Here is a 111,885-nt window from a genome sequence, read left to right as displayed (position 1 = left end):
GGACCTGCGGCGCGTCGGGGTTCAGGCGCAGGCTGTGCGGCATCTCGCGCCGGATCATCACCACCCGGCGCGGCGAGATCAGGTACCTGCTCTCCGGGAGGGTGGTCTCCATCCAGTGCTCGGCGATCGCGTCCACCAGCTCGGGGTCGGGGTCCTCGCCGTGGGTCTGCCGGTGCCAGGCGGTGAACGGCGCGGCCATCTCCGCGAGGTCGAACCGCTGGGACCAGTCGGGGGGCCGGGGCACGTCCAGGCCGCGATCGGCGAGCGCGGTGGCCAGGTCCTCGAACCTGCGGCGGGCGCGGAACCAGTTGTCGAAGACCTCCCTGTTCTCGTCTCCGACGACGAAGGACTCCTCCAGCGCGAGCTGCGCCAGCGGCGCCAGGTCGGACTCCTCGACCTCGGCCGGGACCGCGTGCTCGGCGGTGTCCCCCACCTCGGCCCGCCACGCCGCGACCGCCGCGTCCAGGTCGTCGAACACCCCCGGCGAGACCAGGTCGACGAACTCGCTCACGTCGTAGTCGAACAGGAACACCGACGGGTCGGTGTGGTCGGGGTAGGTGTACTCGGCGATCACCGCGCGGCGGGTGCCGTAGGCGTCGCGCAGCCGCCACCGCCGCCCGGTGGCCCTGACGCGCGGCATCAGGTCGAGCCAGCTGGGCACCTCCGCGAGCGGTCCCAGCCGCGCCGCGCACAGCTCCACCGCCTCCCGCGCCCGCGCCGTGGCCTCGTGCGGCAGGATCGACAGCAGCCCGTTGAGCAGCCGCCACGGCCCCTTCCACGCGCCTGCCTCCGGCCGCTCGGCTTCCTCGACCACCCGGTCCACGGCCAGCGTCACCAGCGCGTCGACCCACTCGCGGAACTGCAGTCCCTGCCTGTCCTCCACCACGGCCTGGTGCATCGACGCGCCGAGCGCCTCGCTGACCGCCTGTTCGAGCTGCCGGGGTCCGCGCGCCGCCACGACGGCCTCGCCCCGGTCCAGCACCGCCAGCGCGGCGGGCTCGAACCACTCCGGGAACTCCGGCTCGTCCTGGCCCGCCATCCGCTCCAGGTCCCGGAGCAGGGCCTGGTCGGCGGCGGAGGAGCCGAACGGGGCGGAGCCGCCCCTCTTCTTGCCCTTCTTGCCCTTCTTGCCCTTGCGACCGCGCGAGACCGGCGACATGCGGTGCAGGGTAGTGCCCCGGCGCGGGAGCGGCCGGTCAGCCGGGCGGCCGGCGGAAGTGGTCGGCGAGCAGCCGCAGCCCCTCGGTGACGCCCTCGGCGGTGACTGCGCCGTAGCCGAGGACCACACCGGGCCGCGGCGGCCCGTCGGCGCAGTAGGCCGCCAGGTTCTCCACCGCCACACCCGAGGCCCGCGCCGCGCCCAGCACCGCCGCCACGTCCGCGTCCACGTCCGGCTTGAGCGTGGCGGCCAGGTGCAGCCCGGCGGCGGAGGGCACCGCGTCCAACCAGTCGGCGAGGTCGGCGCGCAGCGCGGCCACGACGCGCTCCCGCCGCTGGGCGTAGACGCGGGTGGCCCTGCGGACGTGCCGCGACAGCTCGCCGGAGTCGATGAAGCGCGCGAGGGCGGCCTGCCCGATGTGGTCGCCGTGCCAGTCGGTGAGCCGCTTGGCCGCGCGCAGGGCGGGCCGCAGCGCGGCCGGTGCGATCAGGAAACCCAGCCGCAGCAGGGGCAGCAGCGTCTTGGAGAACGTGCCGACGTAGACGACCCGGCCTGTGCGGTCGAGGCTCTGCAGCGGTTGCAGCGGCCGGTCGCCGAAGCGGAACTCGCTGTCGTAGTCGTCCTCGACGATCACCGCGTCGCGCCGCGCGGCCCACTCCAGCAGCGCCGCGCGCCGGGTCGGCGACATCGGCACCCCCAGCGGGAACTGGTGGGAGGGCGTGACGTGCACCAGGCGCGCGGTGTCCGGCAGCGCGTCGACGACCAGCCCCTCGCCGTCCACGGGCACCCCGACCACCCGCGCGCCCAGCGAGCGGAACAGCAGCCGCGCGGCGGGGTAGCCGGGTTCCTCGACCGCGACCAGGTCACCGGGTTCCAGCAGCACCCGGCCCAGGAGGTCCAGCGCCTGCTGCGCGCCCTGGGTGACCAGCACGTCCTCGGCGTCCGCGCGGACGGAGCGGGAGACCCCGGTGTGCCGGGCGACGGCCTCGCGCAGGCGGGGGTGCCCGCCGGGGTCGGCGTAGCCCGCGACCGCCCGCACCGCCGAGGCCCGCAGCTCGTCCGCGACCAGGCGGCGCCAGGTGGCGAACGGGAACAGGCCCGCGTCCGGCGCGCCGACCCGGAAGTCGTGGACCGGCGGGGTGTCGCCCGTCGGGGCGGCGACCGCCGGGGCGACCTCGTCCCACACCGGGCGGGGCCGCACCCCGCGTCCCCCCGGCGCTCTCCGGGCGGTCACCGGGGCACCCGTCCGAGGGGTCGCCACGAAGGTGCCCGCCCCGACGCGGGCGACCACGAACTCCTCGGCCGCCAACCGCTCGTAGGCGACCGCGACGGTGTTGCGGGCGACCGCGAGCCCTCGCGCCAGCTCCCTGGTGGGCGGCAGTCGCTCGCCGGGCCGCAGCCTGCCGTCCAGGATGGCGTCGCGCACCTGGTGGTAGATGCGGGAGGCGAGGTCGCCGGGGCCGTCGAGGGAGACGTGCAGGTCCACCGCCGGAACCTACATTGGCCCGATCAACCTGCCGGAGATTGGCACTTCTGCGGGCCAATCCGAGGTCGTTGACTGTCCCCGCCCGAGGACAGAGCGATCGAGGAGTTCCGGTGACCGTCGCCGACATGTGGTTCGACCCGAAGTGCCCCTGGGCGTGGAACGCCTCGCGGTGGCTGCTGGAGGTCGAGCGGGTCCGCGAGGTGGAGGTGCGCTTCCACGTCATGAGCCTGTGGCTGCTCAACGAGGGCGGGGACGGGCTGCCGGAGTGGTACCGGCGCTGGCTGGCCGACACGCTCGGCCCCGTCCGGGTGCTCGCCGCCGCCGAGCGCGAGCACGGCACACCGGTGCTGCGGGACCTCTACACGGCGATGGGCGAGCGCATCCACCACCGGAAGGAACCGATCGGCCGCGACCTGTGCGCGGACGCGCTGGCGGAGGTCGGCCTGGCCGCCGACCTGGCCGACGCCGCCGAGGTCGCCGACCACGACGAGGCGCTGCGGACCAGCCACCGCGCGGGCCTGGACCCGGTCGGCGAGGACCTCGGCACCCCGGCCATCCACGTCACCGGACCCGACGGGGCGGTCAACGCCTTCTTCGGCCCGGTGGTCAGCCCGGTGCCGCGCGCCGAGGCGGCGGGCGCGCTGTGGGACGGGGTGCTGGCCGTCTCCGGCACGCCGGGGTTCTTCGAGCTCAAGCGGGGCCGCACCGGCTCCCCCCGCGTCGACTGATGGCCGGGCTCGTCCCGCGCACCGGGCCGCTGCGGGTGCTGGTCGCGGCGCAGCTGGTCAACTCGGTGGGCGACGGGGCCTTCTACACGTGCTCGGCGCTGTTCTTCACCCGGCTGGTCGGGTTGTCCGCGACGCGGGTCGGGCTGGCGCTGACGGTGGGCTGGGCGACCGCCATGGTGGTGGGGGTGCCCCTGGGGCGGCTGGCCGACCGGTTCGGGCCGCGCCGCACCGCCGTGGCGCTGGCCGCGGTGACCGCCGCGGCTCTGGGCGCGCTGCTGGTCGTGCGGTCGTTCCCGCTGGTGGTGCTGGTGGTCTGCGGGTACGCCTGCGCCCAGGCGGGGCTGGCCTCGGCCCGGCAGGCGCTGCTGGCCGGGCTGGTCGCGCCCGCCGAGCGGACCGGGGCGCGGGCGCGCCTGCAGTCCGCGCTCAACGCGGGACTGGCGGTCGGCGCGGGGCTGGGCGCGCTGGCGCTGCACTTCGACACCGCGCAGGCGTACCTGGCGGTCTTCGTCGCGGACGCGGTGGGTTTCCTGGCCGCCGCGCTGCTGCTGCGCCGCCTGCCCGAAGCTCCCGCGCCCGCCGCCGGACCGCGCCCCACCGTGCTCCGCGACCGGCCGTACGTGCTGATCACGCTGCTCAACGCGGTGATGTGCCTGAACATGCCGCTGCTGAGCATCGGCCTGCCGCTGTGGGTCGTGTCGCGCACCGACGCTCCCGCGCCGGTCGCCGCGCTGCTGCTGGTGCTCAACACGCTGGCCGTGGTGGTGTTCCAGGTGCGCGTGGCCGGGCAGGTGACCGACCTGCGCACCGCCACCCGCGCGACCGGGCGGGCGGGGTGGCTGATGCTGCTCGCCTGCGCCGCTTACGCGCTGTCCGGTGGCGGCCTGGGCGCGGTCGCGGCGGTGGTCGTCCTGGTGACGGCCGCCGCGGTGCAGGTGTTCGGTGAGATGTTGCAGGCCGCGGGCGCGTGGGAGATCGGCTTCGGCCTGGCCCCACCCGACCGGCAGGGCCAGTACCAGGGCTTCTTCGGCACCGGGCCGCAACTGGCCCGGACCGTCGGGCCGGTGCTGCTGACCGCGCTGCTGGTGGGCTGGGGCACGCCGGGCTGGTTGGTGCTGGGCGGGCTGTTCCTGGTCGCCGGGGTCGCGTTCGGGCCCGTCGTGCGCGAGGCCGAGCGAGCACGCGGGATCGACTGTCCGGTGGAGTCTCAACGCGCGGGCTCCCCGCTACCGTCTGGTCCTGCCGCCGCCACCGAGCTCACGGACCAGAGAGGCTCCTCATGCTGACCACGACAGCGGCAACGCTCTTAGCCGTTTCCGCACTGATCCCGATCGGCTCGACGGCCGACGCCGAAGCGCCCACGCCGCGCGTCGACGTGGTGACCGTCAACGGGTCGGGCTGCCCGGCGGGCACCGCGGAGGTCTCCGCGACCGGCCGCACCTTCACCGTCTCCTACAGCTCCTTCTTCGCCCAGGCAGGCGACGGGGCGGACCCCGTCCACCTGCGCAGGAACTGCCAGCTGAGCATCCGCGTCAGCCTGCCCGCGAACTACACCTACGGCCTGGCCCGGCTGTCCTACAACGGCTTCGCCCACCTGGAGGCGGGTGCGACGGCCCTGCACCGGGTCAGCACCTACTTCCAGGGCACCTCGCCCACCACGAGGCTGGACACCCCGTTCACCGGCCCGATGAGCCGGGAGTGGACCGCGACCTACCGCCCGGCCCCGGCGGACATCGCCTACTCGCCGTGCGGCGCGGACCGCAACCTCAACATCAACGCCGAGCTGCGGGTCTCCCCCGGCAACTCGGACCCGTCCCGGCGCAGCTTCATCGCGGCGGAGTCCAGCAGCGGCACCTTCACCACCAAGTACGAGCTCACGACGCGCCCTTGCTGAGCGCCCACCGCCAGGGCTGAGCGCCACCACCGCGGCGAGCCCTGCCTCGCTCGCGGCCGTGGACCGGTGAGTGCCGGATCACCGGGTGAAGGCGACGGACGCCGCGAGGTCCCGCTGGGCTTCCAGCGCGGCGAGGCGCTCGGTGAGCGCCGCGCGGACGGCTTCGTAGGTGTCCGGGCCGAGGGCCAGGCGCAGCGGCGGGTTCGGGTCCCGCGTGGTGTCGTAGATGGCGGCGGCCAGCCTGGCCGGGTCGCCGATGAGCACGCTGTCGTCCGCGTTCTCCACTTGGCGCCGCATCCGGCCGACGGCGCTGTCCCGGTAGGCGGCCGACTCCTCGGTGCGGTGCAGTGCGGAGACGAAGCCGGTGCGGGTGCCGCCCGGCTCGACCAGGGTGAGGCGGACGTCGAAGTCGGCGACTTCGCCGCTGACGCTCTCGGTGAAGCCCTCCAGCCCCCACTTGCCCGCGTGGTAGGCGCTGCCTGCGGGCAGGGCGATCTGCCCGCCCATGCTGGTGACCTGGATGATCCGACCCCCGCCCTGCTCGCGCATCGGCCCCAGGAAGGCCCTGGTGATCAGCATCGGGGCGAGCAGGAGGACCTCGACCTGCTCGCGGATCTGCTCCGGGGTCATCTCCTCGGTGGCGCCCAGGACCCCGTACCCGGCGTTGTTGACCACGACGTCCACCGCCCCGGCGCGCAGGGTCCGGCCGACCACTTCCTCGACGTCGGCCTGCCTGGACAGGTCGAGGGTCTCGACCACCAGCCGGTCCCCGTGCTCCGCGCGCAGGTCCGCCAGCGCCTCGGGGCGGCGGGCGGTGGCGGTGACCCGGTCGCCCCGCTGGAGCACGTGCCGGGTGAGGTGGCGGCCCAGGCCGCTGGAGGCACCGGTGATGAACCAGTGGCGCACGGTCTTGTCCGAGGTGGTGGGCACAGGAGGCTCCTGGGTTAGGGTGTTACCGGAATACGTTCCGCTTACCACCTAACCGGAATGCGTTCCGGAACGCAAGCCTCCGGAGGAAACCCATGCCCACGCCCGCCCGCCGCACCAGGAGCGACGCGCTGCAGAACCGGGAACGCCTGCTCGCGGTCGCCGCGCGGGTCTTCGCCGAACAGGGGCTGGACACCGCGCCCGCCGCCATCGCCAAGCAGGCGGGCGTCGGCGTCGGCACGCTCTACCGGCACTTCCCGACGCGGGAAGCCCTCATCGACGCCGCCTACCGGCGCCAGCTCACCCGCGTCTGCGAGCTGGCGGCCGACCTGGTCACCGAGCACCCCGCGGCGACCGCCACCCGGCTGTGGACGCGGCACTTCCTCGACTACGTCACGACCAAGAGCGGCATGTCCGCGGCGCTCGACGCGGTCATCGCCTCCGGGACCGACCCCTACGCCGACAGCCGCGCCCTGCTCACCGACGCCGTCGCCACCCTCCTCGAAGCGGGCGCCGGGGACGGCAGCCTGCGCACCGACGTCACCCCCGACGACGTGCTGCTCCTCATGGGCGGCCTCGCCCACAGCGCCCAGCACGCCACCGAGGAGCAGGCAGGTCGGCTCATCGACCTCCTCATGGACTCGCTGACCAGGAACACCGCCGCGAACTGACCCGCGCGCGGCAAGAGGCCGCCCACCCGGTCGGTGGACGGCCTCTCACCCGTGGTGCGGACGGCGGTGGTCGGACCAGGCCACCGCCACGATCCGGCGGTCGATCACAGCAGGAGGTTCAGCAGGACGGTGAGCAGCAGCGATGCCACCACCGAGAGCACCAGCGCGGTGAGGCACCCGGCACGGCCACCCGCGAGCTCAACGCGGGTGCTGCCGAAGCGCACGGCCGGACCCGCCGTCCGCCGAGGTCACCGACCGGCCACGCGGTGATCGGTTGCCTGGTGCTTCTTGCGCATCAAGCCAGCCAGGCCCAGCAGGCCGAGGAGACCCAGCAGACCCCAGTTGCCGCTCCCGCTGTCGTCGTTGTTGTCGTCCTGGGCGATCACCGCGGTCACAGCCCGCGACGCGGTCTCGTCAGCGGACGCCGTGGCCGCAGGCACACCAGCCAGAGCCGCACCGAGGACGAGTGCCGCCATGAGGCGCTTCGCGCTGTCCATGTCGTCTCCTCCGGTCGATCGGTAGTGGAGATGCCACGGGTACCGCTGATGTGGTCGTTCATGTGCCCAACCGAGGAGGAATACCCGTGTGAGTGACAGGCGGTCCGTCACTTCACGCTCGTCCGGTGCCCGACGCCCCGCGGAGCCCCGGCGTCAGCCGCTGCCGCACCCCGCGCGCAGGTAGACTCCGCGCACCATGAGCGAACCGCGGACGGGCCTTCGGGAGCGCACCCGACGGGCGGTGCGCAGGGAGATCGCCCAGGCCGCGAACGCGCTGTTCCAGGCCCGTGGTTTCGAGGCGACGACCATCGACGACATCGCGGCGGCGGTGGGCATGTCCCAGCGCAGCGTCTTCCGCTACTTCTCCTCCAAGGAGGAGATCGTCCTCGGCAAGTTCGACCTGGTCGTCGACGACATGCTGACCGCCCTGCGGGCCCGGCCGCTGGACGAGCCCGTCTGGACGTCGCTGCGCCGGGTGGTGGACGTGCTGGTCGCCGTCACGCGAGCGCCGGGGCACGAGGAGATGGTGGAGCCGATGCACCGGGTGGTCTTCGGCGCGCCCGCGCTGCTCGCTGGTTACCTCGAACGGCTGCAGCGGATGCAGGAGGCCGTCGTCGCCGAGCTGGTGGCGCGCGCCGAAGCGGCGGGCGCCCCTTACGCCGCCGACGACCCGACCCCTCGCGCCCTGACCGCCGCCGCGTTCGGGTGCCTCGTGGCCGCCCAGCACTCCTGGCTCGACTCCGGCGCGAAGGGCTCCTTCGCCGACGCCGTGGACCGCGCGCTGGCCACGATCGCCCCCCGCGCCTGACCGCGGTCCGGGTTCCCCACCCCGGCACAATGGGATCATGCCGGAGCGGAAGAACCAGGAACTCGCGGACTTCCTGCGGCGGGCCCGCGGCCAGTGCGACCCGAACAGGTCAGGACTGCCCGCCGACACCCGCATCCGCCGCGTGCCCGGCCTGCGCCGCGAGGAGGTAGCGCTGCTCGCGGGCGTCTCCACCGACTACTACGCCCGCCTCGAACAGGGCCGCCGCATCACCCCCACCCCGGCGGTGCTCGACGCGATCGGCCGGGCCCTCGGCCTCGACGCGGCGGGCCAGGCCCACCTGAAGGACCTCGTCGGCCTGGGCGGCACCGCGAACCGCCCACGCCCCCGCGCCGCGCAGCGCCTCCGCCCCGGCCTGCACCAGCTGCTCGACGCCCTCGACGGGGAGCCCGCGCTCGTCCTCGGCCGCCGCGCCGACGTGCTGGCCGCCAACCGGATGGCCAAGGCGCTGTTCGCCGACTTCGACGCCCTGCGGCCCGACCAGCGCAACTACGCGCGGTGGATGTTCCTCGACGACGCGGCGCGCGAGCTGTTCGTCGACTGGGAGCCGCAAGCCCGCGCCGCCGTCGAGAACCTGCGGCTGGAGTTCGGCACCGACCCCCACGACCAGGCGACCGCCGCGCTCGTCGCCGACCTGCGCGACCGCAGCCCGGAGTTCAGCCGGTGGTGGGACGAGCACCGCGTCCACCAGCGCACCTACGGGGCCAAGCGGCTGCGCCACCCCGTCGTGGGGGACCTGACCGTCAACTACGAGACGCTCACCCCGCCCGGCGACCCGGACACCACGCTGTACGTCTACACCGCGGAACCCGATTCGCCCTCCCAGCGCGCCTTGAGCCTGCTCGCTAGCCGGATCTTCTCGGAGAACGCGGCACGACCGTCGACGGCGTGATCTGGTCGACGGTCACTCCTCGGCGGACTGATCGCCCCTGGGTTCCTCACCCACCCAGACGATCCGCACTCCGCAGTTCCGCCCACGCCCCACCAGGCTCGCCACCCGCTCCGTCGAGGACGAGCGCAGCCGCGCGCCGCCGCTCAGCACGACCTCCACGTGGTCCGGCCACGCCAGGCCCCACGCCGCGATCTCGGCGTCGTCGCGCTCGCCGTACTCCCGCAGGACTGCGAACAGGCCGGGGCGCTCCTGGGCCACCAGCTCCGCCACGAACTTCTCGTAGCTGTTGATCCAGACCACACTCGCCACGCCGTACCTCCGTGTCGTAACCACTCGATCACTGGCTGTTGCGCTAACCTGCCGGCGAGATTGAGCCAGGAGAAGCGGGATTCTGCTTTTACACCTGATTGGGGTACAGATGAGTACTGCATTCGCCAATGCGGCCAGCGCCACGGTGCGTCGGTGGCAGCTCACCGAAGCCCTGCGTCAGCTTCGCGAGCAGCGTGAATACACCATCGACGACGTCATGGACCAGCTTCACGGCCAACCGGGCAAGTGGTCCCGCTCCAAGCTCAGCCGCATCGAGAACCGCGAACAGCGCGTGAAGCCCCACGAGGTCGAGCAACTGCTCAACGTGTACGAACTCACCGACGAGGCCGTGCGCGCCTGGCTGCTCGGCTTGGCCGCCACCGCGCACGAGCGCGGCTACTGGCTGGCGATCCGCAAGGACCTGCCCGAGGACTTCCACAACCTGCTCAACGTCGAACCGGCCCTGGTCGCGCGCCGCCAGTTCGAAACGACGGTCGTCCCCGGCCTGCTCCAGACCGCCGACTACACGCGGGCGCTGATCAACGGCGCGAACCCCGGTCTGGCCCACGAGACCGTGGAGCGGCGAGTGCTGGCGCGCATGGCCCGCCAGCAGGTCCTCACCCGTCCGCACCCCTTGCGGCTGCACGTGATCCTCGACGAGACGATCCTGGAGCGGCCGGTCGGATCGGCTCTGATCATGCGCAACCAGTTGCAGCGCTTGGCCGACACCCTCACCGAGGACCACATCACCGTGCAGGTGCTGCCGAAGTCCGCAGGCGCGACACCCGCGCTCGACGGAGCGTTCTCCATCCTGACGTTGCCCGAGCCGATCCCGGACTTCGGCTACGCGGAAGGACCGGGCGGAGCCGTCTACATCGAGGACCGCACCGACGTCCGCGTCTGCACCGAGCGCTGGGGAATCCTCACGGATCGAGCCCTGTCCGCCACCGACTCCCTGGACGTGATCAGGGAAGCGGTGAAGACTTACGCGGAACAGATCTGAGGGGACGGGCGATGACCAACTGGCGCAAGAGCAGCTACTCAGGCAGCGGCGGGACCGGCGGCGGCGACTGCGTCGAGATCACCGTGCACGGGGACCGGTTCCTGGTGCGCGACAGCAAAAAACCGGACGCGGGCACCATCACCGCAACCCGCGCCTGGCTCGACGCGCTCAAGTCCGACCTTTCGACTCAGAGGTCCGCTACCGGAGTCGAATGAGTCGACAGTCTGCGACACCGGCCGGCGATCCCTGCCAGGGCGCGTCGACCGGTGGCGGCGCCTGCGCGTCGAACCCCGCGACTTCTCAGCGTCCGGCCACGGGGACATAGTGAAGCGCATGTGGCTGGACGATCTGGGCGTGGTCGGAGCATCGACGTGGTGCTTGACGCTCGTACGCGACCTCTGGGCGGAAGAAGTCCTGGAGTTGGCCGGTGCACCAGTCGTGCGCGACGGTTCGCTGGCCGACGCCGAGCGGGTCAACATGATCGCGGTCCGCCCGGTCGGCGCGGCTTGGTCGCTGGCGGTCGAGTTCAACGGCTGGCTCGGCTTCGTCGGAAACCAGGATGATCTCCTCGTCGAGCTGTCCGCGAACGGGGCAACAGCCTGTTCCGCGTGGTCCACGCCGAACAACGAAGGCGTCGTCTACGTACCCGCCCCGGACAGCGTCGTGCGCTACCACCCCTCTCGTCGCCAGCTGGACGGCCCCATATCACCGGCTATGCTCGCTCGGATGACCGATACCGGCATCCTGGCGGACGCCGATGACGGGACGAGCCTCGGCGATCGAATGGTGACCGCGATTTCCGTGTTCACTGGAATATTCCTGGACCAGGAATTTCTTGTCGCGGACGACTGGGTGGTGGGTGTAGGACATCCGGACCGCGTCCGCGAGGCGATCCGCAGGAGCGGGCCGGGTTCTCGAACCGGTTCCCGCTGGCCCGACGCAGCAGACCTCCGAATGGGTGAACAATTCTGATCGTTCAGCCCAATCCAACTTAATCGATCGACCACCCCACCCTCCCCTCTGTACGTTCGCCGCAGATGTTTCCCGACCTGGGGAGGAGTTGGAAACATTGAAAAAGCGATCCTACTCGCGCGGGCTGACAGTCACCACGATCGCGGCCACGCTCTTGTGGGGATTCCCGGTGGTCGTGTCAGCCGAAGCGTCCGCACCGGACAACACCGGCACAGCGGTGCAGAACAGTCCGCGCACGGCGGACGTGTACATCGACGAAGCGGTCCTGGAGGAGTCGCGCAAGGCTGCGGCCGAAGGCCGTCCTCGCCCGTCGATAACCGTCCCACTGGCACCGCAGTCCGATCAGCGTCCGCCCAGGGCGACGACCGACACCCCCAAGCGGACACCGGAGCAGTCACAGAAACTTGCCAGGGAAAACGCGGTCGCGCGCAACTCGGTGTCCACGAGAGACTCCCGGGAGTTCACCCCTGACCGGGTCGAACCTCGGGCCATCGGCGAAGAGCCCGACGACAACGAGGTGAACGCCTGCCTGACCCGTGACGCGGAGAACGGTTTCGGGCGCGTCTACAACCGGTTCACCTTCTGCAGGCGCGACGACTGGACCCTCGAATTCTTCCAGGTCAGCCCGAACCGGCCGCCGGAGTACATGGGCAGCAACACGTTCAACCTGGATCTGTTCGCCAAGGGGGACGACACGTTGCGCCGGGCTCGGGTGTGGGCCAAGGTCCAGTACGACTCGGTGGAGTACGACTGGAGGTACCCCTGGGACGAGTGGTTCACCGGACCGGACATCAGGCTCTCGCTCATGGCGGAGTGCGGCGCCGGCCTCGACGTCTGCCATGCGTCGCCAGGGCCCGCCACGATGCCCTTCATCGTCTGGGACAACAATCACGACTGGTTCTCCTGGGACGTGTACGGCCACGAGGACGCGGGCGTCGGGCGCGACAAGATCAGTTTCTCCGACTTCTACATGCAAGCCTGGGGCGAGGGAGAGGGTTACACCACCATCGGCCCTCGCGCGGAGAGCGAGCGCCGCGAGATGCGGTGCGACTCGGGACTGGACTTCCGCGCCGGTCAGCAGAAGGCGTGCATTTTCAACGAAGTGATCCCACGGCTGGCGTACGGCCTCGACGACTGGGAAGTCCGCGAGGTCGCCCGACACATCAAGATCGCGCAGGACCAGCCCAACTCCACCTACCCGAAGCTGACCTCGACCGATCCCCAACCGAGGGACAAGCGAATTCCGGGCAGGTATGACCCCGGGAACGCCAACGCCCCTGGGCTCCACCGGATCACCCCGGCGGACCCCGAGTACAAGCAGAACCGCGACCACAAGGACGGGGCGTGCTTCGGCACCGGGCCGTACAAGGACCTCTACGTCGACCTCGGGCTCCCGGAACCGCCACAGCAGGGTGTCGAGGAGTGCGACGAATACCCCTTCGCCTCGACTCTGGAGGGCGCCGGGCACCCGGAGTGGGACTTCTCCGTCCGGGCCGTCCTGAACTTCCAGAACAGCACCGCGGGCGGCAGGCTCGGCATCTACTACTTCGACGATCGCATCCTGCGCTACGACTTCAGCCTGTCCCCTGAGCTGAACGACCGCTTCTACATCAACATCACCGGTTGATCGCGCCTGCTGGGGCGCGGGAACACCCGCGCCCCAGCAGCTCGGCGCGGAACCCGCTACCGGCGGACCTCATAAGGCGATGTGCTCCCGCCGCAGACTCCCGCTTTCCCGGAAGCCGCTACAAGCTGTCCCAGAACTCGACCAGCACGCCGGCCACCCGAGCGGGGTCCTGGAGCATCCACCAGTGGCCGAGCCCTTCCAGCTCCACGGCACGCGCGCCCGCGCGTGCGGCGGCTCGGTGGCGGGCGGCGGTGCTGCCCACCGTGGTGTCCTCGGTGGGGATGGGCACCAGACCCGGCCGGGCAGCGGCGGCGGGGAGGTCGCGGCCGCGTTCGCGCAGCGCGGCGGGCATGGCCGACCGGTACAGCGCGAGGATGGCCCTGCCCATCTCCGCGCCTTGCGCGAGCGCCACGTCTCCCGCGACCGGCTCGGGGATGCCCCACTGGACCATGCGTGCCGCCCGTTCGTCGGCGCTGCCCGCGAAGAGCTCTTCGACGGAGCTCTCGCCGTCGCCGGGCGTCTGCCAGGTGCGCGCCAGCGGGTGCCAGGCGAAGTCCGGTTCGAACCCGCCGATGGTGTCGCTGACCCAACTGCGCAGCAGGTCGGGCCGGGTCATCGCGACTTCCAGGACGTGCCCACCGCCCCAGTCGTGGCCGACGAGGTCCACCGGCTCCTCGAACCGCGAGAGCTCGCCGACGAGCCAGTCCCGGTAGTCGCTCGTGGTGGCGCCGAATCCCTCGGGCAGAGGAGCGCCGAACCCCGGCGGCGAAAGCCGCACCACGTCCTCACGGCTCATCCCGGCCAGCTCGTCGAGCAGTGGTGTCCACACCGCGGCGGTGACGGGGACGCCGTGGACGAGGACGATGGTCATACCTCAGCACCCTTCCGGGACGCGGAACGGGATTTCGCCGTACTTGCCCATGTCGGACACCTCTCGGTTCTGGAATCGGTGTGCTGGTTCGCGTCCGGCCGGACAGCACCGAGTCAACAACCCGTCCGACCTGCGCGTCCAAGACCCGTTCCGCACCCCGTCATGCAGAATCCGCATGACGGGTACCGTGGTCGTGTGCCCGGTGAAGCCCCGTCCTCCCCCGCCGGTCCCGGTGTGGACCTCGACCTCCGGCTGGTGCGCTACTTCACGGTCGTCGCCGAGCACCTGAACTTCGCCAGGGCGGCAGCGGCGCTGCACGTCGCCCAGCCCTCGCTGAGCCGCCAGGTCCAGCGCTTGGAGGACGTGCTGGGCGTGCGCCTGCTGGAGCGCACCACCCAGGGCAGCAGGCTCACCGCGGCGGGCGCGGCGTTCCTGCCGCGAGCGCAGGCGCTCCTGCACACCGCGGGCCAAGCGGCGCTGGCGGCCCGCGCCGCCGCGCCGTCGCGCACGATCACCGTCGGCTACCTCGACGACCTGGTCATCACCCCAGCCGTGCGCGACCTGCGCCGCCGCCACCCCGAGGCCCACGTGCGCACCCGGCACCTGGACACCGACGAAGCCCGCGCCCTGCCCGAGGGCCGGGTCGACGTGCTCGTCGCCCGCACACCGCTGCCGATCCCGAGCGACGACCTGCGCGTGACCGCCCTCTACGACGAACCGCGAGTGCTGCTCGTCTCCGCCTCCCACCGCCTCGCCGGGAAGGAGTCGGTCAGCCCCGAGGACTTCGCCGACGAGCCCCTCGTCGCCTGCGCGGGCATGGCCGCGGCGTGGACCGGGTTCTGGCGGCTCACCCCCCGCCCGGACGGCAGCCCGCCCCCGCTCGCGCCGATGCTCGTGGACACCTTCGAGGACAAGCTGGAGGTCGTCGCCGAGGGGCGGGCCGTGGCCGTCGTGCCCGCCGACGACCGGCGCAGCACGCTGCGCGACGACCTGGCCACCATCCCCGTCGACGGCGTCGAGCCCTGCCAGGTCGCCGTCGTCACCCGCGCCGACGACCGCAACCCGCTCCTGGCCCACTTCCTGGAGTCGGCGAGGAACTGCCTCGCCCGCGGCGCCTGACCGGGACTTGTGCCGAGGCCCACCCCACCCTTCCGATCAAGCGATCACAGTTCGTCGTCATCGTCGTCGTCATCGAAGTCCAGCGGCTTGAACAGCAGTTTGGACGAGTCGGCGACGACTTCCGCGGTGAGCGGTTCCTCGGGGGCACCGGGACCCGGCGCGCTGGGACTCGACGCGCTGGGCGGGAGCCCGGCCGCCACGGCGTCGAGGTCGAGCTTGAGCGGCGCGCCACCGCCCGCTCGCCGGGTGATCACCGAAGTCGCCTGGTCCATGATCCCAGCGATGTCGCTGCGGTTGACCAGACCGTGCTTGAGCATCGTCTCCAGCAGCTCCCGCGCGTCGTCGAGCTCCAGCTGGCGCTGCTTGACCAGCATGGCCAGCACGTCGGCCGCCCGGTCCGGCGAGTTGGACAGCATCAGTCCGATGGCGTTGTTCGGATCGCGCGCGATGGCGCCGCCGTAGAACTCCATCCGCTGGGACTCCAGCTGCAGCTGGTGCTCCTGCTTCAGCTTCTCCAGTTCCAGCTCGTGCTTGCTGCGCAGGGTCTCCAGCCGCTGCTGCGCGATCTGCTCGATGCCCGAGCGCACCAAGCCGTCCTTGTTGATCTCGTGCGTCCGCGCGTCCTCGGTGCGCTTGCGCACGTAGGCCGTGGTGGCGGCATCGAGGGTGAGCGCCGCGTCGCAGTCCACGACGCTGACCCCCTGCGCGAACGGCTGCCTGCCCCTGGTGCCCGCGAACGCCGCGGCCATGGCCCGCTCGGCACCCGCGCCGTCCTCGATCGGGAATCCGGCGCTGACGTCGCGCAGCGCCCGTTCCACGTGGTACCGCAGGATCGGCAGGGCGTCGACCAGGTTGGTCTTGGCCGCCTCGACCGGGTCGGTGATCCGCCAGCGCACGACCACCTTGGCGGTGAAGAAGTACGCCTGCTCCCGACTGGGCAGCTTGAACTGGAAGTCGCGGGTGAACACGGAGGTGTTGACCAGGAACAGCGCCCGGTGGCCCGCGATGCCGCCGATGGGCACCTGCTCGGTCATGTGGTGGTAGCGGCCGTGCCGGTCCAGGTAGACCGTCGCGCGGTCGTCGCTGGGCACCGGGCGGTTCCTGAACATCTCGCCGAACCGCAGGTCCACGCGGGTGATCAGGGGTTCGTTGGCCGTCTGCGCCTGCTGAGGTCGGATCATGGTCGATCCTCCTGGTGGTTGAGGGCGGCGAGCAGCGCGGTGGCCGCCTCGGCGGGGCCGCGCCGGGTCCTCGCCCAGTCGGTCAGGTAGAACCGCAGAGTGGTGGGGTCGCCCGTGGCCGCGGCGACCTCGACGAGCAGCGCGCCGAGCGGTTCGCGCTGCGTGGCGTCGCGCTGAGCGGTCCTGACCCAGCGGTGCACCACCTTGATGGCCTCGGGCACGAAGTGCTGGGCGTTCAGCGCCCGTGCGATCAGCGTGACGACCGCCTCCCGCCTGCTCATCCCGCGCCCTCCCGCGACCACCGGGTGCTCGGGCTCCTCCTCGCGCCGGTCGAGGTCGGCCACCCACAGCAGTCCCGGCCACGGGTCGGTGCTGCCCTCCTCGAACACCTGCAGGTAGGCGGTCAGCTGGAGCACGCAGTTCAGGGCGGTGTTGCGCAGCTCGACCCGGTGCGAGGCGCTCCACCGCAGCAGCGCGGCCAGCACCAGGTTCAGCCGGTCCAGTTCCAGCGACAGGGTGGTGATGGAGTCGGCGATCGCGATGACCATGCGCCACTGGTCGGTGTCGGCGGCCTTGCGCAGCCTCTTGAGCACCTGGTCGGTGGTCATGATCGGCAGGGTGCCCAGCGCGGCGACCGCGGCGACCCTGCGACCGGTGGCGGCCTTGCCCGGCAACCAGCGGTCGATCATCCGGGCGATCAGCGGCTGCAGCTCCGGTTGCATGGCGGGCAACCGCAGCGCGCCGATCACCGCCTGGCGCTCCCAGTACTGGTTCTCGTCGGCCCACCGCTCGATCACGTGCCTGCGCGCGTGGTCGAACTCGGACAGGCTGAGCAGGCCGACCGCGACGCCCGCGCGGATGCGCACCTGGCGGTCGGGCGAGCTGCCCAGCTCGCACAACCAGTCGCGCACCACGCCGTGCGCCTCGGTGTACTCGCGCCAGACGTGCTGGAGCACCTTGCGGGGCCGGTGCGGGTCGCGGTAGCGGACCACCTCGGTGGTCAGGCTGCCCAGGTCGCTGTCCTCGACCACCGAGGTCAGCTCCGCCTCGACCCGCTCGACCAGGCGCAACGTGCGCACGGCGAACACGTCGCGGGTGCGGTCGCGCTGGTCGGGCACCTCGGCGGCCTGGATGAACGTGGCCAGCGTCGTGCTGGCCTCGGCGACGGTGGCCAGCGGCATGCCGTCCAGCGTGGCCAGCGCTATCGCGAAAGCGCGGTGCTCGTTGTCGGGCAGGGAGTCGAACCACTCCCGGAACGCGGCCTCGGCGCTGCGCGCGTACTGCAGGCGGACGTCCTCCACCACGCGCTCGCCCAGCACGACCGCGCACAGGCCGCGCCCGAAGTCGGCCAGGTCCTGCGCCCGCATGGCCCGACCGACCACCTCTTCGACCAGATCCGCGAACTCCGGAAAGCCGGTGAGGTCGCCCGATGCCCGCCCGGCGGCCCGCAGCCCGGCTCGGAAGTGGCTGAGCACCAGCGCCCGGTCGTCCTCGCGCGGGGCACCGTCGACGAGGTAGTCCGCCAGTTCCCGCTCCCGCAGCGGAGTGCCGGTGCCGACGAGGACGATCATCCGCGCCTTGGCGTCGGCGAGTCTGCGCCGCCACAGGTTCAACGCGAACTCGGTCAGCGCCGCCGCCTGGTCGGGTTCGAGGGTTTCCAGCAGGTATCCGTGGTCGCCCGCCAGGTCGACCGGTGCGGAGGGCGAGCGCAGGTCGGTGTCGGGGCTGAGCTTGGCCACGCCCTCGGCGCACTCCGCGGACAGCAGGGCGAGCGCGGTGGCGGTGCGCCCCCACCCCGCCGGCGCGCGCAGCAGCACCAGGTGCTGGTCACGCAGCCGCTCGCGCAGCCCCCGGTAGCCGTCGGGCTCGACGAAGGTCTCGACGACCGCGCTGATGGCCCGCCGCGGAACCGGTCCGGTGGGCAGTGAACCGTGGTAGGCGCCGCCCGCACGCGGCGGGCCCGCGTCCACCAGGCCGATGGTGTTGGCCACGAAGACGTTGGAGATCCCGCCGCGCACGCCCATGAGCGCGGCGATCGCGTTCTCCATGGCGCGGGCGTCCTGGTCCAGCTTGCGCGCGTTGGCCGGGTCCGAGGCGTTGGTGGTGGGGTTGGGCGCCTCCGGTTCCGGGGCGGCCTGCGCCTCGTCCTCCGACGCGGGCGCGGGCTGTTCCCCCTCCGCCTCAGGCGCCGCCCGCTTCTTCTCCGCTTCCTGCTTCTTCTCCGCTTCCCGCTCAGCCGGGTCTTCCGGCTGCTCGTCGCTCACGGCGCTCCCCCCAACCCGGTGCGGGCGTCGACGTGGCCGATCGTGTCCGCGGTGAAGACGTTGCCGTTGGCGGTGCTGATCGAGATCGACTTCGCCGCCTGCTCGGCCGCGAGCGCGACCGGGGCGGGCGGCCGGGCGTCCTCGGCGGGCACCGGCGGCTCCGCGTAGCCGGGCACGCGCACCCACACCTGCCTGCCACCGTCGTGGATCTGCCGGTAGGAGGCCGCCCGGAGGCCGCGGTAGCCGGGCCGCACCACGGAGCGGTACACCGCGTCGGACACGACCACGACCGACTGGGCGCGGGCGGCGGCGCGCAGCACCGACTTCACCCCCTCGCCGTTGACGATCCGGAAGGCGGTGGTCACGTCGTCGCCGACCCACCCGTGGGCGTCGCGGGCGATCAGTCCGAAGTGGACGCCGAAGCGCAGGCGCAGCCACGACACCGGGTCCCGCCGCGCGTTGAACCGGGCGAGCCCGTCGACCGCGACTTCCAGCAGGGGGTCCAGCAGCGGCAGCACCTCGGAGTCGACCACCGCCAGCACACCGTCGCCCAGGTCGTCCAACCGGTACCGCTCGGCGGGCAGCCCGGCGGCCTCCAGCCCGCTGTGCAGCACCTGGTACAGCGCCTCGCGCAGCTCCACCTTCTCGCGGTCGTGGCGCTCGCTGGACTTCTCGACGTCCACCACGAGCACCGCTCGGCTGATCGGCTCCAGTCCCATGTCCCCTCCCCTTCCCCCGCTGTTCACGGCAGGCGACCCCGCCCGCACACCGAATCGAGCACCGCCGCGATGCCGTGGGCCGCGACGGAGTCGCGCACCGCGCGGTAGCCCGCGCCGTACACCGCGTCCGGGTTGTCCAGCGCCGCTTGGCGCATCGCGCGCGCGAACTCGGTGCCCCGGCGCTTGAGCCAAGCTCCGGAGAACAGCTCGCACACCCCTTCTTCCAGCTGTCGGGCCAGGGCCCGCGCGCCCCTCTGGGCCAACCAGGCGTGGCCGATCTCGTGCGCGACGGTGGCGCCGAAGTGGGTCGAGGTCAGCCCCCTGGCGATCTCGATGCCCACCACGTCGGTCACCGCGCCCCCCTCCTCGACGCGCTGGAGGGTGCGGCCCAGGCACACGCCCCGACCACCGGTGTTGATCACGTCGGGGTCGACCAGGGTGACCCTGACCCGCTGGTCGAGCCGGATGCCCAGCGCGGCCATGTCCTCCCGCACGGCCGGGATGTGCGATCGCGCCTGCTCCACGGTGTCCACCGACTGCGCCGCGCACGTCGGGCAGCGGGCGGTGGTGGCGGTGAACCGGGACCAGCCCTGCTCCTCCCGCTGCCGGGGCCTGCCGCACAGCGCGCACCGCCCGTCCGCCGGGTGGCGGGCGCACGTCACCTCGCCGTGCATGGACAGGACGTACCTGCCCGAGGGGGGCGCGCCGCACGCGGTGCAAGTGCTCGCGGACACGTCAGGTCACCGGAACCCATCTGCGGGTCTTCGGATCGCGCCGCCACCCGGACGTGCCGCCACCCGAGGTGGCAGGTGCCGCGGCGCGCCGGGCGGCCACCGCCTCGGTCAGCACCGAGTCGAAGTAGCGCCCCCACTCCTGCGCGGTGGGGCGCCGTTCGGGAGTCGGGCCGAGCGCGTCGCGCAGCAGCCGCGGTCCCTCGCCCGGCAGCACCGCGTCGAGCCTGCTGGGGTCGCGGGCGATCGAGGCGAACGGACCGGGGCTCAGGCACCGCAGCACGAACAGCCCGAACTTGTACCGGTCGCTGGCCTGGCTGAGCACGCGCTCGGGCGGCTCCCAATCGGGCGCGTTGAGCTGGCGCACCACCGCCGCGGCGCCCTTGATCCGGATCGAGTCGCAGTCGACCAGCATCACGCACGGGCGGTCGGTGAGCCGGAACACCGCGTTCTTCGGGTTCAGGTCGCCGATCACCAGGTCGTTGCGGTGCAGCAGGTGCACGGCGCTGGCCAGGTCGCGGCAGACCAGCACGCGTTCGGCGGCGGTCGGCGCGGGCATGCCCAGCCGCGCCGCCCGCACCGGGTCGATGAACAGGTGCTGGACCTCGCGCAGGGTGCGAGCCCTGGCGCCGCTGGGCTTGACCCGGTCCTCGAAGTAGTCGTCGGGGATCAGCGGCACCAGCACCCCGCGCACCTGCCCCGCTTCCTCGACGGCGCGCACCGGCCACGCGGCGGTCCGGTCCAGCCGCCGCCGGGTCGGCTCGTCCATGCGCAACCTGCGCGCCACCACCGCGGCCAGTCCGTGCGGCGGTGCGTGCCCGGCCTTGTACTGCTTGTAGACCAGCGGTCCCGGCACGTCGGGCAGCGCGGCGGCGGGCGCGCGGTAGACCTTGGCCTGCCCGCCCTCGCCGAGCAGCTCGCCGAGCGGGCCGACCTCGCCCAAGCCGACGACGTGGCCGCTCATGTCCCGGCGACGGGCCAGAGCGCGACCGCGGTGCGGTCGTCGTCGTAGCTCCTGCGCGCGAACCCGGCCTGAGCGGCGAACTCCAGTCCGGACGCGGGCGGCGCGGCCCAGACCTCCGCCAGGAAGCGCCCCACCGCGCCGGCGCCGTGCCCGAGCGGGTCGCCCACCCCGTCGGTCACCAGCACCAGGGCCTCGCCGGGAGCGACGGTCGTGCGCACCGGCGGCGGCAGCGCGGCGGGCAGCAGCGGCAGCGCCTGCACCGAGGAGGAGTGCACCTCCGCGCCGTCGTTCTTGACCGCCTGCTGCGGCTCCCAGCGTCCCCCCTCGCGCAGCACCCACGCCGAGGTGTCGCCGACCGAGACCAGGTGGACCTCGTGCGCCCCGGCCACCGGCACCAGGTCGACCACGGCGTAGAGCACCGTGGTCGCCAGCAGGTTGGCGACTTCCCGCAGGGGGACGGCGTGCGGGTCGGCGGTGCCGGTCGCGGCCAGCCGCTTGCGCCCGATCGCCTCGATCTCCGCCGCGACCGCGCGGAGGAAGTCCGGCCACGGCATGCGGTCGGGCGCGGTGGTCCGCAGCGCGTGCACGAGCATGTTCACCCCCCGGCGCGCGGCGGCTACCGCGGCCTTGTGCGAGAGCGCGCCCGCGGAGACCCCGTCGGCGACTCCGACGACCAGGTACCGGCCGTCCGGGGTGCGCCGGTAGCCGTACTCGTCCTGGCGCACCGTCCCGTAGGCGCGGTGCGCCAGGCCGCGCACGCTGGCCGCGCGCAGCTCGGCGACGACCCGGCGCCCGCCGTCCTTCAGCGCCACGCCGTCCAGCACGGTGTCCCTGCGGTCCCAAGCGCTCTCGTCGGGCACCGGCACGACCCGCGTCGCGGCCCTGCCGGGGTCACCGACCTCGAACTGCTCCACCCGACCGCGCCAGGCCGGCGCCGCCGCGGGCTCGGCGGACCCCGCCGACTCCTCGTGCTCCCTGGTGGATGCGCCCATCAGACGAAGTCGTCCGAGGAGTACGCGGAGATGCCCGACGGCAGGTCCTGCTGAGCGGGCAGGATGAGGCCCGAGTTGCCCTGGGCCATGCTCTGCCCGGACGCGAGCATGCTGGAGATCAGGATCTCGGCGATCATGGCGATGGCGTCGGCCGGGTTCTGGCCCTGCTCCATCAGGTACATCCGCATCGCCTTGGGACCGCTGGCCGGGTGGATGAGGGTGGCCAGGGTCCTGGGGTTGGCGTCGTCCACGCCGCACGGCACCAGGTTGGGGTAGATCGGGAAGTTCTCGGTCAGGTCCCGGAACGCCGCGCGCCACTCCTCGTCGCGGTCGGTGGGCTCGCCGTCGCTGATGAAGAACACCGCGGGGCGGTGCACCTGGAAGCCGTCGGCCTTCAGCTGCTTGACGTTGCTCTCCAGTTCGGCGCGCAGCAGCCGGAAGGCCGCCGCGTACGACGTCGCGCCGCGCACGTTGAGCGCGGGCAGGGTCACCTCGTCGTCGAGCAGGTCGCACAGCGGCAGTCGGACTTGTGCGTCGCTGCCGAAGTCGATGACGCCGAAGCGCACCTTGTCGGACAGGATCGGCGCGTCGGCCAGCGCGTCGACGACCTTGGGCATGATCTGGTTGGCCTGCTCCAGCTTGCTCCCGGACATCGACGCCGACACGTCGATCACCAGGTAGAACGGCAGGAGCTTGGCCTTGTCGCTCTCCACGGGGGTTTCTCCAATCAGGAGGGGTTGGGCGTGGGCACGCCGTTCGGGGTGCTGCCGTTGACGTGCGCACCGTTGACGTGCGCGCCGTTGCCGGTGTGCGGCAGGTGCACCCTGGGGATGGGCATGGTGCGCTGGTCGCCGCCGGCGTGCTCCCGGTACCAGCGGTCGAGCTCCTCGTCGGTGCGCAGTCGCGCCAGGTCCGCCCAGACGTCGATGGCCTTCATGGCCATGCCGAGCTGCTTGTCGGCGACCAGCTGGGTGGTCTTGGCGTGCGCCTGGGTCTGCGCGTCCAGCTTCTGCCGCTCCATCGCCAGCTTCTGGTCGGCCCGGTCGGCTTCCAGGTCCCGGTCCCGATCGGCCCACAGCTTGTCGTCGGCGTCGGAGGCCTCGTCGGCGCGCTTGGCCATCCGGTCGTAGAGCGTCTCGGGGCCGAAGCTGGACAGCAGCTTGACCACGACGGGCAGCAGTTCGACGCACAGGAACAGCAGGAACAGCGCGTAGTGGGCCTGCGCACCGCTGCGCCTGCCCTCGGTGAGGCGGTCCAGCGCCTCCAGCCTGGCCAGCAGGCCGGTGTCCGCGGCGGTCGCGACGGTGCCCCGCCGCTCCAGGCCCTCGCGGTCCTGCCGCAGCCGCTGGAGGTCCGCCTGCACCTCGGGCAGCCGCTTCTGCGCGTTCCCGGTGTCGGTGGCGGCGCCCTCCCGCAAGCGCTTGGCGACCTTCTCGGTGACCTCGTCCAGTGCGGACTGCGCCTTGTCGCGGGCGTTCCTGGCGTCGTCGGCCGCCCGCTTCTTCTGCCGGTAGGACTCGCCGTCGCCGGGCACACCGGTGCCGCAGGTACCGTCGAACTCGCACTGCGCCAGCTGGTTCGCCGCCTGGTATGCCTCCTCCGCCTTGTCGAGGGCGCTCTTGGCCGCCTTGACGTCGGGGTCGTCGGCCACGGTCGCGGAGGACCGGCCGGACAGGATCGCCAGCAGCTCGGACTCCTCCGCCTCCAGCTCGGTGATCCGGGCGTAGGCCTTGTCGTAGTCCTCCTGGTTGCGCTGGGTGGTCTCGGCCTGCATGGCGACCAGCTCGCTGTTGATCTCCGGCTCGAAGATCTTCAGCACCAGCGGCATGGAGATGATCGACCCGATCACCACGGCCAGCCCCACCCTCGGGATCGCCGCGAGCAGGTTGAGCAACCAGCCGTTGCCGCGGGTCATGGTGATCACGAGCATGCGGTCGAGGTTGAAGATGACCACGCCCCAGGCCACGCCCGCCACCGCGGCCGCGACCACGGGCAGTCGCAGCACCGAGTGCAGCGCGAAGAACGCCGACACGGCGGCGACAGCGGCGGTGCTGAGCAGCACACCGCCCATCGCGGCGTGCTTGTTCACGTCCCCCGGCGCCTTCCGCAGGATCTCGCCCCTGGCGCCGGACAGCTTGGCCAGCCACACGGCGAAGCTCATCGGCTTCCTCCTTCGCTGTCGCGGAATCCGAAGTCGGTCCCGGTGAGTTCGGTCAACATGGCCTCCAGGTCGAGGGGGAACCCGACGGCCCGCAGGTCGGGCGGGGACGGCCATGGCGCGGTGCGCGCCGCGGCGGTCAGCAGGTCCGGCAGCTCGGGGCGCACCCCGATCGGCGGCAGCGGCAGCAGCGCCAACTCCGGCGGATCGGCGCTGCCCGGCGTGGACCAGCTCAGCTGGGGCACCGGCACGGTCAGCGGCTGCCGCGCGGGAGGCGGCAGCACAGTCACCGGTCCGACGTGGCGCTCGTCGGAGCCGAGGTCGTTGATCGCGCGGACGCGGACCGGGCCGGACTCGTCGAGCGGCACCGAGGTCCGCCCCCGCCCCCGCCGACCGTCCACTCGCACCACCCGCGTCCCCGAGGTGATCTCGACCTCCTTGGCCTCCAGCGCCTCCCACTCGACGACGACGGGCTGCCCGCGCAGGACGAGTTCGCGGTCGACCGCGACCGCGCCGAGCTCCGGCGGCGCGACGGCCTCGCCGAGCAGCCGCCGCAGGTGCAGCTCCCAGTCGCGGGCGGAGGGCCTGCCCTCGGGGTCACCGCTCAACGCGCGCCCGAGCATGCTCAGCCCTTCGGCGTCGAGCAGCCGCGCCGCCGCGGCCGGATCCGTGTTCACCGAGGACCAGGCGCCCGGCGAGAGGCAGCGCAGGACGAACAGGCCGAGCTTGTAGCGGTCGGTGGCCAGGGTGAGGTTGCCGCCCTCCGGCGGGACCCAGTCGGGTGCGTCGAGCTGCTTGACCTTGGCGACCACCCCGGCGGGCCGCACGGCGTCGCAGTCGAGGAACATCACCATCGGCCTCGCGTCCAGCCGGAAGACCGCGTTCTTGGGGTTGATGTCGCCGAAGACGACCTTGAGCTCCTCGTGCAGGAAGGCCAGTCCTCCGGCGAAGTCGCGGCAGATCCTCAGCCGCTCCTCGTCGGTCGGCGCGGGCCGCCCCAGCCTGAGGGCGCGAGCGGGGTCGATGAACAGGTTCTGCACCTCGCGCAGCGACTGCTTGACCCCGCAGTTGCGCACCACGCTGTCGAAGAAGGGCGCCGGGATGCGCGGCATGACGATCCCGACCGCCAGTCCCCGCTCCTCGACGACCCGCACGGGCCACGCCGACAGACCGTCCAGTTCGGTCCGCTTGGCCTCGTCCAGCGCGTTGCGCGCGGCGACCACCCGGCGCAGGCTCTCCGGCGCGACGTGGCCGTCGCGGTACCGCTTGTAGACCAGCGCTCCCCGCACGTCGGGGCAGGTCAGCTCCGGCAGGTCGAACACCGTCGCCTCACCTCCGCTGCCCAGCTGGGCACCGAGCGCTCCCAGCTCGCCGGGCGCAACGGTCACGGCGGTGCCGGACGAGGAATTCCCCACGCTTGCCTCTCCTCAGCGGATGACATCAACAGGCATTGGCCGGTGCGACGAGAGAGGACGGACAATAGCAGTTCTCCGGGCCATTGCCCCCGCGCCACCGCATCCCTTATCCGGGCCTCGCGAGGTCAATCGAGCAACCGTCGCGATCCGTTACCGGCTGCTCGACGCCGTCTTCCCGGAAGGGTGAACCGGTTTTTAGTTGCATAGACAATCTATGCATTCATCGGTCGACCAGGCCCGCTAGCAGGCATTTCGCCGCGACGACCCGCGTCGACAACCCCGGAGATAACAATCCGATGGCATTTGAAGCTCACCGGCGCGACACGCTTGATTATCGCCAGTGACGGCGATCACAAGGCTCTCCGCACTTTTTCGGAGAAACTCGGCACAGGCGCGCGGAAACACGCGCCGCTTTGCGCCGATGACGGAAGGCGCGCTGTCGCGCGGTCGGCACGGCGATAGCGGAACTCCGCCAGGCGGGTTCGACCTGCGGTTTCCCGTGGTCGAGAACCGGGCGGCGCGGTTCAGCCGAGGAGGATGGCGCGCAGCGTCCTGGCCAGGTGGTCGGTCAGGCGCTCGGGCGACATGGTCGCCAGCGGCTCGCTGCGCACGACGTAGCGGCTGAAGGTGACGCCGATCAGGTGGGCCGCGAGCAGGTCGACGCGCTCTTCCGCGTCCGGCCCCGTGACCGCGGTCAGGTAGGGGGCCAGGCTGGCGCGGCGCATCTCGTCGTAGAGCTTCGCGGCCTTCTCCCGCGACGGGGCGCTGCGCACGAGGGTGATGAAGGGGTCGGCGTGGTCGGCGTTCTCCATCCGCTCGACGAACGCCGCCGCCACGCGCTCGGGCAGCGTGGCGGGGTCGCCGGGCAGGACGTCGGCCAGGTCGCGCGGGCCGGGCACGGCGGCGATGAACAGCTGCTCCTTGGAACCGAAGTGGCGCATGACCAACCCGTGGGTCACGCCCGCGCGCGCGGCTATGTCGCGGATGGTCGCCCGGTCGTACCCGTGCTCGGCGAAGGCGCGGCGCGCGGCGTCGAGGATGGCCGCGCGGTGCGCTTCGGGGTCGCGGACGCGCTTGCGGGGTGTCTCTTCGGTCACAACGCTTAGTGTACAGCTGGTCATTAGGGTGTACGGTCACTAATGACCAAGCGTTCATTACGTGGAGGCACCCGATGTCCCTCGAACCCCTCACCCCGCAGAACACCACCGTCGTGCTGGTCGACCACGCCGTGGGCTTCGCCAACGTGCTGCGCTCGCACGACACCGCCGCCCACATCAACAACGTGGTCGGCCTGGCCAAAACCGCCAAGCTCTTCGACACCGGACTGGTGGTCACCAACGGCCTGCCGACCAAACCCTCCGGCCCGCTCTACCCGCAGCTGCGGGAAGTCCTCGGCGACCACCCCGTCATCGAGCGCGGGGGCAACTTCAACGCCTTCCTCGACGAGGGCTTCGCCGACGCGGTCCGCGCCACCGGACGCCGCCGACTCGCGATCGCGGGCGTGTCCACCGAGGGGTGCGTGCTGCAGACGGTGCTGGGCGCACTGCGCGAGGGCTATGACGTCCACCTGGTCGTCGACGCCTCGGCCAGCGTCACCGCCGAGACCCACGAGACCGCCGTGCGGCGCATGGTGCAGGCGGGCGCGGTTCCGACCACCTGGTTCTCCCTGGCGGGCGAGTTCACCGTGGACCACCGCAGCCCGACCGCGCCGCACTTCCAGCAGCTGATGCGCGAGCACGTGCCGACCATGGCGATGGGCGTGCGGTCCTGGCTGTCCGCCAGGGAACCGGCCGCGATCTGAGGCGCGGGGGCCATCCCGAGCAACCGGGTCGTCGCCCCTGGTCGGTCCGAACGGGGCGGGCAAGAGCACGCCCCTACGCATGGTGGCGGGCCTCGTCCGCCCGACGACCGGTGAGATGGAGGTCTTCGGCACCCCTCGCGGGGCCGCGGCCACCCGGACGCCTCGTTCCTGGCGCACGATGGCGTAGCCGTTGCGGGAGCACTTCCGGCCCGCGCCCGCCTATTCGGTGAACATGGTGAACGAGCGCGTCCTCTCGAAGCGCTTGGCGGCCAGATCATCCGAGCTGATCAGGAAGCACCCGTAGTAGACGTCGCTCTCCGTGGGGAACTGGGCGAGCGGCACCCATTCCCGGATCAACCGGCGCTCCTCCTCCTGCCGCAGGCGGATTCGCTCCGCCCTCGGAAGGTCGGGTTCGGCTTCGAACCGCTTCTTGAGGTTGGCATGCGCCATCAGCGTCCAGGGAGGGTCCGCGCCGCCGATCTCCGCGCAGTACCCGCCGATGTGGAACCAGGAGCCCTTGCGCGGCGGCCAGAGCTCGTCGACCAGCGCGCACAGCTGATCGAGGTGCTTCAGCTCGTCGAGCAGTTGCTTCGCGGCATCCGACGCGAACTCGGCTTCCTCCTCGTCGTCGAGCCAATCCGGCAGCACCGCCTCGACCCACGCGGTGAGCCGGTGCTCGGGGAGCAGGAACGGGATGTCCTCGCAGAAGAAGTTCGCGCTGTCGTGGTCGGGCGGCGGAGCCGCCACCACCGTCTCCGTGCCCGCCGGGACGTACAGGACCTGGGCGAACCCCGACTGGCCCGTGAAGCAAGCACCTTCATGGTCTTCCTCGTGGTGCAGGAAGAACAGCAGCGAGCCGTCCTCAGGCAGGGGAAGTCCCTCGGCGCGCGGAAGGGCCGCGCAGTCGACGGAGGCGATGAACGGCAACGGGGACCCGATCTCGCTGCCCGGCCATCCCATGCCCACCGGCAGCCGGGGAAGTCCTCCGTCCTGCCCGACAACCTCCTCGTCGGCGTCGCAGGTTCCCAGCCAGATCGCGAACCGGAGCTGATCGGCGAACTTGTCGACCTCGTCGTCCGGGATGCCCCGATCGATCGCCGCGCGACGGAATCGCTCGTAACGGTCCATGGCGCAGCATGATCGCAGACCGGTGGAACGGATCACGCTCCAGCGGGGTTCGCGGAGGAGTCACCCGCCGCACCCTGCGCCCGCGCCAGGACCTCCTCCTCCGTCAGCGCCGTGGGCGGGTGGTGGCTCAGGCACATCGGCACCCGGACCTTCGTCAGCCCGGTGCCCTCGGTGGCCCCGTAGAACTGGCCCGCGGGCAGGCGGGAGACGTCGTCGATGCGACCGCCCTTGGCGCGCGCCAGGTCGCTCGCCGCCTGGATCTGGACGGGTGCGTTGAGCAGGCCGAAGAACTGGGTCGCGGCGTTGCCCGAGACCACGTTGTGCAGCGCCTTGGGCGCCTGCGTCGCGTAGACCATGCCCAGTCCGTACTTGCGCGCCTGCGACGCCAGGGTCAGCGTGCTCTGCGTGGAGGCGGTCGTGGTGCGCGACGACACGAACGTCTGGGCCTCGTCCAGCACGAACAGCCCGCCCAGCGGCCGGTCCCTGGCGGGGTTGCGCTTGATCCACGAGAACAGGGCGAGCTGCAGCTGGTTGACGAAGGTCTGGCGCTGGTCGTCGTTGGGCAGGCCGATGCAGCTGATCACCGACACCCTGGCCCGCTTGCCCCTCGCGGGGGTGAGCAGCACGCCGGGGTCCAGCCGCTCCCCCACCCCGCCGAACACCGGGTCGTTGATCATCTCGGCGTTGAGGCCGTCGGCCATGTCGGAGGCCAGGCGGGTGGCGTCGCGCACGGTGCTGACCCCCGACGGCAGGTCGGCCAGGAGCGCGAGGAAGTCCCGCAGCTCGCCGCCCCCGCCCCGGACGAAGTGCGTCAGCGCCTCGGTGAGGACGGCCCGGCCGGTGGTGGCCTTGCGGCCACCGAGGTTGGTGCGGGGCATCAGCCCGGCCACGGCGGCGTCGATCGCGGCGCGGAACTCGTCCGGGTCGTCGGGGTCGCGGTCGAAGCCGGGCAGCGGGTCGAGGGTGAGCGGTCTGCCCGCCTCGCGGCGGGGTGTCCAGACCACCACGTCGGTGTCGCGCAGGTAGCGGTCGGCGCGTTCGGCGTCGCCGGGTTCCCAGAGGGCGGGCGGGGAGGGCCAGGGGTCGCCCAGCCGGGCCAGGTCGTTGTTGGTGTCGATGAGGATCGAGGAAACCCCTTGCAGGGCGACCTCCTCCACCAACCGGCGCAGCAGCACCGTCTTGCCCGAGCCGCTGCCCGCGAACACGACCGTGTGCTTGCGCAGCTGGGCGAGCGGGACGGTGAACGGCACGCCGGTCACGATGCCGGTGCCCAGCCGCACGCTCGGCTCGCCGGCAGCCGGTTCCGGCGCCGACGCGGTGGAATCCCCCGGCGCGTCAACCTCTTGCGCCGACGAGGTGGCGGGGTGGTCGGCGAGGGCGTCGGACAGCGTGCCGCTGATCCCCGGCCACTCCGGCTCCGGATCGGGCTCGTCGTGGGCAACTCCCGACGCGGGCGTGGCCGCGAAGTGGTCGAGGTCGGCCAGCGCCGTGGTCAGCAGCTGCGAGGAGGACGCGGGGCGGCGGGCGAGCAACCACGGCAGGAATCCCGGCGGCGACTGGTCGCGCATCTTCTCCAGCGCGCTGAACAGGCGCAGGTCGCTCTCGGCGAGCGGCAGGTCCAGGCCACCGGCGGAGCGGAACGCCGCCAGCGCCGCCGCCGTGGCGGGCCCGCCGGAGAAGGCGGTGTTGCGCAGCACGACCAGGTGCCGCTTGTCGTTGCCCTGCCGCAGTTCCGCCTCCAGCTGCGCGGACTTCAGCCGCGCCAGCACGGCGCGGGGGTGGGGGTGGGCGATGGCGCGGAAGCTCCAGTGGACCTCGCCCTCGCCCGCCTCGTCGATGGTCAGGCGCAGCCGGGCGTGCAGGGGCGGGTTGCCGCCGCGCGGCGCGTCGACGGTCAGCGCCGGGCCGTTGGCGCCGCGTTCGAGCACCAAGCAGTGCAGCGCGGCGCCGAGCAGGGCCTGCATGCGCTCGTCCTCCCGCTGGTGGTCCAGCGGGGCGGAGACGTCGGCGGTGTCCCGCAGGCGGGCGAACAGGGCGTCGAGCTCGTCCGCTTCCCGCGCGACCGCGGTCGGCTGGGCCTCGGGCTCGACCGCGGTGGCGGCGAAGTCCCGCAGCTCCTCGACGGTGTCGTGGGTGAGGCACCAGCGGATGTGCTCGTCCACGCGCTGCAGGAGCCGTCGGGGCGTCCAGTGGGCCACGTCCGGCCCGGCGAACGCCGACGGGTGGACGGGCCAGGTGGCGTGCGGCGGCGTGAAGCCGATCTCGCCGTAGAGGCCCGCCAGGTGCCGCTCCACGATGGCGGTGGCCACGGCCGCGCTGGGCATGGCGGTGCGCAGGTCGAGCACGCGGAACCGGTCGGCCGCGGAGTTGACCGCGTGGTCCTGGATGAGCTTCCAGGAGCGCGGCAGGCAGGCCACCACCACGATGGTGCGCCTGGTCTCCTCGCGCACCCGCATGAGCCCGTCGGCAAGGCGGTCGACCAGGGCCGCCTCCCCCGGCGAGTCGGCGGCCTGGGTGATCACGCTGTCGACCTGGTCGACGGCCATGACGACCGGGCCGACCAGGGCGAAGATCCTGGACAGGTCGCCGAGCAGCAGTTGCGGCGGCCGGGAGGAGGTGCGGAACCCCCACTCCGCCCGGTCGGCGGCCTCGACCCCCTCGGGCAGGACCAGGTAGGCGTTGCCCGCTTCCCACGCCTTGCCCTTCGCCCGGTACAGCACCAGCGCCCGCAAGGTGTCCTGGCACTCGACGGCGACCTGGGCGTCGACCGAGCGCAGCCCGTCCAGCAGCGCCTCGATGTCCTGCCCGCGCACCGGCAGGGTGCCGGTGAGGCGCATGCTCGTCTCCCGGTCCTGGCCGGTGAGCCGGGCGAGCTCGCCGAGCAGGCGGCCCAGCTGCCCGCCCTGGCGGTCGAGCAGGCCACCGACCACGCCGTGCACCGCGCCCGCCCAGAACGAGTGCCCGTCGAGGAGCTTGAGCAGGAAGAACGACCCGCCCTGCCGCTGCACGTGCTGCCTGAGCCAGCCGAGCATGTGCGTCTTGCCCACGCCGCGCTCGCCCCGCAGCACGATGCCCATGGGGCTGCCCTGCGGACGTCGCGCGGCGGAGGCGACGGCCTGGGTGATGCCGTCGACGGCACGCGGGTGCAGACCGTCGACGTGGTGGTGCATGGGACTCCAGATGTCGTCCGGTGTCACCGCCCAGCCGAACTGCACCGACGACAGCGCGTGGCGCTGCTCCTCGTTCATCCGGCCGCCTCGATCGCCAGTGTGTGGCGAGGACTGCCGCCCAGCACCAGCGCGGCCCGCCGGTCCGCCTCGGTGAGCGACTTCTGGTCGGCTTCGGCCCGCAGGTGCACGTCCGGGCGCTCCGCCAGCGCCGTCAGCGCCCGGTCGAGCCGATCGGTCGGCACGTCGTCCAGGTGTTCGCGCAGCACGCGCAGGGACACCGAGTCGCCGGCACGGGGAGCCAGCACGCGGTACGCGGCCTCGACCCGGTGGCGCAGGTCCGGCGTGAAGAGACCGCCGAGGGTGCCACCGGTGATCTCCAAGTGGCGTCGCAGGCCCGCCAGCAGCACGTAGAGGGCCCCACCCGCGTAACCGGCCCTGGGAGGCCGAGGAGCGGACAACTCGGCCTGGCACCGCACGGCGCCTTCGTCGGTGAGGTCGTGCACGTAGGCGCGGCCGACCTTGGTGCTGGTGACCAGTCCGAGGTCGTTGAGGCGGCGGCGGTGCGCGCCGTCGAGCGTGAAGCCCGCCAGGTCCCGCAGTTCGGCGTTGGTCAACTCGCGGGCCTCCGCCATCAGCACGAGCAGCGCGGCGCGCTCGAGCATGGTCAGCCGTTCCTCGGGCATCCCGTTTCCGTTCCCGCGGTCACCCGCGTCCTCGATCGACAACGGTGAGGCCCCCGGCTCCACCACGACGCCGTGCTCCGCGCCGGGACTCTCGGCGCCGCCCCGCTCGGACGAGCAGTCCGGCGCGTGCGCCTCGACGACGAGGTAGGCCCGCTGGTGGTCGACCCGGACGCGGACGGAGCGTTCCCGACCTGCCCGTCCAGCGCGAGGGCCCCACGGATGGTAACCACACGACGTGGCCCGTCCAGTGCCAGACGCGTCACCCGGTCCCGGCCCCTGGCCGCGCCCCGCCTCCGGTCGAGATGACCGCTTATTCGGTGAACATGGTGAACGAGCGCATCCTGTCGAAGCGCCTAGCGGCCAGGTCATCGAGACTGATCATGAAGCATCCGTAGTAGTAATCGCTGTTCGTGCGGAACTCGGCGAGCGGCACCCATTCACGGGTGAACCGGTACTCCTCCTCGTCGTACAGGCGGACTTGCTCCGGATTCGAGAAGTCGGGGCCTGCTCCGTGCCGGTTCCTGAAGTTGGCGTCCGCCATGATCGCCCGCGGCGGGTCCTGGCCGCCGATCTCCCCGCAGTACCCGCCCAAGTAGAACGTGGCCCCCTCACGCGGCGGCCAGAGCTCGTCGACCAGCTCGCACAGCTCGTCGAGGTGCTTCAGGTCAGCCAGCATCTCCTTCACGAGATCCGACGCGAGTTCGGCTTCCTCCTCGTCGCCGATCCAATCCGGCAGCACCGCCTCGACCCACGCGGTGAGCCGGTACTCGGGGAGCAGGAACGGAATGTTCTCGTTGAAGAACCTCGCGCTGTCGTGGTCGGGCGGCGGAGCCGCCACCACCGTCTCCGCGCCCGCCGGGACGTACAGGACCCGCGCGTACCCCGACTCGCCGAGCGGTTCCTCGTAGTCGCTCTCGTGGTGCAGGAAGAACAGCAGCGAGCCGTCCTCGGGCAGGGGAAGTCCCTCGGCCCTGGGAAGGGCCGCGCAGTCAACGGAGGCGATGAACGGCAACGGGGACCCGGCCTCGCTGCCCGGCCACTCCACACCCACCGGCAGCCGGGGCAGCCCTCCCTTCTGCCCGACAACCTCCTCACCGTCACCGCAAGCACCCGCCCAGACCGCGAAACGGAGCTGATCGGCGAACTTGTCGACCTCGTCGTCCGGGAAACCTCGATCGATCGCCGCGTGGCGGAATTGCTGGTAACGGTCCATGGCGCAGCATGATCGCAGACCGGTGGAACGGATCACCGGTCAATGCGCGATCTCACCCCGGCGATCAACCCGCCGTCGCCGCCATACGACAGGCGAAGCGGCTCAACCGCAGATCACCGCGGCTGCACAGCGGCGTAGAACTGCCTCGCCAGTTCGCGCGCGCGTCCCCGGCACTCCTCGGTCCTCCCGTCGGCGGGGGCCTTGGGGTTGCTGCTACCCGCGCTCACCACCGCGTTCTCGTCGAGGACCTCCAGGGTGCAGCCGGCGGAAAGCCCACCGCGAGCGAGCTTTGGCCCGCGAGCGGAGGTTGACCGAACTGGCGCAGGACGAGGAAGCCGCCTGGGCGCGCGTCGAGGCGCTGATCGCCGCCCGCAAGCCCGCCGACTACGACGCCGCCGTCGCGCTCCTCGTCGATCCGCGGGCACTGGCCGAACGCGAAGACCGCTTGCACGACTTCACCCGGCTCTGCACCGCCCTCCGGCACACCCACGCGCACAAGCCCAGCATCGTCACCCGCTCGAACCGGGCGAACCTGTGACCAGCCAGACCTCGCCAGGCTTCCGACTTCGTCGGACAGAGCTGTCCCCCCTCGGTGAGCGAGCGCAGCCCGTTGACGCGCTTGGTGGCGAGGTTGCCGAGACTGATCAGAAAACACCCGTAGTGGTAGTCGCTTTCCGCGTAGAGCGGAACCTCGGGGGTGAGCAACGGGATGTCGTCGTTGAGAAGCTCGTGCTGTCGTGGCCGGGCGGTAGAGGCGCCACCGTCCTCCCCGTGCCTGCCGGGACGTACAGCACCAGCGCGAATCCCGGCGGGCCCGTGCCCTCGTCGTCCGGGATGCCCCGATCGGTCGCCGCGCAGCGGAATCGCTCGCAACGGTGCACGGCGCAGCATGATCACAAACGGCCCTGTCACTGACAGCCTGGAGCACGTAATCGAAACACGTCACACGGAGCCGGCAGGCAGGACGAGCTACCGCACCCGCTCAGCGAAGTGGGCGCGGCTGAGCGCGAGGAGCTTCTCCTGCGTGTCGCGGTCGTGCGACACCGGCGGAGTGCTCGATTCGGTGTCACGGTTGAAGTAACGGCCGGTGACTCCAGCTAGGGCGGGGTCGGTGGCGAGGCGGATCGCGGTCCTCGCCCCGTCGGCGGGGGTCAGCATGGTGCGGCGGATCAACGTGCGCGCGGGCCGCAGCACCGGCGGCACGAGGTCGTCGACGATGCCGGTCGCGACGATGCCGGGGTGCAGGGCGTTGACCGTCACGCCGTCGGCGGCGAGGTCGCGGGCGAGGGCGTAGCCTGCGGTGACGGTCATGAGCTTGGCGCGCGCGTAGGCCTCGAAGGGCACGAAACCGTTGGCGGGGTTGAGTTCCGCGAGGTCATCGACATCGGTCAGGTCGAGCGTGGCCGGACGGGGCCTGCTCAGGAGCTTGATCTGCCGGGTGTCGTTGAGTGTGTCGCTGGCGACGTTCACCACGCGCGCACGGCCTCGGCGCAGCGGTCCGTCCAGCAGGGCGGTGAGGCCGTAGGCCGCGAGGTGGTCCAGGGCGATGTGCATCTCGACGCCGTCGACCGAGACGCGGTGCTCGGGGAAGTGCGCGCCCGCGTTGTTGACCAGGACGTGGATCTCGTCGTGCCGGTCCGCGATCGTCTTCGCCGAGGCCACGACGTCCGAGCGCCGGGACAGGTCTCCCGTGACGACCTCGAGCCGGTTCGCCGCCTGTGGCCCCAGGTGCGCGCGCAGGGCGTCGGCACGAGCGGGGTCGCGGGCGATGGTGACCACGTGGGCTCCCGTGCGCACGAGGTCGGCGGCGATGACCCGGCCCATGCCGCTGGTCGCGCCGGTGACGACGGCGACCTTGTTCATCAGGTCGGCGTTCATCGCGTGATCCGCGGGTGGGCGTGGACGTATCGCGGGGTCTCGGCCTCGTTGACCAGGAACGCGGCGAGATCGGCCCGTCCGATGGAGCTCCACAGCCGGATTCGCAGGTCGGTCCCGGTCCGGTACTCCCCGGTCGCCTCGCGGTCGGACAGCTTCGGCGGCCGAACGATCGTCCACTCGCTACCGGAAGCGGTGATCAGCGACTCCATCTTCTCCTTGTCACGCATGCGGTCGGCCACGTTCGCCCACACCGCCAACGAGTAGAGCGACCTGTCGCGCGTCTCCAGCACGCCGTGCGCGCTGACGGCGATGAGACGGTTCACGCCGGTCGCCTCCATCGCCGTGATCGCGGAGCGGATGCCGTCGGCGCAGACCGTCGTGGGGCCCTTCCCGTCACCGCCCAGCGCGCTGATCACCACGCTCGTGCCCGGCAACGCACGGGTGAGCGCCGCGACGTCCCCGACATCGGGCCAGACAACCTCGGCCAAGCCCTCCCTCGGCGCGAACGCCCCGGCCCGGCGGACCAGCGCGACCACCCGGTGCCCGCGCCGCAGCGCCGTCGACACCACGTGACGCCCGGTGGCGCCCGTCGCGCCGAGAACGGCAACCGCCCCCTGTGATACAGACTGTCTCATAGTCGACAGCATGCGGTTCCGCCTCACTACGAGTCAAGTTGTCTCATAGAATCGAGACGTGACCGGTGAGACAGACCCCCGCTTCCTGCGCAGCCGGGAAGCGATCCTGAACGCCGCCCGCGAGCTGCTGCTGGAGAGTGGCCCCACCGCGGTGACGCACGCGCAGGTCGCCGAACGGGCGGGCGTGGGGCGGGCGACGGTCTACCGCCACTGGCCCCAGGCCGAACCGCTGCTCGTCGAGGCCATGGCCACGGTCCCGATGCCGTTCCTCGACAAACCCACCGCGCCCATCAAGGAATGGCTGCGACGCGAGCTGACCGCGATCGCCCGGCAGCTCGACCTCGACGACGTGCGCGCCGTCTCCACGACCCTGGCGAACACCGCCCTGTGGGACAGGACCATGGACACCCGCCGCGCGCAGTTCGCCCGCGTCCTCACGGACCGGCTCGCCGCCGCCCTCGACGACGCCCAGGCGCGTGGCGAAATCGCCCTCGCGCTCACCAGCCGGAACGCGGCCGCCATGACCATCGGGCCGATGTACTACCGCAGCACCATCGAGCGCGCTCCGACGGACCCCGACCTGATCGAAGCGGCCATCAACGCCCTGGGCACCTGGGCGACCGACCAGTGAACCACTCACGGCTCCCCCAACGCCCCGCACGGCGCCGCGATCACCCAAGGACAGGCCGAACTTCGGGAGCCACTCAATGAACATGAGCATCCACTGCAGTGGGCCACCGCGACGATTTCCGGCACGACGTATCCGTCTCCGTGCCCAGGATCTCTACCGCCCCAAATCTGCGACTCGACAACCCCACGTCAAGGAAACCCGGAGGGCCATTTCCGCGCCCGCGCCGTCGGTGTCCGGGAGCCGACGATCGACAGGCGTGTCGCACCACCTCGACGACCCCGGACACCGATGCGTGACCCTTGGCTCACCTCACACGGTCGCAGCGATCCAACCGATCGTCTCCTCCACGTGCACCCCGTCGCTGAGAGGTTTTCCGAGGGCGACCAGCTCGTTCATGCGGATGAAGAAGCCCGCCTCCGTGACGTTCGCGATCCGCAGCCCCGGGGTGTGCGGACCGTTGAAGGTCTGCACGTTCGCCGTCACGATCACGTCCGACCCCCTGGGGAACGGGGTGGGGAAGGTGACTTCCGTGAACGTGGAGAGGTCACCCGGAGTGGTCTCCGAAGCATTTCTCGAATTCAGTTTCAGGGCACCGGTCTGGATCAAGCTCATACTCAGCTCCTCAGCGCGAATGCGCCGTTTCGGCGGTTTTCCCCACTGTTCACCGCTCACTGTCGAGCAGCGATGCCGAGCGTACTGCGACGGCGACAGAATTCCTAGCGCACAGTTCGACGCCAAGTCAGTCCACCCAACCGGACGCAAATAATCGCAGCCCGTCACCGAGCTATTGACCTGTTCCGGTGAAGTCACTTCGCACGAATGGGCAGAGAATTACATTATTTGCGGTTCCACGCCCGCACCGGATTGCGTTCATGATCGTGATCGGGGGTGATCGGGTGTGCGGATCTGGGTGCACACGAGCGCGGAGACCGCGTCCTGCCCGTCCTGCGGTGCGCACTCCGGCCGGGTGCGCAGCCGCTGTGACCGGAAGCCGGACAACTCCCCGGACGCGGCGACGTCACGAGCGTGGTGCACACCGATCGACTGAAGCCCTTGGTCGACCAGGGCCTCACCCAGCCGCTCAGAGGTCGGAACTCAAGCTGGTCGATCAGCCACTCGCCGCTCATGCGGGCTTCAGTCCGGGCAGGTACCCGCCTGCGACGCCGCGCACGGCGGTGTCGGCGAGTTTCCTGACCTGGTCGGCGGGAACCGGGACGCCAGGGTTGGCCTGGTGCCAGCGCAAGGCGTCCTCCCGCTCAAGGCCCTTGGGCATCTCTGCGGCCAAGTAAGGCTGGACGTAGACCGGGGTGTTGGGTTCGCTGCGCCAGCTGTCAGCGAGGGTGCCGACGTCCACGGCGTCGTAGCCCGGGGTGTCCAGCAGCGCGGCCACCCGCGCCTTGGCAGCGGTGTCGTCGCCGGCGACGGGAAGGGCGGCGACGGGAAGGGCACTGCGGTCGGGATCACCCGCGGGTCGCGCCCGGCTGCCGAGGCTGATGCAGGCGATGTTGTTGAACGCCTTGACCACGAGGGAGTCAGCCAGGTGCTGCTGCACCAGTTGGCTCGAGGTCAGCTCGTTCGAGTCCAGTTCCGGAATGCGGCCGTCGCGTTGCGGGTAGCAGTTCAACGCGTCGATCACGATCTTGCCGGCCAGAGCCTCCGCCGGGAGCAGGCGGTAACCGCTGAGCGGGATGGCCGCCACCACGAGGTCACCATCCCGCGCGGCGTCGGCGGGGGTACCGGCACGGGCGTGCTCGCCCAGGCCGGCAAAGAGGTCGGCGAGGGTCTCGGGGCCGCGGGAGTTGCTCAGGACGACGTCCAGGCCGGCGGCAACAGCCAGGCAGCCCTCCCTCAGGCGATCGGCGGGTGCGGCGAACCCATGCCGCCCTGCAGGGCGCGCCGATCCGTCTGGCCGAGACCGCCCGCACGAGGATCGACGAGCTGATCAACTTGGTGACCGTCCTCGGCGACGACCCCGAGAGCGGGACCCGACAGGGTCGTTGCAGACTTTCCTCACCGTTCTCGCCAAGCACGCCAGCCTGTACCGCGGCTTGCTCGGACCGCAGGGAAGCGCCCGCGTCATCAACCGCGTCCAGCGCCGCATCGCGGGCGCGCTCGTCGGGGTGGCCACCGACTGGCTGCAGCGCGACTGCCCGCACACACCGTCGGAGATGGCCATGCTCACGTGGCACCTTCTCTCCGTCTGCGGCTCCGGCGCGTACGCACCCGACACGTCCGCCTCGGCCGGGACAAGCATGAACCGCTGAACCTGCGACCTGACGAACGTGCCCGGTGGTCCGGACCGGGAACGCGTGACAGACCGTGGTCAAGGTTCGAGAGCCGCGATGGCGTCGGACTGACGAAACGCCATCTGGAGCGAGGCGTCGCCAGGTGGTGGCCGGTCGCGTCGTCAACGCGGTCGCCGCCGAGCGACTCGCACCGTGTCCCGCCCCCCGCACAGCGGTTCTGCCGCCGATTCCGACCCGTTTCTCACGGCGGATGACGGTCACACCTGGTTGCGGCCACCGTCGATGAACAGTTCGCTTCCTGTGACGTAACTGCTGTCGCCGGAAGCAAGGAAGAGGACAGCGGTGGCGACCTCATCGGGTTGTCCGACCCGGCGCAGGGGGATGCCGGCGGCACCTGCTTCCTGGTAGGCGACGGCGTCAGCGTTTTCCGGGTGGGTGTTGATGTAGCCGGGGCTCACGACGTTGACGCGGATCTCCCGCTCGCCCAGTTCGACCGCCAGGGTTCGGGCAAGCGACCGGACACCGGCTTTGGCAGCACCGTAGACCGACAGACCGGGTGCGCCCGCAGAGCCGGCCGCGGAGGACATCAGGACGACCGAGGCGCCCGGTTTCAGCAGTGGCAGCAGGACCTGCACGGTGAAGTAGGTGGCGCGGAGGGTGCCTGCGACGTCCTCGTCGAAGGCCTGCGGTGTGGTGGTCCCGAACGGGGCGAACCGCCCGGTGCCGGCATTGGCGAACAGCACATCCAGACCTTGACCGTGGGCGTCGACAGCGGCGTGCAGGCGGTTCAGGTCGTCGGCGTCGGTGACGTCGCCCAGTACGCCGGTGGCGGCTGAGCCCAACTCGCCGACGGCCGCGTCCAACGGCGCGGCCCGCCGGGCAGTGAGGAACACCCGCGCCCCCTCGCTGACGAATCGCCGAGCGGTGGCGAGTCCGAGTCCCGCAGATCCACCGGTGATGACCGCCACTTTGCCAGCCAATTTGCCCATAGCTCTGATCGTAGGCAGCCGAAGTCGAGATTTCAAGGTTGATTTCATTCTTGAACTCAGCTAGCGTCGGCATGACAGAAGTTGCGGATATTCACGGAAGACGGCTTGCCGGAGCACGGATCACGCTGCCGGTGTCAGGTTTCCCCGCCTCACCGGGCAGCATCACTCTGACGACTGAATCGCATCGACCGCGACTCGTCATGGCCCCATAACGCCCGTTAAGCCATTAGCGCTGATGATCACAGCCAAGCGCTTCGTTGATCGGCACGCCCACACCAGCGCGACCGATGCGCTGGGACAGCCTCGTTGGTCAAGTTGTACCCAGCCACCGAACACCAACGTAGCCACGGGGCGGCAGGAGGTCAGGACCGTCGCATAGCTCTTCTCAGCAACGAGCCCGTACGCCCGTCGTCCACCTGGTCGGCGATCTGCCTGCCGATGTCGCGCAGCGCGGTCACCTGGTCGGGACTGAGCGCGTCGAACACGTACCGCCGGACCGTCTCAACATGGCCCGGCGCTGCGCGTTCGACCAGGGCCATGCCCACGTCGGTCAGCGTCGCCTCGACGTAGCGGCCGTTCTCGGCGGAGGGCGCCCGCGTGATCCAGCCGCGTTGCTCAAGGCGTTTGGCGACGTTGGACAGTCGGGAGCCGGAGCCGTTCACGTGCTGCGCCAGCTCACTCATCCGCAGGCGGCGGCCGGGTGACATGGACAGCGCGGCGAGCACCAGGTACTCGAAGAACGAGATGCCGCTGTCGCGCTGCAGCTGGGTGTCGATCTCACCCGGCAACCTGACCATCAGCCAGGACAGCGAGATCCAGGCATCATGCTCGTCCGGCGACAGCCAACGCGGTTCGTTCCGGCCTTCCACGCCACTCACCCTAACCCGGGCGAATGGCACCACCAGCCGCACCGCGACAGCGTCCAGCCCCCCACGACACCACCATCACAATGCGCCCGTCGCCGCAGGTACGAGGGCGCGAAGCTCCTCCAGCATCTCGATCTGCGTGTCCATGTCGTCAGACGGCGGGAACGCGAACAGGACCCCGTCGATCTTCTGTTCCCGCAGTCGCTCGATGTCCTCGGCGAGCTGCTGCGGCGAGCCCGCGAGGAACGGCCGATCCCCACTTATCGGCTTGGGCCGCATGGAGTGGTTGGTCTGCGCTGTCACCGTGAGCGCAGCCGGGTTCCGGCCCACCTTCTCGGCCGTCGTCCGGAAGCGAATCGCATGGGCGACCACCCCGTCCAGGGTCCAGGCTATCGGCGAGATGCCGTCGGCGATCCGGGCCGCGCGGTCGATACCGCCATCGGTGTTCGCACCGATGACGATCGGGATGTCACCCCGGACCGGCTTCGGGTTGATCTCGGAGGCTTCGATGGCGTAGAAGCGGCCCGCGTACTCGACGGGATCAGGTCCCCAGCAGGCGCGTATCGCCGCGATGACCTCGTCGAAGCCGGCACCGCGGCGCTTCATCGGCACGGCGGCGGCGGCGAACTCCTGCGCCATCCACCCCTGGCCGAACCCGGCGATGACCCGGCCGTCGCTGAACTGGTCGAGCGTGGCGTACCTGCGTGCCAGCACGACCGGCGGGTGAAACAGCGGGTTGACGATGTTGGTGCCCAGAGCGATGCGGCTGGTGAGTGCGGCCACGTGACTCAGGGTCTGCAAGGGCTCGAAGGTGACGCGGTAGACGTCGGGGATGCGCTCCAGCTCACCGTCGGGACCGGGGAGCAACGGCGCCATCGGACGCAGCAGACGTTCGTACGTCCATAACGAGTCGTAGCCGAGCCGTTCGGCGGCCAGTGCGATGGTCGTGATGTTCGCCGGCGAAGCGTGAACGCCGGATACGGGCAGCATGATACCGAGCTTCACCAGATACTCCTGCGACCGAGGATGTCGAAATCGACCCTAGACACTTTTCAGCCTTGAAGTCAACCTTGAAGCCAGACGAGTGGCCGCGAGGGGGTCTCCTGCGAGGGCCGCCCCGGTGGATGTCAGGTGGCGGCAAGGTAGGTAGCCGAGCCGTCCCGGCAGACCATCCTCACGCCGGGATGCTCGCTCGGCCACCGGTCGCGGCCCTGCGGTCGGGCAGCACGTCGACCCGTCGGTGGGCGATCGCGTCGATCAACACGGTCGCGTAGCGACGACCACGCCGCGGAGCGGGAGTCGTTGACCTCGAGCACCCCTCATAGCGGCTGTGCACTCGACCTGACCGGACACCACAGGAAGAGCAGCGTGCGGTCCTCACCGTTGTGCACGCCCAGATCCGCACGCCCGCCGAAGTCGGCTCGACCCGCTCCACCACCACGTCAGCAAGGTGCGGAAGCAGGGCTTCCAACCAGTCACGATCACATACCCGCTATACCTGCCAGCAGCCACCTGAACTCGTTGATCACATGATCAGCGACAGAACCGGCCTCGGGGGGACCAGCGTTCACAGGGCTTCAGGTCAGAACGACCCGGCCTTGGACGTCCGGCTCCCCACCCGCACGGCGGGGGCGGAGGTGAACCGGACGTCGGTGTCCTCCCCCGTCACCGCGACCGAAACCCGGTCCCCACCGGCACCTGCTCCACCCTGGTGGGCAACTGGTAGCTCCAGCCGCGCACCTGCACGTCGTCGACCGCGGCGAACCTGAGGTGGAACCGGACCCAGTCGTGCTCGGGCGGCGCCTCCCACGTCCGACGGGCGGCTTCGTCCAGTGGTCCTTCGAAGGACGCCGTGATCGCCTGGCCGCGTTCGTCCCAGTGCAGGGCGTAGAGCTCGAACGCCGACAGGTCAGATGCGCTCATGGTAGGTGTCGACCTCCGGTCCGGGGACCGCCGTGTACAGCCGCTGATCCAGCCTGCTCGTGAACTCATGCGGCCCGTCGTCCACCGCCTCCGCCGGCGAGTTGTGGACGCTGATCTTGCCGAAGCGGAACCGCTCGGCGCACGTCAGCGCCAGGCGCAGCGACTCACCGGTCACCGACACCGCCAGCCTCGCCCTCGGCCGCTGCTCGAACTCGACCGACACAGTGGTCGGGAGCACCGTGCCACCGGAGAGCCGGACGTCCTCGACCGCCAGAAACCCCAGGTGCGCCTGCACGCGACTGTAGCCGGGCACGTCCGAAGCGACCGGCAGGTCAACGCGCAACGTGCAACCAGGACCGCGACGCTCGAACCGGACCGACCGCAGCACCAGTCCGGTGAGGTCCGGTCCCTGCGGGTAGAACCGGGCCAGCGACTTCTGGTCACCCGGCAGGAGCCGGTCTGCCCAGACCGGGGTTGTCATAGCAGTGCTCCTGCGCTTCGGGGACCTGACCGTTGCGGGTGTCGTCGCAGGGTCGCACATGGATCCTCAGGCACGTCGAAGTCGACCACCGGCCCGCTCAGCCAAGCAGTTCGTCAAGCTCGGATCGCTGAGCCCTCGTCCCTGTCCCGCGCCCTCCCGCCCCAGCACCGCGCCCAGTCCTCAGCGCCGGCCCCACGATTTGCGAACGATTGAGCCGTAGACTTCGGCGATCAGCGCCGACGAGGTCCGGCCGTTGCGCGCGGCTGCGGGAGGAGATCGCATGCAGGACCCTTCGGACTCGATGGAGATCGCCGAGCCTGAGGAGAACGGCCGGAGCGACACCGACTCACCTGCTGCGGACGATCCGACGTCCGCCTCGGACATCGACTCCACGACGTCGACGGTCCTGGTGGAGGTGCTCCCAGGGGTGGGTGTCGTCGCCGGTGAGGTCCCGCCGGAGCTGAAGCCCGACCTGATCGACTTCGGCATCGTGCCCGCTGCCGACCGCAAGCAGATCTCAGCGATCCTCGCCTCGATCGGGAACGTGTCGACCGTGGCGGGCAACCTCGGAAACGCGTTCGCCGGCGTGCAGGGGCTCTACAGGATCGGCGACACGGCACAGGCCCTGCTGAACAGCGGCGCTGCGCTGGCCGCGAAGGACGGCGGGAACCTCGGAGCGGTGATGGCTTCGGGCCGCGTCGTGCACCAGGCCCGCTTCTACCCCGTGACCGCGGTGAGCAAGGCGCCTGTCGCGGCCTCGATCGGGCCGGCACTGGCCATGGTCGCCCTTCAGATGATGCTGAGCGAGGTCTCGGGCCTCGTCAGGAACAACCTCGCGGTGACAAGTCAGGTCCTCACCACCATCCGCAAGGAACAGTGGGCCGAACTGACTGGGCTCGTCACCGCCGTCGATCGCGCGGTCGACCAGGCGCGAGAGATCGAGTCGGTCCCGACGTCCCTGTGGGAGGACGTCGCGGGCAGTGGAGCGCTGCTGCAGAAGCAGCTCGACCTCTACCAGGGGAACGTCCGCGACCACGTCGGGCGGATCAGCCAGCCCGACGCACGCCGCCACCGCGAATACCTGCAGACGAACGCCGAGGTCATCGCCTTCGACGTCTACGCCCTCCTGTCCTCCCTCAAGGCATGGACCGGATATCAGGCGCTGCGCGCCGCCAGGGCAAGAGCCGCTGGACGCGAAGACGCCGCCGAGGCGCAGTACGCCGAGGTCATCGCGCGCGACACCCGCACGAAGTTCGACTCCACCCTCGCCCAGGCGACGAGCCTGGTCGACGCGCTGACGCGGGAACTGCGGATCACCGCCGAGCTCCCCGACCCCGACACATGGCCGCTGCTGGGCAAGCGGAAGGACGTGAAGGCAGCCCGCGAGATCTCCGCCCGGCTCCTGAAGGAGATCGAGCCTCTCGCCGACACCCTCCACCCGCCGATCCCTCCGCTCGAGGCTCCGGACGTCATCTGCGCACCCGAATCGCTGGCCCTCGAGCCGTACCTCCGCATTCTGCGATGGCTCTTCGAGGACGGCGAGACCCTGCGTGCCCTCGGCTCCTCAGACCAGCTCGAAATCCTCGGCACCGTTTCCACGATCGTCGACGGAGCGATGGAGAAGTTGGCGGCAGCGTGGGACAAGACCACAGCGAAGACACTGGTCGCCGTCACGGACCGCCGCATCATCATGGCCAAGACGAACGCACTCCTCGAGCAAGCCGAGATCCGTCAGGACATCCCGATCGACCAGGTGCGATACGTCCGGGCAACGACCGCACGGGACAGTAATTCACGCCTGGCGATCGACCTCATCACGCGCGACGAGAACATCCGGTGGCTCTTCCACGCCGACATCGACAACACCCAAGTGGACGCGCTCGCCGCCGTGCTCGCCGAGTCGATGACGATCCCGGACGCTGAACGCGACGCGCTCCAACGGCGACGCCACGCCTCCATCGAGGCGGGCGAGAAGAGCGATACTGCCGGCGCGACGTCTACCGAATCGACCGAATCCGAGGCCACAACCTGAGCAGCGCCCCGCGAATCAGGGTGCGGTCCAGGCCCCTCACCAGGGCCTGGTCCCGCCAGACGATCCGCGCGTCGCAGTCGTACCTGGCACGTACGAACCGCACTACATCAACGAACCGCGCCCAACAACCGCCAGTCCATCCCAACTGCGGCGAAGTGCCGCTAACAAGCTGAGCCTCACTCTGCCAGTACGGTCCGGCTGTCACCCTGACCAGCACAAACAGAGAACCAGCACGTCAGGCGGTGCCGTTTACCGCCGTTCGGCACCCTTGCACGTCGTTCGACTCCGCCGCCTGCTCCAGATCTGCTCCACATACCGCAGTGTGAAGGATCCGCAGGATGCATAGGGTAGCCGCCGACTCATGGTGGATGGTGCAGATGCGGGCGGCCAAGCGCGCGTCAACTGCGGCCTAGGTCGCCTGGTCGGACGCCGTATTCCCCAGTGGTGATAGCCGCACCGGACGATGCCGATGACCTGACACAACCGCTTGACGTCATGACACCGCCTGTAGTTGTCAACGAACTGGGAACGGTTCACTAGCGCGTCTCGCCCGCGAAATAGCGGGCCACCTTGCGCAGGGCAGTTCACGGATCCACTTGCACAGCGCGGCGTTCTCGTCCTCCGGAGAACGTGACACGGTCGCAGGGGCAATTGGGTTGCGTTCCGGTACGTCGCCCGTCGTCGAGGCGGATCCAGTTGCACAGCGTCTCGTGGTTGATGCCGAGGTTATCGGCCACCGAAGCCGCCCGTTTAACCACCTCTGGAAATCCCGAGTCGACGGCCGATCACGCTGCGAAGCAGGTTCATGCCACCAGAGTGACGACTTCACCTGACGGCGAGCCTCCGTTCTGCCATCATCGTCTGCCGGGCATGAGCGAGGGGAGCGCAAGAGGCATGGCCGAAGACGTCGGCATGTTGGCCGAGACGGGCAAGCGGATCAGCTTCGCGGCCGAGACAGCCGACAAAGTGGCGACAGGAATTGCCGGCGATGTCCGGTACACAATCGAATAGTCAATCTCCACTTACGAGGACTCGATGGAACTACGCAATGCACAATCACTCGAAAAAGGTCCACACAGCGGTTTTACCATATTGACGGAACGCGGATCCGCCGGGGATCAAGAGGGCGGCTGCGACCGGGTCGATAAGAAAGCACAGAAAGCCCCAGCGAATACCGCCGAAACACCCAAAGGGCGGTCGACGAGTACAACTATACCCAACAAACCGCTCACGACGGACTCAAGTCGTAAAGGATTGAACCATTGAAGTCCACAACACTTATCTTGCTAGCGACGGTGGCCGTGGCCGGTCTTACCACGGGATGTTCCGCCAAAGACCACGGCCAGGCCGCAGCAGAATCCACGGCGAGCACCACGACCACGACCACTTCGTGGAGCAAGTCGACACCTGGCTCAGCCGTTCCTGAACTCGATCTCAGCAACTTCGCCTACAGCCCTTGCGATCTGCTCAAGGCTGATCAGCTCTCACAGTTGGGCACCTTCAAGGCTCCCGAGGTGGATGACAGTCCGCTTGGGCCGGGCTGTCGTTGGAAGTCCCAGAAAGTCACCGAAGGGCCTACTTATGCCGTTACGCTCTCGCCCCAGGGAAATACCTTGGAGTCGATGATGGAAAATGCCAGGAGTGAGCCGGTGTTCAAGGAGACGACAGTTCTGGGTTATCGAGCCTTCAGTTCGGACCAGACCAACGGGAAAGGAACGTGCAGCACGACGGTCGGCACGTCGAGCGAAGATGCCGTGGTCGTGCACGCAACTACGTTGAACGAAAGCTCCCCTGAGTACGGCGACACGTGCGCGGCTAGCGAAAAGTTTGCGACCTTGGTGGTTACGACCCTGAAGGGGTAGGTGAGGGCGAGTTCAGGCGATGGAAGAATTCGCGTCGAGGAGTTCGGTGAATACCTCGCCGGGTTTTCTCCAGTCGTGGATCTTATAGGGTCGGTCGTTGATATCGGCGGCGAGGTAGCGGAGGTCAGAAGGGACGTCGACGCATTTGGGCAGGAACTTGCGCACGATGCGGTTGAGCTTGTCGTTGCCGCCGCATTCCCAGGAGAAGTGCGGGTGGGCGAAGAACACCGGCAGCCCGGTGGCGGCGACCTCAGCGGGCAGGGCCATCTCGGAGCCGCAGTCCCAGGTCGGGGAGCGTGTGCTCCAGGCAGGGGGTCGCCGACGGCGACGATGATCGTGTCGGTGACGGTCAGCGAGTCGCGTCCGCGCGGCGGGACCAGGACCCGAAACCGACTGGTGCGCTCGACCAGGGTAGCCACTGCGCTGCGGCTGCCTTTGCCGATCACCAGGTTGCCTTCTCAGTGGCCGGGCGCGGCGCGATCGTCGGCCTCGGCGGGGCGCTGGTCGAGGTAGCGGGGTCAACATCCGACGCACGGCGGGCGATCCCTCCCCACCGAACATCGAGATCACATGCTGCAACCGTCTGAACCTGCCGCTTCCACCGCCTGAACTCGCCAGGTGTTCCACATCGACGCCACCGGATAGCCCCCCGAGCAGCACAAACGTGGATGCGCGCTGTCCACGGCCACGGCCGCGGCCACGGCCACGGCCACGGCCACGGACGAAGTCCTCCATCCGTCACACCGGGCTGACCAGGCTCCTGGAGAAGTCAGTGTCGCCAGCTTGTCACGCTGCGGAGCGCACCATGCCACCTGAGTGACGACTTTGCCTGACAGTGGACCCCGTGCTCTGCCATCATCGTCTGCCAGTCGAGCGAGGGGAGCGCGGACGGACATGGCTGGAGAGGGCGGCGGGATGTGGGCCCAAGCGGGTGAACGCATCAACTTCGCGGCCGAAACGGTCGGCGAAGTGGCGGCAGGAGTCGCCGGCGCGGTCTGGACGAACACCACTCAGACGCAGTTCAGCATTGACATCAATCAAGCGCCCAAGCTGATCGAGACCCTTAGTCAAGCCATTAAGGAGCTTGACAAGGCTTATCAGAAGTCGACCGCGCTGCGCAGCATCCAATCTCCAGGCAAAGACCCGTATAGCGGTTTCACCGCCTTGGCCATTCGTCAATCGGCGGGCGACGAGGGGGGCGGCTACGGTTGGGCGAACAGGGAAGCACGCAAGGCCTTCGAGCATACGATTGAGAACATCCAGAAGGCGATCGACGAGTACCGCAAGACCGACGATACCGCTCGCGAAGCACTGAAGCAGTGAAGGATGAGCAATTGAAGTCCAAGACTCTGGTCCTGTTTACTGCGGCGATTCTGGCGAGTATCGCATCCGGCTGTTCCGAGAAGAGTCCCGGCACTCCGACCTCTCCGACAACCACTGGCGCGCCAACTCAAACGACGGCCGCTGGCAAGTCTGCCTTCCCTGAACCCGAGCTTGACCCCAAGAGGTTTGCTGACCGGCCATGCGATCTGCTCAAGCCCGCCCAGTTGGCCGAGTTGGGGGAATTCGACGCTCCGGAGCCTGACAACGGGGCCATCGGCCCCAGTTGTGGCTGGGGAGCGAAGGATGTGCTCAAGGGCACTCGTTACGACATCACCATCTACGATGACGGCAGCACCATCGACACGATCATCGAAAGCGTCGAGGGTTCGCCGGTAGTCAAAGAGACTGAGATATCCGGCTATCCGGCCGTCAGCTATGACATTACTGACGGCAAAGGTACATGTTCAACAGCGGTGGGAACGTCGAGCGTCAGCGCGATTCTCGTTCAAGTACTCAACGAGAATGAGGAGTCCAGCGAGTGGAAAGACTCATGCGGCGCCAGTGAAAAGGTCGCCGCAACCGTCATCGGGAACCTGAAGGGGTAAGGTCCGTGCCTGACCCGAATGGCAATGACATCGATATGGACCTAACTCTTTTTCTGCACGGGCCGCTAGGTGCTGCGATGTGCGCAAAAAAGGTCTACGGCTGGTTTCATGAAGGCAGAGGGCCTGCGCAGACGACGGACACTGCGCACGAGACGTGGACCGAGGTCTCCGCGATCCAGTCCGAGATCAGCGATCTGGTCAGCAAGGCTGTGCGGGATTCAGGTGCCACCTGGGGTGGTTCTGCTGGTGACGCGATGCGTGGGTCGACTTCTCCGCTCGCCTCGTGGGCTGATGCCGCTGGTGCGAGTGCCGCCGGTGGTTCGGCCACCGTGGCGGAGGTGAGTGAGGCTTTCCGCATTACGCAGAATTCGGTTCAGCGGCCGGTGGATGTGCCGGATAAGCCTTGGTACAACGGCGTGGTTCCGTGGGACACGGACTACGACGAGGCGGTGGAGCGCAGCAGCGCCGTGGACGAGGCGAACATGCGGGCGCTCAACGCCTATGCGGAGCGCGTCAACAGCAGCATGTCGTCGATGCCGAAGTTCGAGTCGCCCAACTCCTCGACGGCCACCGTCGCGGAAACCCCGCCGCCGCAGGTCGAACAGGTGGACCGGTACGAGGGGCACACGGACCGGACCGGCACCAGCGGTGTGGGCACCACGTCCTATCCCCTGGGCTCGACCTCGGGCACCACGTCGCCGTCGTGGAATGCTCCGACCCCTGCGGGGCAGAATCCGACGCTGCCCGGTGGCAATCCGCCGCCGGCCGGTGGCAACCCGCCTGGTGCGCCGCTTCCCGCTGTGCCGCTTGCCGGTGTGCCGTTGCCGGGTGGTAGGCCCTGGTCGGGTGGTGGCCCGAACGCCAGGCCCGGTGTCCCCGGACCTGGTGGTAGGTCCGGTGTGCCCGTTCCTCGCCCCGGTGGCGCGCCGGGTGTCCGTCCTCCTGGTGCTGCCGGTGGTCCGGCAGCACCAGGGTTGGGTCGTGGTGGTGTGGGTGGGCTGGGTGGCGGCGGGCCGCACGGGGTCGGCGGCCTGGGTGGTGCGCCGCGGTTGCCGGGTGGGTTCGGGCCGATGGCTCCGGGTGCCGGTAGTGGTGTGCTGGGCGAGCAGGGGCGCGGTTTCGGCCCGACCGGCGGTGCGACTGCCGGTGGTGTGGGCGGTCGTGGTCCCGGTGGTGCCGGCGCGATGGGTGGTATGGCCGGCGGCGCGGGCACGGGTCGTGGTGAGGGAGCCGACGATCTGGAGCACAAGACGAAGTACGTCGAGCCCAACGACGAGGCGTTCGGGGACGGCCGGATGGTCGCGCCACCGGTGATCGGTGAGTAGCGGCGAAGGGTCGGAGCGGTGCTGAGCGGCAGGGTTGTGTTGCCTGTGGCGTCGGTGTACGTGGCCTGGCAGGCGGAGGGTCTGCCGGGTCTGCACCGCGCGCTGATGGTGGAGTTGGACGTCGACGGCGAGGCGATCGCCGAGGGCGACCTCGACAGCGGATTGGCGGTGTTCCGCGGCGGTTGGGCGGCGTTGGAGCAGCACGGCCTGGCCCGTGGACGCCGAGTCCGTGACGACTTCGCGCGTGCGCTGCGGCTGATCGCCGAGGCGAGCACCGAGTTCTACGCGTTCTTCAACCACGGTGACGAACCGACCCGCTCGGCGTTGGTCGTCGTGTCGGGTGAGGACGCGCTGCGGGTGGTGGTCACGCCCGACCGGCGATTCGCCATCGAGCCCGTCCGGGCGGACGAGGCCGCCCAGGCGCTGATCACCGCACTGCCCGAAGCGCCGCCCGGCAGAGGACGGATGATCTCGCTGCCCGCCGACGCGCTGAGCGAGAAGCCGACGAACCCGGACGAGGGCGGGTCGTTCCTCCAGGCCAACCGGCCGGTCACCACACCGCACCAGCAGCAGGTGCAGGAGCTGCGCCGGCTGCTGGCCGCGCCGCGGCTGGGCGGTGGCCAGTTGTACGCCTGCCGTCGGGACCAGCACGGTAACCGGGTGCGGTCCGCCGCGCCGGTGACGTACTTCGACACACCCGCCGGCCGATACCTGCACCACCGCGTTGAGGGCAACGGCGGGACGTGGATGACGGTGCAGCCGGCGGACTTCACCACGATGGCGGGCAGGCTCGGTGCATTGGCGACGGCGTGACGACGGGACGGTGACCGGGCGGTCGCGTTGATCGCCGACCACAGATTCAGCGCCGATGGCGACCACAGCTGGGCCGCCTGCTGGCCGCGCCGCATCGCCGACATGACGATTTCCTCGTGAGGAGGGCTCGATGACCAATCCCCACCGGATGATCGAAGATTACGAGAGCCGCACGTCGGCCCTTCTGGAGCGGGCTGAGGAAGCCAAAGCCAGGATCGCCGAGCTGACCGGCTCCGCCACCAGCTCCGATGGTGCGGTGAGTGTGAGCGTCAGTGCGGGCGGCGCCTTGGTGAGCCTGTCGTTCGGTTCGAAGGCCGACGACATGCCGAAGGAACGCCTGGCCGCACTGGTGATGTCCACGGCGAAGCGCGCCCAGGCCCAGGCCGTCGACCGGATCGCCACGATCATGGCGCCGGTGATCGGCGACAACAGCGACGCGATGCGTTTCGTCCAGGAGCAGATCCCACCGATCGAGGTCCCCGACGAGCACAACCGTGAGCCGCAGTCACAGCGGCAGTTCGTGGTGAACGAGGAACAGCAGGACGCGGCGGCGACCCAGCAGACACCACCTGCTAGGCCGGTGCGTCGTCCGGTCGAGGACGACGACACCGATTACGAGCAGCGCGGCCCGTTCAAGAAGGACGGTGGTTGGTGATGTCCGGTGGGTACCAGGTCGACCTCGCGGTGCTCGAAGCACACGAACGCGAGCTCAAGGCACTCGTCGCGGGACTCCCGAACGCGGCGGAGGCGGCATCCGGCTACCTCGGCAACATGCAGGCATGGGGCGTCGTCGGCCAGTTCTTCGCGTTGGTGATGAAGAACTGGACGGACGACGCGAGCGAGTACGTCGGCACGGTCAAGCAAGCAGGCGACGCGGTGGTGGAGCGTTTCGCCCGCATGCGCCAGACCTACGCCGACCAGGAAGAGGCAATGGCGCAGGCGTTCGAGAAGTTGCGTGCAGGCCTGGACGGAGCCAAACCGTGACCGACGAGGAACAGAAGAACACCACGGAGCTCAACTCGCTCAACGCGATCGAGGGGTTCAAGGCCGACGACCTCACCGGGTTCTCCAACTTCGACAGCCCGACCCAGGCATGGGACGCCTCCGGCATCTTCGGCAGCGCCGCCAACACGATCTACGACGGCGTCAAGGGCGACTGGGGCGCCGTCGCCGGTGACCTCACCGCGGTCGGCATGGACCTGCTCGGGTTCGTGACCAACCCGCTGGGCAGCCTGTTGTCCGCGGGCATCGGCTGGCTCATCGAGCACATCGGGTTCCTCAAGGAAGGTCTCGACCTGCTCGCGGGCGACCCGGACGCCGTGACCGCGATGGCGACGACGTGGAGCAACATCGCCAAGCGCATGCGGGAAACCTCCGAGAAGTACTCCGACACGCTCGACACGCTGAGCGGTTCACAGGGCGCGGCGATCGACGGCTACCGCAAGGCCGTGCAGGACTTCTCGAACGTGGTCGCGGGTGGCGCCGACCACGCCACCTCCGCCGCCAGGGCCATGACGGTGGCCGCCTCGGCCGTCGGTGTCGTGCGCGGCGCGGTTCGGGACGCTATCGCGACGTTCGTGTCCAACGCGATCATCAAGTTCGCAGCGGCGACCGCGCTGGCACCGGTCACGTTCGGCGCGTCACAGGCAGCCTTCATCGCCGACACCGTCGCGCAAGGGGCGATCACGGCAGGCAAGAACGCCAAGAAGATCAGCAAGGTGATCAAGCAGCTCGAGAAGGTCGCCGACGACGCCAAGAACTCACGAAACATTCTCAAGGGCACGACCAGAAACCTCGAGAAGACCGTCACGAACTACAACCGCGACGCCGCGAAACACGCCAGCCAGGCGCTGAACATGGCGAAGAAGGCGCAGGCTGGCAAGCTCGACGCGAGCGACGTCAAGCGGTTGGAAGCGCTCGGCGAGCAGGGCGAAAAGCTGAAAGGTGACAAGAAGGACGCGATCGACTCGCTGGCAGGTGCGCGCAATGACAACCTCCGCGAACGCATGGGCACCGGCACCCCCCGCCTGGACAACGCCGGCGACATGCTCGAACGAGAGATCTCCCTCGGACCCGGCCGGCCGGAGGTCAGCCTCCCGAACTACCCCAAAATCCTCGGCAACGCGGCGGTCCAGGAGTGGAGCGACCAGACTCACCGCGAGGCCGATGCCCAGGACAAGCAGGACGTGAAGGACGAAGCCTGGCGGAAGTACTGGGAGGAGCAGCGAGGGAACGCGGGCAGGACGGACCGGTTCCAGCGCATGGAAGGCGAGTTGTGATCGAGGCGTTCGCGCGCAGGACGGCCGGGCTGGTCCTGGTCGCCCTCGCCGCGGTCGTACCGGTCGTCGCCTACACGCGCCTCGACGCGTGGGACGCCGAACTCGCAGGCCGAGCCGATCCTTCCTCGATCGACCTGGTCAAGATGCTGCTGGGCGGCATCGGTGTCTGGGTGATCATCGGCACCGGACTCTGGTGGCATCGGCACCGCACGACGATGTGGCCGATCTGGGCCCGCTGGGCGACAACTCCGGGTCTGTTCCTCGCGGTCTTCATCTGCCTTTCCATCGCGTCGAAGAAAAGCGCGCCGATCGCGCTCGCGATCGGCGCGGGGTTGATCGCGGCCTGCTGGGCGTTGAGCGAGGCGGTGCGGTTGGTCATGACCTGCCCCATCACGGACGGGCTGATCGCGTCGCGGCTCGAGATCCCGTTCCGCGTCAGGGGTCTCAAGGCACGGCTGTGCGTTCGACACGACAGACTCGTGCTGGACAGCCTGACCTCACGGCGGAAGCGGTCACGTGACGCGGTGGCGGTGCCGTGGCAGGCACTCCGGTTCATCGAGCTGATCAACGTCGAACAGAAGACGGTCTGCCAGGTGCTGGTGTTCTCCGGTCTGCCGCAGGCGCACGCACGCGAATTCGATGTACCCCCTGGTCCCGCGCTGCACATCGTCGGCACCGCGCGCGAACTGCTCGTCCCGGTCACGAACGAGGTCGGACGCGCGGTTCTGCGTGCGGTCGAGGCCCGATCAGCCAATGTGGAAGTCGACGAAGGCCAACTCTCCGAGGACGAGTGGCGGCGGAGAAGCGGTGTCCGGAGGACCAACGCACTCACCCACGTCCAGCGCCGCGCCGGTGTCCACTACCGCACCGACTACCGGCCCTACCGCCTGATTCCCGTGGCGGGCTTCCTGGTGATGCCACTCTTCGCCTTGTCGGGCATGACGCTGTCGCTGATCACGGGATCGAAGGAGTGGCAGGAACAGTTCTACGTCGTGGACGGGGTCGTGACCCCGTGGAACGTCGCGATCCTCGCTGTTGCTTCCATCGGGTTCCTGTACGTCCTGCACCGCTTGGTGGTGAAGAGCTTCCTGAGCTTCATGGAGGGGCAGAACTACATCGAGGCCTACCCCGAACCTCCTGCCCGAGCGAAGGCCGGGACCGTGCCGGGCTCCGGCAAGCGCAAGAAGAAGCGATCACCTGGATCGACATCCACGTGAAACGTCCGGAACGGCCGGCGCGGTAGGTGGTTTCACCTGCCGACAGCCAGGAGGGGCGGTCGGTCATCACCAAGAACACGATCACAGTGGGGCTCATTGGGGTGAGTTGAGAGTTACCCATGATGCCGATGCCACCTCCCCGGCACACCAACCGCGCCGGCGTGGCGAAGTTGATGCGCCGGAACGGGAACCGGCGACAACCGCGCCGACGAGCCGGTCACCGTCGACTCCGAAACCGCCCTCGACGACGCCTTGGCCGACATCCTGGCCAACCCGCAGCCGCACCCGACCGTGGTGTACGCCCAGAACCGGCCAACGGTCGGGCCGGCCGAGTTGCCCGACCACCAACTCAAGTTCGACCTCGACGCCGAGCACCACGTCGCCGCAGTGCACCTATCCGGGCCGAAAGACTTCCTGCCGACCGAGACGACGAGTGACACGGACGACACCGCGGCATGGATCGCCGTGCCCCGACAAGCAGAGAACTGGATGCCCAGCGGTGTGACGCTCTACATCGACAGGGACACCCGCACCGAGTTCCCCCAGGAAGCCACCCTGCCGCTGAACCTGCTCCGCGAACTCCTGCACGAATTCATGCGAACCGGCAAGCGCCCCACGTGCGTCGACTGGCAGCGGACCGACATCTTCTAGCGGCAACGCGGCCCCACGCGCCCGTTGACGGCCGTCTGGGCACGTTTGAGCTTGGTACACCGGAGCTGGGCATCCGCAGCCGCTGCGTCCGCCGAAAAGTCACCAGTAGAACCACCCGGCCGAGTTACTGAGACCTGGAGCACATAGCTGACAACATTTCGTCCGGAGCGACCACCTGCTCCGGATTCGCTCCAGACCAGCCACCGCAGTCCACAGTGGACGGAAAAGCAAGATCGCCCGCCACCTGCATTACCGCAGGTCAGCGGGCGATTCTCATACTATGTTCACTTGTGGAGCTGAGGGGACTCGAACCCCTGACCCTCACACTGCCAGTGTGATGCGCTACCAGCTGCGCCACAGCCCCGTACTGCTTCACGTTCCCCGGCGGGAACCCCCGCCGTTCTCGTGTGGCAATACCGTACATCACCGCCCCGCCGGAACAAAAATCGGGGGTACCCCTGACGCATCTGGCCTGCTAGACCCGTGTGCGTGAGCACCGACGCGCACCCGCTGACCGACCCCGGCGCCGAGGGCGTCGACCCGGAGCGCCGGAGGGAGGTGCAGGAGCGCGGGCTCCGGCGGCTCGTCCGACGCCTCCTCGACGCTGACGGCGTGCAGGCGCGGCGGCTGCGGGAGCGGGGCATCACCGATCACCGGGACGTGTCGCTGGCCGATCTGCCTCGGCTACCGATGGTGACCAAACAGGACTTGTGGGACCACTACCCGCTGGGCTTCCAGGCGGATGATCGGATCGTGTGCGTCCACGGGTCCTCGGGCACGGGTGGCCGCCCCACGCTGGTGCCCTACACGGCCCACGACGTGGACGTCTGGGCGCAGGTGATGGCGCGTGCCCTGGCCGGCGCGGGCGTCACGCGGAGGAGCCTGATCCACAACGCCTACGGGTACGGCTTGTTCACGGGTGGGCTCGGGGTGCACCACGGCGGGATGCGGTTGGGTGCCGCTGTGCTGCCCATCTCGGGCGGGATGACCGAGCGGCAGGTGCGGTTGGTCGCGGACCTCCGGCCTGACGTGCTGTGCTGCACGCCCTCCTACGCGATCCACCTCGGTGAGGCGTTGGCGAAGGCGGGTGTGGAGCCGACGTTCAAGGTCGGGATCTTCGGCGCCGAGCCGTGGACGGAGGAGATGCGCGGTCAGGTGGAGGGGGTCCTGGGGCTCAGAGCGTTCGACATCTACGGCTTGTCGGAGGTGATCGGGCCGGGGGTGGCCTGCGAGTCGTGGGATTCGGTGGGGATGCTCAACGTCGCCGAGGACCACTTCTACGTCGAGGCGGTGGACGTGGAGGGGAATCCGGTGCCGGACGGGACGCCGGGCGAGCTGGTTTTCACCACGTTGACCAAGACGGGGATGCCGCTGCTGCGCTACCGCTCCGGGGACGTGGCCTCGCTCGCCGGGCCCGCGCCGGGCAGTGCCCGGACGTTGCGGCGGATGAGCAAGGTGCTGGGGCGGCGGGACGACATGCTGGTGGTGCGCGGGGTCAACGTGTTCCCCAGCGAGATCGAGGCGGTGTTGCTGGCCGACCCCCGCGTCAGCCCGCACTACCTCGTGGTGGAGGACCGGCGGGACCCCGCGCGACCGGAGCTGCGGGTGGTCGTGGAGAGCACGCCCGAGGCGGGCCGGGAGCTGGCGGGGGCGCTGCGCGAGCGGTTGGGGATCAGCTGCGCCGTGGAGGTGGTCGCCGAGGGGGTGGTGCCGCGCAGCGAGACGGGCAAGGCGAAGCGGCTGGCCCGGTGGAGCGCGGGTCAGCCGCCGGTGCCGGGGCTCACTTGAGCAGGTCGTCCAACCAGCCGCGGTTGCTGACGTCGACCGGCTGGTCGCCGACCGTCACGGTGGGGGTGCCTTCGAAGAACGACGTCTGCTTGGCCTTGTCCAGCTCCGCCGTGGCCAGCGCGTCGTGCTTGCCGGTGTCCACGCAGGTCTTGAACTCCTCCGAGGTGATGCCCAGGTCGGTGCCGAGCTTGACCAGTTCTTCCTTGGTGTAGCCGGGGCCGCCCTCCTCGGGCTGCGCGGCGAACAGGCTGCTGTGGTACTCCCAGAACTTGCCCTGGTCGGCCGCGCAGAGGGCGGCGTTGGCGGACAGGCCGGAGTAGCCCTGGGGCTCGGACATGCGGTTGAGCATGGGCAGCATGTGGTAGCGGGCCTTGAGGGTGCCCGCCTCGATGCGCTCCTTGATCTGCCCGTGGTAGGCCTCTTCGAAGCTGCCGCAGCCGGGGCAGATGAAGTCCTCGTAGATGTCAATGGTGACCTTGGCGTCGTCCTTGCCGACGACGACCACGCCCTCCTCGCGCTGCACGGGCGCGGAGATGCTCTGCGCCTGCTGGGGCGTGAGCTTGGGCTCGTCCTTGGAGGCGCCGGTCCAGATCACGCCGCCGACGACGGCCAGTGCCAGCACGGCGACGACCACCACGCCTGCGATGATCTTGGTGCGGTCGCCGCCCGCCGCGCGTGCCCCCGTGACGGCCTTGGCGGCCCGTTGCTGCTGCTTCTTCTTCCGAGCGTTGCGCTCAGCGCCACCCACGTCCCGATGTCCTTCCCGGCCGACCTGCGTCCCGCAGGCTACCGAGTGATGCTGAGCGGAACCTGAGCGCTCACGCGTCCGGCTGACGCGGGCGGCCCGCCAGGCGCTCGCCGACCGGGAGCTCCGGCCCCTCGTCGAGGGTGCCGCACTCGCCCGCCACGGTCTCGGCGACGTGCGTCTTCTCCTGGCGGGGCAGGGTTTCGGGGGCGAACAGCCAGGCCACCAGCGCGATGACCATGATGCCGCCCGTCACGGTGAACGCGGCGGTGTAGGACAGGTTGTCGGCCAGCACGCCCGCCAGCAGCGGGCCGACGATGGCACCGCTGTCGGCGGCCATCTGGAAGCCTGCCAGCACCGGGCCGCCCTTGCCCTTGGGGCCGATGACGTCGGCGACCACGGCGTTCTGCGGCGGGTTGAGCAGTCCCGCGCCCAGGCCCGCGACCAGCGAGGCGATCATGAATTCCAGCACGCCGGTGCTGAAGCCGAACCAGGTCGTGCCGACGGCGGAGAACACCAGGCCCGCGATGCCCAGCGGTTTGCGGCCGATGGTGTCGGACAGCCAGCCGGACAGGGTCAGCACCACGGCGTTGCCCAGGGCGAACACCGACATGGAGATGCCCGCGACGCTTTCGGTGCTGTGCAGGACCTCGACCACGAACAGCGGCACGAGCGAGACCCGCAGGCCGAACACCGCCCAGCCGTTGGCGAAGCTGGACAGCAGGGACGCCCGGTAGGCCGCGGACTTGAGCGCCGTGCGCACGGTCATGGTCGACTGCGCCTTGGTGGTGTCCTGCGCGGCCACGGCGGAGTTGCGCAGGAACCACCAGACCACGAAGGCGGCGATGAACAGGGCGACGGCGTAGGTGACGAACGGCACCTGGATGGAGATGCCCACCAGGAGTCCGCCGACCAGCGGGCCCGCGATGTTGCCGAGCAGGAAGCCGGTGGCCCACAGGCCGGAGGCGCGGCCGCGCAGCGGGGCCGGGGTGATCCGGATGAGCAGGCCGACCGCGGCGACGGTGAACATGGTGGAGCCGACGCCGGAGAGCGAGCGCAGCACGACCAGCTGCCAGTAGGCGGTGGCGAACCCGCACGCGCCGGTGCCGACCGCGACGATGAGGATGCCGGTGATGTAGACCCGCGTCTCGCCGAGCTTGCTCACCAGTCGCCCGCTGACCGGCGCGAAGACCAGCCGGACGAAGGCGAAGGCGCTGATCACCACCGAGACGGCGGTGCTGCCGACGTTGAAGCTGTTGGCGTAGGCGGGCAGCACGGGGGCGACGATGCCGAACCCGATGGCGATGATGAAGCTGGCCGCGACCAGCACCCACACCTCGCTGGGCAACCGGGGCTTGGTCTTCGTCGCGCCGGCGTCTTCCAGCACAGCTGTCCCCCTCGATCGGTTCTGTTAGCTGTGCTAAGGATATGTCACGGGGCAAATGGGATTCAGTCGAGCAGCTCGTCCACCCTGCGTGCGTACGCCGTCACGGGGTAGCCCTCCGCGAACCCGCACGCCTCGGCGAACCGCTCTCCCGCGCCGCCCTCGGCCACGTGCGCGGCGACCAGCAGCGCGCCCGCCGAGCGCAGCGCCGTGACCACCTCGCCGACCAGCGCGCCGCCCAGTCCGCGACGCCGCCGCGCGGGCCGCACCACCACGTGCTCCACCAGCCCCATGCCGCGCTCGCCGAAGCCCGCGGCGAACCCGCCCAGCCGGTCGCCGTCGTCGACCACCCGGAACACGCAGCGCGGGTCGTCCAGCCGCTGCCCGAGGTGGCGCACCAGCCGGTCCTGCCCGGCCATGCCCAGGTCGTCGGCCAGCAGCGCGCCGATGCCCGCCAGGTCGGTGTCCTCGGCGGGCCGCACCAGCGGCGAGGTGACCGGCGTGCCGCGGTGCACCACGGCCAGCAGCTCCTCCACCGCGTACCAGCCCGCGTCGTCGGCGATGCCCTCGATCTCGGCGACCGTGGTCGGCGAGGCGTAGACGACCGCCTCGGCGCGGCCCACGTCGGCGAAGGTCCGCTCCAGCCGCATCAGGGTGCCCGCGACCTCGGCGGAGGAGCCGTAGAGGGCGCACGCGTGGTTGCCGCCGGGCAGCGGGTTGTCCCGGTTGACCACCACCTGCGCGCAGCCGACCTTGCCGACCTTGCCGTAGCGGACCGCGCCGGAGGCCAGCCGGGCGGCCTCCACCAGCACGGCCAGCTCGCGGGCCCGGTAGGGGTCGAGCAGGTCGGGGTCGTCGGGGTCGCGCAGCGGGTCAACCACCCGTCCAGCCTCGCACGTGCCGCCCCTGCGCCGCCGCGCGGCGAGGCCGCGTTGGCACACTGGTCCACCGTGGAGCTGCCGAACCTGCCCGTGCGCGCGGTGCTGGACGACCTCGTGGCCACGCTGGCCGCGCGCGGCTCGGCGGTGCTGGTCGCGCCGCCGGGCACCGGCAAGACCACGCTGGTGCCGCTGGCGCTGCGGGAGCTCGGCGGGGGCAGGGTGGTGGTCGCCGAGCCGCGCAGGCTGGCCGCGCGGGCCGCCGCCGCGCGGATGGCGGCCCTGCTCGGCGAACCGGTCGGGCGGACCGTGGGCTACGCCGTGCGCGGCGACCGCAGGACGTCCTCCGCCACACGCGTGGAGGTGGTCACGTCCGGGTTGCTGGTGCGGCGGTTGCAGCGCGACCCGGAGCTGTCCGGGGTCGGGACGGTGCTGCTGGACGAGTGCCACGAGCGGCACCTGGACGCGGACCTGCTGCTGGCGCTGCTGCTGGACGCGCGCGCCGGGCTGCGGCCGGACCTGCGGCTGCTGGCGACCTCGGCGACGGTGGCGGCGGACCGGCTGGCCGAGCTGCTGGGCGGCGCGCCGGTGCTGGAGGTCCGGGCCAGGACGTTCCCGGTCGAGGTCGTGCACACCCCGCCCGCGCGGGGCGAGCGGATCGAGGTCTGCGCGGCGCGGGCCGCCCGCCGCGCGTTGTCCGAAGTGGACGGTGATGTGCTGGTGTTCCTGCCCGGTGTGGCGGAGATCCGGCGCACGGCGGCGCTGCTGGACGGCGTGGACGTGGTGCCGCTGCACGGCAGGTTGAGCAGCGGCGAGCAGGACGCGGCGCTGCGGCCGGGTCCGCGCGAGCGGGTGGTGCTGGCCACGGCGGTCGCCGAGTCGAGCCTGACTGTGCCGGGGGTGCGGGCGGTGGTCGACGCGGGGTTGTCGCGGGTGCCCAGGGTGGACCACCGGCGTGGGCTGTCCGGCCTGGCCACGGTGCGGGTCAGCGCGGCGGTGGCCGACCAGCGGGCGGGCCGGGCGGGCCGCGAGGCGCCCGGCCGCGTCTACCGCTGCTGGCCCGAGCACGAGCACAGCACTCTGCCCCGCTACCCGGAGCCGGAGATCCGCACCGCCGACCTGACCCGGCTGGCGCTGGAGCTGGCCTGCTGGGGCGTGCCGGACGGGACCGGCCTGAGCTGGTGGGACGCGCCGCCGGGGGGCGCGCTGGACGCGGGCCGCTCGGTGCTGAGCGCGCTGGGGGCGCTCGACGGCGGCGGCGTGACCGAGCGCGGCAGGCGGATGGCCGAGCTGGGGCTGCACCCCCGCCTGGCGCGGGCGCTGCTGGACGGCGCGGCGGCGGTGGGCGCGCGGCGGGCCGCCGAGGTCGTCGCGGTGCTGGACGAGGACAGCGGCCACGGCGTGGAGCTGGCGGGCCGCCGGGCCGACCCGCGCGAGGTGCGCAGGCTGGCCGCCCTGGTGCGGGACGGCGGGCACGGCGGGGGCGACCCGGCGCTGGTGGTCGCGCTGGCCCACCCGGAGCGGCTGGCGCGGCGGCGCTCCCCCGGTTCGCCGGTGTACCTGATGGCGGGCGGCACGGCCGTGGAGCTGCCGCCGGGCAGCGGGTTGGCCGACGCGGAGTGGCTGGCCGTGGCGGTGGCCGACCGCGAGCCGGGCCGCAGCCACGGGCGCGTGCGGCTGGCCGCGCGCGCCGACGAGGAGTTGGCGCTGCGCGCCGCGCCGACCCTGCTGCACGAGGTCGACGACGTGCGGTGGGACGGCGACGTGGTGGCCCGGCGGGTGCGCAAGCTGGGCGCGATCACGTTGTCCAGCAGGCCTTTGCACGACTTGGTGCACCTTCAGGAGGCGCTGCGGCAGGGGTTGCGCGCCGAGGGGCTGGGCCTGCTGCGCTGGGACGCCGACGGGCTGCGCACGCGCGAGCGGATGGCGTTCCTGCACCGCGTGCTCGGTGACCCGTGGCCGCCGGTGGACGACGAGGCGCTGCTGGACGTGGTCGACCTGGGCGAGGCGCGCAAGCGGGCGGACCTGGCCCGGATCAGCGGTGAGCAGGTGGTGCGCTCGGTGCTGCCGTGGCCCGCGGCGGCGCGGTTCGACGAACTGGCACCCGACCGCATGGAGGTCCCCTCGGGTTCCCGGGTCCGGCTGGACTACTCGGGCGCGGAGCCGGTGCTGCCGGTGAAGGTGCAGGAGGTGTTCGGCTGGACGGAGACCCCGCGCATCGCCGACGGCCGCGTGCCGGTGGTGCTGCACCTGCTGTCGCCTGCCGGGCGGCCGACGGCGGTGACCGGTGACCTGGCCTCGTTCTGGCGCACGGGTTATCCGCGGGTGCGGGCGGAGCTGCGGGGCCGCTACCCCAAGCACCGCTGGCCCGAGGACCCGTTGACCGCGCCACCGGCCCGCCGCTGATCCCGCCCACCGCCGCCCGCTCGAAGTGCGGGAACGGGGGGTGCGCCATAATCTGCTAAAACATGAAACATTTATCACGTAGGAGATTCATCGGCCTCACCGCCCTCGCCGCGGGCACCGCACTGACCACCGGCCGGGCGCACGCCACCACCACCCACTACCCCGCCATCGTCGTCGGCAGCGGCTACGGCGGCGCGGTCTCCGCCCTGCGCCTGGGCGAAGCGGGCGTGCGGACCCTGGTCCTGGAGATGGGGCAGCTGTGGAACCAGCCGGGCTGGGACGGCGAGGTCCACTGCGACATGATCAACCCCGACAAGCGGTCCATGTGGTTCAAGAACCGCACCGAGGCCCCGGTGGACGGGGTGCTGTTCCTGGATCTGGCCAACCGCCCGATCCAGCGCTACGCGGGCGTGCTGGACCGGGTCAACTACGGCGACATGGGCGTCTACCTCGGCCGCGGCGTCGGCGGCGGCTCGCTGGTCAACGGCGGCATGGCGGTGGTGCCCGACCGCGCCTACTTCGAGCAGATCCTGCCGCAGGTCGACGCCGCGGAGATGTACTCCCGCTTCTTCCCGCTGGCCAATCGGGTGCTCCGGGTCAACCACATCCCCCAGCCCTACTTCGAGGGCAGCGAGTACTACCGGTTCTCCCGGCTGTCCCGCACGGTCGCGGGCCGCGCGGGCTACGGCACCACGTTCGTGCCCAACGTGTACTCCTTCGACTACATGGCGCGCGAGGAGCGCGGCGAGGTGCCGAAGTCGGCGCTGGCCACCGAGGTCATGTACGGCAACAACCACGGCAAGGTCAGCCTGGACAAGAGCTACCTCGCCGACGCGGTGGGCACCGGCAACGTCACCATCGCGCCGCTGCACCAAGTCGTGCGGATCGAGCCCGAGGGCACCGGCTACGCCCTCACCGTCCGCGAGATCACCCCCGACGGCGAACTGGTCGCCGAGAAGCGCCTCACCTGCGGGCACCTGTTCCTCGGCGCGGGCAGCCTCGGCACCACCGAGCTGCTGCTGCGCGCCCGCGATACCGGCGCCCTGCCCGCGTTGAGCGCCGAGATCGGCGAGGGCTGGGGCCCCAACGGCAACGTGATGATCGCCCGCGGCAACCACCTGACCGAACCCACCGGGTTCCAGCAGTCGTCGATCCCGGTGCTGGCCATCACCGCGGACGACGTGCTGGCGGAGATCGCGCCCGTGCCCGCGGGCATCGAGACCTACGTCAGCCTCTACCTGGCGATCACCAAGAACCCCGAGCGCGGCCGGTTCGTCTACGACGCCGCGGCGGACAAGGCGGTGCTCCAGTGGACCCGCGCGCAGGCCGCGCCGGGGCTGGAAGCCGCCAAGGCGGTGTTCGACCGGATCAACGACGCCAACGGCACGACCTACCGGTACGACGTGTTCGGCAGCAGGCGGGCCTTCGCCGACGACTTCTGCTACCACCCGCTGGGCGGGTGCGTGCTGGGACGGGCCACCGACGTCTACGGGCGGGTGAAGGGCTACCGGAACCTGTACGTCACCGACGGGTCGCTGATCCCCGGCTCGTTGGGCGTGAACCCGTTCGTCACCATCACGGCGCTGGCCGAGCGCAACGCCGCCCGCGTGCTGGCCGAGGACTTCTGACCCAACGGGGCTGTATCCGCTCCGCCTCCCGGCGGGGTGGCAGCCGTGGAACCGGCCGCAGCGGCCGACTCATCCGGCCGCTGCGGTTTTCCGTGTCGCACCGGCAATGCCGCAAAAGCGTCAATGCGGATCACCGCGGAAATTCGAACCGTAGTATTGCGGATTTATCGGGCGAGTAGGCGGCCTTAATCGATCCACTCGCGGAACCGCGTGGGTAGTGAGCGACGAAGCGACATGGGAGTGGTTGAAGGGCAGCATCCGCCGTCGACATGAGGACGTGCATGAAGGGCACCGCCGCGGAGCCCCCGGACGCCGATCCGGGCGGCACCGTCTTACCCAGCGACGTTGCGCGCTGCCTCGATGGCACCGGCGACGCCGCTCTCACAGATGAGATGATCATCGGACACATCCGTGAACGCGGCTTCGCGGACCCGGTCTGGGAAGCTCTCCGCACCCGGCTTGTCGTGCACGGTCTGGGATTCGTTACACCGCTGATCGAATCCGGCGCCATCTTCGCCAGCTGCCGCCGACGGGGATGGCACCTGCACCAGCAGGTCGTGCTGCCCGCGGATGCCGAAGAACTGGCCATGGACGTGGTGGTCGACGGATTCACGCTGTTCACCGAACGCGGCATTACCGACAAGCAGTGGACAGCCGCGAGTGGCCTGACGTTGCGTCAGTACTTCGAGAACTCCTGCGTCCTGAGCTTCCCCAACGCGTACCGGAAGTGGCAACGCGGCAGGCGCGACTGGCAGGACGTCCAGCTGCTGGAGGCGTGGTCGCCCATCGAGCGGCACATGACCGGCAGATCGGCGGAGGACGCCGTGCTCGCCCAGGCAGTCGTGGACTCCGTCTTCGAACACGTCGGCCAGGACGCGGGCACGGTGCTCTTCCTCGCCGACCAGAACTTCTCGCACGCGGAGATCGCCGCGCTCCTGCGGCTCACACCACGCGCGGTGGAGGGACGGCTCCGCCGAGCACGACAAGCCGCCCGCGCATCGATCGTGGAAGGAGGCCGGTGATGTCCACGACTGACCTCTCGACCGGTTTGCACCGCAGGGTTGACCCCGACGCGGTGGAGCACTCGTCGCTCGGTGACCCCACCGCGAGCGGGCTCTCCAGGCGGGTGCGGGCCAGTGCGGCCTCCGCTCTGGTCGAGCGCACGGCGCGGGTGCGTCCCCCCGGTCCGGTCGACCCGCCACCGGTGTCGGTCCTGTCCACCGACCAGGACGGCTTGAACAGCCAACTGGGTCACGCGCTGACAGGTGACCGCAGGGCGGTCGAACGGCTCCTCACCTCCATCAGGCCGATGGTGGTGCGGTACTGCCGCGCCAGGGTCGGCGGCCACGGACGCTCGTTCGCATCGGCCGATGACGTGGCCCAGGAGGTCCTGCTGGCAGTCCTGAAGGCCCTGCCCGGCTATCGGGACCAGGGACGACCGTTCCTGGCGTTCGTCTACGGCATCGCCGCCCACAAGGTGGCCGACGCGCACCGCACCACGGCGCGGAACCGAGCGGAACTGGTGCCGGAAGTCCCCGATGGTCCCGACGACCAGGCCGGGCCCGAGCAGCGCGCGATGCAGGGCGAGCTGTCCCAGCGGATGGCCGAGCTGCTGAAGGTCCTGCCGGAGAAGCAGCGGGAAATCCTCTTGTTGCGGGTGGTGGTCGGCCTGTCGGCCGAGGAGACCGCCGAGGCTGTGGGGTCCACCCAGGGCGCGGTCCGGGTGGCGCAGCACCGCGCTCTGAACAGGCTGCGAAAGGCCCTGGACGTGATGGTGAGGTGCTGAGCCGTGTCGATCCGCAGTGGGGCAGCTCTCGCGGCCGCCCTTCCCCCCTTGGCCGTGTCCATGTACGTCGCCGGAATGCCGTGGTACGCCTGCGTCGTACTCGGTCTGTGCACGCTGGGAACGCACGTCATACGGCAGTACTGGCTGTTCCGGCTCGGCTGCAAAGCCCTTGAGAAGTCCCCTGCGGCCCAAGTGCCCGCACTGGTGGCGGCGTTGCTGAACGAGCGGCCCGCGAACTCCGGGCGACCAGGCAGGAGGAGAGGGTAGCTCCTGATCGCCTCGGGCAGGCCGTCGTCCACGACTTGAGGCGAGCGCACCGTCGTCAAGATCGACGAACGGGTGGGGCTCATGGCCGTATGCGACCACGAGCCCCACCCCGGTGAACTGCTGCCAGGGTCCACCCGGCACGACCGCGCCACCGGCCAACCATCACCGGATCCCCGATCGCCTACGGCCGCCAGCCCGGTCGCGCAACGCTCGTCTAGGCCGCGGCGCGCTCGGCGAGCGGGCGGCGGCGCAGGCCGGGGTCGTGCACGGCAGGCGGCTGGTAGTTCTGGTCGAGGGCACCGATGTTGGTGCCGGGCGGCACGATGTCGTCGATGCGGTCGAGGACGTCGTCGGTGAGCCGGACCTCGATGCCTGCCAGCAGGTCGTCGAGCTGGGGCATGGTCCGAGGACCGAGCAGTGCGCTGGTGACGCCGGGGTGGGCGATGACGAAGGCCATCGCGAGGTGGGTCATCGGCAGGCCCGCTTCGGCGGCCAGCGGAACGAGCTGCTCGACGACGTCGAGCCTGCGTTCGTCGCTGAGGTGCTTGAGCAGGTGGGCCCGGCGCAGGTCGTTCCGCTCGCCCTTGCGGACGCGTCCGGTGAGCAGGCCCTGGCCGAGCGGGCCCCAGATCAGCGTGCCCATGCCGAAGCGCTGGGCCAGCGGCAGCACTTCGCGTTCGATGCCGCGGTTGAGGATGGAGTAGGCCGCCTGCTCGGCGCGGAACCGCGCCAGGCCGCGCCGTTCGGCGACCCACTGGGCCTCGACGATGTCGGACGCGAGGCTCTGGGATGTGCCGATCGCGCGGATCTTGCCCGCGCGGAGCAGGTCGGTCAGCGCGGAAAGCGTTTCCTCGACGTCGGTCGTGGGATCGGTGCGGTGCAGCTGGTAGAGGTCGATGTGGTCGACCCGCAGGCGCCGCAACGAGTTCTCGACCGCGGTGACGATCCAGCGCCGGGACGCGCCTTGGTGGTGCGGATCGTCGCCGACCTGGCGGCCGAACTTGGTGGCGAGCACGACATCGTCGCGGCGGCCCCGCAACGCTTTGCCGACGACCTCTTCGGAGTCGCCGTAGGCGTCGGCGGTGTCGATGAAGTTGATCCCCGCGTCCAGCGCCTTGTGGATCATGCGCGCGGAGTCGTCCGGGTCGGGGTTGCCGAAGGACGTCGCGAACATCATCGCGCCGAGCGCGTACGGGCTGACCTTGATCCCGGTCCGGCCGAGGGTGCGGTAGTGCATGGGTTCTCTCCCGCCGAGGTGCCGATCCGCGCGGATGCCGTACGCTGACCGTAAGTGGAAAGCTATTCCGGAACTATACGGAAAGGCTTTCCGGTTACGCAACCGGGAGGGACGAAGTGACCCAGCAGACCCGACGGCGGCGCGCCGACGCCCAGCGCAACGTCGAGGCCCTCGTCGAGGCGGCGCGGACGGTCTTCGACACCTCCGGCGTGGACGCCCCGGCCAAGGAGATCACCGACCTCGCCGGAGTCGGCGTCGGCACGCTCTACCGGCACTTCCCCCAGCGCTCGGACCTGGTCAAGGCCGTCGTGCGGACCGGGATCGACGCCGTCGCCGACGCGGGCCCCGAGCTGAGCGCCACCCACCCGCCCGCGCGGGCGCTCTCGCTCTGGATCGACCGGTTCATCGAACTCCTCGAGACCAAACGCGGGCTCGCCTCGGCCCTGCACTCGGGCGATCCGGCGTTCGAAGGGCTGCCCGGCTACTTCATGGAGCGGCTGGGCCCCACGCTCACGGCCCTGCTCGACGCGGCGGCCGCCGACGGCGCGATCCGCGACGTCCTCGACGCCGAGGACCTCCTGTACGCGATCGCGTTGTTGTGCCGTCCCGTACCCGGCCGCGAGTCGGGGCACGGCAGGCGCATGGTCGCCGTCCTCGTCGACGGCCTCCGCTACGGCGCGGGCTGAAGGGCTGCCGCGAGCGCGCTCACGCCCTGGTCCGCGCACCCGTCGTCCGTCGTCCGTCTCCGCGTCGGTTCACAGCCCGCGCGGGCACCTCAGTCCGACCGCATCGCCGCCCGCCGCGCCGCCAACGCCGGGATCGCCGCGATCTTCTCAGCGGACAGCCGCTCCCAGAGCAGTCCGTGCGGCCTCCTCGGCTCCGGGCAGCGGATGACCTCCTCCGCTGTCACGATCACGTCGAGGCCGAAGTCGTGCTCGGCCTCGGGCAGGTCGTCGTCCACGACCTGAAGCGGGTGCACCGTCGTCACGATCGCCGTCTCCGGTGAGATGAGCCCGGCTTCCTGGAGCAGCGCCAGTTCGATGTCGGCGTAACCGGCCCCCTTGCCGAGCCGCACGCCGCGCCGGTTCACCGCCACGCTGCCGCACACGACGATGTCGACGGCCCGCATCGCGTCGACGTCGACCGGCCGCCCGACCTTGGTCGCGGTGCGCCGATCGGCAGTCTCCTCTGGCGACATCGCGGGCATGGCTGGGTCCAGCAGGAGGAAGGGCTGCTCCCCGGCCAGCTTCGGCACGGCCATGTAGAGCAGCTTGCCCTCGCGCAGAGCACGGGCGCGGACGGGTTCCTGGGCGGTGTCCGGCACCGCCTTGACCACCCGCGCGCCGCGCCACTCCGGAAGTCCGGCCAGCCGTACGGCGGCTTCCCCCGCACCGGAGAACGATGGGATGCGACCGTGGACACCGGGCGGAACGACGCGTTCGCGTTCGAGCAGCATCCAGACGCGCTCACGGGCGACCCGCTTCACCTGGTCGACGTCAGCCACCTCGGGCCTCCTTCGTCACGATGAGGGACATGCGCCACCGCCGCTGCGGACTCCGGTGCAGGCGGCGACCACGGCATGCTGGAACCAGGGTGTGTTCGTCCGCCGATGACGAGGAGTTTCCATGTCCCTCCAGAGCTCCCAAGTCAGCATCCGGACTCTGGACGGTCTCCGACTTCGCGGCACACTGCTGACCGCGAACACCCCGGCGGAGCAAGCCGTCGTCATGGTCCATGGTGGTGGCGTCACCCGCGAGGAGGGCGGCTTCTTCACCCGTCTTGCCGCCGGCCTGGCTGAAGCGGGCGTCGCCTCGCTGCGTTACGACCTGCGCGGGCACGGTGAGAGCGACGGCCGCCCCGAGGAGTCCTCGCTGGCGGCTCATCTGAATGACATCCGGGTCGCTCTCGGCCACCTTCGGGAGGCGACCGGCACGTCGTCCACCAGTCTGCTCGGTGCCAGCTTCGGCGGCGGCCTGGCGGCCTACTACGCGGCGAAGCGGCCCGATCAGCTGACGCGCCTGGTCCTGCTGAACCCGCAGCTCGCCTACAAGGACCGCTACATCGATCAGCAGCCGCACTGGTCGCGCGACTTCCTGGACGACGCCAAGGCGCGGGAGTTGGCCACCAAGGGCTACATCAACCACTCGCCGACCGTGAAGCACAGCCGGGCGCTATTGAACGAGGTCTTCTGGATCAGGCCTCACGAGGTGCTGGGTGAGATCACCGCGCCCACCCTGATCGTGCACGGCACCGAGGACACCTTCGTCCCGGTCGAGACATCGAGGGCTGCTGTCCATCAACTCCGCGCACAGCACCGGCTCGTCGAGATCGAAGGCGCCCAGCACGGGTTCGCGGTGCATGAAGATCCCGAGTACCGCGACCCGCGGAGCCGGGAGTGGCAAGCCTTCGTGATCCGGACCGTCCGGGAGTGGTTCACCGCGGCTTCGTGATCATGCCGATCAGGACGTCACAGCCTCGCGAAGAGCACGCGGTCCCGGCCGGTTGTGCCAGGGTGCCAGGGTTTCCAGGACGCGGGCGAGCTCGCGCTTGGTCCGCCCCGAGCCCACTGTGGTCGCCAGTCGCGCGGCCACCACACCTTCCTCGGCCGCGTCGTCGGGTTCCCCGCTGAGCGCGAGGGCGCTCGCGCGCCGTGCGCGGAAGTAGCCCTCGTCACGTCGCGAGAGCCCGCCTCCGGACAGGACCTCGCCGAACAGGGTGGCCGCTCGGCCTGGCCTGCCCGCTTCGAGGTGGCAGGTGGCGGCACGAAGCCGGTGCACGCCCTCGTCGTAGCGCACACCGAGATGGGCGTACCGCTCGTCACCGGCATCGTCGGCATCGGCGAGCCGTCGAGCGTCGTCGAGCTTTCGCTGGACCAGGGCGAGGGGTTCGCCGAGCATCGCCATGCCCAGCGCCTCCTGCTGCGTCACCTCGGCGCGCACCTTCGGCGGCAGTTGCCAGGGGCCGTGCTGCGCGGCCCGCGCCAGGGTCAGCACGCGCAGGCCGTCCCGCTCCTCATAAGCCATCTGCGACTTCCTGAGCAGCACGTACCCCTGCATGGGCAGGTCGCCCGCCTCCTGCGCCCACTCGATGGCGCGGTCGTGCCAGAAGCTCGCGGTGACCGGCTCGCGTGAATCGCGGTACAGCCACGCGGCGAACTCCGCGGCGTCAGCGCCGACCGCCAGCAGCGAACGGCGCACGGCGGGCGTGGCCGCACGCGCGTGCTCGTCGACCACACCCAGGATGCCGAGCACGGCGGGCAGCACCGTGGCAGCGCCCTGGGCGCCGTCGTTCGCCTTGCACGTGGCGAGCCGATCGCGGAAGTGGTCGATCACCTCCCCGTCGAGGTAGCGGCGAGGCTGCTCCACCGCGCTCGCCACTCGGCGCAGTTCCTCCGAACCGAGTTTGACCAGGGCGGCCACCGCGATCCCACATCCCAGCAGGGAACGACGATCCACAGCGCTCACATCCTTCGAGTCCGAGAAGAATCCGCGTTCTCCGCGTTCACTGACGGCGCAGCACCCGATCACCGCCGCGCATCGAGGAGCACCCGCACCGCCGCACTGATTCCACGTATTCGCAGAATCATCGATCGACCGGACATCGACGGGCTTCAGCAACTCCTCCAACCGCTCCATGCCGACCTTGAGCAGCCTGGCCATCTTGGGACGCTTGTACGGCAGTGGTTCGCGTTCACCCGCGTCCCAGCGCACCACCGTGGAGCGATCGACTCCCATGGCTTCCGCGAAGGACTCCTGGGTGAATCCGGCCGCCTTGCGCGCCCGAGCGAGATCGGTCCGCCTTACCGCCATCGGGTGACCTCCCTGGCGTTGCCCTGTTCACAGCCCATCCCATTCCGCCTGGTCAGGAGCGCCACTGCGGCCTTGTGGGCGCACCAGAGCGGCAATGTGTCCCTGTTGATCACATCACCGGAATTCCACCCTTACTCGCAACCTCAACGCCAGGCAATGCATTCCAGAGTAACCCAGGAGGATTGACCCACGGACTACCTCCCAGCGGCCTGTCGCATCGGTTCCGACAGCTACGGGCCGACAAATATTCACATAACTCGGACGGCGGAACGAATTGGCGATGCCCTACATGACGGGAATGTTCACATGACCGGGGGAAGCGCGGTCGAGCGGATGACCGCACCCGAAGTCGTCCGCGCGGTGGCGCGCGAAGCTCCACCGCGACGGTTCGCCATCGTGGAGGAGTACGGCGACGGGGAGGACGCCCGCGTCGCGGGCTACGGCCTGGCCTACGACGACCACGCCCAGGTCAACTCGGTGGAGGGCGACTTCCCGCTGAAGTCCCGCAACGCCGAGACCGCCCGCGCCGTGTTCGAGCTCAGCTCGAACTGGACCGGGGCGCGGCGGGTGCACCTGGTGTGGCTGGACCGGTAGCGAAGGCCCCGGCAACGGCAGCGGCCCCGTCCCAACCGGGACGGGGCCGCTGCGATGAGTGGAGGTGCCGGGAATCGAACCCGGGTCCTCTGCCGGCTCATCAAGGCTTCTCCGTGCGCAGTCCGCTACGCCTCTACTCGACCCCGGTGATCACGCGGACAAGTCACCGTGACGGGCCCAGTCACTGTGGGTGTCCCAACCGGTCCCCGTGACCGGGACCGGCGGTGAGCCTCCTAGCTGATGCCGGCGACCGGAGCGGAGGCACCTCCGGGCCGACAGCGTTGCCTCTAGCCTCAGGCGGCGAGGGCGAACGCGCGCTTGTCGTTAGACTCGGCGCTTATTGGTTTGCGATGACGCTTGCGGTGGTCTCTCGCCTGCACCGGCACGCTTCCCTTGAATCGACGCACAAAGTCGAAACCGTTCACCCCCTGGTCGGGTCCTGCTGATCTCCGCACCCATCATAACGCCTCCACCCCCCTGGTTCATTCCAGATACCGCCGGTAGGGCTGTCCCCACCCCCCGCACGCGGGCTGACCTGATGGTTCGGCGGCGGGCGCGGCGTCATGCTGGTCTGGCACACCGGACCTGAGGCGGGGACATGACACGAGCACGAGCCGACATCGCACGCACCAGCGGCTACTTCCTGGTGAGCCTGTTCACCGGCGTGTTCTGGTTCTCACTGCTCGTCCCGCTGCTCGCGGTGAGCGTGGGGACCGCGGTGGTGTGGGTGGGGCTGCCCCTGCTCGCGCTCACCGGGCTGCTGGCGCGCGGCGCCGCCGACATCGAGCGCTCCTGGCTGCGCGTGACGCTGGGGGTGGACCTGCCCAGACCGTACCGGCCGCTGCCGGAGGGCAACCTGTTCAGCCAGGCCCGCGGTCTGCTCACCGACCCGGCGACCTGGCGGGACCTGCTGTACTGGGTGATCATGCTGCCGCTCGGCATCATCGAGTTCACCATGGTCATGGCGCTGTGGCCTGCCGTGCTGGCGCTGGCCCTGCTGCCGTTCTACCAGCAGTGGCTGCCCTACCACTTCGAGGTGGACCTGGGCTGGCTGGGCACCTGGGTGGTCGACGACTTCCTCTCCAGCCTGCCGGTGACGGCGCTGGGGGTCGCGCTCGGCCTGGTGCTGCTGCCACTGTTCAAGGTCGTCGCGCGGGGCCACGCCGCCCTGGCGCGCGTGCTGCTGGGGCCCTCGCGGACCAGCGTGCTCTCCGCCGAGGCGCAGCGGCTGCACGCCAGCCGCGCCCGTGGTGTGGAGGCGGCCGAGGCTGAGCGCCGCCGCATCGAGCGCGACCTGCACGACGGGGCGCAGCAGCGGCTGGTGTCGGTGGCCATGGGGCTGGGCCGGGCGCGCGGCAAGCTCGACAGCGACCCGGACGCCGCGCGGGAGCTGATCGCCGAGGCGCACGCGGACGCCAAGCTGGCCATCTCCGAGCTGCGGGACCTGGCGCGCGGCATCTACCCGTCCGTGCTGGGCGACCGCGGGCTGGACGCCGCGCTGTCCTCGCTGGCGGCGAGGTGCCCGATCCCGGTCTCGGTGTCGGTCGAGGTCGACCCGCGCCCGCCCACGGCGGTGGAGAGCACGGCCTACTTCACCGTGGCCGAGGCGCTGACCAACATCGCCAAGCACTCCGGCGCCACCGAGGCGCAGGTGAAGGTCACCCGCACGGACAGCTCCGTGGTCGTGGAGATCACCGACAACGGCCACGGCGGGGCCGTCGTCCGTCCGGGGGGCGGGCTGGCCGGGCTGGCCGACCGTGCTGCCACCATTGACGGTGTCGTCGTCGTGGTGAGCCCGGTGGGGGGACCGACTGTGATCCGGACGGAGTTGCCGTGCGCGTGGTGATCGCCGAGGACTCGGTGCTGCTCAGGATGGGTGTGCAGCGCCTGCTGGCGGACGAGGGCATCGAGACGGTGGCGGCGGTGGAGGACGGCGAGGCCCTGCTGGTCGCCATCGAGGAGCACCGGCCGGACCTGGCCCTGGTGGACGTGCGGATGCCGCCGACGTTCACCGACGAGGGGCTGCGGGCGGCCATCGAGGCCCGCAAGCGCATCCCGAACCTGCCGGTGCTGGTGCTCTCCCAGTACGTGGAGGAGCGCTACGCGGTGGACCTGCTGGCGGGCGGCGCCAACGGCGTCGGCTACCTGCTCAAGGAGCGGGTGGCCGACGTGGCCGAGTTCGTCGCCGCGCTGCGCCGGGTCGCCGAGGGCGGCACCAGCATCGACCACGAGGTGATCACGCAGCTGATGGTGCGCAACCGGCGCAACCCGGTCGACTCGCTGACCCAGCGGGAGCGCGAGGTGCTGGGCCTGATGGCGCAGGGGCTGTCCAACGCGGCCATCGCGGCGTCGCTGGTGGTCTCCGACGGCGCGGTGGAGAAGCACGTGGGCAACATCTTCGCCAAGCTCGGGCTGGAGCCCAGCAACTCCGAGCACCGGCGGGTGCGCGCCGTGCTGGCCTACCTGAACCTGGGGTGACCGGCGGGCCGCCCCGGTCGTTTCAGTAGCGGCCCTTCAGCGCCCGGCCGTGGGCCTTGGCGATCTCCCGCTGCGCGTCCCGCTTGGCCAGGTCCTGGCGCTTGTCGTAGGCCTTCTTGCCCTTCGCCAGCGCCAGTTCGACCTTGACGTAGCCGTCCTTGAAGTACATCTGCAGCGGGATCAGCGACAGGCCGCTCTCCTTGGTCTTGCCGATCAGCCGCTCGATCTCCTTGCGGTGCAGCAGGAGCTTGCGCTTGCGCCGGACCTCGTGGTTGGTCCAGGTCCCCGCCACGTACTCGGGGATGTGCAGCGCGTGCAGCCAGACCTCGCCGTCGTCGACCTGGGCGAAGGCGTCCACCAGGGACGCCCGGCCCATCCGCAGGCTCTTGACCTCGGTGCCCACCAGCACCACACCGGCTTCGTAGGTGTCGAGGATGGTGTAGTCGTGCCGAGCCTTGCGGTTCGACGCGATCACCTTCTGACCGCGCTCCTTGACCATGGTGGAAATGCTACGCGAGCGGGCCAGCGCTTAAAGCCGCACGTACAGGCGCAGCGTCACGTAGCCGGTCAGCGCGGAGATCAGCACCGACACGCCGAGCAGCACCGGGGACAGCAGCAGCACGTCCAGCAGGTTCAGCGGGGAGAAGATGTTCGCCCGGAACAGGTCGCCCAGCACCCGGTCCAGCAGGAACAGCTTGAACACCGCCAGCAGGCCGACCGCGCCCACCGCGCCGATGATGCCCGCGACCACCGCCTCGATGAGGAACGGCAGCTGGGTGTACCACCGCGTCGCGCCCACCAGGCGCATGATGTTGACCTCGGTGCGCCTGGTGTAGGCCGACAGCTGGATGGTGTTGGAGATCAGCAGCAGCGCGGCGAACGCCTGGAGCACCGCCAGCGCCAGCACGCCGTCGCGCACGCCGGTGAGGAAGTCGGACAGCCTGCTCAGGACCTGCCCCTGGTCGTTGACCGACTTCACGCCCGCCTTGCCGGTGAACGCCTGCACGATCACGTCGGCGCGCTCGGGGTCCTCCAGCTTGACCCGGAAGGTGGACGGGATGGCCTCCGGGCGGGCCAGCTTCACCAGTTCCGGCTGGGCCTCGAAGATCTTCTTGAACCGCTCGTAGCCCTTCTCGCGGTTCTCGTAGACCACCGACTCCACCCCGGAGGTGGTCTCCAGCGCGCTGCGCAGGCCCGCGCAGGGCTGCTGGGTGCAGTCCTTGTCGTTGGCGCTGACTTCGCTGGTCAGCAGGACCGAGACTTCCAGCTGGCTCAGGTAGTCGTCCTGCATCCGGCCGACCATCAGCACGATGAGCAGACCGACGCCGAACAGGAAGAGCGAGATCGCGGTCGTGAGGATCATCGCGATGGTCATCGTGACGTTCCGGCGCAGGCCGGTGACGACCTCGCTGAACACGAAGCTGGTACGCATCGGGGGGAGCGTTCCTCGGGGGTCGGGGGGAGGGTGTCGCGGGTCAGCGGCCGACGCCGTAGACGCCGCGCGCGTCGTCTCGGATGATCCGCCCCTGGTCCAGTTCGACCACGCGGCGGCGCATCGAGTCGACGATCGAGTGGTCGTGGGTGGCCATCAGCACCGTGGTGCCGGTGCGGTTGATCCGCTCCAGCAGCAGCATGATGTCCTGGCTGGTGTCGGGGTCGAGGTTGCCGGTGGGCTCGTCGGCCAGCAGCACCAGCGGCCGGTTGACGAACGCGCGGGCGATGGCCACCCGCTGCTGCTCGCCGCCGGAGAGCTCGTGCGGCATCCGGTCGGCCTTGCCGTCCAGGCCGACCAGCTGCAGCACCTCGGGCACCACCTTGACGATGGTGCTGCGCGGCTTGCCGATGACCTCCAGGGCGAACGCCACGTTCTCCGCGACGGTCTTGTTGGTCAGCAGCCGGAAGTCCTGGAACACGCAGCCGATGGACTGGCGCAGGCGGGGGACCCGGCGCCGGGACATCTTGGCCACGTCGAAGTTGGAGACGTACACCCGGCCCTTGCTGGGCACCTCTTCGCGCAGCAGCAGGCGCAGGAAGGTGGACTTGCCCGAGCCGGAGGGACCGATGAGGAACACGAACTCACCCTTGCCCATCTCGACGGACACGTTGTCGAGGGCGGGGCGCGGGGAGGTCTTGTAGACCTTGGACACGTGTTCGAGGCGAATCACGAGGCGCGAGTCTACTCATCGACCGGGTGAAGTCTTCGTCTCACCCGGTCGGCGGTGGGTGGGACGAAGACTTGACCGATCACGCCGACTGCCGCTGCTTGCGCCAGCGGATGCCCGCCTCCAGGAAGTCGTCGATCTCGCCGTCGAGCACCGCCGACGGGTTGCCGACCTCGTGCTCGGTGCGCAGGTCCTTGACCATCTGGTAGGGGTGCAGCACGTAGGAGCGCATCTGGTTGCCCCAGCTGGAGCCGCTGTCCTTGAGCGCGTCCATCTTCGCCTGCTCCTCCTGCCGCTGCCGCTCCAGCAGCTTGGCCTGCAGGACCGCCATCGCGGTGGCCTTGTTCTGCAGCTGCGAGCGCTCGTTCTGGCAGGACACCACGATGCCGGTGGGCAGGTGCGTGATGCGCACCGCCGAGTCGGTGGTGTTGACGCCCTGGCCGCCGGGGCCCGAGGAGCGGTACACGTCGACCCGCAGGTCCTTCTCGTCGATGTCGACGTGGTCGGACTGCTCGACCACGGGCACCACCTCGACGCCCGCGAACGAGGTCTGGCGGCGGCCCTGGTTGTCGAACGGGGAGATGCGCACCAGGCGGTGGGTGCCCTGCTCGACGCTGAGCGTGCCGTAGGCGTAGGGGGCGGTGACGCGGAAGGTGGCGGACTTGATGCCCGCCTCCTCGGCGTAGGAGGTGTCGAACACGTCCACCGCGTAGCCGTGCCGCTCGGCCCAGCGCGAGTACATGCGCAGCAGCATCTCGGCGAAGTCCGCGGCGTCCACGCCGCCCGCCTCGGCGCGCACCGTCACCAGCGCGTCGCGCTCGTCGTACTCGCCGGAGAGCAGGGTGCGCACCTCCAGGGAGGAGATCTCCTCGCGCAGCTTGGCCCGCTCGGCGTCGGCCTCGGCCAGGCTGCCCGCGTCGCCCTCGTCCTCGGCCAGCTCGTGGAGCACGCTCAGGTCGTCCAGCCTGCTGCGCAGCGCGGTGATGCGCCGCAGCTCGCCCTGCTTGTGGGAGAGCTGGCTGGTGACGCGCTGCGCCTTCTCCTGGTCGTCCCAGAGGTCCGGGCGGGCCGCCTGCTCCTCCAGCTCCGCGACCTGGGCGCGCAGGGCATCGAGGTCCATCACCGCCTCGATGCTGGCCAGCGTCGCGGAGAGGTCCTTGATGTCTGCTTCGACGTCCGGGTTCACGGCAGAAGATTACGCCAGGACCGGCCGCTCAGCGCGACCGGTCGGCGAGCCTCAGGCCGTGGGGACGGCGTCGAGCAGCTTGAGCACGGCCTTGGCGTGGGCCAGGGCGAACTCGGCCACCGCCTTGGAGTAGGCGTCCTCGGCGCCCTTCACCGCCGCCCGCGCGGCCTCCTGGTCCGCGCTGTAGCGGGCGCGGGCGGCGTCCACCAGGCCCTGCCGCTGCTTGGGGGTCAGCGAGCCCGCGTGCACCATCCGCAGGATCAGCGGGCTGCGCAGGTGGTCCGGCCCCGGCTCGGACAGCAGCCAGTTCTTGAACGCCTTCTTGCCCGCCGCGGTCAGCACGTACTGCTGGCTGGAGCGGGGGCCCTGCTTGCCGAGGCGCAGCAGGCCCGCGTCAGCCAGCGCGGGCAGCTCGCGGTAGACCTGGCTGCGGGTGACGCTGAAGAACGCCCCGAAGCGCTCCCCCGCCTCCGCCACCAACTGCCCACCGGTCTTGGGTCCGTCGTGCAGCAGCCCCAGCAGGGCCGCCGCCGTCGCATTGAGGTCCGACACACCTCCAAGGTGCCACGCCGGAGCACAGCTGTCCACAATGGTCAGCCGTTCCGTCCACTGTGGCTGATCACGGCCTAGCGCCGTTGGGCCAAGCGGAGCAATGAGAAGCTCCGCTCAGTCACCGGCCGCGCGGCGAGGCCACACTTTCAGCCGCTTGACCCGATGTGTCCACCTGACGTGGAAATGCTTGCGGCACAACCGAACCACGCGACGCCGAGCCGATCGGCGCGAAATCCGCGCAAGCCCGCCACCCGAATCCCCGGCACGGCTCACCCGAACGGCAGCCCGCGCCCTCACCACCCGCGCTCGCCGGCGGCACTGCCCCTACCCGGCGGTAGCGCAACCCGGTGATCCCTGTCCCGCAGGCTGGCGCACACGCCAAGTGGTGAGACCATTACAGCAGGTGGCAGGGGGGATGTTCGGCTGTCTTCACCGGAGATCGACACCAGCGGCAGAGGGAGTGGAGAGCTGTGGGCATCAAGTGGGCGGGGACGGGCACCAAGGTCGTCCGAAGCGCGCGGGCGTGGGCCAGCGGCAGCATCCCGGACCAGGCGGGCAAGGACGAGTGCATGGTCTGCGGCAAGCCCATCCGCCGCCACCGCACGGTCAGCGGCGAGGGCAGGGTCTGCTCCCTGACCTGCGCCCAGTACTGGGCCGAGAACATGACCTGAGCCACACCGAGCAGGCAAAAGCGAAGGCCCCCTCCACCAGGAGGGGGCCTTCGCGTTAGTAGCGGGGACAGGATTTGAACCTGCGACCTCTGGGTTATGAGCCCAGCGAGCTACCGAGCTGCTCCACCCCGCGCCGCCAACAAAACAAACTCTACACCACCCCGAAAACCCACTTTTCAGCACCCCCCACAACCCCCATAACCCCAGGTCAGCGCACTCGCCGCTGACCCGACCCACCCGATGGGGGTCCAGGGGGCTCCGCCCCTCGGCGGGGGTGCAGGGGGCAGAGCCCTCCTGCACGGGGTTCAGGGGCTGAGCCCCCGATGAAATGCGAAAAAGTCCTGTGCAAGTACCACCTGCACAGGACTTTCCCAACTTTGTAGCGGGGACAGGATTTGAACCTGCGACCTCTGGGTTATGAGCCCAGCGAGCTACCGAGCTGCTCCACCCCGCGTCGGTAATACGAACTCTACGCGGAGGTTGCCGTGATGTGCAAATCGGGTGGCCTCGACGTGTCCGAGGCCACCCGATCGTGGCTCAGCCGGTGGCAGCTCAGCCGGTGGGCGTCGGCGAGGGCTGCACCGACGAGGAGGTCTGCTGCGAGCCGCGGGCCCGCTCGAACCTCTCCGTGGCGTCGGCCAGCGCCTGGTGGGCGTTGCCGAGCTCGGCGAAGTTGCCGCTGGACTGGGCGGTCCTGATGCGCTCCAGGGCCCGCTGGATGTCCTGCACCGCCTGCTCCAGCTCCGTGCCCCGCTGCCCGTCGCCCGCGGGCGGCGTCGTGGTGGTGGTGCTCGGCGGCGTCGACGGGGAGGTCGTCTGGTCGGACTGGTCGCCGTTCTCGTCGGGCACCTGCTGGGCCGCGCCGCTGAGCACCTGGTCCAGCGCCTGGCTCAGCGTCGAGGCGTAGCCCACCTTGTCGCCGAAGCTGACCAGCACCTTCGACAGCTGCGGGAACTGGGTGTTCTGGCTGGCCCGCTCGATGTAGACCGGTTCGACGTAGAGCAGGCCGCCGCCGACCGGCAGGGTCAGCAGGTTGCCGTAGACGACCTTGGTCTTCTGCAGCGTCAGCACGTTGAGCTCCGAGCTGACCGTGGCCGAGGTCAGGAACTGCGTCTGGATCTGCTGCGGCCCCTTGGCCTCGTTGTTCAGCGTCAGCACGCTGATCTTGCCGTAGTTGTCCGGGTCGGACCGCACCGACACGTACGACGCCATGAACTCCCGGTTCTGTCTCACCAGCGCGCTGGTGAGCTGGAAGCTGACCTTGTTCGCGTCGCCGGTCGGGTCACCGGCCAGCACGTAGAACGGCGGCTGCTGGTCGCGCGGCTGCTGGTTGCTCTGCTGCTGCTGCTCGACCGTCGTGGCGTTGTCCACCGTCGGGTCGGACGGCACGCTCCAGAACGACACGCCCGAGTAGAAGTCGCCGGGGTCGGAGACGTGGTAGCGCGCCAGGGTGTCCCGCTGGACCTTGAACAGGTCCTCCGGGTAGCGCAGGTGCTCGCGCAGCGACGGCGAGATGTCGCTGTTCGGCTTCACCGTGCCGGGGAACACGCCCATCCACGCCTTGAGCACCGGGTCCTGCTCGTCCATCGCGTACAGCGTCACCGTGCCGTCGTAGGCGTCCACAGTGGCCTTGACCGAGTTGCGGATGTAGCTGATCTGCCGGTCCGGCTGCTGCGCCACGCCGGGCAGCGAGTCGTTGGTGGCATCGCCCAGCGAGGTCTTGCGGGCGTAGGGGTAGTTGTCCAGCGTGGTGTAGCCGTCGATGATCCAGGTGATCCGGCCGTCCACGACCGCCGGGTACGGGTCGCCGTCCACGGTCAGCCACGGCGCCACGTCGGAGACCCGGTCGCGCGGGTTGCGGTTGAAGATGATCCGCGACTCGTCGCCGATCGCCGAGTTGAACAGGATGTTCCGCTCGCCGTAGTACGCGGCGAAGACCAGCTTGTTGAACAGTCCGCCGATGCGGACGCCGCCCTTGCCGTCGTAGGTGTACTGCGACCGGTCGGTGTCGTACTCGCCGGGCGAGCCCTGTCCGCGCCCGCCCACGATGGCGTAGTCGGCGGGCGAGCCCAGCTCGCCGAAGTAGGTGCGCGGCTGCTGGACCCCGAACGGGCCGGGCGTGACCTTGCCCTCCTGGTTGACCTCGGCCACCTCGAACACCGGGTAGCCGCTGTCGCCGCCCTCGCCCGAGGAGTTCACCTTGCTGGCCTCGGCGAAGACCATGCCGTTGCCGTGGGTGTAGATCAGGTGCTCGTTGATCCAGTTGCGCTGGCCCTCGGGGATGCCCGCGGTCCGCAGCTCGCGCACCGCGACGATGTAGTCCTGCAGCTGGTCGTCCACTTTGTACCGGTCGACGTCGAGCTTGTCCGGGAAGGCGTAGAACGGCCGCAGCTGCTGGAACTGGGTGAAGGTCTTGGAGATGACCGCCGGGTCGAGCAGGCGGATGTTGCCCAGCGTCGCCTGGTCGCTCTTCAGCTCGTCCAGCGAGACGTTCTGCTTGCCCTCGTAGGGCTTGGTCTCCACCTTGTCGTCGGTGAGGCCGAAGGCGTTCTTGGTGGCGTCGATGTTGCGCCGGATCGACTCGGCTTCCTTCTCGTTGGCGTTCGGGCGCACCGAGAACTGCTCCAGCACCGCGGGCCACGCCGCGCCCACCAGGATGCTGGACAGCACCAGCAGGACGGTGGCGATGGCGGGCAGCTGGAGGTTGCGCATCACCGCGCCCGCGAAGAACGCCACGGCGCAGAACACCGCGATGAACAGCAGGATCAACTTGGCGGGCAGCACCGCGTTGAGGTCGGTGTAGGTGGCGCCGGTGAAGTTCTCGTTGCGGTCGCTGAACAGCAGCTGGTACCGGTCGAAGAAGTAGGCCACCGCCTTGAGCAGCACGAACACGCCCGCCACGATCGCCAGGTGGGCGCGCGCGGGCCCGGAGAGCTGGCCGCCGCGGCCCGCCAGCCGGATGCCGCCGAACAGGTAGTGCGAGACCACCGCGCCCATGAACGACACCGCCGTGGCGATGAACAGCCACGACAGCAACCAGGTGTAGAACGGCAGCTGGAAGGCGTAGAAGCCGATGTCGTGCTGGAACTCCGCGTCCTGGATGCCGAACTGGGTGGCGTTGAGGAACAGCTGCAGGTGCTGCCAGTCGTTCTGCGCCGAGGTGCCCGCGATCAGGCCGATCAGCACCGGCAGGCCGACGCCGAACAGCCGCAGCCTGCGGGTCACCACCGCGCGGTAGCGCGCCACCGGGTCGTCCGGCCCGGACACCGGCACGAACACCGGCCGCGCCCGGTAGGCGATGGCCAGGTTCAGCGCGACCAGGCCGCCGACCAGCAGACCCACCGTCAGGAACAGGCCGAGGCGGGTCAGCAGCATCGTGCTGTAGACGCTGCGGAACCCGACCTCCCCGAACCACAGCCAGTTGACATAGGTGCCCAGCAGCCTGGAACCGGCGATGAGACCGACCAGGACCACCGCACCGACGATGAGCAGAATCCGGCTGCGCCGGGACAGCCTGGGCAGTCCGACCGGGGGCCGTGTGGCCACGGGGCACGCTCCTGGATCGAGGTGGTGGCGTTCGTACGTTCTGTCCAACTCTACGGAGGCCGCCGCGGGTTCCCCGTTCGGTCATCCGATTCCGCCGGATGCGACCATGACGGGCGTGCCAGCCAGTGATACCCCGCCCGTGATGCTGCCCGCCGTCGCCCGCGAGGTGGAGGACTTCGTCTCCACCGCCGGGTGGAACCAGGCCCCGCAGCTGTTCGCCCTGGTCCCGACAGCGGAGCTGCTCGCCCAGCAGCCCGAGCTGGCCGACCAGCTGGACCCGACCGCCTCACCGCTGACCCCCATCGCGCAGGACTCGCTGCCCGACGCCGAGCTGGACCGGGCGCTGGCGGGCATCCAGTGGCCGGAGGTCGTCGCCGGGTGCGCGCTGGCCCAGGAGATCGTCGTGCTGCCGCCGGAGGCGGAGGCGCAGCTGTCCGAGGAGGACCTGGACGACGAGCAGGCCCGCCGGTTCGCCGCGGAGCACCCGCAGCGCCGGGAGGCCCGGCTGGTGGCGGCGGTGCTGCGGGACGGCTCGGCCGCGTGCGTGCTGCGGCTGCGCGGCGACGCCGAACGACCGGAAGAGGTCGTCGAGCACCCCGAACTGGCCCCCAACCTCACCCACGCCCTACTGGAAACGCTGAGTTGAATTGACCCGGCTCCGCCGGGTCGGGCTCGGCCGCCTGGAAGTCGGCCCATCGGCATGCCTTTCGGAAAAATCGAAGGGCGTGATTTTTCCGAAAGGCATGCCGACAGGCCGACGCGGCCTCGCGTGGTGGTCACCTGCCGTCAAGGCGCCCGACCGCGCGAACTGAGCGTTGAGGGCTCGGGGTCAGCAGGTGGGGGCGGTGCCGCCCTTGGCGAGGGACTCCAGCGAGCGGACGGCGTCGTCCAGCTTCTCGACCTTGACCAGGCGCAGGCCCTCGGGGGCGTTCTGCCTGGCCTCGTCGCAGTTGCCCGCGGGCACCAGGAAGGTCGTCGCGCCGCCCTCGCGCGCGGCGACCATCTTGAAGGCGATGCCGCCGATCCGGCCGACCTCGCCCTTCTCGTTGATCTCGCCGGTGCCCGCGACGGACTGCCCGCCGTTGAGCTCGCCGGGGGTCAGCTTGTCCACGATCGACAGCGCGAACATCAACCCCGCCGAGGGGCCGCCCACGTCGTTGAGGCTGATCTTGATCTCGAACGGCACGTCGGCGCGGTCCACCGGCAGCAGGCCGAGGAAGCCGCTGTCCCTGCCCTCGGCGCGGCCCAGCGTGACGCGGGCGGTCCGGCGGTCCTGCTCGTGCTGGAAGGTGATCTCGACCTGGTCGCCCGGCTTGGTCGTCTCCAGGGCGGGCCGCACCTCGTCGGCGGTGGTCACGGGCTTGCCGTTGATCTCGAGCAGGCGGTCGTTGGGCTGGATCACGTTGTCCGCCGCGCTGCCCTTGGTGATCTCGGCGGCGACCACCTTCACCGGGTAGCCCAAGTGGCGCAGCGCGGCGACCTCGGCGCTGGTCTGCGAGTCCTCGAACGCCTTGGTGTTCTGGTCGCGCACCTGCTCCTCGGACTCGCCGGGGCGGAAGAACTCCTCGCGCGGGGCCAGCGCGTAGCGGCCGCTGAGCCACAGCCCGAGCGCGCCGAACAGCGACACGTCGTCGGTCAGCGACACCGTGGTCATGGTCAGCCTGCCCCCGGTGGGGAAGGTCTCCTGCCCCTCCACCTCCACCACGTCGGTGCCGTCGGCCTGGCCGAGGGTGTCGTAGGTGGGGCCGGGGCCCAGCGCCACGTAGGGCACCCTGGCGAACCCGCCGAGCACGCCGAGCACGAGCACCAGGGTCAGGCTGACCACCAGCGTCCACGTGCGCCGGGTCAGGCCGCGGCGCGGCGGGGTCGGCGGGGTGCCCTGCTGCACGGCGGTGTCGCTCACGCCGGACAGGGTACGGCCCGCACGCCCACGGCGAACCAGCACCGCGCGGCAGGCCCACCCCGCGTACCGTGGTGGCATGAGTGACCTGCCCTTCGGGTTCAGCCCGCAGGACCCCGACGACCGCAACCGCAAGCCAGGGGACCAGGGGGCCAACCCCTTCGACTTCTCCCAGCTGGGCGCGATGCTCAGCCAGCTCGGCGCCATGTTCAGCGGCGCCGGGTCGTCGTCCGGGCCGGTGAACTACGACTTGGCCAAGCAGATCGCGCTGCAGCAGCTGGCGGGCAAGGGCGGCTCGACCACCGGCTTCGGGCCGGACCAGAACACCGCTGTGGCCGACGCCGTGCACCTGGCCGAGATGTGGCTGGACCCGGTGACCGCGCTGCCCGCGGGCAGCCGCACCGCGCAGGGCTGGACCGCGCGCGAGTGGGTGGAGCGCACCCTGCCGACCTGGCAGCGGCTGTGCGACCCGGTGGCGCAGCGGGTCTCCGGCGCGTGGGTGGAGGCGATGCCCGCCGAGGCCAAGGAGGCCGCGGGCCCGCTGCTGTCGATGCTGGGGCAGATGGGCGGCATGGCGTTCGGCTCGCAGCTGGGCGGCGCGCTGGCGCAGCTCGGCTCGGAGGTGCTGACCTCCTCCGAGGTGGGGCTGCCACTGGGGCCGGAGGGCACCGCGGCGCTGCTGCCCGCCAACATCGAGAAGTTCACCGAGGGCCTGGAGCGCCCGGCCAGCGAGGTGCTGGTGTTCCTGGCCGCCCGCGAGGCCGCGCACCAGCGGCTGTTCAGCCACGTGCCGTGGCTGCGCCAGCGGCTGCTGGACACGGTGGAGGAGTTCGCGCGCGGCATCAAGGTCGACACCTCGGCGCTGGAGCAGTTGGCGGGTCAGGTCGACCCGACCAACCCGGCCAGCATCGAGGAGGCGATGAAGTCCGGGATGCTGGAGCCGCAGACCACGCCCGAGCAGAAGGCCGCGCTGACCCGGCTGGAGACGCTGCTGGCGCTGGTCGAGGGCTGGGTGGACGTGGTGGTGGCCGAGGCCGTGGGCGACCGGCTGCCCGGCGCGGCCGCGCTGCGCGAGACGCTGCGGCGGCGGCGCGCGTCCGGCGGCCCCGCGGAGCAGACCTTCGCCACGCTGGTCGGCCTGGAGCTGCGGCCGCGCAGGCTGCGCTCGGCGGCGGCGCTGTGGAAGCTGCTGGGCGACCAGCACGGCGCCGAGGTGCGCGACACCGTGTGGGAGCACCCGGACCTGATCCCCACGGCCGAGGACCTGGACGACCCGATGGAGTTCGCCGAGCGCTTCGGCAGCACGCGGGCCGCCCTGGAGGACCCGATCGCCGAGCTGGAGCGCACGCTCCAGGACAAGGACGACGACAAGAAGAAGGACGACGACGCCTGACCCCAAGCGCGTCTGCAAGTACTACCCGTCCCGCCCACCGGTGCCGCTGACTACCACCCGCCGTCGCGGGCGGTCAGTCAGCGGCACCCGGACGTGTGACGCGCGGGCGGTCGTTCAATCCTCCTCCGTGATGCCCAGGCCCGCGGCGGCCGAGAGGCCCTCCAAGTAGCCGATGGCGCGCTCGGACCGGGGGTAGCGGTGCACCAGCTCCCAGAAGTCCTTGCCGTGCCCCGGCACGGTGAGGTGGGCCAGCTCGTGCACCAGCACGTAGTCCAGCACCCAGGCGGGCACGTCGCGCAGCCGCTCGCTGATGCGGATGGTGCCCTCGCTGGGCGTGCACGAGGCCCAGCGGGTGCGCATCGGCGGCACCCAGCGCACGCTGCTGGGGCGCACGCCGTCGAGGTGCCGGTCGGCCAGTTCCTCGCACCGGGCCAGCAGGGCCGCGTCGGAGGTGCGGGAGGGGGAGCGCCTGCGGGTCTCGCTGCGCTGCAGGCGGCTGAGCATCTCCGCCACCCAGTGCTTCTCCTCGGTCTTGCTCATCCGCGCCGGGAGCAGGACGACGACGGTGTCCCCCTCCCGGTACGCGCTCACCATGCGACGGCGCCGGGCGCTGCGCCGCACCTCCACCTGCGGTTCGGGCATGGCGTTCACGGTAAGGCCAGACACCGACAACGCGCGGCGTCCAGGTGGCCGCACGTCCGGGGTGGCGCACAGGATTCCTCCGAAAGGCGGCTGGACACGCGCGGTGCGGTGTGCAGCGGCATCGGCTCACCGGAGGTAGCGTGCTGCGCAGCCCCGGAGCGCGGCGTGGATGCGCCGCGTTCCCGAATCGCAGGAGGACGGCGTGGCCGAGACCTACAACGGCTACTGCGTGAAGTGCCGCGAGAAGCGGGACTTCACCGGTGAGGTGACCGAGAGCAACAACCGCCGGATGGCCAAGGGCAAGTGCCCCGTCTGCGGGACCACGGTGACCCGCATCCTCGGCAAGGCCGGGGTCTGACGCGGGCGGTGGCCGGGGTAGCGCGCACCCGGCCACCCCGTCAACCCCCGGTCGCGCTGCCTGTGGATGCCGCCCGCGCCTGTGGACAGCCGTTTCGCGCTGGTCGGCGGGACCGCCAAGGTGGAGGGCATGGACGTTCCCAACCGCCCCAGGGTGCTGCCGGGCATCCCGGTGCTGCGCCGGGCGGCCGGGGTGCTGCAGATCGGCGTCGACCCCAGGCACGCGCTCGTGGTGGAGGAGGTGCGCGCGCCGCTGGCCGCCGCCCTGCTCGCCCTCTCCGGCCAGCACACCACCGCTGAGCTGGGCGAAAGCCTCGCCGAGCACGCCGATCAGGCCGACGAGCTGCTGGAGGTGCTGCGCTGGCTGGCAGGCCGGGGGCTGCTGGAGGAGGCGGCGCCCCCGCCGCACCCCCGGCTGACCGCCGAGGCGACCGGCTGGGCGCTGCGCACCGGCCGCCCCGCGCCGCAGCTGGCCGCGACGCGGGCGCAGCGCTGCGTGGTGGTGCACGGCGACGGCGGGCTCGCCGTGGCCGTCGCGGGGCTGCTGGCGTCCGCGGGCGTGGGCCGGGTGCACGTGGCCACCCACGGCCAGGTCGGCGCCGAGGACACCGGACCCGGTTATCCCGACGCGGACGTGGGCAGGCCCCGGCGGGAGGTGGCGCGCGAGGTGGTGCGGCGGGCGTCCGCCTCGGTCCGCACCGGCGTCGCGACCAGGGCGCCCGACCTGGTGGTGCTGGCCGACGCCCTGGTACCCCGACCGGACCTGGTGCACGCGCTGGTGCTGGAGGGCACGACCCACCTGGCCGTGCGGGTCCGCGAGGGCCTCGGGGTGGTGGGCCCGCTGGTGGTGCCGGGCCGGTCGAGCTGCCTGCGCTGCGCCGACCTGCGCAAAGCCGACGAGGACGGGGCGTGGCCGCTGATCGCCGCGCAGCTGGCCGACCGGGTCCAGCACGCCGACCAGGCCACCACCAGCGTCACCGCGGGCCTGGCCGCGGCGCAGGCGCTGCTCGCGCTCGACCACGAGGAGCTGACCCGCGCCCAGCCCGCCACCTGGGACGGCACGCTGGAGGTCGACGCCTGGAACGGCGCGGTCGAGCGGGTGCCCGCCCCCGCGCACCCCCGCTGCGAGTGCCGCGCGCGCCGGTGAGCGGGATCGCCGCGCGGGCGCGTGTGTAGGTTTTGGGGAGGGAGCACTGCGGCCGCTTCCCGGTCGAGGGGAGAATCATCGGGTGGACGAGATCCCGCGCAAGGCCGTGCAGCGCACCGCCAAGCTGGCCAGCCTCCCGCTCGGGGTGGCGGGCCGGGTCGTGGGCGGCTGGGGCAAGCGGCTGGCAGGCCGCAGTTCCGAGGAGGTCAGCGCCGAGGTCTCGGCCAAGACCGCGGAGCAGGTCTTCGCGGTGCTCGGGCAGCTCAAGGGCGGCGCGATGAAGTTCGGCCAGACGTTGAGCGTGTTCGAGGCGGCGGTGCCCGACGAGCTGGCCGCGCCCTACCGCGAGGCGCTGACCAAGCTCCAGTCCGCGGCGCCGCCGATGCCCGCGCGCACCGTGCACCGGGTGCTGGCCGAGCAGCTGGGCGCGGGCTGGCGCAAGCGGTTCGCCGAGTTCGACGACCACCCGGCGGCCTCGGCGAGCATCGGCCAGGTGCACCGCGCGGTCTGGCACGACGGCCGGGACGTGGCGGTGAAGGTGCAGTACCCCGGCGCGGACGAGGCGTTGCAGGCGGACCTGCGGCAGCTGCTGCGGTTCAGCCGGGTGCTGCAGGCGGTGGTGCCGGGCGCGGAGGTCAAGCCGCTGCTGGAGGAGCTGCGCGACCGCATGGTCGAGGAGCTGGACTACCGCACCGAGGCGGACAACCAGCGGGCCTTCGCCAAGGCGTTCGCGGGCGACGCGGAGGTGCTGGTGCCCAAGGTGGTGGCCAGCTCGCCCAAGGTCGTGGTCAGCGAGTGGATCGACGGCAAGCCGCTGGCCTCGATCATCCGCGACGGCGAGCGGGCCGAGCGCGACCTGGCGGGCAGGCTGCTGTCGCAGTTCCACTTCTCCTCGCCCAGCCGCGCGGGGCTGCTGCACGCCGACCCGCACCCCGGCAACTTCCTGCTCGGCGCGGACGGCAGGCTGCGCGTGATCGACTTCGGCGCGGTGGCCAGGCTGCCCGACGGCCTGCCCAAGACGCTGGGCCTGATGACCCGGCTGGCGCTGGAGGGCCGTCCCGACGACCTGGTGGAGCTGCTGCGCTCGGAGCACTTCATCCGGCCGGGCACCGAGCTGCACGGCGAGGACGTGCTGGCCTACCTGGGACCGTTCGTCGAGCCGCTGCGCACCGAGCGGTTCCACTTCACCCGCCGGTGGTTGCAGTCGCAGGCGGAGCGGGTGGGCGACCTGCGCAGCCCGGACTCGCAGACGGGCCGGTCGCTGAACCTGCCGCCGCAGTACCTGCTGATCCACCGGGTGACGCTGGGCGCGACGGGCATCCTGTGCCAGCTCGACGCCGAGGTGCCCGCGCGGGCCATCGTGGCGAAGTGGCAGCCGGGCTTCGACGACTGACATCGTCCGACGGCTGGAGTTGTCCACAGGCAGTTGTCCACAGGGGTGCCGGTTGTCCACAGGTTGACCGACGGCGCTGGTCACGGGGTCCGCTCCGCCGCAGGATCGGGGCATGACCGATGACGTGATCCGGACGGCGGACCTGCGAGCGGCGGGCGTGACCGGCCACCAGATCGACCTCAGGTGCCGCCCCGGCGGGCCGTGGCAGCGCATCCTGCCGGGGGTGCTGCTGCTCAGCGCCGGTCCGCCGACCCGCGCGCAGCGGCTGCGCGCGGCCCTGGTCTACGCCGGTCCGGGTGCGGTCATCACCGGTGTTCACGCCCTGCGCGAACAGGGCCTTTCACACCTGCCCGAGCCGGATCGGGTGCACGTGCTGCAACCGGAGGGCAGGCGGTTGACGGGGCACGACTACGTGTTCCTGGAGCGCACCACGCGGTTGCCGACGGCGGTGGTCCGCGACGGCTTGGCGCTGGCGGGCGCGGCCAGGGCGGTCCTGGACGCGGTCCGCCGCGAACCCCAGCCGCTGCGCGTGCACCAGCTGCTGGGCGCGGTGGTGCGCGCAGGCTTGTGCGGCGTGCCCGCCCTGCTCGCCGAGCTGGACGCGGGCAGCAAGCGCGGTGCCGCCGCTCCCCGCTCCGCCCTGCGCGCCCTCACCTCCCGCGAGTCGAACGCCCGTGCCCCCTGAGGGTCCCCACCGGGCTCACCAGTACTCGGCCGGCAGCTTGCCCTCGATGTCGCGGACGTGGGCGCGGGCGCAGGGCGGGCACAGCCACCGGTCGGCGCCCCGGTCCCGCTCGCGCACCCAGGCGAGCAGTTCGGCGGGCTCCCCGGTGCGCGGGCGCCCGCAGCGGGAGCAGGTGGCGGTCACGGCTTGCGTCCCACGTGGACCGTCTGCGCGAGCAGCAGGAACACGTCGTCGCGCAGCCCGACGTACGCCGGGTCCTGCGGGTCGAGCAGGCGCCGCACCGACTGCCGGTCGGCGGGGTGCAGCAGGTCGCCGGCAGCGTCGGCCAGCCACCGCAGGCGCTCCACCGCCCAGTCCCGGACCGCCTGCTTGGCGGGCGCGGGGTGGTCGACCAGGTAGCTGAACGCGGTGACGTCGAGCAGGCCCGCCTCGGCCAGCACGGTGTTCCAGCCGACCGTCAGCCGCACGCTGCCGGGCATGTTCTCGCGCATCCGCAGGAACCACTGGGCGCGGGCGGCGGCGAGGCGGTCCTCCAGGCCGGGTTCGCCGACGCCGAGGTCCCACGGCAGGAACCGGCCCTCCAGGCCGCCCTCGGCCAGGGCGAGCCTGCCACCGGGGGCGAGGGCGTCGATCAGACCCAGCACGCAGGCACGTTGGTCAGGGAGGTGGTGCACGACCCGAGAGGCCCACACGAGGTCGGCCGGGCTCGCGAACTCGGCCGGGCGCTCGGTGGCGATGTCGGCCAGGACGGGGCGCACGCGGACGGCGGCGTCGGTGGAGTAGGTCGCGGCCGCGCGGGCCGCGGTGACCGCCGCGTCGAGCAGTTCCGGCACGGCGTCCACCAGCACGACGGTGCCGCCGCCGCGCGCGGCCAGCGCTTCGACCAGCGGCACGCTCATGCCGCCCGCGCCGCAGCCGACGTCGACCACGGTCGGGTTGTCCGGCAGAGGGCGCACGAGCCTGCGCGCGACCACGTGCAGGGCCTCGGCGTCCAGTTCGTCGTTGCGTCGCATCGCGACCAGCCGCGATGACCAGTCGATGCCGTCATGGGTGTGAGCTGCCACACCGAGCACGGTACCGACGCGCGGTGCCCGCCCTTCCACTGGAACGGGGAGGGCGGGCACCCGGCATCACGGCATCACCGTCACGGCATCACCGTCACGGCGTCACAGCGCGCGAGCCTTCAGAGCGGCCCTGCGCTCGGCCCACCCGGCCAGTCGCCGCCACCTGCGGGCGACGACGAGCCGGTGGGCCAGCCGTTGCCGCTCGGCGGATATCTCCGCCTCGCGCATTCGGGATCTGGCCAGGTTTTCTTCGAGCAACATGGGGTTCCCCCTGGGGTTCAGGTCGGCGGTCAGAACATCGGCGGTGGCGGTGGTGGAGCTGAACGTGGTCACGCGGCGGCCTCCTGGTCGGTAGCCCCCCGGACAACGGTCGCGGCGGGCGCCGCGGGAACAACGGGTGCGGCGTCCTTGCGCGGGCGCCCACGGGGACGCTTGCGCGCGATCACCGCGCCGCGCTCGAAGATCTCGCCGCCCCAGACCCCCCAGGGCTCGTGCCGGGCCAGCGCCCCGGCCAGGCACTCGGCGATCACCGGGCAGGTCGCGCAGAACTTCTTGGCCTGCTCCAGGTCGGCGGGTGCGTCGGCGAACCACAGGTCGGGGTCGTTGGTGCGGCAGGGCAGCGCCAAGCCCGCCCCCGGCGCGGTGTCGATCAGGGCGGCCACGCCCTGCCCCGCCAGGTCCGGCTCGGTGGACAGCGTTCCGGTTATGGGAACGGTCGCGGACAACATCAGGTGCACTCCTGTCACGGTCTTGCGATGGGGTTTGGTCGTGCGACAGTTGTCGGACAAAACACGAAGGCCGCGGATCCGGTTACGGGTCCGCGGCCTTCGTGAGCTGGTGGCCTGACTACAGGTGTGTCAGGTACTTCGCTCTCGCGCGGACGGCGCAACGATCTGAGTAGGGACAGCGTGCGGCTCGGTGGCCTGCACCAGGATCGGCAGAGCTCGCTCAACGCTCTTGACAGCGCGGCGATCGCGGGCAGACTTGTCCCCCGCGACGTGAACCGCGGCCGGCATGACGATGACGCCCTCGGTCAGCCGGTAACCGGGCGTCCAGAAGCACTGGAGTGCGTTCACGACCGGTCACCTCCCTCGCGCGCTCGTCCCGAGCGGTTCTTGATTCCCCAGCGGGCGCTCCGCGCCCGGCCTCAGCAGGTTATGACCCCCGCCGTACACGGTGCAACCGGTTTTTCCAAATACCTGTCGATCGGGTGAGATTTCAGCGTTTGCCCTGGACAATGGCCAGGACGTCGTCGCCGTAGCGGTCCAGCTTCGCCGCGCCGATGCCCGCGATCGCCACCAGGCCCGCGACGTCGGTCGGCCGCTGCTCGGCGATCGCCACCAGGGTCGCGTCGGTGAACACCACGTAGGCAGGCACCTTCAGCTCGCGCGCCCGGCCCGCCCGCCACGAGCGCAGCTTCTCCAGCAGCTCCTCGTCCAGGTCCGACGGGCAGCTCGCGCACCGGCCGAGCTTGACCGCCCTGGACTCCAGCAGCTGCGAGCCGCACACCCGGCACTGCGGCTTCGGCTTGCGCTGCGACGGCTCGCGCCGGACCGCCCGCGCGGCCGGGTGGTCCTCGGGGACCAGCCCGTGCAGGAACCTGCTGCGCCGCCGGTAGCGGCGCCCGCCCGCGGCCCGCGCCAGCGCCCACGACAGCCACAGGTGCTCGCGTGCGCGCGTGACGCCCACGTAGAGCAGCCTGCGCTCCTCCTCGACCGCGGCCTCGTCGCCGTCGGCGTGCTGGATCGGCACCGTGCCCTCGACCAGGCCCACCAGGAACACCGCGTCCCACTCCAGGCCCTTGGCGGCGTGCAGGGACGCCAGCGTCACGCCCTCCACCGTCGGCGGGTGCTGGGCCTCGGCCCGCATGTCCAGCTCGGCGATGAACTTGGGCAGGTCCGCGCCCTCGACCGCGGTGGTCAGCTCCTCGGCCAGCTCGACCAGGGCCAGCAGCGACTCCCACCGCTCCCGCGCCGCGCCGCCCGCGGGCGGCTCGTCGGTCAGGCCGACGCCCGCCAGCACCTCGCGCACCACCTTGGGCAGCTCGCCGGAGGGCTGGTGCGCCGCCGCGGTGCGCAGCGCGATCATCGCCTGGCGGACCTCGGCGCGCTGGAAGAACCGCTCGCCGCCGCGCACCTGGTAGGGGATGCCCAGCTCGGCCAGCGCCTGCTCGTAGACCTCGGACTGGGCGTTGACCCGGTACAGGACCGCGATCTCGCTGGCGGGCACGCCCTCGTCCAGCAGCGCCCGCGCCCGCTGCGCGACGGCCGCGGCCTCGGCGGGCTCGTCGTCGAACTCGGCGAACCGGGGCTGCGGGCCGTCCGGGCGCTGCCCGATCAGCCGCAGCCGGGAGCCCGCCGGACGGCCGCGCGCCCACTTGATGACCTCGTTGGCCAGCGCGACGACCTGCGGCGTGGAGCGGTAGTCGCGCTCCAGCCGCACCACCGTCGCCTCGGGGAAGCGGCGCGGGAAGTCCAGCAGCGGGCGCGGGGAGGCGCCCGCGAAGGAGTAGATGGTCTGGTTGGCGTCGCCGACCACGGTCAGGTCGTCGCGCGCGCCGAGCCAGGCGTCCAGCACGCGCTGCTGCAGCGGCGTGACGTCCTGGTACTCGTCGACCACGAAGCAGCGGTAGCGGTCGCGGAACTCCTCGGCGACGTCGCCGTGCTCCTCCAGCGCCGCCGCGGTGTGCAGCAGGAGGTCGTCGAAGTCCAGCAGCTGCGCGGTGTTCTTCAGCTGCTCGTAGCCCTGGTAGACCTGCACGACGCGCTCGGCGGGCGCCGGGGTGTCGCGGTGGGTCCGCGCCGCGGCGGCCGGGTAGTCCTCCGGGGTGATCAGCGACGCCTTGGCCCACTCGATCTCACCGGCCAGGTCGCGCAGCGAGTCCGACTCGGTGGACAGGCCCGCGCGGTTGGCCGCCTGGGCGATCAGCCGCAGCTTGTTGCGGTCGACCAGCTGCCACTGCTCGCCGCCGACCACCCTCGGCCAGAAGTAGCGCAGCTGGCGCAGGGCGGCGGCGTGGAAGGTGCGGGCCTGCGCTCCGGACACGCCCAGCGCGCGCAGCCGGGTGCGCATCTCCCCCGCCGCCCGCGCGGTGAAGGTGACCGCCAGCACCTGGCCCGCCGCGACGTGACCGCGCTGCACCAGGTACGCGATGCGGTGGGTGATCGTGCGCGTCTTGCCCGTGCCCGCACCCGCCAGCACGCAGACCGGACCGCGCGGCGCTTCGACCGCGGCGCGCTGTTCCGGGTCGAGTCCCTCCAGCAGCCGGTCCATGGGCAGCATCCTCGCATTCCCGCCGCCTCCTCCCGTGTTGGGGCGAGAGGGCTCGCCGTATCCTGGGCGGTATGGCTGGAAAGCAGGACAAGGCGGCCCGCAAGGAAGCGGCGAAGGCGCGGCGCGAGGCATCGCGCGCCAGGCGCGGGCAGATCCTCGAGGCGTTCAAGGTGCAGCGTCGCGAGGACAAGGCGCTGGTGCCGTGGATGCTGGCGGCGTTCCTCGGCGCGATCGCGCTGGCGTTCCTGCTGGGCCTGATCTGGGACCTGCAGTGGGTGTTCCTGCCGCTGGGCATCGCGGTGGGCGCGCTGCTCGCGGTGATCGTGTTCAGCCGCCGGGTGCAGCGCAACGTCTACGCCAAGGCCGACGGCCAGCCCGGCGCGGCGGCGTGGGCGCTGGACAACATGCGCGGCCGGTGGCGGGTCACCCAGGCGGTGGCGGGCACCACCAGCGGCGACATGGTGCACCGCGTGATCGGCAGGCCCGGTGTCGTGCTGGTCGCCGAGGGCGCTCCGCACCGGGTCAAGGGCCTGCTCGCGCAGGAGAAGAAGCGGGTCGCCAGGGTGGTCGGCGACACCCCGATCTACGACGTGGTCGTGGGCGCCGAGGAGGGCCAGGTGCCGCTGCGCAAGCTGCAGGCCCACCTCATGAAGCTGCCGCGCAACATCTCCGCCGCCCAGGTCGACACCATGGAGAACCGGCTCACCGCGCTGGCCAGCCGCGGTGCGGCGATGCCCAAGGGCCCGCTCCCGCAGGGCGCCAAGATGCGCAACGTCCAGCGCGCCATGCGCCGCCGCTGACGCGACCGGTCACATCCGCACGACCACGGTCCTGGACGCCTTGTCGTGCAGGCACCGGCCGTCGGCGTCCCACACCACGGCGGGGATGACCAGGAAGATCAGGGCGGTCCGCAGGGCCGCCCCTGGCAGGCCGACCAGCGCGACACCGTCGACGCGCGCGACGCGCAGGCGGAACAGCGCGTGGCCGGGGGTGAAGCCGAAGAAGGCGACCGCGATGGTGGTGATGGCGAACCAGGCCAGCAGGCTCCAGTTGCGCGGCAGTTCGGGGTAGGTGAACAGGCCCGCGACGCCCGCGGAGAGCAGGAAGTCGACCAGGATCGCCAGCGCGCGGCGGCCGGTGGGGGCGATGGAGCCCGGACCGGACTCGGGCAGGCCGAGCCGCTCGCCCTTCCACCGCTGCCCGGTGCCGTCACCGGAGTCGGCGCCCGGCTCGAGCGCCGCGCGAGGTCCTGAAAGCCACGAACCGGTCCACCTGCTCACCCCTCCAGAGTAAGCCGCTCTCAGCGGGTGAGGACCGGGCGGCCGGGTTGCCCGGTGGGAGCGCCCCGTTAACACTGGCGAAACACCAGGGTGATTGCCGGGCAACACCGCGGTCATACGGTCGCCGCGATGGCAGGCCGCGCCAGGCAGCGGCGCACCACCACGCCCCCACCGCAGCAGAGGAGTCGACGAGGGTGTTCAAGAATCCCGACGAGGTCCTGAAGTTCATCTCCGACGAGGGCGTGAAGTTCGTCGACGTCCGGTTCAGCGACCTGCCCGGCGTCATGCAGCACTTCACGCTGCCCGCGGCGGCCTTCGACGCCGACGCCATCACCGAGGGCTTGGCCTTCGACGGCTCGTCGGTGCGCGGCTTCCAGTCCATCCACGAGTCGGACATGCTGCTGCTGCCCGACCTCTACACCGCGCGCCTCGACCCCTTCCGGATCGAGAAGACGCTGATCGTCAACTTCTTCGTGCACGACCCCTTCACGCGCGAGGCTTACAGCCGCGACCCGCGCAACATCGCGCGCAAGGCCGAGCAGTACATCACCGAGTCCGGCATCGCCGACACCGCGTACTTCGGCGCCGAGGCGGAGTTCTACATCTTCGACTCCATCCGCTTCGACACCACCGCCAACGCCTCGTTCCACGAGATCGACTCGATCTCCGGCTGGTGGAACACCGGCCGCGAGGAAGAGGGCGGCAACCGCGGCTACAAGGTCAAGTACAAGGGCGGCTACTTCCCGGTCACGCCGACCGACCACTACGCCGACCTGCGCGACAAGATGGTGCTGAACCTGGAGAGCAACGGCTTCTCCGTGGAGCGCGCCCACCACGAGGTCGGCACCGCGGGCCAGGCGGAGATCAACTACAAGTTCAACACCCTGCTGCACGCCGCCGACGACCTGATGCTGTTCAAGTACATCATCAAGAACACCGCGTGGCAGGCGGGCAAGACCGTCACCTTCATGCCGAAGCCGCTGTTCGGCGACAACGGCTCGGGCATGCACACCCACCAGTCGCTGTGGAAGGACGGCCAGCCGCTGTTCCACGACGAGTCCGGCTACGCGGGCCTGTCCGACACCGCGCGCCACTACATCGGCGGCATCCTGCACCACGCGCCGTCGCTGCTGGCGTTCACCAACCCGACGGTGAACTCCTACCACCGCCTGGTGCCCGGCTACGAGGCCCCGGTCAGCCTGGTGTACTCGCAGCGCAACCGCTCCGCGTGCGTGCGCATCCCGATCACCGGCAACAACCCCAAGGCCAAGCGCATCGAGTTCCGCTGCCCCGACTCGTCGGGCAACCCGTACCTGGCCTTCTCCGCCATGGTGATGGCGGGCCTGGACGGCGTGAAGAACAAGATCGAGCCGCCCGCCCCGATCGACAAGGACCTCTACGAGCTGCCGCCGGAGGAGGCCCGCGACGTCAAGCAGGTCCCGGCCACGCTGGACGCGGTGCTGGACAACCTGGAGGCCGACCACGAGTTCCTGCTCGAAGGCGGCGTGTTCACCCCGGACGTGATCGACACCTGGATCTCGTTCAAGCGCGAGCAGGAGATCGACCCGCTGCGCCTGCGCCCGAACCCCTACGAGTTCGCGCTGTACTACGACGTGTGATCGGTGCACTGAGCTGAGTGTGCGGGCTGAGGGCCGGGTGACTGAACCAGTCACCCGGCCCTCAGTCGTTCCAGCGGTCACGCCGTCTTCTCCCCGAACACCTTGTCGAGCGCGGCCCAGGTACTCGGCGAGTGCTCGATGCTGACGCCTTCCTCCGTGATCAGGCCGTCTCCAGGCCGTCAGACGTGGATCAGCGTCGACCCACGACGACGCTGTGACGGGTGATCGGTGCGCCGAGCCAGACGCGCGGGCCCGGTTGCTCCGAGAAGCCCAACACGGTGATCCGAATGCCTCTAATTTTTAGTGTTGCAGCAACCTCAGGAAAAACCGAGACGTCAGTTGGAGTGCAAGGGAAATAATTCACCAGATTCAGGAGACACGTGAACGTGTTCCGCAAGACCTTGACCGCCGCCGCGCTGACCAGCGCCGCCCTCCTGGCCGTCGCGGGTACCTCTGCGGCCTCTGCCGGCAACGCGCAGTCCGCGAACTCCGACGTCCCGTGGTGCACCGACGCGGATCTGAACGTCAGGGCTCACGACGGACACTCGCCGAACAGCGGCAGCAAGCTGTTCATCATCGAGTTGGCCGCCAAGGAGGGCGTGAGCTGCAAGATCGGCGGCCCTCTGAGCAACGTGCGGTTCTTCGACGCCAAGGGTGAACTCGACGTCGCCCTCACCGTCGGCCGCAAGCCCGAGTACGTCGAAGTGCCGGTCAACAGCCAGCACTCGGCGGTGGTCTACGCCGCGACGCCGAGTTCCGGCCCGAGCGTGACCCCCACCGGGATTTCCTTCGACCTGCCGGGCAAGGGCAAGCTGGCGGGCAAGGTGAAGATCGCGTGGCCGTCCGACCTCAGGGGTCCCGTGACGTTCGGCCACATCTCGTACTGGGCGAGCTGACACCGCACCGAACCGGACGTGAAGGCCGGGGGCCGGGTGACCGCAGCGGTCACCCGGCCCCCGGCCTTCGCACGTCGTCCGCTCAGTCCAGGACGGCGGTGGCCTCGATCTCGACCAGGTGCTCGGGCACGTCCAGCGCCGCGACGCCGATCAGGGTGCCCGGCGGGACCGGGGTGACGCCGAGCTTGGCGGCGGCGCGGGAGGCCCCCTCCAGGAACAGGGGCATCTTGTCGGGGGTCCAGTCGACGACGTAGACGGTCAGCTTCACCACGTTGTCGAAGGTCGCGCCGACGCCCGCCAGGGCGGTGGCGACGTTGAGGTAGCACTGCTCGACCTGGGCGGCCAGGTCGCCCTCGCCGATCGTGCGGCCCTCGGCGTCCCAGGAGACCTGACCGGCCATGAAGACCAGTTTCGACCCGGTGGCGACCGCGACCTGCCGGTAGACGTCGACCTTCGGCAGTCCTTCGGGGTTCACCAGCGTGATGGCCATGCCAACTCCTCGTAGGTTCGGTTGCCCGAACTATAGCATTGCAATGCTATGCATCAAATCACCCCGGTAGCCTGACGCCATGGGCAGGACGAAGGACCCGGCGGTGCGCACCTTGCTGATCGAGCGGGCCGCGCAGATGCTGCGCACGCGCGAGCCCATCACGCTGCGCTCGCTGGTGGCGGGGACCTGCGTGTCGACGATGGCCGTCTACACCCACTTCGGCAGCATGGACGGCATGTGGAAGGCCCTGCGCCAGGAGGGCTTCACCCGCCTGGCGGTCGGGTTCGCGGCGGTGGAGACCTCCGAGGACCCGGTGCAGGACCTGGCCACCCTGGTCATCGCCTACCTGCGCAACGCGCTGGAGAACCCCGACCTGTACCGGGTCATGTTCGACGCGAACTTCGAGCTCGAAGACGCCCAGGCCGCCGACGACACGCTGGACTACCTGGTCCGGGCCGTCGTGCGGGGCCAGGAGGCGGGCCGCTTCCGCGCCGACGTGGTCGCGCGCGACCTGGCCACGCAGAGCTGGGCCATCGCCCACGGGCTGGCTTCCCTGGTCGCCACCGGTCCGCTGTCCTCGGAGGCGTTCGACCACTGCCCGGCCATGCTGATCGCGCTGCTGGTCAGCGCGGGGGACGAGCCCGACCGGTGCCGCGCCTCGGTGGACGCGGCCTGCGCCCGGTCGGCTCCGCTGGCCTAGCGGCCCCGACCCGGCGGCGAAGGGTCACTTGGGCAGCGGGATGCCCGACACGCTCACCGAGCCGCCGGTCGGCGCGAGCTGGCCGACGATGCCCGCGAAGGTCAGGGTGAGCACCCCGCTGTCCGGGCCGGGCCGCTGGTTGAGCTCCAGGTAGCCGGAGGTGCTGTTGCCCTTGGGCACCGACGCCGACCACTTGCTGGTCGACAGCGACGCGGTGTAGTCCAGCCCGGCGTCGTCGGTGGCCGAGACGGAGGCCAGCGGCATGTCCATCTTCGAGGTGCTGGCGTTTATGGCCGTCACGTGCACCCGCAGCCGCCCGCTCACGCTCTCCACCTTGGTGACCTCGACGGTGAGCAGCCCGCGCGCCTGCTTCCAGGAGCCGGTGACCACCTTCTCCGGGGCGCTGGTCGGGACGTCGCCGTCGGTGGTGGCCCCACCGAGGGCGGCTTCCAGCCCCGCGCCGGGCAGCGCGGTGCGCTGGGTCGTCGTCGGGGCGGGCTCGTCGCGCAGCTGGATGCTGAGCGCGCCGATGCCGACGGTGCCCGCGGTGGCGGCTTGGACCACTCCGAGCAGCACCAGGACACCCAGCGCGACCAAGGCGATCTTCAACGCGGCACTGCTGTTCTTGCGATGGCTCTCGTCGTCCATGACGTCCTTCGTCCGGGCGCACGCGTGCGTGGGCACTCCCCCAGGAGTGGACACAGTTTCGACGTGAAGACCACTCTCAGTCAATGCGTCGCGTGGGAAAACACCCCCTGACCAGCAGGCGGCGAGCAGGCGAACCCGCGGCGGGCGCCGGGGCTGCGCGGCGCCCGCCGGGGCGGGCGGTTAGGGTCGCGCCGTGTCTGATGACGTCGCAACCACCGCTCAGGTGCTGTCCACCAACATCTTCGACTCCGCCGCCGAGGCCATCGAGGCGATCAGCGCCGCCGACGTGCTCGGCCTGGGCGTCAGGGTGTCCAACCGGCTCGTGCCGGACGAGGAGTCCGACGACACCTTCGTCGAGGAGTGGGTCGTCGAGATCCTCACCTCGGTGCCCGCAGTCGACGAGGAGTGAGCCTGGTGAGGGGGCGGGCCCGCCCGCCCCCTCACACCACCAGCACGACCTTGCCGCGCACGTGGCCGCCCTCCAGCAGCCGGTGCGCCTCGGCGGCGCGCTCCAGCGGGAACGTCCGCTGCACCTCCACCCGCAGCGCGCCCTCCTCGGCGCGGTCGGCCAGCCAGCGCAGGTCCGCCTGGACCGGCTTGGCGTAGGCGTAGGTGCCGCCCAGCTCCAGCACGTTCAGGTCCACGATGGACACCACCCTGGCCGGGTCGCTCACCAGGGTGAACGAGTCGCTCAGCGCGTGTCCGCCGACGCAGTCGAACGCCACGTCCACCACGTCGTCGCCGAGCACGTCGGCCACGTTGTCCAGCAGGGCGTCCCCGTAGGACACCGGCTCCGCGCCCAGCGAGCGCAGGAAGTCGTGGTTGCGCGGCGACGCCGTGCCGATCACCCGGCGCGCGCCCAGCAGGCGGGCCACCTGCACCGCAAGGTGCCCCACGCCGCCCGCCGCGGCGTGCACCAGGACCGTGTCGCCCTCCCCCACGCCGACCTTGCGCAGCGACTGCACCGCGGTCAGGCCGGTCAGCGCCAGGCCGCCCGCCTGCTCGAACGACAGCGCGGCGGGCTTGTGCGCCAGCCCCCGCTCGGTGGCCGCGACCAGCTCGGCGTACGTGCCGTGCTGGACGTGGTCCTTGCGCTGGTACCCGAACACCTCGTCACCGGGCGCGAAGCCCTCGACGGCCGGGCCGACCGCCTCCACCACGCCCGCCACGTCCCAACCGGGGACCAGCGGGAAGTGGTGCGGCATCGCGGTTCTCAAGTACCCCTTGCGCACCAGCGCGTCCACCGGGTTCACCCCGGCGGCCCGCACCCGCACCAGCACCTGGTCCGGGCCGATCGCCGGGTCGGGCAGGTCCTGGAGCTGGAGCACCTCGGGGTCGCCGAACTGGTTCTGCGCGATCGCTTTCACGGCTCCAGTGTCTAGGAGCCGTAGAAGACGCGCTCGACCACCGCCCGCGCGCGCCGCGCGGTGCGGCGGTAGTGCTCGACGAACTCGCCGGGGTCGGTGCCCGGCGGGTGGCCCATCACCGCCGCCACACCGGCCAGGTCGCGGCCCGCGGTGGGCAGCTGGTCGCCGGGCTTGCCGCGGACCAGCACCACGGCGTTGCGCGCCCTGGTGGCCAGGGTCCACGCCTCCAGCAGCTCCGCCGCGTCGGACTCGGGCAGCAGCCCGGCCTCGGCGGCGGCGCGCAGGCCGCGCACGGTGGAGGGGGTGCGCAGCGACGGCACCTCGGCGGCGTGCTGCAGCTGCAGCAGCTGCACGGTCCACTCCACGTCGGCCAGGCCGCCTCGGCCCAGCTTGGTGTGGGTGGACGGGTCCGCGCCGCGCGGCAGCCGCTCGGCCTCCACCCGCGCCTTGATCCGCCGGATCTCCCGCACCGAGGTCGCGTCCAGCCCGCCCGCCGGGTACCGGATGGGGTCGACCAGCTCGATGAACCGCCGCCCGAGGTCGGCGTCGCCCGCGATGAACCGGGCCCGCAGCAGCGCCTGCGCCTCCCACAGCTCGGACCACTGGGCGTAGTAGGCCCGGTAGGAGTCCAGGGTGCGCACCAGCGGCCCCTGCCGCCCCTCGGGCCGCAGGTCGGCGTCGACCTGCAGCGCCGGGTCCTGGCTGGGCGCGCTGAGCAGCCGCCGCACCCGCTCCACGACCGAGGACGCGTAGCGGGCCGCCTCCGCGTCGCTGACCCCCGGCTCCGGCTCGCACACGAACATCACGTCCGCGTCCGACCCGTAGCCCAGTTCCCGCCCGCCGAGCCTGCCCATGCCGATCACCGCGATCCGCGCCGGGCGCGCGCCGCCCGCCCGCACCACGGCGTCCAGCGAAGCCCCCAGCACCGCCACCCAGACCTCGGACAGCGACACGCACACCGTGCGCAGCGGCACCAGCCCGAGCAGGTCCGCCGCCGCCACCCGCAGCAGCTCGTGCCTGCGCAGCGACCGGGCCGCGGTGACCGCGCGCTCGGGGTCGTTGTGCCGGGACACGGCGCTGCGCAGCGGGTTGCCGATGGTGATCGGGTCTCGCCCGGTCAGCTCCCCGGTGTCGGCCAGCAGCCGCAGCACCTCCGGCGCGCGCACCAGCAGGTCCGGCACCAGCTTCGAGGTGCCCAGCAGCGTGGCCAGGCGCTCCACCACCTCGCCCTCGTCCCGCAGCAGCCGCAGGTACCAGGGGGTTTCGGCGAGCGCTTCGGAGACCCGCCGGTAGGCCAGCAGGCCGCCGTCGGGGTCGGGGGTGGTCGCCAGCAGGTCCAGCAGCACCGGCAGCAGCGCGCCCTGGATGCGCGCCCGCCGGGACACCCCCCTGGTCAGCGCCTCGATGTGCTTGAGCGCGCCGTCCGGGGCGGCGTAGCCCAGCGCGGCCAGCCGGGCGGCGGCCTGCTTGGTGGTCAGCCGCAGCGCCTCGCTGGGCACGTTGGCCACGGCCTGCAGCAGCGGCCGGTAGAACAGCTTCTCGTGCAGCCTGCGCACCTGGTTGGCGCGCCTGCGGAACTCGGCGAGCAGCACCTGCGCCTCGGACAGGCCGCCTTCGGCCTGGATGCCGGTGGCGCGGGCCAGCCAGCGCAGGCCCGCCTCGTCGTCGTCGGCGGGGAACAGGTGGGTGCGCAGCAGTCGCTGCAGCTGCAACCGGTGCTCCAGCGTGCGCAGGAACCGGTAGGCGCGGCCGAAGTCGGCGGCGTCCGAGCGGCCCACGTAGCCGCCGCGCCCCAGCGCCGCGAGCGCTTGCGTGGTGGTGCTGATGCGCAGCTCCTCGTCGCCGCGCCCGTGCACCAGTTGCAGCAGCTGCACGGCGAACTCCACGTCGCGCAGGCCGCCCCGGCCCAGCTTGAGCTCCCGGTCGGTCCGGTCGGCGGGCACGTGGTCCTCGACGCGGCGGCGCATCGCCCGCACGTCGGGCACGAAGTCCTCGCGCTCGGCCGCGGTCCACACCAGCGGCCGGACCACCTCCAGGTAGCGCCGCCCCAGCTCCCGGTCGCCCGCCACCGGGCGGGCCTTGAGCAGCGCCTGGAACTCCCAGGTCCGCGCCCACCGGCGGTAGTAGGAGGCGTGCCCGTCCAGGGTGCGCACCAGCGCCCCCGCCTTGCCCTCCGGCCGCAGCGCCGCGTCCACCTCGAAGCACGCCTGGCCCGCGACCTGCATCAGCGTGCTGGCCACCCTGGTGGCCACGCCCAGGTCGCCCTCGCCGACGAACACCACGTCCACGTCGCTGACGTAGTTCAGCTCGCGCGCGCCGCACTTGCCCATCGCGATCACCGCGAGCGAGCACTCCCCCGAGCGCGGCACCCGCGCCTGGGCGACCTCCAGCGCGGCCCGCAGCGCCGCGTCGGCCAGGTCGGACAGCAGCGCCGCCACGTCGTCGTAGTGCACGTACGGCAGCTCCGGCTCGACGACGTGCGCCAGGTCCTCCGCGGCGATCCGGCACAGCAGCCCCCGGTACTCCAGCCGCAGCGACTTGACCGCGTCGTCCCCGTTCACGGCGGCGTCGACCAGCAGCGGCGCGAAGGTCGCGGGATCGACCCGGTCGGCGTCGGTCAGCGACCGCCACCGGGTGGGATTGGCGACCAGGAAGTCCGACAGCGCGGTGGAGGAGCCGAGCACCGCGAGCAGCCTGCCGCGCAGCACCGCGTCCTCGCGCAGCGCCTCGGCCAGCTCGGACCAGTCCTCACCCAGCGCCTCGCGCAGCCGGTCGACGCCGCGCAGCGCCAGGTCCGGGTCGGGGCTGCGGGACAGCGCCGCCAGGACGGGCTCGCTGCCCTCGGTGGGGCCGCGCTCGGTCCACCACCCGGCCGCGCGCAGGTGCTCCCCGCCGCGCGCCTCGGTCAGCCCGAACCGGGCGGGTGACAGGGGGATGCGCACTGGATCGGTCATCGACGAACACCGTAGTCCGCCGGGCCTGGAGGGGGACGGCTCAGCCGGCCACGATCAAGTAGATCCCGAACAACACCACGATCACGCACGCGGTCAGGCAGGCGGTGGCCGTCGCGGTGCCCGCCGTGCCGGAGCCGCCGCGCGAGCGCGCCGCCTCCCGCGCCGTCAGCGCGCGCAATCCGCCCGCGAACAGGGTCACCAGCGCCAGCACCGCCACGAGGCTCACGCCGAACACGGAGCCCAGTGCCGCCCAGTCGATCGTCACGCCGCCACCTTGTGGGTCTCGGCCTGCGCCGCGATCTCGTCCACCACGTGCTCGGGCCGCACGGGCTCGCGTCGCGACAGCAGGTAGATCAGGGTTGCGATGGCCACGCCCAGCACGGCCACCGCGATCACGCCGAGGGTGCCGGTGGAGGCCACCTTGCCCGCCATCGCGCCGACCACGCCCGCGGCGGGCAGGGTGAGCAGCCACGCCATCGCCATCCGGCCCGCCACGCTCCACCGCACGCCGCCGGGCTGCCGCCCCAGGCCGGAGCCCATGATGCCGCCGGAGGCGACGTGCGTGGTCGACAGCGCGAAGCCCAGGTGCGAGGAGGCCAGGATGACCGTGGCCGCGCTGGTCTGCGCGGCGAAGCCCTGCGGCGCCTCGATGGTGGTCAGCCCCTTGCCCAGGGTCTGGGTGATGCGCCAGCCACCCAGGTAGGTGCCCAGCGCGATGGCGATGGCCGCGCTCAGCACCACCCACAGCGGCGGGGCCGCGCCGGGCGCCAGCATCCCGGAGGTGATCAGCGTCAGCGTGATGATGCCCATGGTCTTCTGCGCGTCGTTGGTGCCGTGGGCCAGCGACATCAGCGCGGCCGAGGCGATCTGCCCGGCCTTGAAGCCCCGGTCGGACACCGACCGGCTGACCCCCTTGGTCAGCCGGTAGGTCAACCGGGTGGCCAGCAGCGCGACGATGCCCGCCACCAGCGGCGCGGCCACCGCGGGCGCGACGACCTTGTCCACCACCTTGGCGAAGTGCACCGCGTCCGTGCCGGAGGCGATCCAGGTGGCGCCGATCAGACCGCCGAACAGGGCGTGCGACGAACTGGAGGGCAGGCCCACGTACCAGGTGACCAGGTTCCACAGGATCGCCCCGACCAGGCCGCCGAACACCACCGCCGGGGTGATCAGGGCGTCGTCCACGATGCCGCCGGAGATCGTCTTGGCCACCTCGACCGACAGCACCGCGCCGACCAGGTTCAGCACCGCCGAGAACGCCACCGCGGTGCGCGGGCGCAGCGCGCCCGTCGCGATCGAGGTGGCCATCGAGTTGGCCGTGTCGTGGAAGCCATTGGTGAAGTCGAACGCCAACGCCGTGACGACCACGATGATGACGAGGAGCGAGGCATCCACGCTGATTCCTCCGTCTGAAACGACACAGTCGTGGGTGAACGCTACCGGGCGTACCGGTGAACAGACGACCCGTCGGAGGTTCCGATCAGCGGACGTTCGTCACACCAGCGGCAGGCCCACGCCACGGCCAGCCGGAGCAAGCTCGCCCGCCGCCAACCGGACGAACCGCTCGGCGAAGGGTCGCCACACCTCGGCGATGTCGGCATGCCCCTGGTCCAACTGGTCGGGGTCGAGCTGACCCGGTCGCGCGCACGCGGCCGCGTCGGGTGAGTTCGCGGCCCAGCCGAGCACCATCTCCGAAGTAGTTTCGATGTGAAACTGCAATCCGTAGGCGCTCTCCCCGACCCGGAATGCCTGGTTGGCGTACTTGGGCGAGGAGGCGAGCAGCTCCGCGGCGGGCGGCAGCAAGCTGATCTCGTCCTCGTGGAACTGGAGCACGTCCGGCGTCCACGGCAGGTCGGCGAACAGCGGATCGCGACCCGCCACGTCGCGCTTGGCCACCAGCAGCACGCCCACCTCTGGACCGTGCCTGCCACGCCGGACCTGACCGCCGGTGGCCGCGGCCAGCAGCTGCGCGCCCAGGCAGATCGCCAGCAGCGGCACCTTCTTCGCCACCGCGCGGGACAGCAGCGCCCGCACGTCGGCCAGCCAGGGGTGCTCGGCGTCGTCCAGCGCGCCCATCGCCCCGCCCAGGCACACCACACCCCGGTAGCCGTCGAGGTCGGGCAGCGGGGCCTCGTAGGGCCGGACCACGTCCAGCTCCGCCCCGGCGCTGGACAGCCAGTCACCGAGGCGGGTGGGCGGGTCGTCGTCACCGGGCTGGATCACGAGCAGTCGCGTCACCCGACCGAGGGTAAATCAGCAGTGGCAAGCGATTCCGCGCGGTGCACCCGCTTCTTCCGCTTCACCCTCCACCGCGTCACCCTCCACCGGGTGACCGGCCGCCTGCCAGGCCGTGATGCCGCCCGAGAGCCGCTTGACCCGGAACCCCAGCCGGGACAGCGCGAGCGCACCCTTGGTGGCGGCGTTGCACTGCGAGCTCTCGCAGTAGCAGACGTAGACCAGGTCGCGGTCCCAGTCGGCGGTGGCGGCCTCGTCGACCTCCCAGTGCGGCAGGTTGACCGCGCCGGGGATGCGGACGCGGGCGAACGCCTCCCGGCTGCGGGTCTCGACCAGCCGGAAACCGGCGTCGTCACCGGCGCGGAGGTCGTGCACCACGTCGTCGGGGTCGGCTTCGAAGGCCAGTTCCCCAGCGAAGAACGCGGCCGCGGCGGCGGGGTCGGCGGGCGGGAAGCGCAGTGTGTTGGTCATGGGTAGATCGTGCTGCGACAAGACTCGCCAGCACAGTGGAAACCCCAGGCGATAGCGGTCTTCCGCTTACGATTCCACGGTGGAACTAGATGATCTGGATTGGAAGATCCTGGAACTGCTCCAGGAAGACGGTCGGATGACGTTCACCGAGCTGGCCAAGCGGGTGTCGCTGTCCGCGCCCGCCACCACCGAGCGGGTGCGACGGCTGGAGCAGGCGGGCGTGATCACCGGGTACGCCGCCGCCGTGGACCCGCAGCGGCTCGGGCTGCCGATCGAGGCGATCGTGCGGGTGCGGGTGCGCAGCCTCGACACGCCCCGGTTCCGCGAGCGCGTGGTGACCATGCCGCACGTCCGCGACGCCGACCACGTGACCGGGGACGACTGCTGGCTGCTGCGCGTGGTGTGCCGGTCGATGGCGGAGCTGGAGGTGTTCGTCGAGGAGGCCATGCGGTACGGCGACACGACCACGTCCCTGGTGTTCTCCTCGCACGCCCGCAACCGCCCGGTGACGCGCCAGGTCATCGAGGCTATCGTTCCTCGATAACATCGAAGAACGATATGGGGGCGTTGTGACCACGAAGAGCGAGCGCGATCCCTTACAACCGCTGTTCGGCACGTTGTCGCTCCTGTTCCCGCTGGCCGCCCTGGTGCTCGTCGCGGGCGCGGCGCTCGGCGTGTTCCGCTCCCTCCGCGGCTCCGTCTGCTTTCCCGCGCCGGGCTGGACCATCCCGTCCGAGGTGGAGCCCGCCTCCCCGCTCCGGCAGGGGGCGCGGGTGAGCCGACTGGACTTCGGCGTCTGCCTCGACCAGCCGACCCTCTGGGAGCGGGTGCTCGGCTGCCTGGTGGCAGCACCGGTGCTGTTGTGCACGGCGGGCGCGCTGTACCTCCTGCTGGCCCTCCTGCGCCGGGCCGCTGCCGACGGCGTCCACACCGTCGGCACGGCGGCACGAGTGCGGCGGTTCGGCCTCTACCTCCTGGTGGCGCCACCGGTCGCGAGCCTCGTCGAGGCGGCGGCGCTGCGCTCCCTGCCCCAGCACGCGGTGACCCGCGACCTGGGCGGCCCCGACCTGTTCGCGGTGTGGGACTTCCCGTGGTGGGCGCCGCTCGTGGGCTTGGGCATGATGTCCCTGGCGCGGATCATGAGCGCGAGCGCGGAGATGCGCGAAGACCTCGAAGGGACCGTGTGACCATCCGGGTGCACCTCGACCGGCTGCTCGCCGAGCGGGGCATGACGTTGACCGAGCTGTCCGAGCGCGTCGGCGTGACCGTGGTCAACCTGTCGGTCCTGAAGAACGGGCGGGCCAGGGCGATCCGGTTCAGCACGCTGACCGCGCTGTGCCAGGCACTGGACTGCCAACCGGGTGACCTGCTCAGCCACCAGCGGGACTGAAGGCGAACTCGATGGCGTCCCCCACCACGCGGAAGCCGATCCGCTGGTAGACCGAGTTCGACACCGGGTTCGCCAAGTCGGCGAACAGCACCACGTGCTCAGCCCCCCGCTCCACGGCCCACGTCGAACAGGCCGCCGTGATGGCCGCGCCGTAGCCGTGCCTGCGGTGCTCGGGCGGCGTGTAGACCGGACCGATGCGCGACATCCCGGAGGCCAGCGCGCTGGCGGCGGCCCACGAGACCGGGGTGCCGTCTTCGGCTGACCAGATGAAGTAGCCGCCGCCCGAGAGCATTCCCGCGCCGACCAGCTGCCGCGCGGAGGCGTGGGTGACGTGGGTGGTCGCCTCGGCGTTGAACTCCTCGTACCAGCGGGTCAGCAGGTCGACGTCGTCCAGCGTGGCTCGGCGGGCGGTCCCCGGCACGTCCGGGGCCCGCAGTTCCTCCAAGCGGTAGAGCCGCAGCGACATGACTTCGCGCGCGCTGCGCCCAGTGCGAGCTACCCAGGCGATGACGAACGCCTCAACCGAGTCACGCGGTCCGCTCGCTCCGGGCAGCTCGCCATCCTGGACGAGTGCTTCGGCGACGTCGGCAGCCCACTGCGGCGGGACACCGCTCAACGTGACCGGCCACGGCGGGGTGCGCAGCGCGGCGGCGACCAAGTCCCCGTCCTCGGTCACCGTGACGCAGGTCGACGGCTCGTCCACGGGTTGAGCGTTGTTCAGCCTGCGCTTCACCGCGGCGATCGCGACTGTGTGCAAAACCGGGTCCGCCGTGAAGAAGCCCTCGGTCAGGGACCAGAAGGTGGTCAAGTCGTGCTTCGCGACGTCCGCCATCTCTGGACGGTAACGCAAAAAGCCCTGTGGGGCACCCGGAAAACCGGGTGCCCCACAGGGAAAGAATGTTCGGCGGCGTCCTACTCTCCCACACCCTCACGAGTGCAGTACCATCGGCGCTGGAAGGCTTAACTACCGGGTTCGGAATGGGACCGGGTGTTCCCCCTCCGCCATGACCACCGAAACACTATGAAGATAACCAACCTCACGGCACCCCATCGCCCCGGCCCATGCCGGTCGACCAGGTGGTCGGTTCGGTTCCTTCAGAACCGCACAGTGGATGCGTAGCGTCTTCGTGACAAGTCCTCGGCCTATTAGTACCGGTCAACTCCAGCCGTTACCGACCTTCCATCTCCGGCCTATCAACCCAATCGTCTCTTGGGGGCCTTAACCCACAAAGGGTGGGATACCTCATCTAGGAACGAGCTTCCCGCTTAGATGCTTTCAGCGGTTATCCCTTCCGAACGTAGCCAACCAGCAATGCCCCTGGCGGGACAACTGGCACACCAGAGGTCCGTCCGTCCCGGTCCTCTCGTACTAGGGACAGCCTTCCGCAAGTATCCTACGCGCGCGGCGGATAGGGACCGAACTGTCTCACGACGTTCTAAACCCAGCTCGCGTACCGCTTTAATGGGCGAACAGCCCAACCCTTGGGACCTACTCCAGCCCCAGGATGCGACGAGCCGACATCGAGGTGCCAAACCATGCCGTCGATATGGACTCTTGGGCAAGATCAGCCTGTTATCCCCGGGGTACCTTTTATCCGTTGAGCGACCACGCTTCCACAAGCCATGGCCGGATCACTAGTTCCGACTTTCGTCCCTGCTCGACCCGTCGGTCTCACAGTCAAGCCCCCTTGTGCACTTGCACTCGACACCTGATTGCCAACCAGGCTGAGGGAACCTTTGAGCGCCTCCGTTACCCTTTGGGAGGCAACCGCCCCAGTTAAACTACCCACCAGGCACTGTCCCTGATCCGGATCACGGACCGAGGTTAGACATCCAGTACGACCAGAGTGGTATTTCAACGACGACTCCACAACCACTGGCGTGGCCGCTTCACAGTCTCCCACCTATCCTACACAAGCCGAACCGAACACCAATACCAAGCTATAGTAAAGGTCCCGGGGTCTTTCCGTCCTGCCGCGCGTAACGAGCATCTTTACTCGTAATGCAATTTCGCCGGGCCTGTGGTTGAGACAGTCGAGAAGTCGTTACGCCATTCGTGCAGGTCGGAACTTACCCGACAAGGAATTTCGCTACCTTAGGATGGTTATAGTTACCACCGCCGTTTACTGGCGCTTAAGTTCTCAGCTTCGCCCCGAAGAGCTAACCGGTCCCCTTAACGTTCCAGCACCGGGCAGGCGTCAGTCCGTATACATCGTCTTGCGACTTCGCACGGACCTGTGTTTTTAGTAAACAGTCGCTTCTCGCTGGTCTCTGCGGCCGAAAAATCCTAGCCCGCAAGGGGCTTCAAATCCCTCGGCCCCCCTTCTCCCGAAGTTACGGGGGCATTTTGCCGAGTTCCTTAACCACAGTTCGCCCGATCGCCTCGGTATTCTCTACCTGACCACCTGTGTCGGTTTGGGGTACGGGCCGCATGAACACTCACTAGAGGCTTTTCTCGGCAGCATGGGATCACCCTACTTCGCCTCAATCGGCTATGCATCACGTCTCAGCCTGCATGACTGGCGGATTTGCCTACCAGTCGGCCTACACGCTTACACCAGTACTACCACTCACTGGCGGAGCTACCCTCCTGCGTCACCCCATCGCTTGACTACTACAAGTTCGGTTCCCGCGCTCCACACACCGGCAAACCCGAAGGTCCACCAGCGGCTTTGGGCGGTTAGCATCACAAGCCTCGCCATGGGCGCGTTCACACGGGTACGGGAATATCAACCCGTTGTCCATCGACTACGCCTGTCGGCCTCGCCTTAGGTCCCGACTTACCCTGGGCGGATTAGCCTGGCCCAGGAACCCTTGGTCATCCGGCGGCAGAGTTTCTCACTCTGCTTTCGCTACTCATGCCTGCATTCTCACTCGCATGGCTTCCACGGCTGGATCACTCCGCCGCTTCAACAGCCACACGACGCTCCCCTACCCATCCAGACCTGAGTCTGAATGACACGGCTTCGGCGGTGTGCTTAAGCCCCGCTACATTGTCGGCGCAGGACCACTTGACCAGTGAGCTATTACGCACTCTTTAAAGGATGGCTGCTTCTAAGCCAACCTCCTGGTTGTCTGGGCGACCCCACATCCTTTCCCACTTAGCACACACTTAGGGGCCTTAGCCGGCGTTCTGGGCTGTTTCCCTCTCGACTACGAAGCTTATCCCCCGCAGTCTCACTGCCGCGCTCTCACGTACCGGCATTCGGAGTTTGGTTGATTTCGGTAAGCTTGTGGGCCCCCTAGACCATCCAGTGCTCTACCTCCGGCACGAAACACACGACGCTGCACCTAAATGCATTTCGGGGAGAACCAGCTATCACGGAGTTTGATTGGCCTTTCACCCCTAACCACAGCTCATCCCCCAGGTTTTCAACCCTGGTGGGTTCGGGCCTCCACGCAGTCTTACCCACGCTTCACCCTGGCCATGGCTAGATCACCCCGCTTCGGGTCTAGACCACGCGACTCAACCGCCCTATTCGGACTCGCTTTCGCTACGGCTACCCCACACGGGTTAACCTCGCCACGCAGCACTAACTCGCAGGCTCATTCTTCAAAAGGCACGCCGTCACCCCGAAAGGCTCCGACGGATTGTAGGCACACGGTTTCAGGTACTATTTCACTCCCCTCCCGGGGTACTTTTCACCTTTCCCTCACGGTACTAGTCCGCTATCGGTCACCAGGAAGTATTTAGGCTTAGCGGGTGGT

At 70.6% G+C, this 111,885-nt stretch carries 110 protein-coding genes, 3 tRNA genes, 2 rRNA genes, 1 other RNA gene and 3 pseudogenes (2 of these 119 only partly in view); 52 read left to right on the top strand and 67 right to left on the bottom strand.

Annotated elements, in window-relative coordinates; genetic code table 11:
* On the bottom strand, positions 1–1,159 hold the 5' portion of the coding sequence (locus JOF41_RS00595; protein WP_209615269.1) for a hypothetical protein. 92 nt of this gene lie to the left of the window's left edge; 1,159 of the gene's 1,251 nt are visible here — the first part of the coding sequence; it begins with the start codon at positions 1,157–1,159; the stop codon falls past the left edge of the window.
* A gap of 37 nt (positions 1,160–1,196) precedes the next feature.
* Entirely contained in the window at positions 1,197–2,645 is a 1,449-nt protein-coding gene (gene pdxR / locus JOF41_RS00590; RefSeq protein ID WP_209615266.1) for a MocR-like pyridoxine biosynthesis transcription factor PdxR, read from the bottom strand.
* A 110-nt stretch (positions 2,646–2,755) separates the two neighbouring features.
* Between pdxR and JOF41_RS00585 the strand changes: the two genes are divergently transcribed.
* The 3 genes from JOF41_RS00585 to JOF41_RS00575 are packed head-to-tail and all read left to right on the top strand — an operon-like array spanning position 2,756 to position 5,267.
* Entirely contained in the window at positions 2,756–3,373 is a 618-nt protein-coding gene (locus JOF41_RS00585; protein WP_307867142.1) for a mycothiol-dependent nitroreductase Rv2466c family protein, read from the top strand.
* Positions 3,373–4,659 carry an MFS transporter gene (locus JOF41_RS00580; protein WP_209615263.1) on the top strand — a complete coding sequence of 429 codons (1,287 nt, stop codon included), beginning with the start codon at positions 3,373–3,375 and terminating at the stop codon, positions 4,657–4,659. The genes JOF41_RS00585 and JOF41_RS00580 overlap by 1 nt, the downstream gene beginning before the upstream one ends.
* Positions 4,653–5,267, top strand: coding sequence for a DUF4360 domain-containing protein (locus JOF41_RS00575; protein ID WP_189222405.1), 615 nt, complete (start codon positions 4,653–4,655; stop codon positions 5,265–5,267). Before JOF41_RS00580 ends, JOF41_RS00575 begins: the two co-directional genes overlap by 7 nt.
* A gap of 78 nt (positions 5,268–5,345) precedes the next feature.
* Here JOF41_RS00575 and JOF41_RS00570 read toward each other — a convergent pair whose 3' ends face one another.
* On the bottom strand, positions 5,346–6,197 hold the full coding sequence (locus tag JOF41_RS00570) for an SDR family oxidoreductase (RefSeq protein WP_307867141.1): 852 nt from the start codon (positions 6,195–6,197) through the stop codon (positions 5,346–5,348).
* A gap of 92 nt (positions 6,198–6,289) precedes the next feature.
* On the opposite strand from JOF41_RS00570, the gene JOF41_RS00565 reads away from it, so the two are divergent.
* On the top strand, positions 6,290–6,865 hold the full coding sequence (locus JOF41_RS00565) for a TetR/AcrR family transcriptional regulator (RefSeq protein WP_209615260.1): 576 nt from the start codon (positions 6,290–6,292) through the stop codon (positions 6,863–6,865).
* A gap of 248 nt (positions 6,866–7,113) precedes the next feature.
* Here JOF41_RS00565 and JOF41_RS00560 read toward each other — a convergent pair whose 3' ends face one another.
* Positions 7,114–7,362: a WGxxGxxG family protein gene (locus JOF41_RS00560; RefSeq protein WP_189222411.1), complete on the bottom strand. Its 249-nt coding sequence runs from the start codon at positions 7,360–7,362 to the stop codon at positions 7,114–7,116.
* A 196-nt stretch (positions 7,363–7,558) separates the two neighbouring features.
* Between JOF41_RS00560 and JOF41_RS00555 the strand changes: the two genes are divergently transcribed.
* Together JOF41_RS00555 and JOF41_RS00550 are read left to right on the top strand one after the other, a co-directional pair.
* The gene (locus tag JOF41_RS00555; protein ID WP_209615257.1) at positions 7,559–8,170 is read left to right on the top strand and encodes a TetR family transcriptional regulator; all 612 of its coding nucleotides are present in this window, start codon (positions 7,559–7,561) and stop codon (positions 8,168–8,170) included.
* A gap of 37 nt (positions 8,171–8,207) precedes the next feature.
* A complete protein-coding gene (locus JOF41_RS00550) occupies positions 8,208–9,080 on the top strand; it encodes a helix-turn-helix domain-containing protein (RefSeq protein WP_209615254.1) in 873 nt (290 codons plus the stop codon).
* 12 nt (positions 9,081–9,092) lie between these two features.
* Here the strand turns inward: JOF41_RS00550 and JOF41_RS00545 are convergent, their stop codons facing one another.
* Entirely contained in the window at positions 9,093–9,389 is a 297-nt protein-coding gene (locus JOF41_RS00545) for a hypothetical protein (protein ID WP_209615251.1), read from the bottom strand.
* Between the two features lie 109 nt (positions 9,390–9,498).
* Here JOF41_RS00545 and JOF41_RS00540 point away from each other — a divergent pair, with 109 nt between their 5' ends.
* The 4 genes from JOF41_RS00540 to JOF41_RS00525 all read left to right on the top strand — a co-directional run bounded on the left by JOF41_RS00540 (position 9,499) and on the right by JOF41_RS00525 (position 12,991).
* Positions 9,499–10,392, top strand: a complete 894-nt coding sequence (locus JOF41_RS00540) for a helix-turn-helix domain-containing protein (RefSeq protein ID WP_189222421.1) — start codon at positions 9,499–9,501, stop codon at positions 10,390–10,392.
* Positions 10,393–10,403: 11 nt separating this feature from the next.
* The gene (locus JOF41_RS00535) at positions 10,404–10,607 is read left to right on the top strand and encodes a DUF397 domain-containing protein (protein WP_189222423.1); all 204 of its coding nucleotides are present in this window, start codon (positions 10,404–10,406) and stop codon (positions 10,605–10,607) included.
* A gap of 118 nt (positions 10,608–10,725) precedes the next feature.
* The gene (locus JOF41_RS00530) at positions 10,726–11,364 is read left to right on the top strand and encodes a hypothetical protein (RefSeq protein WP_189222424.1); all 639 of its coding nucleotides are present in this window, start codon (positions 10,726–10,728) and stop codon (positions 11,362–11,364) included.
* Between the two features lie 97 nt (positions 11,365–11,461).
* Complete coding sequence (locus JOF41_RS00525) at positions 11,462–12,991, top strand: NucA/NucB deoxyribonuclease domain-containing protein (protein ID WP_209615247.1); 1,530 nt, start codon at positions 11,462–11,464, stop codon at positions 12,989–12,991.
* 118 nt (positions 12,992–13,109) lie between these two features.
* Here JOF41_RS00525 and JOF41_RS00520 read toward each other — a convergent pair whose 3' ends face one another.
* Entirely contained in the window at positions 13,110–13,862 is a 753-nt protein-coding gene (locus JOF41_RS00520; protein ID WP_189222428.1) for an alpha/beta fold hydrolase, read from the bottom strand.
* 195 nt (positions 13,863–14,057) lie between these two features.
* Between JOF41_RS00520 and JOF41_RS00515 the strand changes: the two genes are divergently transcribed.
* Complete coding sequence (locus JOF41_RS00515) at positions 14,058–14,981, top strand: LysR family transcriptional regulator (RefSeq protein ID WP_307867140.1); 924 nt, start codon at positions 14,058–14,060, stop codon at positions 14,979–14,981.
* A gap of 44 nt (positions 14,982–15,025) precedes the next feature.
* Here the strand turns inward: JOF41_RS00515 and JOF41_RS00510 are convergent, their stop codons facing one another.
* The 10 genes from JOF41_RS00510 to JOF41_RS00465 all read right to left on the bottom strand — a co-directional run bounded on the left by JOF41_RS00510 (position 15,026) and on the right by JOF41_RS00465 (position 26,502).
* Entirely contained in the window at positions 15,026–16,162 is a 1,137-nt protein-coding gene (locus JOF41_RS00510; RefSeq protein WP_189222431.1) for a hypothetical protein, read from the bottom strand.
* Positions 16,159–18,426 (bottom strand): hypothetical protein, encoded by a 2,268-nt coding sequence (locus tag JOF41_RS00505; RefSeq protein WP_209615242.1) that lies wholly within the window; start codon positions 18,424–18,426, stop codon positions 16,159–16,161. The genes JOF41_RS00510 and JOF41_RS00505 overlap by 4 nt, the downstream gene beginning before the upstream one ends.
* Positions 18,423–19,145, bottom strand: coding sequence for a nucleotidyl cyclase domain-containing protein (locus JOF41_RS00500; RefSeq protein ID WP_209615239.1), 723 nt, complete (start codon positions 19,143–19,145; stop codon positions 18,423–18,425). Before JOF41_RS00500 ends, JOF41_RS00505 begins: the two co-directional genes overlap by 4 nt.
* Positions 19,146–19,168: 23 nt before the next feature.
* Entirely contained in the window at positions 19,169–19,879 is a 711-nt protein-coding gene (locus JOF41_RS38065) for a protein DA1 (RefSeq protein ID WP_209615237.1), read from the bottom strand.
* Between the two features lies 1 nt (position 19,880).
* Positions 19,881–20,840, bottom strand: a complete 960-nt coding sequence (locus JOF41_RS00490) for a hypothetical protein (RefSeq protein WP_209615234.1) — start codon at positions 20,838–20,840, stop codon at positions 19,881–19,883.
* Positions 20,837–21,832 carry a protein phosphatase 2C domain-containing protein gene (locus JOF41_RS00485; protein WP_209615231.1) on the bottom strand — a complete coding sequence of 332 codons (996 nt, stop codon included), beginning with the start codon at positions 21,830–21,832 and terminating at the stop codon, positions 20,837–20,839. The genes JOF41_RS00490 and JOF41_RS00485 overlap by 4 nt, the downstream gene beginning before the upstream one ends.
* On the bottom strand, positions 21,832–22,545 hold the full coding sequence (locus JOF41_RS00480; protein WP_189222442.1) for a vWA domain-containing protein: 714 nt from the start codon (positions 22,543–22,545) through the stop codon (positions 21,832–21,834). The genes JOF41_RS00485 and JOF41_RS00480 overlap by 1 nt, the downstream gene beginning before the upstream one ends.
* 14 nt (positions 22,546–22,559) lie before the next feature.
* Positions 22,560–23,993 (bottom strand): DUF4407 domain-containing protein, encoded by a 1,434-nt coding sequence (locus JOF41_RS00475; RefSeq protein ID WP_209615228.1) that lies wholly within the window; start codon positions 23,991–23,993, stop codon positions 22,560–22,562.
* Positions 23,990–25,405 carry a hypothetical protein gene (locus JOF41_RS00470; RefSeq protein ID WP_209615224.1) on the bottom strand — a complete coding sequence of 472 codons (1,416 nt, stop codon included), beginning with the start codon at positions 25,403–25,405 and terminating at the stop codon, positions 23,990–23,992. The genes JOF41_RS00475 and JOF41_RS00470 overlap by 4 nt, the downstream gene beginning before the upstream one ends.
* Before the next feature lie 524 nt (positions 25,406–25,929).
* Positions 25,930–26,502 carry a TetR/AcrR family transcriptional regulator gene (locus JOF41_RS00465; protein WP_307867139.1) on the bottom strand — a complete coding sequence of 191 codons (573 nt, stop codon included), beginning with the start codon at positions 26,500–26,502 and terminating at the stop codon, positions 25,930–25,932.
* A 74-nt stretch (positions 26,503–26,576) separates the two neighbouring features.
* Between JOF41_RS00465 and JOF41_RS00460 the strand changes: the two genes are divergently transcribed.
* Both JOF41_RS00460 and JOF41_RS38480 read left to right on the top strand, forming a co-directional pair.
* Positions 26,577–27,206, top strand: a complete 630-nt coding sequence (locus JOF41_RS00460; RefSeq protein ID WP_209615216.1) for an isochorismatase family protein — start codon at positions 26,577–26,579, stop codon at positions 27,204–27,206.
* 79 nt (positions 27,207–27,285) lie between these two features.
* Complete coding sequence (locus JOF41_RS38480) at positions 27,286–27,393, top strand: hypothetical protein (RefSeq protein WP_276530100.1); 108 nt, start codon at positions 27,286–27,288, stop codon at positions 27,391–27,393.
* A 32-nt stretch (positions 27,394–27,425) separates the two neighbouring features.
* Here JOF41_RS38480 and JOF41_RS00450 read toward each other — a convergent pair whose 3' ends face one another.
* The 4 genes from JOF41_RS00450 to JOF41_RS00435 form a co-directional block, all read right to left on the bottom strand.
* Positions 27,426–28,370: a DUF1963 domain-containing protein gene (locus JOF41_RS00450; RefSeq protein WP_209615213.1), complete on the bottom strand. Its 945-nt coding sequence runs from the start codon at positions 28,368–28,370 to the stop codon at positions 27,426–27,428.
* Positions 28,367–31,582, bottom strand: a complete 3,216-nt coding sequence (locus JOF41_RS00445; RefSeq protein WP_209615210.1) for an ATP-binding protein — start codon at positions 31,580–31,582, stop codon at positions 28,367–28,369. The genes JOF41_RS00450 and JOF41_RS00445 overlap by 4 nt, the downstream gene beginning before the upstream one ends.
* On the bottom strand, positions 31,579–32,187 hold the full coding sequence (locus JOF41_RS00440; RefSeq protein WP_189222456.1) for a hypothetical protein: 609 nt from the start codon (positions 32,185–32,187) through the stop codon (positions 31,579–31,581). The genes JOF41_RS00445 and JOF41_RS00440 overlap by 4 nt, the downstream gene beginning before the upstream one ends.
* Positions 32,188–32,497: 310 nt before the next feature.
* Positions 32,498–33,400: a DUF1963 domain-containing protein gene (locus JOF41_RS00435; protein WP_209615207.1), complete on the bottom strand. Its 903-nt coding sequence runs from the start codon at positions 33,398–33,400 to the stop codon at positions 32,498–32,500.
* Between the two features lie 307 nt (positions 33,401–33,707).
* Here JOF41_RS00435 and JOF41_RS00430 point away from each other — a divergent pair, with 307 nt between their 5' ends.
* Positions 33,708–33,938 (top strand): hypothetical protein, encoded by a 231-nt coding sequence (locus tag JOF41_RS00430; protein WP_209615204.1) that lies wholly within the window; start codon positions 33,708–33,710, stop codon positions 33,936–33,938.
* Positions 33,939–34,369: 431 nt separating this feature from the next.
* Here the strand turns inward: JOF41_RS00430 and JOF41_RS00425 are convergent, their stop codons facing one another.
* Positions 34,370–35,278, bottom strand: coding sequence for an SDR family NAD(P)-dependent oxidoreductase (locus tag JOF41_RS00425; RefSeq protein ID WP_209615201.1), 909 nt, complete (start codon positions 35,276–35,278; stop codon positions 34,370–34,372).
* On the bottom strand, positions 35,275–35,913 hold the full coding sequence (locus JOF41_RS00420) for an NAD(P)-dependent oxidoreductase (RefSeq protein WP_244989469.1): 639 nt from the start codon (positions 35,911–35,913) through the stop codon (positions 35,275–35,277). The genes JOF41_RS00425 and JOF41_RS00420 overlap by 4 nt, the downstream gene beginning before the upstream one ends.
* Before the next feature lie 58 nt (positions 35,914–35,971).
* Between JOF41_RS00420 and JOF41_RS00415 the strand changes: the two genes are divergently transcribed.
* Positions 35,972–36,544 (top strand): TetR/AcrR family transcriptional regulator, encoded by a 573-nt coding sequence (locus JOF41_RS00415; protein WP_209615195.1) that lies wholly within the window; start codon positions 35,972–35,974, stop codon positions 36,542–36,544.
* A gap of 309 nt (positions 36,545–36,853) precedes the next feature.
* Here JOF41_RS00415 and JOF41_RS00410 read toward each other — a convergent pair whose 3' ends face one another.
* Both JOF41_RS00410 and JOF41_RS00405 read right to left on the bottom strand, forming a co-directional pair.
* Positions 36,854–37,156: a hypothetical protein gene (locus JOF41_RS00410; protein WP_189222466.1), complete on the bottom strand. Its 303-nt coding sequence runs from the start codon at positions 37,154–37,156 to the stop codon at positions 36,854–36,856.
* A 511-nt stretch (positions 37,157–37,667) separates the two neighbouring features.
* The gene (locus tag JOF41_RS00405) at positions 37,668–38,363 is read right to left on the bottom strand and encodes an NADPH-dependent F420 reductase (protein ID WP_276515731.1); all 696 of its coding nucleotides are present in this window, start codon (positions 38,361–38,363) and stop codon (positions 37,668–37,670) included.
* 178 nt (positions 38,364–38,541) lie between these two features.
* Here JOF41_RS00405 and JOF41_RS00400 point away from each other — a divergent pair, with 178 nt between their 5' ends.
* A complete protein-coding gene (locus JOF41_RS00400) occupies positions 38,542–38,808 on the top strand; it encodes a TetR-like C-terminal domain-containing protein (protein WP_209615192.1) in 267 nt (88 codons plus the stop codon).
* 239 nt (positions 38,809–39,047) lie between these two features.
* Here JOF41_RS00400 and JOF41_RS00395 read toward each other — a convergent pair whose 3' ends face one another.
* The 6 genes and pseudogenes from JOF41_RS00395 to JOF41_RS00375 form a co-directional block, all read right to left on the bottom strand.
* Positions 39,048–39,779, bottom strand: coding sequence for an SDR family NAD(P)-dependent oxidoreductase (locus JOF41_RS00395; protein ID WP_189222468.1), 732 nt, complete (start codon positions 39,777–39,779; stop codon positions 39,048–39,050).
* 362 nt (positions 39,780–40,141) lie between these two features.
* A complete protein-coding gene (locus JOF41_RS00390; RefSeq protein WP_307867137.1) occupies positions 40,142–40,648 on the bottom strand; it encodes a MarR family winged helix-turn-helix transcriptional regulator in 507 nt (168 codons plus the stop codon).
* A gap of 75 nt (positions 40,649–40,723) precedes the next feature.
* On the bottom strand, positions 40,724–41,650 hold the full coding sequence (locus JOF41_RS00385) for a TIGR03619 family F420-dependent LLM class oxidoreductase (protein WP_209615189.1): 927 nt from the start codon (positions 41,648–41,650) through the stop codon (positions 40,724–40,726).
* Positions 41,651–41,778: 128 nt separating this feature from the next.
* Positions 41,779–41,939, bottom strand: a pseudogene (locus JOF41_RS36495) (ISL3 family transposase); the annotation flags it as partial.
* A 371-nt stretch (positions 41,940–42,310) separates the two neighbouring features.
* On the bottom strand, positions 42,311–42,568 hold the full coding sequence (locus tag JOF41_RS00380) for a hypothetical protein (RefSeq protein ID WP_209615187.1): 258 nt from the start codon (positions 42,566–42,568) through the stop codon (positions 42,311–42,313).
* Positions 42,555–43,049: a hypothetical protein gene (locus JOF41_RS00375; RefSeq protein ID WP_209615184.1), complete on the bottom strand. Its 495-nt coding sequence runs from the start codon at positions 43,047–43,049 to the stop codon at positions 42,555–42,557. Before JOF41_RS00375 ends, JOF41_RS00380 begins: the two co-directional genes overlap by 14 nt.
* A gap of 280 nt (positions 43,050–43,329) precedes the next feature.
* Between JOF41_RS00375 and JOF41_RS00370 the strand changes: the two genes are divergently transcribed.
* Entirely contained in the window at positions 43,330–45,081 is a 1,752-nt protein-coding gene (locus JOF41_RS00370; protein WP_209615180.1) for a hypothetical protein, read from the top strand.
* A gap of 1,295 nt (positions 45,082–46,376) precedes the next feature.
* A complete protein-coding gene (locus JOF41_RS00365; protein WP_209615177.1) occupies positions 46,377–46,943 on the top strand; it encodes a DUF3558 domain-containing protein in 567 nt (188 codons plus the stop codon).
* Between the two features lie 12 nt (positions 46,944–46,955).
* Here the strand turns inward: JOF41_RS00365 and JOF41_RS38730 are convergent.
* Positions 46,956–47,461 (bottom strand): annotated as a pseudogene (locus JOF41_RS38730) (IS30 family transposase); the annotation flags it as partial.
* A gap of 376 nt (positions 47,462–47,837) precedes the next feature.
* On the opposite strand from JOF41_RS38730, the gene JOF41_RS00355 reads away from it, so the two are divergent.
* The 9 genes and pseudogenes from JOF41_RS00355 to JOF41_RS00315 form a co-directional block, all read left to right on the top strand.
* Positions 47,838–48,266, top strand: coding sequence for a hypothetical protein (locus JOF41_RS00355; protein ID WP_189222476.1), 429 nt, complete (start codon positions 47,838–47,840; stop codon positions 48,264–48,266).
* Entirely contained in the window at positions 48,263–48,871 is a 609-nt protein-coding gene (locus tag JOF41_RS00350) for a DUF3558 domain-containing protein (RefSeq protein ID WP_189222477.1), read from the top strand. Before JOF41_RS00355 ends, JOF41_RS00350 begins: the two co-directional genes overlap by 4 nt.
* Positions 48,872–48,876: 5 nt before the next feature.
* Complete coding sequence (locus tag JOF41_RS00345; RefSeq protein ID WP_189222478.1) at positions 48,877–50,196, top strand: hypothetical protein; 1,320 nt, start codon at positions 48,877–48,879, stop codon at positions 50,194–50,196.
* A 45-nt stretch (positions 50,197–50,241) separates the two neighbouring features.
* The gene (locus JOF41_RS00340; RefSeq protein WP_209615174.1) at positions 50,242–51,009 is read left to right on the top strand and encodes an ESX secretion-associated protein EspG; all 768 of its coding nucleotides are present in this window, start codon (positions 50,242–50,244) and stop codon (positions 51,007–51,009) included.
* A 130-nt stretch (positions 51,010–51,139) separates the two neighbouring features.
* The gene (locus JOF41_RS00335) at positions 51,140–51,664 is read left to right on the top strand and encodes a YbaB/EbfC family nucleoid-associated protein (RefSeq protein WP_244989468.1); all 525 of its coding nucleotides are present in this window, start codon (positions 51,140–51,142) and stop codon (positions 51,662–51,664) included.
* Entirely contained in the window at positions 51,664–51,993 is a 330-nt protein-coding gene (locus JOF41_RS00330; RefSeq protein ID WP_189222481.1) for a hypothetical protein, read from the top strand. Before JOF41_RS00335 ends, JOF41_RS00330 begins: the two co-directional genes overlap by 1 nt.
* Positions 51,990–53,288: a hypothetical protein gene (locus JOF41_RS00325; protein ID WP_209615171.1), complete on the top strand. Its 1,299-nt coding sequence runs from the start codon at positions 51,990–51,992 to the stop codon at positions 53,286–53,288. Before JOF41_RS00330 ends, JOF41_RS00325 begins: the two co-directional genes overlap by 4 nt.
* A complete protein-coding gene (locus JOF41_RS00320) occupies positions 53,285–54,505 on the top strand; it encodes a hypothetical protein (RefSeq protein ID WP_209615168.1) in 1,221 nt (406 codons plus the stop codon). Before JOF41_RS00325 ends, JOF41_RS00320 begins: the two co-directional genes overlap by 4 nt.
* Positions 54,506–54,724: 219 nt before the next feature.
* Positions 54,725–55,156, top strand: a pseudogene (locus tag JOF41_RS00315) (Imm1 family immunity protein); the annotation flags it as partial.
* 291 nt (positions 55,157–55,447) lie between these two features.
* On the opposite strand, the gene JOF41_RS00310 reads toward JOF41_RS00315, so the two are convergent.
* Positions 55,448–55,520 (bottom strand) — tRNA-Ala (locus JOF41_RS00310).
* A 125-nt stretch (positions 55,521–55,645) separates the two neighbouring features.
* Here JOF41_RS00310 and JOF41_RS00305 point away from each other — a divergent pair.
* Positions 55,646–56,944, top strand: coding sequence for a phenylacetate--CoA ligase family protein (locus JOF41_RS00305; RefSeq protein WP_209615165.1), 1,299 nt, complete (start codon positions 55,646–55,648; stop codon positions 56,942–56,944).
* Here the strand turns inward: JOF41_RS00305 and JOF41_RS00300 are convergent.
* The 3 genes from JOF41_RS00300 to JOF41_RS00290 all read right to left on the bottom strand — a co-directional run bounded on the left by JOF41_RS00300 (position 56,937) and on the right by JOF41_RS00290 (position 59,954).
* A complete protein-coding gene (locus JOF41_RS00300) occupies positions 56,937–57,692 on the bottom strand; it encodes a DsbA family protein (protein ID WP_189222485.1) in 756 nt (251 codons plus the stop codon). The two genes, JOF41_RS00305 and JOF41_RS00300, sit on opposite strands and share 8 nt — an antisense overlap.
* A gap of 70 nt (positions 57,693–57,762) precedes the next feature.
* On the bottom strand, positions 57,763–59,076 hold the full coding sequence (locus tag JOF41_RS00295) for an MFS transporter (RefSeq protein ID WP_229795237.1): 1,314 nt from the start codon (positions 59,074–59,076) through the stop codon (positions 57,763–57,765).
* 62 nt (positions 59,077–59,138) lie between these two features.
* Complete coding sequence (locus JOF41_RS00290; RefSeq protein WP_209615162.1) at positions 59,139–59,954, bottom strand: GNAT family N-acetyltransferase; 816 nt, start codon at positions 59,952–59,954, stop codon at positions 59,139–59,141.
* Between the two features lie 69 nt (positions 59,955–60,023).
* On the opposite strand from JOF41_RS00290, the gene hrpB reads away from it, so the two are divergent.
* From hrpB to JOF41_RS00270, 4 genes are all read left to right on the top strand, one after another.
* A complete protein-coding gene (gene hrpB / locus JOF41_RS00285) occupies positions 60,024–62,357 on the top strand; it encodes an ATP-dependent helicase HrpB (protein ID WP_209615159.1) in 2,334 nt (777 codons plus the stop codon).
* 62 nt (positions 62,358–62,419) lie between these two features.
* Positions 62,420–63,985, top strand: a complete 1,566-nt coding sequence (locus JOF41_RS00280) for a GMC oxidoreductase (RefSeq protein WP_209615157.1) — start codon at positions 62,420–62,422, stop codon at positions 63,983–63,985.
* 281 nt (positions 63,986–64,266) lie between these two features.
* Entirely contained in the window at positions 64,267–65,007 is a 741-nt protein-coding gene (locus JOF41_RS00275; RefSeq protein ID WP_209615154.1) for a hypothetical protein, read from the top strand.
* 191 nt (positions 65,008–65,198) lie between these two features.
* Entirely contained in the window at positions 65,199–65,771 is a 573-nt protein-coding gene (locus JOF41_RS00270; RefSeq protein WP_209623961.1) for a sigma-70 family RNA polymerase sigma factor, read from the top strand.
* Between the two features lie 481 nt (positions 65,772–66,252).
* Here JOF41_RS00270 and JOF41_RS00265 read toward each other — a convergent pair whose 3' ends face one another.
* A complete protein-coding gene (locus JOF41_RS00265) occupies positions 66,253–67,275 on the bottom strand; it encodes an aldo/keto reductase (protein WP_209615152.1) in 1,023 nt (340 codons plus the stop codon).
* A gap of 116 nt (positions 67,276–67,391) precedes the next feature.
* Here JOF41_RS00265 and JOF41_RS00260 point away from each other — a divergent pair, with 116 nt between their 5' ends.
* A complete protein-coding gene (locus JOF41_RS00260) occupies positions 67,392–67,961 on the top strand; it encodes a TetR/AcrR family transcriptional regulator (protein ID WP_209615149.1) in 570 nt (189 codons plus the stop codon).
* Between the two features lie 89 nt (positions 67,962–68,050).
* Here JOF41_RS00260 and JOF41_RS00255 read toward each other — a convergent pair whose 3' ends face one another.
* Positions 68,051–68,779, bottom strand: a complete 729-nt coding sequence (locus JOF41_RS00255; RefSeq protein WP_307867135.1) for a 5-formyltetrahydrofolate cyclo-ligase — start codon at positions 68,777–68,779, stop codon at positions 68,051–68,053.
* A gap of 121 nt (positions 68,780–68,900) precedes the next feature.
* Between JOF41_RS00255 and JOF41_RS00250 the strand changes: the two genes are divergently transcribed.
* Complete coding sequence (locus JOF41_RS00250; RefSeq protein WP_209615146.1) at positions 68,901–69,725, top strand: alpha/beta hydrolase; 825 nt, start codon at positions 68,901–68,903, stop codon at positions 69,723–69,725.
* Between the two features lie 9 nt (positions 69,726–69,734).
* On the opposite strand, the gene JOF41_RS00245 is transcribed toward JOF41_RS00250, so the two are convergent.
* Complete coding sequence (locus tag JOF41_RS00245) at positions 69,735–71,084, bottom strand: helix-turn-helix transcriptional regulator (RefSeq protein ID WP_209615143.1); 1,350 nt, start codon at positions 71,082–71,084, stop codon at positions 69,735–69,737.
* Between the two features lie 306 nt (positions 71,085–71,390).
* On the opposite strand from JOF41_RS00245, the gene JOF41_RS00240 reads away from it, so the two are divergent.
* Complete coding sequence (locus JOF41_RS00240; RefSeq protein WP_244989467.1) at positions 71,391–71,678, top strand: hypothetical protein; 288 nt, start codon at positions 71,391–71,393, stop codon at positions 71,676–71,678.
* 56 nt (positions 71,679–71,734) lie between these two features.
* On the opposite strand, the gene ssrA is transcribed toward JOF41_RS00240, so the two are convergent.
* Positions 71,735–72,107: a transfer-messenger RNA gene (ssrA, locus tag JOF41_RS00235) on the bottom strand.
* 169 nt (positions 72,108–72,276) lie between these two features.
* On the opposite strand from ssrA, the gene JOF41_RS00230 reads away from it, so the two are divergent.
* Both JOF41_RS00230 and JOF41_RS00225 read left to right on the top strand, forming a co-directional pair.
* Positions 72,277–73,524, top strand: coding sequence for a sensor histidine kinase (locus JOF41_RS00230; protein ID WP_209615140.1), 1,248 nt, complete (start codon positions 72,277–72,279; stop codon positions 73,522–73,524).
* A complete protein-coding gene (locus tag JOF41_RS00225; RefSeq protein ID WP_189222504.1) occupies positions 73,512–74,156 on the top strand; it encodes a response regulator transcription factor in 645 nt (214 codons plus the stop codon). The genes JOF41_RS00230 and JOF41_RS00225 overlap by 13 nt, the downstream gene beginning before the upstream one ends.
* A 22-nt stretch (positions 74,157–74,178) precedes the next feature.
* On the opposite strand, the gene smpB is transcribed toward JOF41_RS00225, so the two are convergent.
* The 5 genes from smpB to JOF41_RS00200 all read right to left on the bottom strand — a co-directional run bounded on the left by smpB (position 74,179) and on the right by JOF41_RS00200 (position 78,056).
* Positions 74,179–74,655, bottom strand: a complete 477-nt coding sequence (smpB, locus tag JOF41_RS00220; protein ID WP_189222505.1) for an SsrA-binding protein SmpB — start codon at positions 74,653–74,655, stop codon at positions 74,179–74,181.
* Positions 74,656–74,685: 30 nt separating this feature from the next.
* The gene (gene ftsX, locus JOF41_RS00215; protein ID WP_189222506.1) at positions 74,686–75,588 is read right to left on the bottom strand and encodes a permease-like cell division protein FtsX; all 903 of its coding nucleotides are present in this window, start codon (positions 75,586–75,588) and stop codon (positions 74,686–74,688) included.
* A 43-nt stretch (positions 75,589–75,631) separates the two neighbouring features.
* A complete protein-coding gene (gene ftsE, locus JOF41_RS00210; protein ID WP_209615138.1) occupies positions 75,632–76,321 on the bottom strand; it encodes a cell division ATP-binding protein FtsE in 690 nt (229 codons plus the stop codon).
* Between the two features lie 79 nt (positions 76,322–76,400).
* Positions 76,401–77,504, bottom strand: a complete 1,104-nt coding sequence (gene prfB / locus JOF41_RS00205) for a peptide chain release factor 2 (RefSeq protein ID WP_189222508.1) — start codon at positions 77,502–77,504, stop codon at positions 76,401–76,403.
* Positions 77,505–77,555: 51 nt separating this feature from the next.
* The gene (locus JOF41_RS00200; RefSeq protein WP_189222509.1) at positions 77,556–78,056 is read right to left on the bottom strand and encodes a PadR family transcriptional regulator; all 501 of its coding nucleotides are present in this window, start codon (positions 78,054–78,056) and stop codon (positions 77,556–77,558) included.
* 470 nt (positions 78,057–78,526) lie between these two features.
* On the opposite strand from JOF41_RS00200, the gene JOF41_RS00195 reads away from it, so the two are divergent.
* Positions 78,527–78,727 carry a hypothetical protein gene (locus JOF41_RS00195; protein WP_189222510.1) on the top strand — a complete coding sequence of 67 codons (201 nt, stop codon included), beginning with the start codon at positions 78,527–78,529 and terminating at the stop codon, positions 78,725–78,727.
* 59 nt (positions 78,728–78,786) lie between these two features.
* Here the strand turns inward: JOF41_RS00195 and JOF41_RS00190 are convergent.
* From JOF41_RS00190 to JOF41_RS00180, 3 genes are all read right to left on the bottom strand, one after another.
* Positions 78,787–78,860 (bottom strand) — tRNA-Met (locus tag JOF41_RS00190).
* A gap of 247 nt (positions 78,861–79,107) precedes the next feature.
* A tRNA-Met gene (locus tag JOF41_RS00185) sits at positions 79,108–79,181 on the bottom strand.
* Between the two features lie 98 nt (positions 79,182–79,279).
* Complete coding sequence (locus tag JOF41_RS00180; RefSeq protein ID WP_209615134.1) at positions 79,280–82,273, bottom strand: UPF0182 family protein; 2,994 nt, start codon at positions 82,271–82,273, stop codon at positions 79,280–79,282.
* 106 nt (positions 82,274–82,379) lie between these two features.
* Between JOF41_RS00180 and JOF41_RS00175 the strand changes: the two genes are divergently transcribed.
* A complete protein-coding gene (locus tag JOF41_RS00175) occupies positions 82,380–82,919 on the top strand; it encodes a PPA1309 family protein (protein WP_189222512.1) in 540 nt (179 codons plus the stop codon).
* A gap of 183 nt (positions 82,920–83,102) precedes the next feature.
* Here JOF41_RS00175 and JOF41_RS00170 read toward each other — a convergent pair whose 3' ends face one another.
* A complete protein-coding gene (locus JOF41_RS00170) occupies positions 83,103–84,176 on the bottom strand; it encodes a YlbL family protein (RefSeq protein ID WP_307867134.1) in 1,074 nt (357 codons plus the stop codon).
* Between the two features lie 76 nt (positions 84,177–84,252).
* On the opposite strand from JOF41_RS00170, the gene JOF41_RS00165 reads away from it, so the two are divergent.
* Positions 84,253–85,566 (top strand): zinc-dependent metalloprotease, encoded by a 1,314-nt coding sequence (locus JOF41_RS00165; RefSeq protein WP_189222514.1) that lies wholly within the window; start codon positions 84,253–84,255, stop codon positions 85,564–85,566.
* Positions 85,567–85,680: 114 nt separating this feature from the next.
* Here the strand turns inward: JOF41_RS00165 and JOF41_RS00160 are convergent, their stop codons facing one another.
* Positions 85,681–86,208 (bottom strand): M48 metallopeptidase family protein, encoded by a 528-nt coding sequence (locus tag JOF41_RS00160; RefSeq protein ID WP_189222515.1) that lies wholly within the window; start codon positions 86,206–86,208, stop codon positions 85,681–85,683.
* Positions 86,209–86,377: 169 nt separating this feature from the next.
* Here JOF41_RS00160 and JOF41_RS00155 point away from each other — a divergent pair, with 169 nt between their 5' ends.
* The 4 genes from JOF41_RS00155 (at position 86,378) to JOF41_RS00140 (ending at position 89,790) form a co-directional block, all read left to right on the top strand.
* Complete coding sequence (locus JOF41_RS00155; protein ID WP_189222516.1) at positions 86,378–86,566, top strand: DUF5679 domain-containing protein; 189 nt, start codon at positions 86,378–86,380, stop codon at positions 86,564–86,566.
* 129 nt (positions 86,567–86,695) lie between these two features.
* A complete protein-coding gene (locus JOF41_RS00150) occupies positions 86,696–87,712 on the top strand; it encodes a TOMM precursor leader peptide-binding protein (protein ID WP_209615129.1) in 1,017 nt (338 codons plus the stop codon).
* Between the two features lie 82 nt (positions 87,713–87,794).
* Positions 87,795–89,105, top strand: a complete 1,311-nt coding sequence (locus tag JOF41_RS00145) for an ABC1 kinase family protein (protein ID WP_189222518.1) — start codon at positions 87,795–87,797, stop codon at positions 89,103–89,105.
* 112 nt (positions 89,106–89,217) lie between these two features.
* Positions 89,218–89,790: a hypothetical protein gene (locus JOF41_RS00140; protein WP_209615126.1), complete on the top strand. Its 573-nt coding sequence runs from the start codon at positions 89,218–89,220 to the stop codon at positions 89,788–89,790.
* A gap of 15 nt (positions 89,791–89,805) precedes the next feature.
* Here JOF41_RS00140 and JOF41_RS00135 read toward each other — a convergent pair whose 3' ends face one another.
* From JOF41_RS00135 to JOF41_RS00110, 6 genes are all read right to left on the bottom strand, one after another.
* Positions 89,806–89,973 carry a hypothetical protein gene (locus JOF41_RS00135; protein ID WP_189222520.1) on the bottom strand — a complete coding sequence of 56 codons (168 nt, stop codon included), beginning with the start codon at positions 89,971–89,973 and terminating at the stop codon, positions 89,806–89,808.
* Positions 89,970–90,854 (bottom strand): class I SAM-dependent methyltransferase, encoded by an 885-nt coding sequence (locus JOF41_RS00130; protein ID WP_189222521.1) that lies wholly within the window; start codon positions 90,852–90,854, stop codon positions 89,970–89,972. Before JOF41_RS00130 ends, JOF41_RS00135 begins: the two co-directional genes overlap by 4 nt.
* A 102-nt stretch (positions 90,855–90,956) precedes the next feature.
* Positions 90,957–91,187 (bottom strand): putative WhiB-interacting protein, encoded by a 231-nt coding sequence (locus JOF41_RS00125; protein ID WP_209615123.1) that lies wholly within the window; start codon positions 91,185–91,187, stop codon positions 90,957–90,959.
* Positions 91,184–91,582, bottom strand: coding sequence for a WhiB family transcriptional regulator (locus JOF41_RS00120; protein ID WP_229795250.1), 399 nt, complete (start codon positions 91,580–91,582; stop codon positions 91,184–91,186). Before JOF41_RS00120 ends, JOF41_RS00125 begins: the two co-directional genes overlap by 4 nt.
* 129 nt (positions 91,583–91,711) lie before the next feature.
* On the bottom strand, positions 91,712–91,930 hold the full coding sequence (locus JOF41_RS00115) for a hypothetical protein (RefSeq protein WP_189222523.1): 219 nt from the start codon (positions 91,928–91,930) through the stop codon (positions 91,712–91,714).
* A 142-nt stretch (positions 91,931–92,072) separates the two neighbouring features.
* On the bottom strand, positions 92,073–94,136 hold the full coding sequence (locus JOF41_RS00110; protein ID WP_372448458.1) for an ATP-dependent DNA helicase UvrD2: 2,064 nt from the start codon (positions 94,134–94,136) through the stop codon (positions 92,073–92,075).
* Positions 94,137–94,198: 62 nt separating this feature from the next.
* Here JOF41_RS00110 and JOF41_RS00105 point away from each other — a divergent pair, with 62 nt between their 5' ends.
* Entirely contained in the window at positions 94,199–94,927 is a 729-nt protein-coding gene (locus JOF41_RS00105) for a DUF4191 domain-containing protein (protein WP_189222525.1), read from the top strand.
* Positions 94,928–94,936: 9 nt separating this feature from the next.
* Here JOF41_RS00105 and JOF41_RS00100 read toward each other — a convergent pair whose 3' ends face one another.
* Positions 94,937–95,407 carry an RDD family protein gene (locus tag JOF41_RS00100; RefSeq protein ID WP_209615119.1) on the bottom strand — a complete coding sequence of 157 codons (471 nt, stop codon included), beginning with the start codon at positions 95,405–95,407 and terminating at the stop codon, positions 94,937–94,939.
* 194 nt (positions 95,408–95,601) lie between these two features.
* Between JOF41_RS00100 and glnA the strand changes: the two genes are divergently transcribed.
* Together glnA and JOF41_RS00090 are read left to right on the top strand one after the other, a co-directional pair.
* Positions 95,602–97,026, top strand: coding sequence for a type I glutamate--ammonia ligase (glnA, locus tag JOF41_RS00095; RefSeq protein ID WP_189222527.1), 1,425 nt, complete (start codon positions 95,602–95,604; stop codon positions 97,024–97,026).
* 380 nt (positions 97,027–97,406) lie between these two features.
* Positions 97,407–97,922 (top strand): hypothetical protein, encoded by a 516-nt coding sequence (locus JOF41_RS00090; RefSeq protein ID WP_209615114.1) that lies wholly within the window; start codon positions 97,407–97,409, stop codon positions 97,920–97,922.
* Positions 97,923–98,004: 82 nt separating this feature from the next.
* Here the strand turns inward: JOF41_RS00090 and JOF41_RS00085 are convergent, their stop codons facing one another.
* Positions 98,005–98,412, bottom strand: a complete 408-nt coding sequence (locus JOF41_RS00085; protein ID WP_189222529.1) for a RidA family protein — start codon at positions 98,410–98,412, stop codon at positions 98,005–98,007.
* Between the two features lie 79 nt (positions 98,413–98,491).
* Between JOF41_RS00085 and JOF41_RS00080 the strand changes: the two genes are divergently transcribed.
* A complete protein-coding gene (locus JOF41_RS00080) occupies positions 98,492–99,112 on the top strand; it encodes a TetR/AcrR family transcriptional regulator (protein WP_189222530.1) in 621 nt (206 codons plus the stop codon).
* A gap of 24 nt (positions 99,113–99,136) precedes the next feature.
* Here JOF41_RS00080 and JOF41_RS00075 read toward each other — a convergent pair whose 3' ends face one another.
* A complete protein-coding gene (locus JOF41_RS00075; RefSeq protein ID WP_209615111.1) occupies positions 99,137–99,760 on the bottom strand; it encodes a hypothetical protein in 624 nt (207 codons plus the stop codon).
* A gap of 193 nt (positions 99,761–99,953) precedes the next feature.
* Between JOF41_RS00075 and JOF41_RS00070 the strand changes: the two genes are divergently transcribed.
* Positions 99,954–100,169 carry a hypothetical protein gene (locus tag JOF41_RS00070; protein ID WP_189222532.1) on the top strand — a complete coding sequence of 72 codons (216 nt, stop codon included), beginning with the start codon at positions 99,954–99,956 and terminating at the stop codon, positions 100,167–100,169.
* Positions 100,170–100,200: 31 nt separating this feature from the next.
* On the opposite strand, the gene JOF41_RS00065 is transcribed toward JOF41_RS00070, so the two are convergent.
* The 6 genes from JOF41_RS00065 to JOF41_RS00040 form a co-directional block, all read right to left on the bottom strand.
* Positions 100,201–101,127 (bottom strand): NADP-dependent oxidoreductase, encoded by a 927-nt coding sequence (locus JOF41_RS00065; RefSeq protein WP_189222533.1) that lies wholly within the window; start codon positions 101,125–101,127, stop codon positions 100,201–100,203.
* Positions 101,128–101,138: 11 nt separating this feature from the next.
* A complete protein-coding gene (locus JOF41_RS00060) occupies positions 101,139–104,081 on the bottom strand; it encodes a bifunctional [glutamine synthetase] adenylyltransferase/[glutamine synthetase]-adenylyl-L-tyrosine phosphorylase (RefSeq protein ID WP_209615108.1) in 2,943 nt (980 codons plus the stop codon).
* Positions 104,082–104,121: 40 nt separating this feature from the next.
* Entirely contained in the window at positions 104,122–104,346 is a 225-nt protein-coding gene (locus JOF41_RS00055) for a hypothetical protein (protein ID WP_189222535.1), read from the bottom strand.
* Entirely contained in the window at positions 104,343–105,476 is a 1,134-nt protein-coding gene (locus JOF41_RS00050; RefSeq protein ID WP_189222536.1) for an inorganic phosphate transporter, read from the bottom strand. The genes JOF41_RS00055 and JOF41_RS00050 overlap by 4 nt, the downstream gene beginning before the upstream one ends.
* 99 nt (positions 105,477–105,575) lie before the next feature.
* Entirely contained in the window at positions 105,576–106,319 is a 744-nt protein-coding gene (locus tag JOF41_RS00045; RefSeq protein WP_209615105.1) for a type 1 glutamine amidotransferase, read from the bottom strand.
* Between the two features lie 15 nt (positions 106,320–106,334).
* The gene (locus tag JOF41_RS00040; RefSeq protein WP_209615102.1) at positions 106,335–106,787 is read right to left on the bottom strand and encodes a rhodanese-like domain-containing protein; all 453 of its coding nucleotides are present in this window, start codon (positions 106,785–106,787) and stop codon (positions 106,335–106,337) included.
* A gap of 79 nt (positions 106,788–106,866) precedes the next feature.
* Here JOF41_RS00040 and JOF41_RS00035 point away from each other — a divergent pair, with 79 nt between their 5' ends.
* Genes JOF41_RS00035 through JOF41_RS00025 form a run of 3 tightly spaced genes read left to right on the top strand, consistent with a single transcriptional unit; the run spans position 106,867 to position 108,177 of the window.
* On the top strand, positions 106,867–107,331 hold the full coding sequence (locus JOF41_RS00035) for an Lrp/AsnC family transcriptional regulator (protein ID WP_189222539.1): 465 nt from the start codon (positions 106,867–106,869) through the stop codon (positions 107,329–107,331).
* A 25-nt stretch (positions 107,332–107,356) separates the two neighbouring features.
* The gene (locus JOF41_RS38060; protein ID WP_209615098.1) at positions 107,357–107,974 is read left to right on the top strand and encodes a DUF2975 domain-containing protein; all 618 of its coding nucleotides are present in this window, start codon (positions 107,357–107,359) and stop codon (positions 107,972–107,974) included.
* Positions 107,971–108,177 carry a helix-turn-helix domain-containing protein gene (locus JOF41_RS00025; protein ID WP_189222541.1) on the top strand — a complete coding sequence of 69 codons (207 nt, stop codon included), beginning with the start codon at positions 107,971–107,973 and terminating at the stop codon, positions 108,175–108,177. Before JOF41_RS38060 ends, JOF41_RS00025 begins: the two co-directional genes overlap by 4 nt.
* On the opposite strand, the gene JOF41_RS00020 is transcribed toward JOF41_RS00025, so the two are convergent.
* From JOF41_RS00020 to JOF41_RS00010, 3 genes are all read right to left on the bottom strand, one after another.
* Positions 108,158–109,009: a GNAT family N-acetyltransferase gene (locus JOF41_RS00020; RefSeq protein ID WP_189222542.1), complete on the bottom strand. Its 852-nt coding sequence runs from the start codon at positions 109,007–109,009 to the stop codon at positions 108,158–108,160. The genes JOF41_RS00025 and JOF41_RS00020 overlap by 20 nt on opposite strands.
* 67 nt (positions 109,010–109,076) lie before the next feature.
* Positions 109,077–109,193: ribosomal RNA gene (rrf, locus tag JOF41_RS00015) — 5S ribosomal RNA — on the bottom strand.
* 110 nt (positions 109,194–109,303) lie between these two features.
* A 23S ribosomal RNA gene (locus JOF41_RS00010) occupies positions 109,304–111,885 on the bottom strand; it runs 498 nt beyond the window's last position.

The organism is Saccharothrix coeruleofusca (genome assembly GCF_017876325.1).
Classification (GTDB): Bacteria; Actinomycetota; Actinomycetes; order Mycobacteriales; family Pseudonocardiaceae; genus Actinosynnema; species Actinosynnema coeruleofuscum.
This window is presented reverse-complemented; position numbering and strand designations above follow the sequence as displayed.

Excerpts from the sequence above, each read along its gene's own strand:
- JOF41_RS00395 (WP_189222468.1), bottom strand. The coding sequence starts at position 39,779 with ATGGGCAAATTGGCTGGCAAAGTGGCGGTCATCACCGGTGGATCTGCG.
- JOF41_RS00485 (WP_209615231.1), bottom strand. The coding sequence starts at position 21,832 with ATGGGCGCATCCACCAGGGAGCACGAGGAGTCGGCGGGGTCCGCCGAG.
- JOF41_RS00510 (WP_189222431.1), bottom strand. The coding sequence starts at position 16,162 with ATGATCCGACCTCAGCAGGCGCAGACGGCCAACGAACCCCTGATCACC.
- JOF41_RS00370 (WP_209615180.1), top strand. The coding sequence starts at position 43,330 with ATGCAGGACCCTTCGGACTCGATGGAGATCGCCGAGCCTGAGGAGAAC.
- JOF41_RS00560 (WP_189222411.1), bottom strand. The coding sequence starts at position 7,362 with ATGGACAGCGCGAAGCGCCTCATGGCGGCACTCGTCCTCGGTGCGGCT.
- JOF41_RS00410 (WP_189222466.1), bottom strand. The coding sequence starts at position 37,156 with ATGAGCTTGATCCAGACCGGTGCCCTGAAACTGAATTCGAGAAATGCT.
- JOF41_RS00460 (WP_209615216.1), top strand. The coding sequence starts at position 26,577 with ATGTCCCTCGAACCCCTCACCCCGCAGAACACCACCGTCGTGCTGGTC.
- JOF41_RS00425 (WP_209615201.1), bottom strand. The coding sequence starts at position 35,278 with ATGAACGCCGACCTGATGAACAAGGTCGCCGTCGTCACCGGCGCGACC.
- JOF41_RS00500 (WP_209615239.1), bottom strand. The coding sequence starts at position 19,145 with ATGGGACTGGAGCCGATCAGCCGAGCGGTGCTCGTGGTGGACGTCGAG.
- JOF41_RS00040 (WP_209615102.1), bottom strand. The coding sequence starts at position 106,787 with ATGACCAACACACTGCGCTTCCCGCCCGCCGACCCCGCCGCCGCGGCC.
- JOF41_RS00520 (WP_189222428.1), bottom strand. The coding sequence starts at position 13,862 with ATGACCATCGTCCTCGTCCACGGCGTCCCCGTCACCGCCGCGGTGTGG.
- JOF41_RS00245 (WP_209615143.1), bottom strand. The coding sequence starts at position 71,084 with ATGGCGGTAAGGCGGACCGATCTCGCTCGGGCGCGCAAGGCGGCCGGA.
- JOF41_RS00475 (WP_209615228.1), bottom strand. The coding sequence starts at position 23,993 with ATGAGCTTCGCCGTGTGGCTGGCCAAGCTGTCCGGCGCCAGGGGCGAG.
- JOF41_RS00080 (WP_189222530.1), top strand. The coding sequence starts at position 98,492 with ATGGGCAGGACGAAGGACCCGGCGGTGCGCACCTTGCTGATCGAGCGG.
- JOF41_RS00575 (WP_189222405.1), top strand. The coding sequence starts at position 4,653 with ATGCTGACCACGACAGCGGCAACGCTCTTAGCCGTTTCCGCACTGATC.
- JOF41_RS00580 (WP_209615263.1), top strand. The coding sequence starts at position 3,373 with ATGGCCGGGCTCGTCCCGCGCACCGGGCCGCTGCGGGTGCTGGTCGCG.
- JOF41_RS00555 (WP_209615257.1), top strand. The coding sequence starts at position 7,559 with ATGAGCGAACCGCGGACGGGCCTTCGGGAGCGCACCCGACGGGCGGTG.
- JOF41_RS00445 (WP_209615210.1), bottom strand. The coding sequence starts at position 31,582 with ATGAACGAGGAGCAGCGCCACGCGCTGTCGTCGGTGCAGTTCGGCTGG.
- JOF41_RS00530 (WP_189222424.1), top strand. The coding sequence starts at position 10,726 with ATGTGGCTGGACGATCTGGGCGTGGTCGGAGCATCGACGTGGTGCTTG.
- JOF41_RS00020 (WP_189222542.1), bottom strand. The coding sequence starts at position 109,009 with ATGGCGGACGTCGCGAAGCACGACTTGACCACCTTCTGGTCCCTGACC.
- smpB (WP_189222505.1), bottom strand. The coding sequence starts at position 74,655 with ATGGTCAAGGAGCGCGGTCAGAAGGTGATCGCGTCGAACCGCAAGGCT.
- JOF41_RS00355 (WP_189222476.1), top strand. The coding sequence starts at position 47,838 with ATGGCTGGAGAGGGCGGCGGGATGTGGGCCCAAGCGGGTGAACGCATC.
- JOF41_RS00335 (WP_244989468.1), top strand. The coding sequence starts at position 51,140 with ATGACCAATCCCCACCGGATGATCGAAGATTACGAGAGCCGCACGTCG.
- JOF41_RS38480 (WP_276530100.1), top strand. The coding sequence starts at position 27,286 with ATGGTGGCGGGCCTCGTCCGCCCGACGACCGGTGAGATGGAGGTCTTC.
- JOF41_RS00075 (WP_209615111.1), bottom strand. The coding sequence starts at position 99,760 with ATGGACGACGAGAGCCATCGCAAGAACAGCAGTGCCGCGTTGAAGATC.
- JOF41_RS00380 (WP_209615187.1), bottom strand. The coding sequence starts at position 42,568 with ATGAGCGCATCTGACCTGTCGGCGTTCGAGCTCTACGCCCTGCACTGG.
- JOF41_RS00275 (WP_209615154.1), top strand. The coding sequence starts at position 64,267 with ATGAAGGGCACCGCCGCGGAGCCCCCGGACGCCGATCCGGGCGGCACC.
- JOF41_RS00105 (WP_189222525.1), top strand. The coding sequence starts at position 94,199 with ATGGCTGGAAAGCAGGACAAGGCGGCCCGCAAGGAAGCGGCGAAGGCG.
- JOF41_RS00110 (WP_372448458.1), bottom strand. The coding sequence starts at position 94,136 with ATGCTGCCCATGGACCGGCTGCTGGAGGGACTCGACCCGGAACAGCGC.
- JOF41_RS00060 (WP_209615108.1), bottom strand. The coding sequence starts at position 104,081 with ATGACCGATCCAGTGCGCATCCCCCTGTCACCCGCCCGGTTCGGGCTG.
- JOF41_RS00330 (WP_189222481.1), top strand. The coding sequence starts at position 51,664 with ATGTCCGGTGGGTACCAGGTCGACCTCGCGGTGCTCGAAGCACACGAA.
- JOF41_RS00230 (WP_209615140.1), top strand. The coding sequence starts at position 72,277 with ATGACACGAGCACGAGCCGACATCGCACGCACCAGCGGCTACTTCCTG.
- JOF41_RS00550 (WP_209615254.1), top strand. The coding sequence starts at position 8,208 with ATGCCGGAGCGGAAGAACCAGGAACTCGCGGACTTCCTGCGGCGGGCC.
- JOF41_RS00375 (WP_209615184.1), bottom strand. The coding sequence starts at position 43,049 with ATGACAACCCCGGTCTGGGCAGACCGGCTCCTGCCGGGTGACCAGAAG.
- ftsX (WP_189222506.1), bottom strand. The coding sequence starts at position 75,588 with ATGCGTACCAGCTTCGTGTTCAGCGAGGTCGTCACCGGCCTGCGCCGG.
- JOF41_RS00140 (WP_209615126.1), top strand. The coding sequence starts at position 89,218 with ATGACCGATGACGTGATCCGGACGGCGGACCTGCGAGCGGCGGGCGTG.
- JOF41_RS00085 (WP_189222529.1), bottom strand. The coding sequence starts at position 98,412 with ATGGCCATCACGCTGGTGAACCCCGAAGGACTGCCGAAGGTCGACGTC.
- JOF41_RS00440 (WP_189222456.1), bottom strand. The coding sequence starts at position 32,187 with ATGCCCGAGGAACGGCTGACCATGCTCGAGCGCGCCGCGCTGCTCGTG.
- JOF41_RS00165 (WP_189222514.1), top strand. The coding sequence starts at position 84,253 with ATGAGTGACCTGCCCTTCGGGTTCAGCCCGCAGGACCCCGACGACCGC.
- JOF41_RS00160 (WP_189222515.1), bottom strand. The coding sequence starts at position 86,208 with ATGCCCGAACCGCAGGTGGAGGTGCGGCGCAGCGCCCGGCGCCGTCGC.
- JOF41_RS00280 (WP_209615157.1), top strand. The coding sequence starts at position 62,420 with ATGAAACATTTATCACGTAGGAGATTCATCGGCCTCACCGCCCTCGCC.
- JOF41_RS00420 (WP_244989469.1), bottom strand. The coding sequence starts at position 35,913 with ATGAGACAGTCTGTATCACAGGGGGCGGTTGCCGTTCTCGGCGCGACG.
- JOF41_RS00150 (WP_209615129.1), top strand. The coding sequence starts at position 86,696 with ATGGACGTTCCCAACCGCCCCAGGGTGCTGCCGGGCATCCCGGTGCTG.
- JOF41_RS00535 (WP_189222423.1), top strand. The coding sequence starts at position 10,404 with ATGACCAACTGGCGCAAGAGCAGCTACTCAGGCAGCGGCGGGACCGGC.
- JOF41_RS00565 (WP_209615260.1), top strand. The coding sequence starts at position 6,290 with ATGCCCACGCCCGCCCGCCGCACCAGGAGCGACGCGCTGCAGAACCGG.
- JOF41_RS00155 (WP_189222516.1), top strand. The coding sequence starts at position 86,378 with ATGCGCCGCGTTCCCGAATCGCAGGAGGACGGCGTGGCCGAGACCTAC.
- JOF41_RS00490 (WP_209615234.1), bottom strand. The coding sequence starts at position 20,840 with ATGAGCGGCCACGTCGTCGGCTTGGGCGAGGTCGGCCCGCTCGGCGAG.
- JOF41_RS00175 (WP_189222512.1), top strand. The coding sequence starts at position 82,380 with ATGACGGGCGTGCCAGCCAGTGATACCCCGCCCGTGATGCTGCCCGCC.
- JOF41_RS00240 (WP_244989467.1), top strand. The coding sequence starts at position 71,391 with ATGACCGGGGGAAGCGCGGTCGAGCGGATGACCGCACCCGAAGTCGTC.
- JOF41_RS00265 (WP_209615152.1), bottom strand. The coding sequence starts at position 67,275 with ATGCACTACCGCACCCTCGGCCGGACCGGGATCAAGGTCAGCCCGTAC.
- JOF41_RS00120 (WP_229795250.1), bottom strand. The coding sequence starts at position 91,582 with ATGTTGTCCGCGACCGTTCCCATAACCGGAACGCTGTCCACCGAGCCG.
- JOF41_RS00435 (WP_209615207.1), bottom strand. The coding sequence starts at position 33,400 with ATGGACCGTTACCAGCAATTCCGCCACGCGGCGATCGATCGAGGTTTC.
- JOF41_RS00540 (WP_189222421.1), top strand. The coding sequence starts at position 9,499 with ATGAGTACTGCATTCGCCAATGCGGCCAGCGCCACGGTGCGTCGGTGG.
- JOF41_RS00250 (WP_209615146.1), top strand. The coding sequence starts at position 68,901 with ATGTCCCTCCAGAGCTCCCAAGTCAGCATCCGGACTCTGGACGGTCTC.